At 66.5% G+C, this 89,991-nt stretch carries 99 protein-coding genes and 2 pseudogenes (1 of these 101 cut by a window edge); 71 read left to right on the forward strand and 30 right to left on the reverse strand.

Going from position 1 to position 89,991, the window contains the following annotated elements:
• The 36 genes from rplD to EU513_RS11675 form a co-directional block, all read left to right on the forward strand.
• Positions 1 to 617, forward strand: partial view of a 50S ribosomal protein L4 gene (gene rplD, locus EU513_RS11500; RefSeq protein ID WP_239702902.1) — the 3' portion only. 394 nt of this gene lie to the left of the window's left edge; the window shows 617 of its 1,011 coding nt (coding positions 395–1,011); its start codon lies beyond the left edge, outside the window; it ends in the stop codon at positions 615 to 617.
• Positions 614 to 922 (forward strand): 50S ribosomal protein L23, encoded by a 309-nt coding sequence (gene rplW, locus EU513_RS11505; RefSeq protein WP_129626069.1) that lies wholly within the window; start codon positions 614 to 616, stop codon positions 920 to 922. Before rplD ends, rplW begins: the two co-directional genes overlap by 4 nt.
• A gap of 25 nt (positions 923 to 947) precedes the next feature.
• Positions 948 to 1,784, forward strand: a complete 837-nt coding sequence (rplB, locus tag EU513_RS11510) for a 50S ribosomal protein L2 (RefSeq protein ID WP_129626071.1) — start codon at positions 948 to 950, stop codon at positions 1,782 to 1,784.
• A 3-nt stretch (positions 1,785 to 1,787) separates the two neighbouring features.
• Positions 1,788 to 2,069 carry a 30S ribosomal protein S19 gene (rpsS, locus tag EU513_RS11515; protein ID WP_129626073.1) on the forward strand — a complete coding sequence of 94 codons (282 nt, stop codon included), beginning with the start codon at positions 1,788 to 1,790 and terminating at the stop codon, positions 2,067 to 2,069.
• 62 nt (positions 2,070 to 2,131) lie between these two features.
• Positions 2,132 to 2,500: a 50S ribosomal protein L22 gene (gene rplV, locus EU513_RS11520; RefSeq protein ID WP_129626246.1), complete on the forward strand. Its 369-nt coding sequence runs from the start codon at positions 2,132 to 2,134 to the stop codon at positions 2,498 to 2,500.
• A 3-nt stretch (positions 2,501 to 2,503) separates the two neighbouring features.
• Positions 2,504 to 3,376, forward strand: coding sequence for a 30S ribosomal protein S3 (gene rpsC / locus EU513_RS11525; RefSeq protein WP_129626075.1), 873 nt, complete (start codon positions 2,504 to 2,506; stop codon positions 3,374 to 3,376).
• Positions 3,376 to 3,795, forward strand: coding sequence for a 50S ribosomal protein L16 (gene rplP / locus EU513_RS11530; protein WP_129626077.1), 420 nt, complete (start codon positions 3,376 to 3,378; stop codon positions 3,793 to 3,795). The genes rpsC and rplP overlap by 1 nt, the downstream gene beginning before the upstream one ends.
• On the forward strand, positions 3,795 to 4,055 hold the full coding sequence (gene rpmC, locus EU513_RS11535) for a 50S ribosomal protein L29 (protein ID WP_129626079.1): 261 nt from the start codon (positions 3,795 to 3,797) through the stop codon (positions 4,053 to 4,055). Before rplP ends, rpmC begins: the two co-directional genes overlap by 1 nt.
• Before the next feature lie 2 nt (positions 4,056 to 4,057).
• Complete coding sequence (gene rpsQ / locus EU513_RS11540) at positions 4,058 to 4,363, forward strand: 30S ribosomal protein S17 (RefSeq protein WP_129626081.1); 306 nt, start codon at positions 4,058 to 4,060, stop codon at positions 4,361 to 4,363.
• Positions 4,364 to 4,614: 251 nt separating this feature from the next.
• Entirely contained in the window at positions 4,615 to 4,983 is a 369-nt protein-coding gene (rplN, locus tag EU513_RS11545) for a 50S ribosomal protein L14 (protein ID WP_129626083.1), read from the forward strand.
• Positions 4,984 to 4,986: 3 nt separating this feature from the next.
• The gene (gene rplX / locus EU513_RS11550) at positions 4,987 to 5,328 is read left to right on the forward strand and encodes a 50S ribosomal protein L24 (RefSeq protein WP_211345133.1); all 342 of its coding nucleotides are present in this window, start codon (positions 4,987 to 4,989) and stop codon (positions 5,326 to 5,328) included.
• On the forward strand, positions 5,328 to 5,900 hold the full coding sequence (gene rplE / locus EU513_RS11555) for a 50S ribosomal protein L5 (RefSeq protein WP_129626085.1): 573 nt from the start codon (positions 5,328 to 5,330) through the stop codon (positions 5,898 to 5,900). The genes rplX and rplE overlap by 1 nt, the downstream gene beginning before the upstream one ends.
• A gap of 1 nt (position 5,901) precedes the next feature.
• On the forward strand, positions 5,902 to 6,087 hold the full coding sequence (locus EU513_RS11560; protein WP_115923839.1) for a type Z 30S ribosomal protein S14: 186 nt from the start codon (positions 5,902 to 5,904) through the stop codon (positions 6,085 to 6,087).
• Positions 6,088 to 6,205: 118 nt separating this feature from the next.
• Positions 6,206 to 6,604 (forward strand): 30S ribosomal protein S8, encoded by a 399-nt coding sequence (gene rpsH, locus EU513_RS11565; protein WP_129626087.1) that lies wholly within the window; start codon positions 6,206 to 6,208, stop codon positions 6,602 to 6,604.
• Positions 6,605 to 6,629: 25 nt separating this feature from the next.
• Positions 6,630 to 7,169, forward strand: a complete 540-nt coding sequence (rplF, locus tag EU513_RS11570; protein WP_129626089.1) for a 50S ribosomal protein L6 — start codon at positions 6,630 to 6,632, stop codon at positions 7,167 to 7,169.
• Positions 7,170 to 7,172: 3 nt separating this feature from the next.
• Entirely contained in the window at positions 7,173 to 7,553 is a 381-nt protein-coding gene (gene rplR / locus EU513_RS11575; protein WP_129626090.1) for a 50S ribosomal protein L18, read from the forward strand.
• Between the two features lie 37 nt (positions 7,554 to 7,590).
• Positions 7,591 to 8,289, forward strand: coding sequence for a 30S ribosomal protein S5 (rpsE, locus tag EU513_RS11580; protein WP_129626092.1), 699 nt, complete (start codon positions 7,591 to 7,593; stop codon positions 8,287 to 8,289).
• Positions 8,289 to 8,471: a 50S ribosomal protein L30 gene (gene rpmD, locus EU513_RS11585; RefSeq protein WP_129626094.1), complete on the forward strand. Its 183-nt coding sequence runs from the start codon at positions 8,289 to 8,291 to the stop codon at positions 8,469 to 8,471. Before rpsE ends, rpmD begins: the two co-directional genes overlap by 1 nt.
• Positions 8,471 to 8,935: a 50S ribosomal protein L15 gene (gene rplO, locus EU513_RS11590; protein ID WP_129626096.1), complete on the forward strand. Its 465-nt coding sequence runs from the start codon at positions 8,471 to 8,473 to the stop codon at positions 8,933 to 8,935. Before rpmD ends, rplO begins: the two co-directional genes overlap by 1 nt.
• A gap of 201 nt (positions 8,936 to 9,136) precedes the next feature.
• The gene (secY, locus tag EU513_RS11595) at positions 9,137 to 10,444 is read left to right on the forward strand and encodes a preprotein translocase subunit SecY (RefSeq protein ID WP_129626098.1); all 1,308 of its coding nucleotides are present in this window, start codon (positions 9,137 to 9,139) and stop codon (positions 10,442 to 10,444) included.
• A 107-nt stretch (positions 10,445 to 10,551) separates the two neighbouring features.
• Entirely contained in the window at positions 10,552 to 11,931 is a 1,380-nt protein-coding gene (locus tag EU513_RS11600; protein WP_129626100.1) for an NAD(P)/FAD-dependent oxidoreductase, read from the forward strand.
• Positions 11,932 to 12,060: 129 nt separating this feature from the next.
• The gene (locus EU513_RS11605; RefSeq protein WP_205744761.1) at positions 12,061 to 12,633 is read left to right on the forward strand and encodes an adenylate kinase; all 573 of its coding nucleotides are present in this window, start codon (positions 12,061 to 12,063) and stop codon (positions 12,631 to 12,633) included.
• A 7-nt stretch (positions 12,634 to 12,640) separates the two neighbouring features.
• The gene (gene map, locus EU513_RS11610) at positions 12,641 to 13,507 is read left to right on the forward strand and encodes a type I methionyl aminopeptidase (RefSeq protein WP_129626252.1); all 867 of its coding nucleotides are present in this window, start codon (positions 12,641 to 12,643) and stop codon (positions 13,505 to 13,507) included.
• 273 nt (positions 13,508 to 13,780) lie between these two features.
• On the forward strand, positions 13,781 to 14,188 hold the full coding sequence (locus EU513_RS11615) for a molybdopterin-binding protein (RefSeq protein WP_129626102.1): 408 nt from the start codon (positions 13,781 to 13,783) through the stop codon (positions 14,186 to 14,188).
• A 32-nt stretch (positions 14,189 to 14,220) separates the two neighbouring features.
• Positions 14,221 to 14,949, forward strand: coding sequence for a molybdate ABC transporter substrate-binding protein (modA, locus tag EU513_RS11620; RefSeq protein ID WP_240796035.1), 729 nt, complete (start codon positions 14,221 to 14,223; stop codon positions 14,947 to 14,949).
• A gap of 11 nt (positions 14,950 to 14,960) precedes the next feature.
• Positions 14,961 to 15,755, forward strand: a complete 795-nt coding sequence (locus EU513_RS11625; protein WP_240796036.1) for an ABC transporter permease — start codon at positions 14,961 to 14,963, stop codon at positions 15,753 to 15,755.
• Positions 15,752 to 16,813, forward strand: a complete 1,062-nt coding sequence (locus tag EU513_RS11630) for a sulfate/molybdate ABC transporter ATP-binding protein (RefSeq protein ID WP_129626106.1) — start codon at positions 15,752 to 15,754, stop codon at positions 16,811 to 16,813. Before EU513_RS11625 ends, EU513_RS11630 begins: the two co-directional genes overlap by 4 nt.
• A gap of 21 nt (positions 16,814 to 16,834) precedes the next feature.
• Positions 16,835 to 17,557 carry a hypothetical protein gene (locus tag EU513_RS11635; protein WP_129626108.1) on the forward strand — a complete coding sequence of 241 codons (723 nt, stop codon included), beginning with the start codon at positions 16,835 to 16,837 and terminating at the stop codon, positions 17,555 to 17,557.
• A gap of 148 nt (positions 17,558 to 17,705) precedes the next feature.
• Positions 17,706 to 17,927 (forward strand): translation initiation factor IF-1, encoded by a 222-nt coding sequence (gene infA, locus EU513_RS11640; RefSeq protein WP_006946284.1) that lies wholly within the window; start codon positions 17,706 to 17,708, stop codon positions 17,925 to 17,927.
• A 71-nt stretch (positions 17,928 to 17,998) separates the two neighbouring features.
• On the forward strand, positions 17,999 to 18,112 hold the full coding sequence (rpmJ, locus tag EU513_RS11645; RefSeq protein WP_019286332.1) for a 50S ribosomal protein L36: 114 nt from the start codon (positions 17,999 to 18,001) through the stop codon (positions 18,110 to 18,112).
• Positions 18,113 to 18,343: 231 nt separating this feature from the next.
• A complete protein-coding gene (rpsM, locus tag EU513_RS11650; RefSeq protein WP_129626110.1) occupies positions 18,344 to 18,715 on the forward strand; it encodes a 30S ribosomal protein S13 in 372 nt (123 codons plus the stop codon).
• A 77-nt stretch (positions 18,716 to 18,792) separates the two neighbouring features.
• Positions 18,793 to 19,197 (forward strand): 30S ribosomal protein S11, encoded by a 405-nt coding sequence (gene rpsK / locus EU513_RS11655; protein ID WP_129626112.1) that lies wholly within the window; start codon positions 18,793 to 18,795, stop codon positions 19,195 to 19,197.
• A gap of 29 nt (positions 19,198 to 19,226) precedes the next feature.
• Complete coding sequence (gene rpsD / locus EU513_RS11660; protein WP_129626114.1) at positions 19,227 to 19,835, forward strand: 30S ribosomal protein S4; 609 nt, start codon at positions 19,227 to 19,229, stop codon at positions 19,833 to 19,835.
• A gap of 140 nt (positions 19,836 to 19,975) precedes the next feature.
• Positions 19,976 to 20,995: a DNA-directed RNA polymerase subunit alpha gene (locus EU513_RS11665; RefSeq protein ID WP_129626116.1), complete on the forward strand. Its 1,020-nt coding sequence runs from the start codon at positions 19,976 to 19,978 to the stop codon at positions 20,993 to 20,995.
• A gap of 42 nt (positions 20,996 to 21,037) precedes the next feature.
• A complete protein-coding gene (gene rplQ / locus EU513_RS11670; protein ID WP_129626118.1) occupies positions 21,038 to 21,571 on the forward strand; it encodes a 50S ribosomal protein L17 in 534 nt (177 codons plus the stop codon).
• An 87-nt stretch (positions 21,572 to 21,658) separates the two neighbouring features.
• Positions 21,659 to 23,185, forward strand: coding sequence for a serine/threonine-protein kinase (locus tag EU513_RS11675; protein WP_129626120.1), 1,527 nt, complete (start codon positions 21,659 to 21,661; stop codon positions 23,183 to 23,185).
• Positions 23,186 to 23,350: 165 nt separating this feature from the next.
• Here EU513_RS11675 and EU513_RS11680 read toward each other — a convergent pair whose 3' ends face one another.
• Together EU513_RS11680 and EU513_RS11685 are read right to left on the reverse strand one after the other, a co-directional pair.
• Positions 23,351 to 24,718, reverse strand: coding sequence for a M1 family metallopeptidase (locus tag EU513_RS11680; protein ID WP_168990255.1), 1,368 nt, complete (start codon positions 24,716 to 24,718; stop codon positions 23,351 to 23,353).
• A 245-nt stretch (positions 24,719 to 24,963) separates the two neighbouring features.
• Entirely contained in the window at positions 24,964 to 26,139 is a 1,176-nt protein-coding gene (locus tag EU513_RS11685) for an MFS transporter (protein WP_129626124.1), read from the reverse strand.
• A 238-nt stretch (positions 26,140 to 26,377) separates the two neighbouring features.
• Here EU513_RS11685 and truA point away from each other — a divergent pair, with 238 nt between their 5' ends.
• From truA to rpsI, 3 genes are all read left to right on the forward strand, one after another.
• Positions 26,378 to 27,208, forward strand: a complete 831-nt coding sequence (truA, locus tag EU513_RS11690) for a tRNA pseudouridine(38-40) synthase TruA (RefSeq protein ID WP_129626126.1) — start codon at positions 26,378 to 26,380, stop codon at positions 27,206 to 27,208.
• 250 nt (positions 27,209 to 27,458) lie between these two features.
• Positions 27,459 to 27,908: a 50S ribosomal protein L13 gene (gene rplM / locus EU513_RS11695; protein WP_129626128.1), complete on the forward strand. Its 450-nt coding sequence runs from the start codon at positions 27,459 to 27,461 to the stop codon at positions 27,906 to 27,908.
• Positions 27,909 to 27,941: 33 nt separating this feature from the next.
• Entirely contained in the window at positions 27,942 to 28,448 is a 507-nt protein-coding gene (gene rpsI, locus EU513_RS11700) for a 30S ribosomal protein S9 (RefSeq protein ID WP_129626130.1), read from the forward strand.
• 115 nt (positions 28,449 to 28,563) lie between these two features.
• Here the strand turns inward: rpsI and EU513_RS11705 are convergent, their stop codons facing one another.
• Entirely contained in the window at positions 28,564 to 29,097 is a 534-nt protein-coding gene (locus tag EU513_RS11705) for a helix-turn-helix domain-containing protein (protein WP_129626132.1), read from the reverse strand.
• Between the two features lie 186 nt (positions 29,098 to 29,283).
• Here EU513_RS11705 and glmM point away from each other — a divergent pair, with 186 nt between their 5' ends.
• Entirely contained in the window at positions 29,284 to 30,633 is a 1,350-nt protein-coding gene (glmM, locus tag EU513_RS11710; protein ID WP_129626134.1) for a phosphoglucosamine mutase, read from the forward strand.
• Positions 30,634 to 30,743: 110 nt separating this feature from the next.
• Here the strand turns inward: glmM and EU513_RS11715 are convergent, their stop codons facing one another.
• The 4 genes from EU513_RS11715 to EU513_RS11730 are packed head-to-tail and all read right to left on the reverse strand — an operon-like array spanning position 30,744 to position 34,662.
• Positions 30,744 to 31,586 carry an MOSC domain-containing protein gene (locus EU513_RS11715; protein ID WP_129626136.1) on the reverse strand — a complete coding sequence of 281 codons (843 nt, stop codon included), beginning with the start codon at positions 31,584 to 31,586 and terminating at the stop codon, positions 30,744 to 30,746.
• 3 nt (positions 31,587 to 31,589) lie between these two features.
• Complete coding sequence (locus tag EU513_RS11720; RefSeq protein WP_129626138.1) at positions 31,590 to 32,447, reverse strand: hypothetical protein; 858 nt, start codon at positions 32,445 to 32,447, stop codon at positions 31,590 to 31,592.
• A gap of 36 nt (positions 32,448 to 32,483) precedes the next feature.
• A complete protein-coding gene (locus EU513_RS11725) occupies positions 32,484 to 32,975 on the reverse strand; it encodes a carbonic anhydrase (protein WP_129626140.1) in 492 nt (163 codons plus the stop codon).
• 1 nt (position 32,976) lies between these two features.
• Positions 32,977 to 34,662 carry a fumarate hydratase gene (locus tag EU513_RS11730; RefSeq protein ID WP_129626142.1) on the reverse strand — a complete coding sequence of 562 codons (1,686 nt, stop codon included), beginning with the start codon at positions 34,660 to 34,662 and terminating at the stop codon, positions 32,977 to 32,979.
• A 258-nt stretch (positions 34,663 to 34,920) separates the two neighbouring features.
• Here EU513_RS11730 and EU513_RS11735 point away from each other — a divergent pair, with 258 nt between their 5' ends.
• From EU513_RS11735 to EU513_RS11765, 8 genes are all read left to right on the forward strand, one after another.
• Positions 34,921 to 36,240, forward strand: coding sequence for an extracellular solute-binding protein (locus tag EU513_RS11735; RefSeq protein ID WP_129626144.1), 1,320 nt, complete (start codon positions 34,921 to 34,923; stop codon positions 36,238 to 36,240).
• Positions 36,237 to 37,187 (forward strand): carbohydrate ABC transporter permease, encoded by a 951-nt coding sequence (locus EU513_RS11740; protein ID WP_239702308.1) that lies wholly within the window; start codon positions 36,237 to 36,239, stop codon positions 37,185 to 37,187. The genes EU513_RS11735 and EU513_RS11740 overlap by 4 nt, the downstream gene beginning before the upstream one ends.
• A gap of 3 nt (positions 37,188 to 37,190) precedes the next feature.
• Positions 37,191 to 38,054, forward strand: a complete 864-nt coding sequence (locus tag EU513_RS11745) for a carbohydrate ABC transporter permease (protein WP_129626146.1) — start codon at positions 37,191 to 37,193, stop codon at positions 38,052 to 38,054.
• A 42-nt stretch (positions 38,055 to 38,096) separates the two neighbouring features.
• Positions 38,097 to 39,401: an ABC transporter ATP-binding protein gene (locus EU513_RS11750; protein WP_129626148.1), complete on the forward strand. Its 1,305-nt coding sequence runs from the start codon at positions 38,097 to 38,099 to the stop codon at positions 39,399 to 39,401.
• Positions 39,402 to 39,605: 204 nt separating this feature from the next.
• Entirely contained in the window at positions 39,606 to 40,298 is a 693-nt protein-coding gene (locus tag EU513_RS11755) for an energy-coupling factor ABC transporter permease (protein WP_168990256.1), read from the forward strand.
• Positions 40,295 to 40,654, forward strand: a complete 360-nt coding sequence (locus EU513_RS15930; RefSeq protein ID WP_168990257.1) for a PDGLE domain-containing protein — start codon at positions 40,295 to 40,297, stop codon at positions 40,652 to 40,654. The genes EU513_RS11755 and EU513_RS15930 overlap by 4 nt, the downstream gene beginning before the upstream one ends.
• A gap of 5 nt (positions 40,655 to 40,659) precedes the next feature.
• Positions 40,660 to 41,421 carry a cobalt ECF transporter T component CbiQ gene (gene cbiQ, locus EU513_RS11760; RefSeq protein ID WP_129626150.1) on the forward strand — a complete coding sequence of 254 codons (762 nt, stop codon included), beginning with the start codon at positions 40,660 to 40,662 and terminating at the stop codon, positions 41,419 to 41,421.
• Complete coding sequence (locus EU513_RS11765) at positions 41,418 to 42,173, forward strand: energy-coupling factor ABC transporter ATP-binding protein (RefSeq protein ID WP_129626152.1); 756 nt, start codon at positions 41,418 to 41,420, stop codon at positions 42,171 to 42,173. The genes cbiQ and EU513_RS11765 overlap by 4 nt, the downstream gene beginning before the upstream one ends.
• A 69-nt stretch (positions 42,174 to 42,242) precedes the next feature.
• On the opposite strand, the gene EU513_RS11770 is transcribed toward EU513_RS11765, so the two are convergent.
• Positions 42,243 to 43,166: a carbohydrate kinase gene (locus EU513_RS11770; RefSeq protein ID WP_129626154.1), complete on the reverse strand. Its 924-nt coding sequence runs from the start codon at positions 43,164 to 43,166 to the stop codon at positions 42,243 to 42,245.
• A gap of 14 nt (positions 43,167 to 43,180) precedes the next feature.
• Positions 43,181 to 44,170, reverse strand: a complete 990-nt coding sequence (gene glpX / locus EU513_RS11775) for a class II fructose-bisphosphatase (RefSeq protein WP_129626156.1) — start codon at positions 44,168 to 44,170, stop codon at positions 43,181 to 43,183.
• Positions 44,171 to 44,290: 120 nt separating this feature from the next.
• Between glpX and EU513_RS11780 the strand changes: the two genes are divergently transcribed.
• On the forward strand, positions 44,291 to 44,893 hold the full coding sequence (locus EU513_RS11780) for a DUF4245 domain-containing protein (protein ID WP_168990259.1): 603 nt from the start codon (positions 44,291 to 44,293) through the stop codon (positions 44,891 to 44,893).
• A 62-nt stretch (positions 44,894 to 44,955) separates the two neighbouring features.
• Here EU513_RS11780 and EU513_RS11785 read toward each other — a convergent pair whose 3' ends face one another.
• Positions 44,956 to 45,213: an exodeoxyribonuclease VII small subunit gene (locus EU513_RS11785; RefSeq protein ID WP_129626160.1), complete on the reverse strand. Its 258-nt coding sequence runs from the start codon at positions 45,211 to 45,213 to the stop codon at positions 44,956 to 44,958.
• 10 nt (positions 45,214 to 45,223) lie between these two features.
• Positions 45,224 to 46,462 (reverse strand): exodeoxyribonuclease VII large subunit, encoded by a 1,239-nt coding sequence (gene xseA / locus EU513_RS11790; RefSeq protein ID WP_129626162.1) that lies wholly within the window; start codon positions 46,460 to 46,462, stop codon positions 45,224 to 45,226.
• 252 nt (positions 46,463 to 46,714) lie between these two features.
• Here xseA and EU513_RS11795 point away from each other — a divergent pair, with 252 nt between their 5' ends.
• On the forward strand, positions 46,715 to 47,749 hold the full coding sequence (locus EU513_RS11795; RefSeq protein ID WP_129626164.1) for a 4-hydroxy-3-methylbut-2-enyl diphosphate reductase: 1,035 nt from the start codon (positions 46,715 to 46,717) through the stop codon (positions 47,747 to 47,749).
• 108 nt (positions 47,750 to 47,857) lie between these two features.
• On the opposite strand, the gene EU513_RS11800 is transcribed toward EU513_RS11795, so the two are convergent.
• Positions 47,858 to 49,111, reverse strand: a complete 1,254-nt coding sequence (locus EU513_RS11800) for a threonine/serine exporter ThrE family protein (protein WP_129626166.1) — start codon at positions 49,109 to 49,111, stop codon at positions 47,858 to 47,860.
• Between the two features lie 26 nt (positions 49,112 to 49,137).
• Complete coding sequence (locus EU513_RS11805; RefSeq protein ID WP_129626168.1) at positions 49,138 to 50,343, reverse strand: DNA recombination protein RmuC; 1,206 nt, start codon at positions 50,341 to 50,343, stop codon at positions 49,138 to 49,140.
• 107 nt (positions 50,344 to 50,450) lie between these two features.
• Between EU513_RS11805 and EU513_RS11810 the strand changes: the two genes are divergently transcribed.
• Entirely contained in the window at positions 50,451 to 51,803 is a 1,353-nt protein-coding gene (locus tag EU513_RS11810) for an MFS transporter (protein WP_129626170.1), read from the forward strand.
• A 4-nt stretch (positions 51,804 to 51,807) separates the two neighbouring features.
• On the opposite strand, the gene EU513_RS11815 is transcribed toward EU513_RS11810, so the two are convergent.
• A complete protein-coding gene (locus EU513_RS11815) occupies positions 51,808 to 52,785 on the reverse strand; it encodes a DUF389 domain-containing protein (protein ID WP_129626172.1) in 978 nt (325 codons plus the stop codon).
• Positions 52,786 to 52,815: 30 nt separating this feature from the next.
• Here EU513_RS11815 and ychF point away from each other — a divergent pair, with 30 nt between their 5' ends.
• From ychF to EU513_RS16425, 4 genes and pseudogenes are all read left to right on the forward strand, one after another.
• The gene (gene ychF, locus EU513_RS11820) at positions 52,816 to 53,895 is read left to right on the forward strand and encodes a redox-regulated ATPase YchF (protein ID WP_129626174.1); all 1,080 of its coding nucleotides are present in this window, start codon (positions 52,816 to 52,818) and stop codon (positions 53,893 to 53,895) included.
• Between the two features lie 128 nt (positions 53,896 to 54,023).
• Positions 54,024 to 54,326, forward strand: coding sequence for a HigA family addiction module antitoxin (locus tag EU513_RS11830; RefSeq protein ID WP_129626176.1), 303 nt, complete (start codon positions 54,024 to 54,026; stop codon positions 54,324 to 54,326).
• Positions 54,323 to 55,117: an alpha/beta fold hydrolase gene (locus tag EU513_RS11835; RefSeq protein WP_205744762.1), complete on the forward strand. Its 795-nt coding sequence runs from the start codon at positions 54,323 to 54,325 to the stop codon at positions 55,115 to 55,117. The genes EU513_RS11830 and EU513_RS11835 overlap by 4 nt, the downstream gene beginning before the upstream one ends.
• A 369-nt stretch (positions 55,118 to 55,486) precedes the next feature.
• Positions 55,487 to 55,606 (forward strand): annotated as a pseudogene (locus tag EU513_RS16425) (type II toxin-antitoxin system prevent-host-death family antitoxin); the annotation flags it as partial.
• A 6-nt stretch (positions 55,607 to 55,612) separates the two neighbouring features.
• Here the strand turns inward: EU513_RS16425 and glsA are convergent.
• On the reverse strand, positions 55,613 to 56,587 hold the full coding sequence (gene glsA / locus EU513_RS16430) for a glutaminase A (RefSeq protein WP_129626180.1): 975 nt from the start codon (positions 56,585 to 56,587) through the stop codon (positions 55,613 to 55,615).
• Positions 56,588 to 56,623: 36 nt separating this feature from the next.
• Here glsA and EU513_RS15935 point away from each other — a divergent pair, with 36 nt between their 5' ends.
• The 4 genes from EU513_RS15935 (at position 56,624) to EU513_RS15940 (ending at position 60,263) form a co-directional block, all read left to right on the forward strand.
• The gene (locus EU513_RS15935) at positions 56,624 to 57,340 is read left to right on the forward strand and encodes a flavin reductase (protein ID WP_255407463.1); all 717 of its coding nucleotides are present in this window, start codon (positions 56,624 to 56,626) and stop codon (positions 57,338 to 57,340) included.
• Between the two features lie 105 nt (positions 57,341 to 57,445).
• Positions 57,446 to 58,330: a polyphosphate kinase 2 gene (gene ppk2, locus EU513_RS11855; protein ID WP_239702291.1), complete on the forward strand. Its 885-nt coding sequence runs from the start codon at positions 57,446 to 57,448 to the stop codon at positions 58,328 to 58,330.
• 350 nt (positions 58,331 to 58,680) lie between these two features.
• Complete coding sequence (locus EU513_RS11860; RefSeq protein ID WP_129626186.1) at positions 58,681 to 60,090, forward strand: OFA family MFS transporter; 1,410 nt, start codon at positions 58,681 to 58,683, stop codon at positions 60,088 to 60,090.
• Positions 60,087 to 60,263: a hypothetical protein gene (locus EU513_RS15940; protein WP_168990254.1), complete on the forward strand. Its 177-nt coding sequence runs from the start codon at positions 60,087 to 60,089 to the stop codon at positions 60,261 to 60,263. Before EU513_RS11860 ends, EU513_RS15940 begins: the two co-directional genes overlap by 4 nt.
• A gap of 73 nt (positions 60,264 to 60,336) precedes the next feature.
• Here EU513_RS15940 and EU513_RS16160 read toward each other — a convergent pair.
• Positions 60,337 to 60,990 (reverse strand): annotated as a pseudogene (locus tag EU513_RS16160) (hypothetical protein).
• Positions 60,983 to 61,435 (reverse strand): Fur family transcriptional regulator, encoded by a 453-nt coding sequence (locus tag EU513_RS11870; RefSeq protein WP_129626188.1) that lies wholly within the window; start codon positions 61,433 to 61,435, stop codon positions 60,983 to 60,985. The pseudogene EU513_RS16160 and the gene EU513_RS11870 overlap by 8 nt, the downstream one beginning before the upstream one ends.
• 97 nt (positions 61,436 to 61,532) lie before the next feature.
• Here EU513_RS11870 and EU513_RS11875 point away from each other — a divergent pair, with 97 nt between their 5' ends.
• Positions 61,533 to 61,979 carry an SRPBCC family protein gene (locus tag EU513_RS11875; protein WP_129626190.1) on the forward strand — a complete coding sequence of 149 codons (447 nt, stop codon included), beginning with the start codon at positions 61,533 to 61,535 and terminating at the stop codon, positions 61,977 to 61,979.
• Between the two features lie 3 nt (positions 61,980 to 61,982).
• On the opposite strand, the gene EU513_RS11880 is transcribed toward EU513_RS11875, so the two are convergent.
• The 4 genes from EU513_RS11880 to EU513_RS11895 form a co-directional block, all read right to left on the reverse strand.
• On the reverse strand, positions 61,983 to 62,657 hold the full coding sequence (locus tag EU513_RS11880) for a DsbA family protein (protein WP_168990261.1): 675 nt from the start codon (positions 62,655 to 62,657) through the stop codon (positions 61,983 to 61,985).
• Positions 62,658 to 62,771: 114 nt separating this feature from the next.
• Positions 62,772 to 63,641, reverse strand: a complete 870-nt coding sequence (locus tag EU513_RS11885) for a universal stress protein (protein ID WP_129626194.1) — start codon at positions 63,639 to 63,641, stop codon at positions 62,772 to 62,774.
• A 52-nt stretch (positions 63,642 to 63,693) separates the two neighbouring features.
• Positions 63,694 to 64,767, reverse strand: a complete 1,074-nt coding sequence (locus EU513_RS11890) for an acyl-CoA dehydrogenase family protein (protein ID WP_129626196.1) — start codon at positions 64,765 to 64,767, stop codon at positions 63,694 to 63,696.
• A 6-nt stretch (positions 64,768 to 64,773) separates the two neighbouring features.
• Positions 64,774 to 65,949, reverse strand: a complete 1,176-nt coding sequence (locus EU513_RS11895; protein ID WP_129626198.1) for an acyl-CoA dehydrogenase family protein — start codon at positions 65,947 to 65,949, stop codon at positions 64,774 to 64,776.
• A gap of 137 nt (positions 65,950 to 66,086) precedes the next feature.
• Here EU513_RS11895 and EU513_RS11900 point away from each other — a divergent pair, with 137 nt between their 5' ends.
• Positions 66,087 to 67,769: a formate--tetrahydrofolate ligase gene (locus EU513_RS11900; RefSeq protein ID WP_129626200.1), complete on the forward strand. Its 1,683-nt coding sequence runs from the start codon at positions 66,087 to 66,089 to the stop codon at positions 67,767 to 67,769.
• A 91-nt stretch (positions 67,770 to 67,860) separates the two neighbouring features.
• On the opposite strand, the gene EU513_RS11905 is transcribed toward EU513_RS11900, so the two are convergent.
• The gene (locus tag EU513_RS11905) at positions 67,861 to 68,592 is read right to left on the reverse strand and encodes a VIT family protein (protein ID WP_129626202.1); all 732 of its coding nucleotides are present in this window, start codon (positions 68,590 to 68,592) and stop codon (positions 67,861 to 67,863) included.
• A gap of 150 nt (positions 68,593 to 68,742) precedes the next feature.
• Here EU513_RS11905 and EU513_RS11910 point away from each other — a divergent pair, with 150 nt between their 5' ends.
• The 3 genes from EU513_RS11910 to EU513_RS11920 are packed head-to-tail and all read left to right on the forward strand — an operon-like array spanning position 68,743 to position 71,629.
• Positions 68,743 to 70,218 carry a DHA2 family efflux MFS transporter permease subunit gene (locus EU513_RS11910; protein WP_129626204.1) on the forward strand — a complete coding sequence of 492 codons (1,476 nt, stop codon included), beginning with the start codon at positions 68,743 to 68,745 and terminating at the stop codon, positions 70,216 to 70,218.
• Positions 70,215 to 70,637: an NUDIX domain-containing protein gene (locus EU513_RS11915; protein ID WP_129626206.1), complete on the forward strand. Its 423-nt coding sequence runs from the start codon at positions 70,215 to 70,217 to the stop codon at positions 70,635 to 70,637. The genes EU513_RS11910 and EU513_RS11915 overlap by 4 nt, the downstream gene beginning before the upstream one ends.
• Before the next feature lie 41 nt (positions 70,638 to 70,678).
• Entirely contained in the window at positions 70,679 to 71,629 is a 951-nt protein-coding gene (locus tag EU513_RS11920) for an L-lactate dehydrogenase (protein WP_129626208.1), read from the forward strand.
• A 65-nt stretch (positions 71,630 to 71,694) separates the two neighbouring features.
• Here the strand turns inward: EU513_RS11920 and EU513_RS11925 are convergent, their stop codons facing one another.
• From EU513_RS11925 to EU513_RS11945, 5 genes are all read right to left on the reverse strand, one after another.
• Positions 71,695 to 72,846 (reverse strand): ABC transporter ATP-binding protein, encoded by a 1,152-nt coding sequence (locus tag EU513_RS11925; RefSeq protein ID WP_129626210.1) that lies wholly within the window; start codon positions 72,844 to 72,846, stop codon positions 71,695 to 71,697.
• Complete coding sequence (locus tag EU513_RS11930) at positions 72,843 to 73,883, reverse strand: ABC transporter ATP-binding protein (protein WP_129626212.1); 1,041 nt, start codon at positions 73,881 to 73,883, stop codon at positions 72,843 to 72,845. Before EU513_RS11930 ends, EU513_RS11925 begins: the two co-directional genes overlap by 4 nt.
• A 6-nt stretch (positions 73,884 to 73,889) precedes the next feature.
• The gene (locus EU513_RS11935) at positions 73,890 to 74,855 is read right to left on the reverse strand and encodes an ABC transporter permease (RefSeq protein ID WP_129626214.1); all 966 of its coding nucleotides are present in this window, start codon (positions 74,853 to 74,855) and stop codon (positions 73,890 to 73,892) included.
• Positions 74,856 to 74,861: 6 nt separating this feature from the next.
• On the reverse strand, positions 74,862 to 75,872 hold the full coding sequence (locus tag EU513_RS11940) for an ABC transporter permease (RefSeq protein WP_129626216.1): 1,011 nt from the start codon (positions 75,870 to 75,872) through the stop codon (positions 74,862 to 74,864).
• Positions 75,873 to 76,013: 141 nt separating this feature from the next.
• Positions 76,014 to 77,675, reverse strand: coding sequence for an ABC transporter substrate-binding protein (locus EU513_RS11945; RefSeq protein WP_129626218.1), 1,662 nt, complete (start codon positions 77,673 to 77,675; stop codon positions 76,014 to 76,016).
• Between the two features lie 203 nt (positions 77,676 to 77,878).
• Here EU513_RS11945 and typA point away from each other — a divergent pair, with 203 nt between their 5' ends.
• The 4 genes from typA to EU513_RS11965 all read left to right on the forward strand — a co-directional run bounded on the left by typA (position 77,879) and on the right by EU513_RS11965 (position 85,086).
• Complete coding sequence (gene typA / locus EU513_RS11950) at positions 77,879 to 79,780, forward strand: translational GTPase TypA (protein WP_129626220.1); 1,902 nt, start codon at positions 77,879 to 77,881, stop codon at positions 79,778 to 79,780.
• 28 nt (positions 79,781 to 79,808) lie between these two features.
• On the forward strand, positions 79,809 to 80,321 hold the full coding sequence (locus EU513_RS11955; protein ID WP_240796037.1) for a flavin reductase family protein: 513 nt from the start codon (positions 79,809 to 79,811) through the stop codon (positions 80,319 to 80,321).
• Between the two features lie 78 nt (positions 80,322 to 80,399).
• The gene (locus tag EU513_RS11960; RefSeq protein ID WP_168990262.1) at positions 80,400 to 82,238 is read left to right on the forward strand and encodes a VanW family protein; all 1,839 of its coding nucleotides are present in this window, start codon (positions 80,400 to 80,402) and stop codon (positions 82,236 to 82,238) included.
• Between the two features lie 10 nt (positions 82,239 to 82,248).
• Positions 82,249 to 85,086 carry an FAD-binding and (Fe-S)-binding domain-containing protein gene (locus EU513_RS11965; protein WP_129626226.1) on the forward strand — a complete coding sequence of 946 codons (2,838 nt, stop codon included), beginning with the start codon at positions 82,249 to 82,251 and terminating at the stop codon, positions 85,084 to 85,086.
• A 34-nt stretch (positions 85,087 to 85,120) separates the two neighbouring features.
• Here EU513_RS11965 and EU513_RS11970 read toward each other — a convergent pair whose 3' ends face one another.
• Positions 85,121 to 85,762 (reverse strand): response regulator transcription factor, encoded by a 642-nt coding sequence (locus EU513_RS11970; RefSeq protein ID WP_205744764.1) that lies wholly within the window; start codon positions 85,760 to 85,762, stop codon positions 85,121 to 85,123.
• On the reverse strand, positions 85,759 to 86,976 hold the full coding sequence (locus EU513_RS11975; protein ID WP_129626228.1) for a sensor histidine kinase: 1,218 nt from the start codon (positions 86,974 to 86,976) through the stop codon (positions 85,759 to 85,761). Before EU513_RS11975 ends, EU513_RS11970 begins: the two co-directional genes overlap by 4 nt.
• Positions 86,977 to 87,107: 131 nt before the next feature.
• On the opposite strand from EU513_RS11975, the gene EU513_RS11980 reads away from it, so the two are divergent.
• The 3 genes from EU513_RS11980 (at position 87,108) to EU513_RS11990 (ending at position 89,753) form a co-directional block, all read left to right on the forward strand.
• A complete protein-coding gene (locus EU513_RS11980; RefSeq protein ID WP_129626230.1) occupies positions 87,108 to 88,004 on the forward strand; it encodes an ABC transporter ATP-binding protein in 897 nt (298 codons plus the stop codon).
• Complete coding sequence (locus tag EU513_RS11985; RefSeq protein WP_129626232.1) at positions 88,001 to 88,828, forward strand: ABC transporter permease; 828 nt, start codon at positions 88,001 to 88,003, stop codon at positions 88,826 to 88,828. The genes EU513_RS11980 and EU513_RS11985 overlap by 4 nt, the downstream gene beginning before the upstream one ends.
• A 76-nt stretch (positions 88,829 to 88,904) precedes the next feature.
• On the forward strand, positions 88,905 to 89,753 hold the full coding sequence (locus tag EU513_RS11990) for a siderophore-interacting protein (RefSeq protein WP_129626234.1): 849 nt from the start codon (positions 88,905 to 88,907) through the stop codon (positions 89,751 to 89,753).
• A gap of 15 nt (positions 89,754 to 89,768) precedes the next feature.
• Here EU513_RS11990 and EU513_RS11995 read toward each other — a convergent pair.
• Positions 89,769 to 89,991: HNH endonuclease (locus EU513_RS11995; protein ID WP_129626236.1), on the reverse strand; the 223-nt coding region annotated here is incomplete at its 5' end.

Consider the following 89,991-nt stretch of genomic DNA (forward strand, 5'->3'; position numbering starts at 1 on the left):
TCGTCGAGGGTGACAAGCCGTCGACCAAGTCGGCCGCGAACCTGCTCGGTGGTTTGTCGGACCGCAAGAACCTGCTCGTCGTGCTTGCACGCAACGAGGAGGTCTCGACGCTCTCGGTGCGCAACCTGGCCGACGTCCACGTGCTGTGGGCCGACCAGCTGAACACCTACGACGTCCTGTGCGCCGACGATGTCGTGTTCACCCAGGCCGCTCTGGAGAGCTTCCTGGCCGGGCCGACGCAGGCCGCGAAGCTGGACAAGGGTGCCGCCAAGGCGTCCGCTCCCGCCGCGCTGGTCGACACCGACGCCGCCGACACCGCCGACAACACTGACGAGACCGCCACGACCGAGGCTTCGGCCGAGGCCGGCGGCGAGGTGACCGAGGGTGGCTTCGGCTCCGACTCGGCCGCACCACTGGCCGGTGGCGCATCGCCCGACCCGGTGAAGTTCACCGTCAAGGGCAACAAGGACTCGATGAAGTACCACGTCGCCGGTTCGCGTTGGTATGACGCGACCGCCGCCGAGGTGTGGTTCACGACCGCCGAGGCCGCGGCTGCCGCAGGCTTCGAGCCGGCCGGTGGAGCCAAGGCTCAGCAGGTCAAGGAGGACGACAAGTGAGCACGCAGTTCAACGTCGGCAAGGACCCGCGCGACATCCTCGTCGCGCCGGTGCTGACCGAGAAGTCGTACAGCCTGCTGGACGAGGGTAAGTACACGTTCGTCGTGGACCCCCGCGCCAACAAGACCGAGATCAAGATTGCCGTCGAGCAGATCTTCGACGTCAAGGTCGACTCGGTCCACACGCTGAACCGTAAGGGCAAGACGCGCCGTACCCGTTTCGGGATGGGCAAGCGCAAGGACACCAAGCGCGCGATCGTCTCCCTGAAGGAAGGCTCCATCGACATCTTCGGCTCCGCGAGCTGAACGACGGCGAGGACAAGGACTAACAATGGGTATCCGTAAATACAAGCCGACGACGCCGGGACGGCGTGGTTCGAGCGTGGCCGACTTCGTCGAAGTCACCCGCTCGACCCCCGAGAAGTCCCTGGTGCGTCCGCTGCCGAAGACCGGTGGTCGTAACGCCTCGGGCCGCATCACCACTCGCCACATCGGCGGTGGCCACAAGCGCGCTTACCGGGTGATCGACTTCCGTCGTTCCGACAAGGACGGCGTGCCGGCGAAGGTCGCTCACATCGAGTACGACCCGAACCGCACCGCGCGCATCGCGCTGCTGCACTACGCGGACGGCGAGAAGCGTTACATCATCGCCCCGAACAGGCTCAGCCAGGGCGACACGATCGAGAACGGTGTCGGCGCCGACATCAAACCCGGCAACAACCTGCCGCTGCGCAACATCCCGACCGGTACGGTCGTCCACTGCATCGAGCTTCGGCCCGGTGGCGGTGCGAAGATCGCCCGCTCGGCCGGTTCGCGTGTGCAGCTCGTCGCCAAGGACGGCCCCTACGCCCAGCTGCGTATGCCGTCCGGTGAGATCCGCAACGTCGACGTGCGCTGCCGCGCCACCGTCGGCGAGGTGGGCAACGCCGAGCAGAGCAACATCAACTGGGGTAAGGCCGGCCGTATGCGCTGGAAGGGCAAGCGCCCGACCGTCCGTGGTGTCGCCATGAACCCGGTCGACCACCCGCACGGTGGTGGTGAGGGCAAGACCTCCGGTGGTCGTAACCCTGTGTCGCCGTGGGGACAGAAGGAAGGCCGCACCCGTCGGCCCAACAAGAGCAGCGACAAGATGATCGTCCGTCGCCGTCGTACTGGAAAGAAGCGCTAAGAGATGCCTCGTAGCCTGAAGAAGGGTCCCTTCGTCGACGACCACCTCGCCAAGAAGGTCGAGGTCCAGAACGAAGCCGGCACCAAGAACGTCATCAAGACCTGGTCGCGTCGCTCGATGATCACCCCGGAGATGCTCGGCCACACGCTGGCCGTGCACGACGGCCGCAAGCACGTCCCGGTCTTCGTGACCGAGTCGATGGTCGGCCACAAGCTGGGCGAGTTCGCCCCCACTCGTACCTTCAAGGGTCACGAGAAGGACGACAAGAAGGGCCGCCGCCGCTGACGCGGGGGCGAGACCTGGTGACTACCAGCATGACTGCAACTACCGAAAGCAAAGGACAGGCGATGGAAGCCAAGGCGCAGGCGCGGTTCGTCCGTGTGACGCCGATGAAGGCCCGCCGCGTCGTGGACCTCATCCGGGGCAAGAACGCCCAGGAAGCGATCGCCGTGCTCACCTTCGCGCCGCAGAGCGCGAGCGAGCCGGTGCTGAAGGTGCTCAACAGCGCCATCGCCAACGCACGCGTGCAGGCCGACAAGCACTCTGTTGCGTTCGACGAGCGCACCCTCGTGGTGACCTCGGCGTTCGTGGACGAGGGCCCGACCATGAAGCGGTTCCGCCCCCGTGCCCAGGGCCGCGCGAGCCGCATCAACAAGCGCACGAGCCACATCACCGTGTTCGTCGCACAGCCCGAGAAGAAGGACGGAGGCCGCTGAGACATGGGTCAGAAAATCCACCCGAACGGTTTCCGCCTCGGCATCACGACCGAGCACAACAGCCGTTGGTTCGCTGACAGCACCAAAGAGGGTCAGCGCTACAGCGACTACGTGAAGGAAGACGTCGCGATCCGCAAGCTCATGTCCAAGGGCATGGAACGCGCCGGCATCTCACACGTGGAGATTGAGCGCACCCGCGACCGCGTCCGCGTCGACATCCACACCGCTCGTCCGGGCATCGTCATCGGACGCCGCGGCGCCGAAGCCGACCGCTTGCGCACGTCGCTGGAGAAGCTCACCGGCAAGCAGGTTCAGCTGAACATCCTCGAGGTCAAGAACCCCGAGGCCAACGCTCAGCTGGTCGCCCAGGGTGTCGCCGAGCAGCTCGCTGCTCGTGTGAACTTCCGTCGCGCCACGCGCAAGAGCATCCAGTCCGCTCAGCGGGCCGGCGTCAAGGGCATCAAGGTGATGGTCTCCGGTCGTCTGAACGGCGCCGAGATGAGCCGCACCGAGTTCTACCGCGAGGGCCGTGTTCCGCTGCACACCCTGCGCGCCAACATCGACTACGGCTTCTACGAGGCCCGTACGACGTTCGGCCGCATCGGTGTGAAGGTCTGGATCTACAACGGTGACCTCACCGCCAAGGAACTGGCTCGCGAGCAGGCTGCTGCTCCGTCGCGTCCGCAGCGTCGCCGGGACGACCGTCCGGCACGTGGCGGTGACCGCGGTGGACGTGGTGGCGAGCGCGGAGGCGACCGTGGTCGTCGCGACCAGGCTCCTGCCGAGTCCACCGAGGCTGCGATGGAGGCAACCGCCGAGGCTGCCGCGACCATCGAGACCCCGAGCACGAGTACCCCTGAGGGAGGCGACGCCTGATGTTGATTCCGCGTCGTGTGAAGCACCGTAAGCAGCACCACCCCAAGCGGACCGGTGCAGCCAAGGGCGGCACCACCGTGGCGTTCGGCGACTACGGCATCCAGGCTCTCGAGCCGGCCTACGTCACCAACCGTCAGATCGAGTCCGCTCGTATCGCGATGACCCGCTACATCAAGCGTGGCGGAAAGGTCTGGATCAACATCTACCCGGACCGTCCGCTGACCAAGAAGCCGGCCGAGACCCGCATGGGTTCCGGTAAGGGTTCGCCGGAGTGGTGGGTCGCCAACGTCAAGCCGGGCCGCGTCATGTTCGAGCTGTCCGGTGTGTCCGAAGAAGTTGCTCGCGAGGCCCTGCGCCTGGCGATGCACAAGCTGCCGATGAAGTGCCGCTTCGTCGCACGTGAAGGTGGTGACTTCTGATGGCTCTTGGTTCCAAGGACCTCGCGCCGGCGAAGCTGCGCGAGCTCGGTGACGAGGAACTCGTTTCCCAGCTCAAGGAAGCCAAGCAGGAACTGTTCAACCTGCGTTTCCAGTCGGCCACCGGCCAGCTGGAGAACAACTCGCGACTGCGCGCCGTCCGCAAGGACATCGCGCGGCTGTACACCGAGATGCGCGAGCGCGAGCTCGGCATCGGCCGGGACGCGAAGACCGAGTCCGACTCCGACGAGAAGGTGAGCTGAACATGGCTGAGAAGACGGAGCAGGAAACGGTGACCGACAACCTCGGACACGGTGGAGACCGTAACTACCGCAAGACCCGTCAGGGTTTCGTGGTGAGCGACAAGATGGACAAGACCGTCGTTGTCGAGGTCGAGGACCGCGTCAAGCACGCGCTCTACGGCAAGGTCATGCGCAAGACGCACCGCCTGAAGGCGCACGACGAGGCCAACTCGTGTGGCGTCGGTGACCGCGTCCTGATCATGGAAACTCGTCCGCTGTCGGCGCAGAAGCGCTGGCGTGTGGTCGAGATCCTCGAAAAGGCGAAGTGATCTTCGTCGTCGTGGTGGGTGTTCAGCACCTGGCTGCGACGACGTGATTTGGAGCCGTACGGCGGCAGACCGTAGACTGGACTGTCGCCGTACGGCGCCCAAACCCTCAGCGTTCACGCACATGCTTCCGCTCCGTGGATCCCACGGAGCGTCGACATGAGAGCGCCGAACCTGAGATGTACATGTATCCGTTCCGCAAGGCTCGGACCCGATCGGGTCTCGAGAACCGGTGAGACGACAGGAGAAGAACTGTGATCCAGCAGGAGTCGCGACTGAAGGTCGCCGACAACACCGGTGCCAAGGAAATCCTTTGCATCCGTGTGCTCGGTGGCTCTGGTCGTCGCTACGCCAGCGTCGGTGACACCATCGTGGCGACCGTCAAGGACGCCATCCCGGGTGGCAACGTCAAGAAGGGCGATGTGGTCAAGGCCGTCATCGTCCGCACCCGCAAGGAGCGCCGTCGTCCGGACGGCAGCTACATCCGCTTCGACGAGAACGCCGCGGTGATCCTCAAGAACGACGGTGACCCCCGTGGCACCCGCATCTTCGGCCCGGTGGGCCGCGAGTTGCGCGACAAGAAGTTCATGAAGATCATCTCGCTCGCACCGGAGGTGCTCTGACTCATGGCGAAGATGAAGATCAAGAAGAACGACCTGGTTCAGGTCATCAGCGGGCCCGACAAGGGCAAGCAGGGCAAGGTCATCTCGGTGAACTCCGAGACCGAGCGTGTGGTCGTCGAAGGCGTCAACCGCGTCACCAAGCACCTGCGCGCCGGCCAGCCGGGCCAGGCCAGCGGTGGCATCCAGGTCGTCGAGGCGCCGATCCACGTGTCGAACGTGATGATCGTCGACCCCGAGACCGGCAAGCCGACCCGCATCAAGACCCGTGTCGAGACCGTCGATCGCGACGGTCGCAACAAGACCGTCCGGACCCGCGTGTCCGTTCGCTCGGGTAAGGACCTGTGATGACTGAAACCGCAACCACCACCGAATCGATGCCGCGCCTCAAGCAGCGCTACAACGACGAGATCAAGCAGGCCCTGCAGAGCGAGTTCAACTTCGCGAACGTCATGCAGGTGCCCGGCGTGGTCAAGGTCGTCGTGAACATGGGTGTCGGTGACGCCGCCCGTGACAGCAAGCTGATCGAGGGCGCCATCAGGGACCTGGCCGCCATCACCGGTCAGCAGCCGGCCGTGACCAAGGCCCGCAAGTCGATCGCGCAGTTCAAGCTGCGTGAGGGTATGCCGATCGGTGCGCACACCACGCTGCGCGGCGACCGCATGTGGGAGTTCCTGGACCGCCTGGTCTCGGTTGCTCTCCCGCGTATCCGCGACTTCCGCGGTCTGTCGCCGAAGCAGTTCGACGGCAACGGCAACTACACCTTCGGTCTGAACGAGCAGTCGATGTTCCACGAGATCGACCAGGACAAGATCGACCGCGTGCGTGGCATGGACATCACCGTCGTCACCACTGCTGCCAACGACGACGAGGGTCGCGCGCTGCTGCGTCAGCTCGGCTTCCCTTTCAAGGAGAAGTGACATGGCGAAGAAGGCCCTGATCAACAAGGCGAACGCCAAGCCGAAGTTCGCGGTTCGCGCGTACACGCGCTGCAACCGGTGCGGTCGCCCGCACTCGGTGTACCGCAAGTTCGGCCTGTGCCGTATCTGCCTGCGCGAGATGGCTCACCGCGGCGAACTGCCCGGCGTCACAAAGTCCAGCTGGTGATCCGTCGCTACGGCGACGGAACGACAGCACACTCATTCATCAGTTTCAGATCTACACCGAAGGTCGGCCGCGAACAATCGCGAGCTGAAACCGCGGTGAGGGAGGGCGGGACAGCCCAATGACCATGACAGATCCGATTGCGGACATGCTGACCCGAGTCCGGAACGCCAACTCGGCGCACCACGACTCGACGTCGATGCCGTTTTCGAAGCTCAAGTCTCACATCGCCGAGATCCTCAAGTCCGAGGGATACATTGCGGACTTCCGGGTCGAAGAAGCGACCGTGGGCAAGACCTTGATCATCGACCTCAAGTACGGCCCCAACCGGGAGCGCTCGATCGCCGGTGTCCGCCGCGTGAGCAAGCCCGGTCTGCGCGTGTACGCAAAGTCCACCAACCTGCCGAAGGTTCTCGGTGGACTGGGTGTCGCGATCATTTCGACGTCGTCCGGCCTGTTGACCGACAGGCAGGCCGCTTCCAAGGGTGTAGGCGGGGAAGTCCTCGCTTACGTCTGGTAATCCGGGAACGAAGGAGGAATAAGACATGTCTCGTATTGGACGTCTTCCGGTTCCCGTGCCGAGCGGTGTCGACGTGACCATCGACGGTCAGGACGTCGCGGTGAAGGGCCCCAAGGGCTCGCTCGCGCTGACCGTTCCGTCGCCGATCACCGTCGCCAAGGGCGAGGACGGCACCGTCGAGGTGTCGCGCCCGAACGACGAGCGTGAATCGCGTTCGCGCCACGGACTGACCCGCAGCCTGATCAACAACATGGTTGTCGGCGTCACCGAGGGTTACACCAAGAAGCTCGAGATCCACGGCACCGGTTACCGCGTGACCGCGAAGGGCTCCGACCTGGAGTTTGCTCTGGGCTACAGCCACCCGATCACGGTCAAGGCTCCCGAGGGCATCACGTTCGCCGTCGAGAACCCGACCCGTTTCTCGGTCACTGGCATCGACAAGCAGCTGGTCGGCGAGGTTGCTGCGAACATCCGCAAGCTGCGCAAGCCCGACCCGTACAAGGCCAAGGGCGTGCGCTACGAGGGTGAGCACATCCGCCGCAAGGTCGGAAAGGCCGGTAAGTAAGCCATGGCAAACGCACGTATCGTCAAGCGTTCGAGCAGCAAGGCTGCTGCTCGTAACCGTCGTCACTTCCGTCTGCGCAAGCGCGTCTCGGGTACGACCGCTCGTCCCCGTATGGTCGTGAACCGCAGTTCGCGTCACGTCTTCGTGCAGATCGTCGACGACACCGAGAGCAAGACCCTCGTGTCGGCGTCGACCATGGAGGCCGACCTGCGCTCGTTCGACGGTGACAAGACCGCCAAGGCGAAGAAGGTCGGCGAACTGCTGGCTGCTCGCGCCAAGGACGCCGGTATCGAGGCTGTCGTCTTCGACCGCGGCGGTAACCGGTACGCCGGTCGTGTCGCCGCCATCGCCGACGGCGCCCGCGAGGGTGGTCTGACGCTGTGATGCACATGACCAACACTGCTGAGAAGAGGAACCACTGATGGCTGGACCCCAGCGTCGAGGTGCCGCTGGCTCCGCCCAGGGCGGCCCCGAGAACAGCGACAACAACAACAACGCCAACGACCGCGGCGGCCGTGGTGGCCGTGGTGGACGTGACGGCGGTCGCGACAACCGTCGTGGCAACCAGAACGACGACCGCAACCAGTACCTGGAGCGCGTCGTCGCGATCAACCGCGTGGCCAAGGTCGTGCAGGGTGGTCGCCGGTTCAGCTTCACCGCGCTCGTCGTGGTGGGCGACGGCCAGGGCACCGTGGGTGTCGGCTACGGCAAGGCCAAGGAAGTTCCGGCCGCCATCGCCAAGGCTGTCGAGGAGGCGAAGAAGAACTTCTTCCGCGTCCCGATGATCGGTGGCACTGTGCCGCACCCGGTCCAGGGTGAGGCTGCTGCAGGCGTCGTCCTGCTGCGTCCGGCTGCTCCCGGTACCGGTGTCATCGCCGGTGGTCCGGTGCGCGCCGTCCTGGAGTGCGCCGGTGTTCACGACGTGCTGTCCAAGTCGCTCGGCTCGGACAACGCGATCAACATCGTCGGCGCCACCGTCGCGGCCCTCAAGGGCCTCGAGCGTCCCGAGGCCGTCGCGGCTCGCCGCGGTATGCCGCTGGACCACGTCGCCCCGGTCGCGCTGCAGCGCGCCATGGCCGCTGCTGCTGCGGAGAAGTCCGCTGAGAAGGCAGGTGCGTGATGGCAACGCTGAAGGTGACCCAGATCCGTTCGGATATCGGTAACAAGCCGAAGGCGCGCGAGACCCTGCGGACGTTGGGCCTCAAGCGCATCGGCCACACCGTCGAGCAGGAGGACCGCCCGGAGATCCGTGGCATGGTCCGCGCGGTGCGCCACCTGGTGACCGTTGAGGAGATTGACTGATGGCTGACAACGAGCAGAAGACGCACGCACTGAAGGTGCACCACCTGCGTCCTGCCCCCGGTGCCAAGACCGCCAAGACCCGTGTCGGTCGTGGTGAGGGCTCCAAGGGTAAGACCGCCGGACGCGGTACCAAGGGCACCGGCGCTCGGTACCAGGTGCCGGAGCGTTTCGAGGGTGGCCAGACGCCGCTGCACATGCGTCTGCCGAAGATGCGGGGCTTCAAGAACCCGTTCAAGGTGACCTATCAGGTCGTCAACCTCGACAAGATCTCGGCGCTGTTCCCCGAGGGCGGCACCGTGACGATCGACGATCTCGTGGCCAAGGGCGCGGTCCGCAAGGGCCAGCCGGTCAAGGTGCTCGGCACCGGCGAGATCTCCGTCAAGGTCGACCTGACCGTGACCAAGTTCTCGGCTTCGGCCAAGGACAAGATCGAGGCCGCCGGCGGTTCGATCACCGCAGCGTGATCGGTCGGCAGACCCGATGACTGTCGCCCCAGGCGACGGGCCCGCAACGGCCCGATCGTCCTGGGGCACAGTCGTCTGCGGATATTCGTTACAGGTAGAGTTCCGCTAGTTTTCCCAGGCTGCGCGCACCGGCGCGGCACATTCGACTTCGGCCGGGATCGGCCGGCTGCCGCCGCGGCGGCGCTTGCTCAGGAGGATCCTTTGCTTTCTGCCTTCGGACGGGCGTTCACAACGCCCGACCTGCGCAAGAAGATCCTGTTCACGCTGGCGATCATGGCGTTGTTCCGACTCGGCTCGCACGTGCCGACGCCGGGCATCTCCTACCAGTTGCTGCAGGCCTGTCAGTCCGCGGCGAGCGGTCAGCAGAGCCTGCTGGGCCTGGCCAACCTGTTCAGCGGTGGCGCCCTGTTGCAGTTCTCGGTGTTCGCGCTCGGCATCATGCCGTACATCACCGCGAGCATCATCGTGCAGCTGTTGACGGTGGTCATCCCGCGGTTCGAGGAACTGAAGAAGGAAGGCCAGTCCGGTCAGACCAAGATGACGCAGTACACGCGTTATCTGACCATCGGCCTGGCCCTGCTGCAGTCCTCGACGCTGGTCACCGGCGCGGCGAACGCCCCCTACCGACTCATCGGCGGAACGGCCGACACCTGTTCCACCATCACCACCGACAAGAGCCTGCCGACGCTGATCATCATGGTGCTCGTGCTGACCGCCGGTACCGGTCTGGTCATGTGGCTGGGTGAGCAGGTCACCGAGCGCGGTGTCGGAAACGGTATGTCGCTGCTGATCCTGGTGGCTGTCGCTGCCGCCGTCCCCGGCTCCGTCTGGGCGATCAAGGACCAGGGCTGGGGCAAGTTCATCCTCGTCTGCCTGCTGGGTATGGCGATCACCGTGGCCGTCGTGTTCGTGGAGAACTGTCAGCGCCGTATCCCGGTGCAGTACGCCAAGCGGATGATCGGACGCCGTTCGTACGGTGGCACGTCCACCTACATCCCGCTCAAGGTCAACATGGCCAACGTGATCCCGATCATCTTCGCCAGCTCGTTGCTGTCGTTGCCGGTCATGCTTGCGACCTTCGCCGACCAGACCAAGGGCTGGGGGCTGTGGGTCAACGAACACCTGGCCCGCGGTGACCACTGGTTGTACATGGCGATCTACACGCTGTTGAACATCTTCTTCACGTTCTTCTACGTCTCGATCACCTATCAGCCCGACGACGTCGCCAACAACCTCAAGCAGGGTGGCTCCTTCATCCCGGGCATCCGTGCCGGTTCGGCGACCGCGAAGTACATCGGCTACGTGCTGAACCGCATCACCGCAGTCGGTGCGCTCTACATCGCCGTCCTCGCGCTGATCCCGCTGGTTGCGCTGGCGCTGGTCAACGCCAACCAGAACTTCCCGTTCGGTGGCGCCTCGATCATCATCCTCGTGGGTGTCGGTCTGGAGACGGTCAAGCAGATCGACTCCAAGCTGCAGCAGCATCACTACGAAGGTTTCCTGCGATAGGTCGTCTCGCGCGGGTCGACCGTTGCGGATCGCGACAGCGCGGTGTGGTGCGTAGATCACAGCCCTGGACCGCTGGGTAGCCGATCGGATCCGCCTAGGCTGAGGGCATGGGTGAGCACACTGGTCGTAAGCCGCGCGTCGTCGTCCTCGGTGGTGGGTTCGGAGGTCTGTCGACCGTCCGGGCACTGCGCAAGGTCGATGTCGATGTCATCCTCATCGACCGTCACACGTACAACACTTTTCAGCCGTTGCTGTACCAGGTGGCCACCGCCACCCTGAACCCCGGCGATGTCACGTGGTTCCTGCGTGCGGTGCGCGAGCACAACCCGCGGGTCCGGTTCATCAACGGCGACGTCGAGACGATCGACCACGACGCTCGACAGGTCAAGCTCGAGGGCGGGGAGTCCGTCGACTTCGACCACCTGGTGATCGCCACCGGCGTGACCGCGAACTTCTTCGGCATCCCCGGCGCCGACGAGCACGCACTGCCGCTCTACACCCGCGCGCAGGCGCTCGAGGTGCGTGATCGTCTGTTCACCGGGCTGGAGTACGCCGCCGCGCACCGCAAGGGCGAGGACGTCCGGGTCGTGGTGGTCGGTGGGGGAGCGACCGGTGTGGAGACCGCCGGCGCGTTGGCCGAACTGCGTAACAACGACATGCCGGTGACCTACCCCGAGCTCGATCGCACCCGCACGCACGTGACGCTGATCGAGATGGCGCCGCACCTACTGGCTGCGTTCGGCGAGAAGAGCCGCGACTACGCGCGCCGTTCGCTGGAGAAGCGTGACGTCGACCTGCGCTTCAACACCACCGTGAAGCAGGTGCGCAGCGACGGCGTCGTCGTGAACGACGGCGAGTTCATCCCGGCCGGTGTGGTCATCTGGGCCAGCGGGATCAAGGCGCCGGACGAGGTGGCGAACTGGGGCGTGCCGCAGGGGCGGGGCGGACGCATCGAGGTCGACGACCACCTGCGGGTCAAGGGACTGAAGAACGTGTTCGCGGTCGGAGACATCTCGGTCGAGGACGGCGACCGCGCGTTGCCGCAGCTCGCGCAGCCCGCCCTCCAGGGCGGCGCGTACGTCGCCAAACTGATCCGCAACGAGATGAACGGTGAGCAGACCGCCCCGTTCGAGTACAAGGACAAGGGCATCCTGGCCACCATCGGACGCAGTTCCGCAGTGGCCGAAGCGACGAATCTGCCTCGGATGCAAGGCTTTCCGGCGTGGGTGGTGTGGACCGGAGTGCACGTGTTCACGCTGCTCGGGGTCCGCAACCGCGCTGCCGCGATGGTCAACCTCGGCTCGCGCTACCTGTTCTGGCACCGCAGCCACAATGCGATCGTCGGCGACACCCCGACCGCGCAGACGCTGCGTCCGGAGCAGATGCAGCAGCTCATGGCAGAGCGTGACGCCTCGCCGGTGGCCATCGAGGGCGACGGTACGCCCGCTGCACTGGCCGATCGCGGCGAAACAGGGTCGCACTCCTGAGCTGTGCCGTAATGTCCGCCACCTGACCTGCGAGGCAGCGGGGCCGTGCCGCTCGGTAGGCTGCGCCCAGTGTTTCCATGTGTTTCCCATGGTCGAGGTAACTCGACCCTGAACTCGGAGGTTCGCTAGATGCGACTGATCATCATCGGCCCGCCCGGCGCCGGCAAAGGCACGCAGGCCGAGCGCATCACGCAGCGCCACGAGATCCCGCACATTTCGACCGGTGACATCTTCCGCGCCAACATCAAGAACGAGACCGAACTCGGCAAGCAGGTGAAGTCGATCCTGGACGCCGGTGGTTACGTATCCGACGACCTCACCAACGCCATCGTGGCCGACCGCCTGAAGCAGGATGACGCGCAGAACGGCTTTCTGCTCGACGGTTACCCGCGCACCCCGGCCCAGGTCCAGGCGCTGGACGAGATGCTCGCCGCCGAGGGCAAGAAGATCGACGCCGTCCTCGAACTCGAGGTCGACGACGAGGAACTCATCGCCCGTCTGCTCAAGCGTGCCCAGACCTCCGGCCGCACCGACGACACCGAGGACGTCATCCGCGACCGTCAGGCGATCTACGTCCGGGAGACGCAGCCGCTGACCACGCTCTACCGCGAGCGCGACCTGCTGGTCGCCGTCGACGGCGAGGGCGAGATGGACGAGGTCACCGAGCGCATCGAAGGCGCGTTGGCGAAGGTGGCGCAGTAAGCACGTGATGTTCGGACTCGGCAAGGAGAAACTGCCGGTCAAGACGCCGGAGCAGCTGCGGCTCATGCGCAAGGCCGGCCTCGTGGTGGGGCAGTGCCTGCAGGAGGTGCGGGCCGCGGCGGTCGACGGCATCAGCACCGGCGATCTCGACGCGCTTGCCGAAGCGTTCATCCGTGCGCAGGGTGCGACGCCGTCCTTCCTGGGATACCAGGGCTTCCCGGGTTCGCTGTGCATCTCGGTGAACGAGGAAGTCGTGCACGGCATCCCGGGTGAGCGGCTGTTGAACAACGGCGACCTGGTCTCCATCGATTGCGGCGCGATCGTCGAGGGTTGGCACGGCGACTCGGCGATCTCCTTGATCGTCGGCGGTGACCTGCACGCCCGGCCGCAGGACGTCGCGCTCTCGAAGGCGACGCACGACTCGATGTGGGCGGGCATCGGCGGGTTCCGTTCCGGCCGCGGCATCTACGAACTCGGCGGCGACATCCAGGACTCCATCGAGGCCTCGCAGCAGGCGATGAACGCCGACGGGCTCGAGGTCGCGTTCGAGATCGTCGACGGTTACACCGGCCACGGCATCGGCCGTGAGATGCACATGGAGCCGACGGTCTACAACGAGCGCGTGAAGGCCAAGGGCCCGCAGATCCGCGTCGGCGCGACAGTCGCGATCGAGCCGATGGTGACGCTCGGCACCTACGAGACCCACGAGTTGGGCGACGACTGGACGGTCGTCACCGAGGACGGATCGCGTGCGGCGCACTGGGAGCACACGGTCGCGCTCACCGACGACGGTCTGTGGGTGTTGACTGCTCTGGACGGTGGACGAGCCGAACTGGAAGCGCGCGGCCTGCCCTTCGGCCCGCTCGCCGACTGACCTCGCGCCGGGACCGCTGATCTTCTCGGAAGTCCCTGTGGTCGCCTACCAGCGCATCTCACCGTGGTTTCGGCGCATACGCCCTCCTTCGTCGCGCGTATGGCTCAACCAGCGGGTGGGGTGTACGGCTCAACCAGCGGGGACGGGTGAGCCGGTCTTTCTCGCTGGTTGAGCCGGGCGCCTGAGGGACGAAGGTGCACGCGCCGAAACCGCTGGCACGCTCGAATCGACTCATCCACAGATCTCCGCAAATGAGACCTGTAGCATTCGACAATGCCGCAGATACGGATCAAGGACGCCGCTGCGTTCCTCGGGGTCAGTGATGACACGGTCCGCCGGCTGGTCGACAACGGCAGCCTCCCGGCAACGACGGACGCCAGCAATCGCAAGGTGATCGACGGACGGGTCCTCGCACAGTTCGCCAAGGAGCACCCGTCCGGCGCCATGGCCGACCCGTCGTCCGTCGGACGTTCGGCGCGCAACAGGTTCGTCGGCATCGTGACCGAGGTCGTGATGGACAAGGTGATGGCGCAGGTCGAACTGCAGTGCGGACCCTTCCGCGTCGTGTCGCTCATGTCGAGCGAGGCCGCCCGCGAACTCAGCCTCGAACCCGGTTCGGTCGCGGTCGCCGTCGTCAAGTCGACCAATGTCATCGTCGAGACCGCCGGGGGCATCTCGTGAAAATTTTCTCGGCGGTCGTTGTGTGCGTGGCAGTGGCCGCTGGTACCACCGGCTGCTCCGGCGACGAACCGGACGCGAAGGTCCTGCGGGTCTACGCTGCGGCCTCGCTGAAACAGGCCTTCACCGAGATCGGCGCGACCTTCGAGGAGAAGAACCCCGGCGTGACGGTGGAGTTCAACTTCGCTGGGTCCTCCGACCTCGCCACTCAGTTGAAACAGGGCGCGCCGGCCGACGTCTTCGCATCGGCAGATCCAGCGAACATGAAGAAGGTCGCGGACGACGGACTGCTGGCCGGCGGCTCCACGGTGTTCGCCTCGAACATCCTGCAGATCGCGGTGCCGCCGAAGAACCCGAGGAAGATCAACTCACTCGCCGACCTCACCGGGAGCGGCATCAAGGTCGTGGTCTGCGCGCCGCAGGTGCCGTGTGGTTCAGCGACCCAGAAGGTGCTGCGTGCCGCGAGCCTCACCCTGAAGCCGGTGAGCGAGGAGTCGTCGGTCACCGACGTGCTGAACAAGGTCGTCACCGGCGAGGCGGACGCCGGCCTCGTCTACCACTCCGATGTCAGGGGCGCGGCGGGCAAGGTCGAGGGCATCGACTTCGAGCAGTCGAGGGCGGCGCGCAACAAGTACCCGATCGCCGTCCTCCGCGCGAGCGAGCAGTCCGATCTGGCGAAGGCATTCATCGGTGCGGTTGCCGCGCCGAAGGGGCAGAGTGTCCTGGGGCACGCCGGCTTCCAGCAAGCGTTCCCGGTCGAGTGAGGCGCGAACCCGTGCGCACAACGCGGCGATCGGACTACACCGGCCTGCCGCGGTGGGTCTACGCCCCCGCGGCCCTGGGGGCGGTGTTCGTGCTGCTGCCGCTGGTCGCGATGATTGCGAAGGTCGACTGGGCGCGTTTCCCCGGACTGGTCACCTCGGATGCGTCGCGGGACGCTCTCGCCCTCAGCCTGAGGACCTCGAGCGCCTCCACCGTCCTTTGTCTGATTCTCGGTGTCCCCATGGCAATGGTGTTGGCGCGCAACAGTTTTCCCGGACAACGTGTCGTTCGATCGCTGGTGCTCCTGCCCCTCGTACTGCCGCCGGTGGTCGGCGGTATCGCGCTGCTCTACACGTTCGGGCGACGCGGTCTGCTGGGCAGCACGCTCGACGTCCTGGGCGTACAGATCGCGTTCTCGACGACCGCAGTCGTCCTCGCCCAGACCTTCGTGGCGCTGCCCTTCCTCGTGCTCAGCCTCGAAGGCACGTTGCGCAGCGTCGGTCAGCGTTACGAACAGGTGGCTTCCACACTCGGCGGCACGCCGACCTTCGTGCTCATCCGGGTGACGCTGCCGCTGGTGCTGCCCGGGGTGTTGTCCGCAGCGGTGCTCGCGTTCGCCCGCTCGCTCGGTGAGTTCGGGGCAACCCTGACCTTCGCCGGCAGCCTGCAGGGAGTCACCCGCACCCTGCCATTGGAGATCTACCTGCAACGTGAGTCGGACGCCGACGCCGCGGTCGCGCTCTCCCTCGTCCTGGTCGTGGTCGCGGTGCTCGTCGTCGCACTGGCGCAGGGCAGGCGGGACCGATGACCGGGGCTCTGTCGCTGCGAGCATCCCACGAAACCAGAGGGCTCGACGTCGCGCTCGAGGTGAAGCCGGGGGAGCACGTCGCGATCCTCGGCCCGAACGGCGCCGGCAAGTCGACGGTGCTGTCGCTCATCGCCGGGCTGTTGCGTCCCGACACCGGCCGCGCCGTCCTCGACGATCGCACGCTCTTCGACGAGAGGACCTTCGTGCCGCCGCACGCCCGCGGGGTCACCCTGCTGGCCCAGGATCCGTTGCTGTTCCCGCACCTGTCGGTGCTCGACAACGTCGCCTTCGGCCCACGGGCGTCGGGCGCGACGGCGAAGCAGGCACGCGCCACCGCCGAGACCTTCCTCGACGAGGTCGACGCGTCCGAGTTCGTCGACCGCAGGCCGGCGCAGCTTTCCGGGGGGCAGGCACAACGTGTCGCGATCGCCCGGGCGCTCGCCGCAAGACCGTCATTGCTGCTGCTCGACGAACCGATGGCGGCCCTCGACGTCGCAGCCGCCCCGTTGCTACGTCGCGTTCTCAAGCGGGTGCTCGCCGACAGGTCCGCGCTGATCGTGACCCACGACGTCCTCGACGCCTTGCTGCTGTCCGACCGGCTGATCGTGCTGGACCACGGACGAATCGTCGAGGACGGCCCCACCCAGGACGTCATCGCCCGCCCGCGTACTCCGTTCACCGCTCGTATCGCCGGACTCAACCTGATCAACGGCACCGCAGCGTCCGGAACCCACCTGGTCGATGCGCACGGTGTCGACGTCTCCGGGGCACCGACCGAGCAGCTCGCGACGGGGGAGTCTGCGCTCGCGGTCTTCAGCCCGAACGCCGTCGCCGTGTACGAGACGCCGCCGCACGGCAGTCCGCGCAACACCTTCGAGGTCACCGTCGTCGAGCTCGAACCGCGGGATGCGCAGGTGCGGGTACGCGCGCACGACCGCGCCGGACACACCCTGCTCGCCGACCTGACCGCGTCCTCGGTGGGGGAGTTGGACCTGTACCCCGGCAAGCGCGCCTTCTACTCGGTGAAGGCGACGGCCGTGACGATTTATCCGTCCTGAGTCCGTGGCACACTGACGCCCATGTCAGGGGCGAGACTCACGATCGATTTCGCAGGCGAGATCTTCGAGGTCTCCCCGGAACACACGTTCACCGTCGGGCGCACCGGCGACCTCGAACTGGACGACAACGGGTACCTGCACCGTCATTTCCTGGAGTTCGCGCATCGCGACGGGCTGTGGTGGATGCACAACGTCGGCAGTAGGTTGCCCGCGACCATCACCGGCGGCAGCGGCCTGATGCGCTCGACCGTCGCGCCCGGTGCCGGCGTCCCGATCGTGTTCTCACCCTCGGTGGTCACCTTCTCCGCGGGCGCAACCACCTACGAACTCGAACTCACCACGAACACCGACATCTTCGAGTCCACGCCGCATGTCGTCGATCCCGGCCGCGGCAAGACCACGATCGCGCCGACGACCTTCACCGTCTCGCAGCTGCAGGCGATCGTCGCACTCGCCGAGCCGATGCTGAAGTACAGCGGGTCGGGTGCGTGGCAGATCCCGACCTCCGCCGACGCCGCCAAGCGACTGGGGTGGACGCAGACCAAGTTCAACCGCAAGCTCGACAACGTGTGCGACAAACTCGCGCGCGCCGGCGTCCGCGGTCTGCGCGGATCGGAGAGCGATCTTGCAGTGAACCGTCGGATGGTGCTGGTCGAGTACGCGGTCGCGACTCTGCTGATCACCGCGGACGACCTGCACCTGCTGGCCCTCGGCGAGGACACGCCCGACCGCATCGTCCGCTGAGCCCACCCGAATCCGCTCGATTTGGGCGCAGTGGGCCACCCGGCGTAAGCTGGTGCGTCGGTTCGGTATGTCTTGACAACACCCCGATCCGCAACCACAGGGCCGCCCATCCGGGGCGGAACCGTTGACCAGTGAGTATGTGGAGGATATGGCCAAGAAGGACGGTGTCATCGAGATCGAGGGCACGATCGTCGAAGCTCTCCCGAACGCAATGTTCCGGGTGGAGCTCACGAACGGTCACAAGGTGCTCGCACACATCTCGGGAAAGATGCGTCAGCACTACATCAGGATCCTCCCCGAGGACCGTGTTGTGGTCGAGCTTTCCCCGTATGACCTGACCCGCGGCCGCATCGTCTTCCGCTACCGCTGATCGCAATCGCACACCGCCGAGACCTGTCCAGTGATGGGTGAGTCGCGGCCTGATCCGAAGACAGTAGGCAGATGAAGGTCCAGCCGAGCGTCAAGAAGATCTGCGACAAGTGCAAGGTGATCCGCCGTAACGGCCGGGTCATGGTCATCTGCGAGAACGCTCGCCACAAGCAGCGCCAGGGCTGACCAAACCCGCACGAGTCGTGTCTTCGAGCAAGACGCAGACGAAAAACTGAAGATCGCCCCGTTCACCTGGACGAGGCGAACCATCGCAGCGCCCGACCCCCGTTCCTCAGCTGAGGAACAGGACGTCACCTTCGGCTCGGAGGCCGAAGACCCGCACCACTCGCTCCTGAGTGAACACGGGACCGGCGACTGCACCAGACCTCCGGACGAAAAGCACAGGAGAAAGCCGACATGGCACGACTCATCGGTGTCGACCTGCCGCGCGACAAGCGCGTCGAGGTCGGCCTCACGTACATCTACGGTGTGGGCAAGACCCGCGCCGCCGAGGCGCTCGCCGCCACGGGCGTGAACCCGGACACCCGGGTTCGCGACCTCAGCGAAGAGGAACTCGTCAAGCTTCGCGACAACCTGGAGCAGTACCGCCTCGAAGGCGACCTGCGACGTGAGGTTGCCGCGGACATCCGCCGCAAGGTGGAGATCGGTTCCTACCAGGGCCTGCGCCACCGCCGTGGCCTGCCGGTCCACGGCCAGCGCACGAAGACCAACGCTCGTACTCGCAAGGGTCCGAAGAAGACGGTCGCCGGCAAGAAGAAGGCCAAGTAATCCAGGCCTTCCGGCCAGTCGGGCACGCAATCGCGTGCCAACCCATTCGCTGAAGTCTTACCCGTAGGAGAAAGTTCATGCCTCCCAAGAGCCGTACGGCTGCGGGCGCCAAGAAGGTGCGCCGCAAGGAGAAGAAGAACGTTGCCGCTGGTCACGCATACATCCGCAGCACGTTCAACAACACCATCGTTTCCATCACTGACCCCACCGGTGCAGTGATTTCGTGGGCCTCGGCCGGCCAGGTCGGTTTCAAGGGCTCGCGTAAGTCCACCCCGTACGCCGCCCAGATGGCTGCTGAGGCTGCTGCCCGCCGCGCCATGGATCACGGCATGCGCAAGGTCGACGTCTTCGTGAAGGGCCCGGGTTCGGGCCGCGAGACCGCGATCCGTTCGTTGGCCGCGGCCGGCCTCGAGGTCGGCGCGATTTCCGACGTCACCCCGCAGCCGCACAACGGTGTCCGCCAGCCCAAGCGTCGCAGCTGAGCTGACGAGAACTTCAAGGAGAAAATGACATGGCCCGTTACACCGGTCCCATCACCAAGAAGTCGCGTCGCCTCAAGACCGACCTCGTCGGCGGCGACAAGAACTTCGAGATGCGCCCCTTCCCGCCCGGCCAGCACGGCCGCGGTCGGGTGCAGGAGAAGGAATACCTGACCCAGCTGCAGGAGAAGCAGAAGGCTCGCTTCGCCTACGGCGTCATGGAGAAGCAGTTCGTCCGGTACTACAAGGAAGCGGCTCGCCGCTCCGGCAAGACCGGTGAGAACCTGCTCATCATCCTCGAGTCGCGCCTCGACAACGTGATCTACCGCGCCGGTCTGGCCCGCACCCGTCGTGCGGCCCGCCAGCTGGTCAGCCACGGTCACTTCGAGGTCAACGGCGTGCGCGTCGACGTCCCGAGCTACCGCGTGGAGCAGTACGACATCATCACCGTCCGTGAGAAGTCGCGCGAGAAGTTCCCGCTGCAGCTGGCCCGCGAGACCGTCGGCGACCGTCCGATCCCGGCGTGGATGCACGTCGTCCCGGGCAGCCTGCAGGTGCTGATCCACCAGCTGCCGACCCGCGAGCAGATCGACGTGCCGCTCACCGAGCAGCTCATCGTGGAGCTCTACTCGAAGAACTGATTCGACTTCCCGGGTTCGCTTGTCCTGCAAGCGAACCCGGGAATCGGTCGCTCTTCACGGCACAACCCTGATCCGGGGGACAGAGCCCGATCAGGTTTCGTCAGGCGTCAAATAGCGGTCGCCTGTGGAAAGGAAACAACGTGCTCATCGCACAGCGTCCCGTCCTCTCGGAGGAAGTTGTCTCCGAGAACCGCTCCCGGTTCGTCATCGAGCCGCTCGAGCCGGGCTTCGGTTACACCCTCGGCAACTCCCTTCGTCGCACCCTGCTCTCGAGCATCCCGGGTGCCTCGGTCACCAGCCTGCGCATCGACGGTGTGCAGCACGAGTTCTCCACGATCCCCGGGGTCAAGGAGGATGTCACCGAGATCATCCTGAACATCAAGGGTCTGGTCGTCTCCTCCGAGCACGACGAGCCGGTCGTCATGTACCTGCGCAAGCAGGGCCCGGGCGTCGTCACCGCGGCGGACATCGCGCCGCCGGCCGGTGTCGAGGTGCACAACCCCGACCTGGTGATCGCCACCCTGAACGACAAGGGCAAGATCGAGATGGAGCTGACCGTCGAGCGCGGTCGCGGCTACGTCTCGGCCAACCAGAACAAGTCCGCAGACCAGGAGATCGGTCGCATCCCGGTCGACTCGATCTACTCGCCGGTGCTGGCCGTCACCTACAAGGTGGAAGCCACCCGTGTCGAGCAGCGCACCGACTTCGACAAGCTGATCGTCGATGTCGAGACCAAGAACTCGATGGCTCCCCGCGACGCGATGGCGTCGGCCGGTAAGACGCTGGTCGAGCTGTTCGGTCTGGCTCGCGAGCTCAACGTCGAGGCCGAGGGCATCGACATGGGTCCGTCGGCCACCGACGCCGCGCTGGCCGCCGACATGGCACTGCCGATCGAGGACCTCGACCTCACCGTCCGCTCGTACAACTGTCTCAAGCGCGAGGGCATCCACACCGTGGGTGAGCTCGTGGGACGCAGTGAGGCCGACCTTCTCGACATCCGCAACTTCGGTACGAAGTCGATCGTCGAGGTCAAGGACAAGCTGCACGAGATGGGCCTTCAGCTCAAGGACAGCCCGCCCGGGTTCGACGCGAGCGCGATTGCCGACCGTTACGAGGACGACGCTGACGAGATCAGCTTCGCCGAGGACGAGCAGTACTGAGCCGCAACGCTTTTCGCGTAGCAAAGACCAACAGGAGAAATCATGCCTACCCCTACCAAGGGCCCCCGCATCGGTGGCGGTCCCGCGCACGAGCGGCTCATCCTCGCCAACCTGGCGCAGTCGCTGTTCGAGCACGACCGGATCACCACCACCGAGGCCAAGGCCAAGCGCCTTCGTCCGCTGGCCGAGCGTCTGATCACCTTCGCCAAGCGCGGTGACCTGCACGCCCGTCGTCGCGTGATGACCGTCATTCGTGACAAGGGTGTCGTCCACCGTCTCTTCGTCGAGATCGCGCCGGACATGACCGACCGTCAGGGTGGTTACACCCGCATCACCAAGATCGCCCCGCGCAAGGGCGACAACGCTCCGATGGCCGTGATCGAGCTCGTCCGCGAGCCCGTCAACGCCAAGCCGAAGCGCGCTGTCGTCGCCGAGGCCGAGGCTGCCACCAAGCGTTCCGCCAAGGACGCGGAGGCTGCTGACGAGGCGACCGCTCCCGCGCCCCTGGGCGACACCGAGGACGCTGCGGCCGGCTCCGAGCCGGCCGATGGCGAAAAGGTCCAGCAGGAGGCCTGAGTCCTCACGCACGCGTGACCGGCGTCGTTCCCGAGAGGGAGCGGCGCCGGTTCGCATCTGCCGAATCTGCAACTAGGGTCCTGCGTCATGGGCAGGACGCTCCGGCAGGGGGAGATCTTCGCCGGCTTCCGGGTGCAACGACGTCTGGGCGCCGGTGGCATGGGCGCGGTGTACGCGGTCGATCATCCGCGCCTGCCACGCCAGGTGGCGCTGAAGTTACTGACGGCGGACGCCACCGACCAGGGTGCCGCTGCCCGCTTCGAGCGCGAGGCCGAGACCATCGCGCGGCTGGACCACCCGAACATCGTCGGAGTGCTCGATCGCGGCATCGAGGACGGCCACCCGTGGATCTCCATGCAACTCATCGACGGGGTGGACGCCGACAGCCTGCTGCGCAGCGACGGTCCGCTGCCGCTGGGTCGTGTGGTGCACATCGGGACGCAGATCGCCGAAGCACTGGACGCTGCACACTGCCGCGGTGTGGTGCATCGCGACGTGAAGCCTGCCAACATCATGCTTGCCCGCGCCGAGCACGGGCAGTCCGAACGTGCGCTGATCACCGACTTCGGCATCGCCCGGTTGGAACAGGCAGCGGACGTGGGCGGTGCTTCGCCCGGCGAGGATTCCACCGCGCCGGTCGACATCACCGGCAGCCTGGACGGCGTCCGGGCGACCGCGGCGTACGCGTCCCCGGAACAACTCGCCGGTGATCCGACCGACGGGCGCTCCGACCAGTACTCCCTGGCGTGCACCGTGTTCGCACTGCTGACCGGCCACGGCCCGTACCCCGGCCCGGCGCGGACGGCGATCATGGGTCACCTGAACGCCCCGATACCTTCGGCGGACGTCGAGCGTCCCGACATTCCGAAGGCCGCGGCCGTCGCACTGCAGCGGGCGATGAGCAAACGCGCTGCTGATCGATACGACAACTGTGCGCAGTTGATGCAGCACTTCCGGACGAGCCTGGCGGCCCCTGCCGTGCCTGCTGCGACGAAGCGGAATCGGATGCTCCTGCCGGCCGTCGGTGTTGCTGCGCTCCTCGGGGTCGGCGGAGTCGGACTGTGGCAGGTGCTGGGGGCGGACGCGGACCAGAAACGGATGGTGATCGGCACGACCACCGCCACTCGCACGACCGCTTCGACCAGCACGAAGCCCACCGAGGACGATCTGTGGCGCAAGGGTGCTCCGGTGCTGGCGATGTGGCCGAACCTTTTCCCACAGTCACCGTCGGCCGAGGGCTACCAGAACATGCTGTGTTCGCCGAACGACGAGGATAAGTCGTTCCGTAAGGTGCAGAGCTCGTACCGGTTCATCTGCGCGGTGCGGCAGCAGGGACCGAGCAAGCCGGTGATCGATGTCGATCTGGTGGTCTACAAGCCGGGGGACGGGCAACGCGCACAGGACGCGATGGTCGACGGCGTCCCACCGCTCCCGGTCGTCGCGCACGGCACGAAGCTGCGTACCTACCACCTCAACGATCCGGTGGCGGGCAGCTGGATCCTGGTGCGGTACAACGCTGCTGACAAGAAGGACATCCACATCCAGGTGGGCACGAAGGATGGCTCACTGAGCTACTCCGAGCTGTACGACTGGATCGCAGCCGCCCCGTTCTGAGCGCTTCCCCGTCGAGGTGGCGTGGTCTCGATCGCGGCACTCCGCTAACGCTCCGCACCTACTCGACCACCGTGGATCCGCACCTACTCGACCACCGTGGATCCGCGCCTACTCGACCACCGTGGGTCCGCACCTACTGGACCACCGTGGATCCGCACCCGTCTGTCAGGCGGCCGGCGGCTCTTGTGTCGGCGTCGTCTCGCTCTCCAACCACGTCGTGATCCAGGTCTTCAGATCGACGCCGATCTTGTCACTGAAGTGCTTGATGAGGTCGTCGCGGGTGACGTTGCCGTACTTCTTGACCGACGGCCAGGTCTTCAGCGCCGCCCAGAACTTGTCGCCGTAGGCGGTGGCCATGCGGTCGTACATCACGGCCCCGCACACGTAGACGTTGGAGGCTGCGAAGTCGTCCTTGTCGTACTTGCCGGGAGGGCCGGACTGACGGCGCAGACCGGGTTCCATCGACCGGTAACCACTCATGGTCATCTCGTACGGCGAGAAGCCGGCGTGGTCCTCGTACTTCGCCTGGAGGAAGAGAGCCAGACCCTCGTTCAGCCACACGTCACGCCAGTCGACCGGGGAGATGACGTCACCGACCCACTGGTGTGCGTACTCGTGGGCGAGGGTGGGCAGGAAGTATTCGCGCTGATTCGCGGTGCTGTCGCCCATCGTGTTCATCGTCTGGGTCTCCATCGCCGAATCCGACGGCACCATCAGCGAGCCGCCGGTCGCGAACGGGTAGGGCCCGAGGTACTTCTCCAGCCAGGTCAGGATCTCGGGCGACTTCTTCAGACCGTCGACGACACGCGTTCGGTCGGAGCGATCGGGGCGGTACCAGTAGAACAGCGGCAGATCGCGAGGACCCTTGTCGGTGAGCAGCGCGTACTCACCGAAGGCCACAGTGGTCAGATAGGACGATGCCGGCTGATCGAGGTGGAACCTGCGCACGCTGGTCTCGCCGGTGACCTTCTCCGGGCCGGGGCGACCGTTGAACACGCCCTTCGTGCCCTCGTGAGCAGTGAGTGTCGCGTCGTAGAACGCCTTGTCGGCCGGCTGGTCATTGACCGGGTACCAGGTGAACGCCCCGAACGGCTCCTGCATCGTCCAGGCGGTGCCGTCGGGCGACACGGTGAAGCCGAGCCCTTCGTCCTGGTCGCTGCGTTCGGACGGTGCGGGGACGGGCGCCGGGGTGCCGGAGTAGTCGACCACGAGTTCGTGGCGGCTGCCCTTGTCGAGCGTGCCGGTCGCAATCTTGAGGACGCTGTCGCCGCGGCTCGAGGTGACCGGTTTTCCGTCGAGAGTGGTCGCGTTGACGGTGAGCGGGGAACCGAGGTCGAACTGGACGTCGGTGCGCTGCTCGGTGACCCGGAAGGTGATCTTCGCTTTGCCGGTGAGCGTCTTCGTGCTGGGCTTCCAGTCGAGCGCGAGGTCGTAGTGGAGAGTGTCGAGGTAGGGCTCACCGCGGTGTGGGTAGTAACTGTCCTCGACCGGGTTCGACTGTGCCGCAGACAGATCCGAGGGCTTGTCGGGCACGGGAGGAAGGTTCGGTTCCGACGGCCGATCGCCGGACGTCGATGTGTCCGGGCCGCTCGGTTCGGACGTGCCGCTCGACGTGGGCGCCGGGGTCACCGACGTGTCGATCCCGTTGCACCCGGCAAGGAGCGACCCGGCGAGGGCGAGTGCGAGCAGTCGGGTGGCTCGATGGCTGCGCCGGCGTACGTCCATTGCTTTCCCCCAGGATTCGGAACGGTCCTCAGGGTAGACGCCGCTGCCGACACTCAGGTTCGAAAAGCCTTGGCCAGCGGCAGGATCGCCAGCACGAGCACCATCGGCACCGCGAATCCGAGGCACAGGTTGTCGTTGCCCACGGCCCCGGTCATCACGGCGCCGAGGAGTGCGCCGACGTAGTTGAACTGGTTGAACCGCGCGATGATCGCGTCGACCTCGGCGCGCACCATGGCGGGATCAGGATTGGTCAGTGATTCCCGGGCGATGGACGCCGCGGCGGAGTACGACAGCGGCGCGATGACCGAGATACCGAGACCCATCACCGTGAACCCCAGCATCGCGACCCAGCCCGCCGGTGCGAAGACGACCGTCGTGAGTCCGATCGCGCCGAGCACGGCTGCGGCGCTGACGAGCGGCACGGCGCCGAAACGGTGGGCCAAATGGTCGCCGGCACCGCGTCCGAGCAAGGAGGCGATCAGATAGGGGAGCGTGGCGATCGAGACCATCGCCGCCGACGCGGCGAACTGCTTGTCGAGGTACGTCGGTCCCCAGGCGGTGACGGCGGTGTCGGCCATGTAGAACAGCACCATTGCGGCACCGACCAGCAGGATGCGACGCCACGGTACGGACGTTCTGCTCTCGCCCTTCTTCTCGCCGATCGGGACGATCGGTCCGCCCACCTTCAGGTACGGAGCGAACACCAGCGCCGCAGGGATGACAGCGAGTCCGAGCGCCGCCAGTTCGAACGAAATCGTATGTGTCGCAAGGGCGCCCAATGTTCCGAGGATGCCGCCCAGCGTCCAGGCACCGTGGAAGGTGGGCATGATCGGGCGCGCGTATTCGTGCTCGACGGCGACGCCCTGCATGTTGCTGCCGGCGTCGACGAGCCCGACCGCGAGCCCGTACGCCGCCATCGACAGACCCGCAGTGAGCATGTTCGTACCCAGCGCGAGCAGCGGGAGTGTGAGTGCCATCAGTCCGAAGCCGACCCGCAGCGCGGGCGCGCTGCCGCGGCGGGGAGCGATCCACTCGCCGGCCAGCGAGCCGAGGCCGGATGCGAGGACGAGTCCGAGCAGCAGCACCGACATGTCGCCCGGGCTGAGCTCGAGCTTGTTCTGCATCTGCGGCAACCGGGTGGTGAGCGAGATGAAGACCAGCCCCTGCCCCAGGAACGCCGCCGCCACCGCAGCACGCTGGGAGGCGTGGGAGTGACGGGGGCCGGCCATGGGCGGCATCGTCGCACGCCTGTCTTCACCACGTGCCGGAAAATGAACAATCGTCCAAGATCTCGGCCGCGCCGTTGACCAGCCGGTCGTCCCATGACGGCGCCCGAAGTGTCGAGATCGCCGAGGAACTCTGCGAGCCGGATCGGCATGAGGCTCTCCTGAACCACCATGACGACTTGCAAACATCCCTTTGCGGTTCAGGGCGGCCACCGGCTCCGCGAGTCGTTAGGCTGCCGACGTGCGACTACGGGTGGATTTCGGCTACGACGGCACGGACTTCTCCGGCTGGGCTGCGCAACCCGGACGGCGCACGGTCGAGGACGAACTGGCCAAGGCCTGGGCGACGATCCTGCGCGCCGATGCACCCAAACTCACGGTCGCCGGGCGGACCGACGCAGGCGTGCACGCGCGCGGTTCGGTCTGCCACCTGGACGTCGACGAAGAACTGCTGGCCAAACTGCCCGGGCGCTCGGACCGCGACCCGGTGGACGCCGCGGTCACGCGTCTCAACGGAGTGCTGCCGGACGACGTCGTCGTCCATTCAGTGTCGCTCGCTCGGCCGGGCTTCGACGCTCGCTTCTCCGCCAGCTCGCGTCGCTACCTCTACCGGATCGCCGACGCCGACGCGTTCCGTGACCCGCTGCGCCGGCGCGACACCGTCTGGATCAAGTCGCCCCTCGACCTCGACGCGATGGACGAAGCAGCCGCGAAACTGTTGGGGCTCAACGACTTCGCCGCCTTCTGCAAGAAGCGCGAAGGTGCCACCACCGTCCGGACGCTGCTGCGCCACGACTGGGCGCGCGCTGCTGACGGTGTGCTCGAAGGCACTGTCGTCGCGGACGCCTTCTGCCACTCGATGGTGCGTGCCCTGGTCGGTGCGATCGTCCCGGTCGGGGAGGGGCGGCGCCCTGTCGACTGGCCCGAGCAGGTGCTGACGGCCGCCGTCCGTGATCCCGGTGTGGCGGTGATGCCGGCGCACGGCCTCAGCCTCGAAGAAGTTGCCTATCCGCCGGACGCCGAGCTGGCCGCTCGCGCCCAACAGGCTCGATCGGTGCGCACGCTCGATTGATCAGCCGCGGTTCGAGGTCGCGGGCGATGCCACCGCCGAGTGGACTTTTTGCACAGAAGTTGTGCAATTGATCGCCCGGCAGTGTGCGGACGTCGCTCCAAGCGGTTTGATTTCGTTGCTACGCAAGGGAATCGCCTGATTTGGGTGGACGCTCGTGCGCTCCCTATCATTGAACAGTTGCCTGCGCCCAGTGCGGCAGGCCGATCCGCTCCACCGAGCGGACCACCCGACAGACCAGAAGGAAAGACGAGTGCGTACCTACACGCCCACGACCGTCGCCGCTCAGGCCGACCGCAAGTGGCACGTCATCGACGCCACCGACGTCGTTCTCGGCCGCCTCGCGGCCCAGACCGCGACGCTGCTGCGCGGCAAGCACAAGCCGACCTTTGCTCCGCACATCGACACCGGTGACTTTGTCATCATCATCAACGCCGACAAGGTCGCGTTGACCGGTGCGAAGCTGGAGAAGAAGCGCGCTTACCGTCACTCGGGCTTCCCGGGTGGCCTGAAGTCGGTGTCCTACACCGAGCTCATGGCCAAGGACCCGGCGAAGGCCGTCGAGAAGGCCGTCCGCGGCATGCTGCCCCACACCTCGCTCGGCCGCAACCAGCTGGCCAAGCTGAAGGTCTACACGGGTTCCGAACACCCGCACGCTGCGCAGCAGCCCGTTCCGTTCGAGATCAACCAGGTCGCGCAGTAAGCGCCCCCGGTTACATAGTTTTCAAGGAGAATCGTGGCTGACCAGCAGATCGACAACGAGGCCCTCGAGGCCGACGAGCCCACCCTGAGCTCGTACACCAGCGAGTCCACCGAGGCCCCGACGAGCGAGCCGACCCGCCGCCCGTCCGCTTCGGCACCGGGCGGTGCCACCGGCCGCCGCAAGCAGGCCGTGGCCCGCGTCCGCATCGTCCCGGGAACGGGCGAGTGGAAGATCAACGGCCGCACGCTCGAGGCCTACTTCCCCAACAAGGTGCACCAGCAGATCGTCAACGAGCCGCTGACGCTGCTCGAGCTCGACGGCGCATACGACGTGCTCGTGCGCGTCCACGGCGGTGGCCCCTCCGGCCAGGCCGGCGCCGTCCGCCTGGGTGTCGCCCGTTCGCTGAACGGTGTCGACGAGGAGCTCAACCGTCCGGCCCTGAAGAAGGCAGGCTTCCTGTCCCGTGACGCTCGCGTCCCGGAGCGCAAGAAGGCCGGTCTCAAGAAGGCCCGTAAGGCACCGCAGTACTCCAAGCGTTGATCCGACGCTTTTCCTCGAACGCCCCGTCGCTCAGTGCGACGGGGCGTTCGTCCTTCTGTTCTGTCTTGCCCGAAAAGGCGACCACTCGAAGGCCCGGCCCCGAAGGCCCAACGAGCTACTGCGGCGGGTCGACGGGATACGGCGCGAGAAAGACCGCCACCCGCTTGGCTCCCGGACTACCCGCACCGATGCGTCGGTAGCGCTCGTTGAGCTCGTCCAGCTCGGCCAGATAAGCGACGAACTGCTCCTCGGTCGCCAGGACCGGCACATCGCGCAGGCCGCACGACTCCTGCCAGATCGAAGCCCACGCGTCCTGATCGTCGATCCAGCGGTGCGCCCGCTGGGCGAAATGGTCGACGTAGTCGTGATCGAGCCAGCGCCCGGTGGGGTCGTCCTCCGCGACGTCGTTGAAGGACTCGTCGTCGTCCTCGTCGTCGGCGATCGCCCAGACCCGGGTCTTGGCGTTGCCCAGGCCGGTGTCCTCGACCAGGCCGGCCGCCTCGAGCACGCGCAGGTGGTAGCTGATGACGCCGGTGTTGGTCTCCAGGACGCGGGCCAGCTCGGCTCCGGTGGCGGCACCGTCAATGCGCAGGTGCGCGACGATGCGCGACCGCAACGGGTGGGCGAGGGCCCTGCGTGGCTGTGACATCGCCCTCGATCCTAGGCCGTCGTGCCTGGTCAGCGCGTCGGCCGTGGCCGGATCAGCGGCACCGGACGCCGTCGGGCGTACACTCGTCCGGATGCTCCGCCTCAGGGCTGCGAGCCCAAGGGAGTGTGAGCAAGTCAAACAAGGGGTCCGTCGTGGCTCCGGCATCGATCGAAGCTAGGTGAGTAAGTGACGCGTCTGTTCGGCACCGATGGAGTACGAGGACTGGCCAACGGCCCGGTGATCAACGCCGACAAGGCGCTGCGGCTGTCCGAGGCAGCAGCCAGGGTCTTCGGACGCACGATCACCGGCGGCGGCGAACGCATGACCGCGGTCGTGGGACGCGACCCGCGCGCCTCGGGTGAGTTCCTCTCCGCCGCGGTCATCGCCGGCCTGGCCTCCAGTGGAGTCGACGTGTACGACGTCGGCGTTCTGCCGACGCCCGCCGTCGCGTTCCTCACCGCAGACCTCGGCGCCAACTTCGGCGTCATGCTCTCGGCAAGCCACAACGCGATGCCGGACAACGGCATCAAGTTCTTCGCTCTCGGTGGCCACAAGTTGCCTGATGAGGTCGAGGACCGCATCGAAGAGGCGATGGACGCCACCCCCGACCGTCCGACCGGTGCCGCCGTCGGACGCGTCCGCCCGTTCACCGAAGGTGCTGCGCGCTACACCGATCGGCTGCTCTCGTCGCTGCCGCACTCGCTCGACGGGCTGCATGTCGTCATCGATGCCGCCCACGGTGCGGCCAGCGAGGTCGGCCCGGATGCGTTCCGCCGCGCAGGTGCGAAGGTCACCGTCATCGGCGCCGAGCCCGACGGTCTCAACATCAACGACGGCTACGGCTCCACCCACCTGGACAAGCTCCAGGCGACCGTCGTGAAGGCGGGTGCCGACTTCGGCGTGGCCTTCGACGGCGACGCCGACCGCTGCCTCGCGGTCGACGCGTCCGGCAGCCAGGTCGACGGCGACCAGATCATGGCGATCCTCGCGGTCGGCATGAAGCAGCGCGGTGCGCTCGCGGGTGACACCCTGGTGGCCACCGTGATGAGCAACCTGGGGCTGCACAAGGCGATGGAACAGCATGGCATCACGGTCAAGCAGACCGCGGTCGGTGACCGTTATGTGCTCGAGGAGATGCGTCGCAGTAGCTACAACCTGGGCGGCGAGCAGTCCGGCCACGTCATCCTGACCGATGTCGGCACCACCGGCGACGGGGTGCTCACCGGACTCATGCTGGCGGCGCAGGTCGCATCCTCCGGCCGCACGATGGCCGAACTTGCCACCGTGATGTCCCGCCTGCCGCAGCACATGATCAACGTCAAGGGCGTCGACAAGGCGGCTGTGGGAAGCAATGCCGCTGTGCAGGAAGCGATCTCGCAGGCGAGCGCGGAGCTCGGCGCCGACGGACGCGTGCTCCTGCGTCCCTCGGGTACCGAGCCGGTCGTCCGGGTGATGGCCGAGGCCCCGACCGCTGAGCTTGCCGAGTCGGTGACCGCGCGTCTGGCGCAGGTGGTCCAAGCAGAGCTGGCGCTCTAGAGCCACCACCTGAAAGTCCGCAGTTCTGGCGAGTTGACCTCGAAGAACTGCGGACAGTCGATTTCCTGCGTCCGTAGAACGCGCGGGTGGAGTCGCCGGTTGTGCGACTTTCAGGTGTGGGGGATGACCTCGTCGCCGAGGGAGATCTCGCCTTCGGAGTCGGGGATGAGGGCAACGGCCATCCAGGTCTTGCCGTCCGAACGCCGGTGCTGCGCAAGGGTTCTGATCGGTTCCTTCGCCGTGCGATAGGTCTGTGGATCGATCGTGGTCATCACGCATCGGTCGACCCGTTTCGCGACCCGGAAGTCGACGTCTGCGATACGGACGCCGCTCCAGCCGTCCTCGGCGAACGCCTCGGGCACGCCGTCGATCAGGATGTTCGAGCGGAAGCGGTCGGATCCGATGGTCGCAGCATCCTCGCCGCGTTCCACCGCGTGTTCGGTCACCCAGTCCTGCAATCGAGCGACGGACGCCGTCGACAGCAGGGTGACCGGGTAGCCGTCCTGAAAAGCGGCATGGTCGTCCGGGCGTGAGAACTCCGGGTTCAAGTGTCGTGCAGTCGGATTCGAGCACCACACCAGATGGAATCCCTGGGTGCCGAGGGCGCTGTCGAGCCAGGCGTCCGCCTGCGTACCGGCGGCCCGCGCGGTCATCGGCGGACGGGTGAACATTCGCACCGAACATTCCTCGCCGTCGTGCGGAAGGTCGACGGTGAGCGGCTCGATGCCGGGCGCCGACAGCCTCAGCGCCACCTGGGCGAGCCCGGTCGCAGCATTGTCGGCCACGACGCTGAACAGCGGCGGGAATTCACGGGCGGAGATCAACTCGCCGAAGTCGTTGACGACCATCCACTCGCGGTCGCCGGCCAGTCCGGCACGGGTGACGGACGCCTTCTCGACCGGTCGGATCGCGGTGCTCTTGACGGGGTGGACGGCCAGAGAGACGACCCGCATCGATCAGCTCTTCCGCTTGGTGCCCGGGAGGTAGCCGGTGTCGATGACTGCCTTCACGAACGGCTTCGCCGTGTCCAACAGACCGGCGGCATCGGGTACGTGCGCCCAGAACGAGGCCGCGCTGTGGTCGGTCTCGCGTTCCATCTCGTCGTAGAGCTTCGCGCCGGCGTCGGTCATCGCACCGTCGGCGCCAAGAACTCCCTTGGCGCGCAACGATTCTGCGGCGCCGTCCCAATCGGCGTCCGACCACCCGCGGGTCTTCTGCGAGATCTTGCGCCCGAGGGTGCGTCGGCGCAGGTCGGGGTCGGGGTGCGGGGCCTCATGGAAGACCAACGCCTCAGCGGGGGAGAGACCGGCGAGGACGAGTGCCGCCACGTGACCGTCGCCGCGGTACTCGCGGGCGATCGTGATCGCGTGCCAGAACTGCAGGTGCGGCTCGTCCGGCCACGGCGCGAAGGCCCACGCAGCGGCCAGCGGGCGTCCGGCGTAGGACGCTTCGCCGATCGCTACGCGCAGCGCGCCGACCATCTCGCTGAGTTCGGGAGCCTCGACGCGGTCACCGAGCGCATCGCGCAGAGATGCATCCACCGCACGGGTCCGCGCTGCGTCCACCTCGGACAGGCCGGCGGTCAGCGCCGCGTTCCAACCGTGGTTCACGTATGCCGGATTGAAGTTGTAGAACGTGGCCGCGACGACCGCGGCGGTGCACCGTCCGAGCGGTGCGGCGCGTCCGCCGAAATAGAGGCCGAGCGGGTCGAGTCCGAGCGACTGCTGAGCGGCCTCGTTGTGCGGGTTGAAGTAGGCGAGCACGTGATACGGCTCGAGGGTCTCGTACGCGGCGCGGGCCATCACGGAACTCATGCGCCGACCCTACGCCCCGTGCGGGTTGAGCCGGCTTCAGTCGAGCGGTTTGAGCAGGCCGGTGTCGACGTCGTAGATGAACCCGCCCACCTCGGCGCGCTCGCCGATCAACGGGTGGCTGCGCACCTTCATCAGGTCGGTGCGCAGCGCCTTGCGCTGGTCGTCGACCACATGGAATCGCTGCCAGGTGGAGTCGGTGCCGGTGAGTTCGTTGATCTTGGCGTGCAGTTCGTCCTCGGTCTGCGCCGCCATCGCGCACTTGGTGTGCGGGATGACGACGATCCGGTTGACGTTCAACAGGTGCACCGCGAGCACGAGTGCCTCGAGGGCCGGCTCGTTGACGCGTCCGCCGGGGTTGCGGAAGATCTTCGCGTCACCGGGCTTCAGGCCGAGCATGCCGAGCGGGTCGATTCGTGAATCCATGCAGGTGACAACGGCGACACCGGCCTTCGCTATGCCGTCGAATCCCTTGAGCGAGAACGCATCTGCGAACGTACGGTTCGCTTCGAGCAGGTCGTCGAATGCCATGTCATAGCCCCAATCGTGTGGTGATGGTGAATGCGGTCGGCCTCGCGGTGGAAGCGAAGAAGTCGTTGCCCTTGTCGTCGACCACGATGAACGCGGGGAAGTCCTCGACCTCGATCTTCCAGATCGCCTCCATACCGAGTTCCTCGTACTCGACGACCTCGACGCTCTTGATGCAGTCCTGCGCGAGGCGAGCAGCGGGGCCACCGATCGATCCGAGGTAGAAGCCGCCGTGCGCGTCGCAGGCGTCGGTGACCTTCGTGCTCCTGTTGCCCTTGGCCAGCATCACCATCGATCCACCTGCGGCCTGGAACTGGTCGACATAGGAGTCCATGCGGCCGGCTGTGGTCGGGCCGAAGGAGCCGGACGCGTAGCCCTCGGGGGTCTTGGCCGGTCCCGCGTAGTAGACGGGGTGATCCTTGAGGTACTGCGGCATCTCCTCGCCGGCGTCCAGGCGTTCCTTGATCTTCGCGTGGGCGATGTCGCGGGCGACGACCAGCGGACCCGTGAGCGACAGTCGGGTCTTGACCGGGTGCTTTGACAGCTCGGCCAGGATCTCGGGCATCGGTCGGTTCAAGTCGATCGCGACGACATCGTCAGAGCCCTTGTCCTCGAGTTCCTCGTGCGTGGTCTCGGGCAGGAAGCGCGCGGGGTCGGTTTCGAGCTGTTCGATGAACACTCCCTCCGGCGTGATCTTGCCCAGGCACTGGCGGTCGGCCGAGCACGACACCGCGATCGCGACGGGCAACGAGGCGCCGTGGCGGGGCAGGCGCACCACCCGCACGTCGTGGCAGAAGTACTTCCCGCCGAACTGCGCACCGATACCGAAATTGCGGGTCAGCTCCAGCACGCGCTCCTCGAGCTCGGTGTCGCGGAAGCCGTGCGCGGTCATCGAGCCACTGGTCGGCAGTTCGTCCAGGTACTTCGCGGACGCGTACTTGGCTGTCTTCAAAGCGAATTCGGCACTCGTGCCGCCGATGACGATCGCCAGGTGGTACGGCGGGCACGCGGCCGTACCCAGCGAGCGGAGCTTCTCGTCGAGGAACTTCAGCATCGCGTCAGGGTTCAGGATCGCCTTGGTCTCCTGGTAGAGGAACGACTTGTTCGCCGAGCCTCCGCCCTTGGCCATGAACAGGAACTTGTACGTCGTTTCGTGCCCGGCCTGGGTGTCGGCGTACAACTCGATCTGTGCGGGCAGGTTGGAGCCGGTGTTCTTCTCCTCCCAGGTGGTGATCGGAGCCATCTGTGAGTAGCGCAGGTTGAGCTTGGTGTACGCGTCGTACACACCGCGGCTGAGCGCCGCCTCGTCCGGGGCGTCACCCTCGACGAGAACCTGAGATCCCTTCTTGCCCATGACGATTGCGGTACCGGTGTCCTGGCACATCGGTAGCACGCCGGCGGCAGCGATGTTCGCGTTCTTCAGCAGGTCGAGTGCCACGAACTTGTCGTTGTTGGACGCGTCCGGATCGTCCAGGATCCCCCGCAGCTGGCTCAGGTGCGCCGGGCGCAGGTAGTGCGCGATGTCGTGCATCGCGGTGGACGCAAGCAGTTGCAGAGCCGAAGGATCGACCTCGAGGAAGGTTCGGCCGCCGGGGCCCTCGACGGTGCGGACTGCCTCGTCGGAGAGTTTGCGGTACGTCGTGGTGTCGGGCCCGATGGGCAGCAGGTCCTCGTAGGCGAATTCGGCCATCGCTTGCTCCTTGTCGTCGATGCGGGACCAGCGTATTCCGGTGCCGGGCATGCCCGGCGGCAGGATCGGGCGCGTACGCCTGGAACGACGACGGGGTTCCGGTCGGATAGTCGTCGTGTCCGGATCGAGACAAAACGGGGTACCGGCGATACGGCCCGAATGACCCAACCATCAGTAAGGTCGGTTTGTCGTGACATTTGTCACATGCGAGTGGTAGGACATGCCGATCACTCGAAAGGACACGACAGGAGCGATCACATGACAGGCCGAACGCCACCTCGGCGCAGTGCCGCGTTCATCGCGGCGACTGCCCTCGTGGCCAGCATGGGGCTCGCTGCGTGCGGCAGCGACGACTCCGCCGGGGGCACCCCGACCCTCACCTGGTACATCAACCCCGACGTCGGTAACGCCGACCCGTCGGCCGCGAAGGGTGGTCAGGCCTACCTGGCCAAGCGTTGCGCGGACGGATCCAAGGGCAAGTACAAGATCAAGGTGCAGTTGCTGCCCAACGACGCGAGTGACCAGCGACTGCAGTTGCTGCGCCGTCTCGCCGCAGGCGACAAGACGATGGACATCATGAGCGTCGACCCGGCGTTCGCCACCGAGTTCGCGGCGGCCGACTACTACGCACCCGTGCCCGACAACCTGCAGGCGCAGTTCAAGCAAGACCGGGTCCAGTCGTCCGTCGACGCGTCGATGTACAAGGACAAACTCGTGTCGGTGCCGTTCTGGGCCAACACCCAGCTGCTCTGGTACAAGAAGTCGGTCGCTCAGAAGGCCGGACTCGACCCGCAGAACAAGCCGGTCACCTGGGACCAGCTGATCGAAGCTGCCAAGAAGACCAACACCCAGATCGGCGTCCAGGCCAAGCTCTACGAGGGCTACGCGGTGTGGATCAACGCGCTGATCACCAGTGCCGGCGGCGCGATCGTCGAGAACCCCGGCGAGACCTACGACAACCTCAAGCTCGGCATCGATAGCGCAGCCGGCAAGAAGGCCGCCGACATCATCCGCAAGGTCGCGACGTCCGGCGTGGCCGGTCCGGCGATCGGTTCGTCGACCGAGACCGAGTCGCTCGGTCTGTTCGACGGACGCAACGGTGGGTTCCTGGTCAACTGGCCCTACACCTACGGCGCACTCGCGAACACCGACAAGAAGGACGTCGGTGCCGCGCTCTACCCGCGCGTCTCAGCGGGCGAGGAGTCCAAGCCCCCGTACGGCGGCATCCAGCTCGCCGTCGGCAAGGAATCCAAGCATGCCGACCTGGCCTATCAGGCGATCTCCTGCATCACGAACCAGGAGAACCAGACCATCTACATGACCAAGTCGGGCAACCCCGCCAGCCGCAAGAAGGTGTTCGACGACGCAGGCGTGGAGAAGGCCTTCCCCGGCGGCATCGCGAAGTTGATCCGGGAGAACCTCGACAACGCCGCACCACGTCCGCTCACCCAGTACTGGGGTGACATCTCGTTGGCGCTGCAGCAGCGGTTCAGCCCGCCCGGGGCGCTCACCCCGCAGACCCCGGCGAGCACCCAGAAGTACATCGGCGAGGTCCTCAACGGAAAGGCACTGTTGTGAGTACCGCTACAGAAGCCGCTCCCGACACCCGCAAGCGCAAGGGCGGACTCTCCGACCGCGCGAAGGGTGAGCGGTCGCTCGGATGGAAGCTGGCCGGCCCCGCGTTCATCATCATGCTGCTGGTGACGCTCTACCCGATCGCGTACGCGATCTACCTGTCGCTGTTCAGCTACCGCCTCACCGACCCGAGCGCACGCAAGTTCGTCGGGTTGCAGAACTACATCACCGCTCTGGGTGACGGCCTGTTCTGGGAGGCGTTCATGACGACGTTCTTCATCGTGGTCGTCACGCTGGTGTTCGAGTTGATCCTCGGTTTCGCGATCGCGTTGCTGATGAACAAGGTCGTGCTTCCGCGGCGCACGCTGCGCACGATCGTGCTGATTCCGTACGCGATCATCACCGTTGTCTCCGCGTTCGCGTGGTTGTACGCGGCGCAACCGGACACCGGATTCATCAACCACTGGCTGCACACGCTGAGCTTCGGCGCCTGGGACCTCAACTACGACTGGTTCGGCGGACGCTGGAGCGCGCTGTTCATCATCTGCCTGTCGGAGATCTGGAAGACGACCCCGTTCGTTTCGCTGCTCCTGCTGGCCGGTCTGGCCCAGGTGGACGGCGCGATGGAGGAGGCCGCGAAGGTCGACGGTGCGTCCTGGTGGCAGCGACTGACCAAGGTGATCCTGCCGAACATGAAGGCGGCGATCATGGTCGCCACCCTCTTCCGCACGCTCGACGCGGTGCGTATCTACGACAACCCGGTGGTGATGACCGGTGGTGCGAACAAGACCACGACGCTGTCGATGCTGGTCGGCCGGGAAACGGTCGAACGCGTCGAGATCGGCATGGGCTCCGCGCTCGCCGTGATCCTGTTCATCATCGTGCTCATCATCGCGGGCATCTTCGTCAAGGGCTTCAAGGTCGACCTGGCCGGTGGAGGGAGGAGCTGATCCATGGAAACCAACGTCAGCAACAAGGCAAAGTGGGGAATGTTCGCCTTCTCCATCCCGGTGATGATCTGGACGATCATTCCGATCATCTGGATCTTCGCGACCTCGCTGAAGAAGCCGGGCGACCTCACCAACCCGGACAAGAGCACGTTCGGCAACTTCTGGCCCAAGGAACCCACTTGGGACAACTACAGGCTGATCTTCAGCTCCGACGGTGCTGGTGAGCTCTTCAAGCCGGCCCTGTGGAACTCGATCATCATCTGTCTGCTCGCGACCTTCATCGCGGTGATCCTGGCGACGTTCTGTGCGTACGCCATCGCCCGACTGGACTTCCCGGGCAAGAAGCTGATCCTCACCACGGCGCTCGCGGTGTCGTTCTTCCCGGTCATCGCGATGGTCACCCCGCTGTTCAACCTGTGGCGTCAGATCGGCCTGTTCGACACAATGCCCGGTCTGGTCATCCCGTACCTGGCGTTGACCCTGCCGTTGTCCATCTGGACGCTGTCGGCCTTCTTCCAGCAGATCCCGTGGGAGATGGAGCAGGCGGCGCAGGTCGACGGCGCAACCAGCTGGCAGGCCTTCACCAAGGTCATCGCCCCGTTGGCCGCACCCGGTGTGTTCACGACCGCGATCATCGCGTTCTTCACCGCCTGGAACGACTTCGTGTTCTCAAGCAACCTGACCTCGGAGAACGCGAGGACCGTCCCGGCTGCGCTGGCTTTCTTCACCGGCGCCAGCCAGTTCGAACAGCCGACGGGCGCCATCTGCGCGGCCGCGGTCGTCGTCACCATCCCCGTCGTCATCCTCGTGCTGCTGTTCCAGCGCCGGATCGTCTCGGGTCTCACCTCCGGTGCCGTCAAGGGCTGACCGGGCACATCTCGTACGCCCTGTTTTCGAAAGGCAGATTTCATGTCAAGCATCGAGCTGAAAAACATCGTCAAGAAGTACGGTGACGGCTTCCCGGCAGTGAACGACGTATCGCTGGACATCGCGGACGGCGAGTTCATGATCCTCGTCGGCCCGTCCGGTTGCGGTAAGTCCACGCTGCTGCGGATGGTCGTGGGCCTGGAGGACATCACCTCCGGTGACCTGCTGATCAACGGCAAGCGGGTCAACGACCTCGCGCCGCGTGACCGCAACCTGTCGATGGTGTTCCAGAACTACGCCCTCTACCCGCACCTGACGGTGGGGGAGAACATCGCCTTCCCGCTGCGGCTGGCCAAGGGTCAGCACAGCGAGGAGGAGATCAAGTCCAAGGTGCAGGCCGCCGCCGACATGCTGGAGCTCAACGAGCACCTCGAGCGCAAGCCGGCCAACCTGTCCGGTGGTCAGCGGCAGCGTGTGGCCATGGGTCGCGCGATCGTCCGTGACGCGGACGCGTTCCTGTTCGACGAGCCGCTGTCGAACCTGGACGCCAAGCTGCGCGGTCAGATGCGTACCGAGATCGCGCGCATGCAGCGCCGCCTCGGCATCACCACCATCTACGTCACCCACGACCAGACCGAGGCGATGACCCTCGGCGACCGGGTCGCGGTGCTGAAGAAGGGTGTGCTGCAGCAGTGCGCATCGCCGCGTGAGTTGTACGAACAGCCGATCAACCTGTTCGTCGCCGGTTTCATCGGTTCGCCGCCGATGAACTTCCTGCCCGCGCGGGTCGACGGCGACACCCTGCACCTGCCGTTCGTCGACGTCCGTGTGGACGGCGATCTTGCGGCCAAGGTGAAGGGCAAGGATCTGGTGATCGTCGGTCTGCGTCCCGAGCACATCAAGGACGCCTCGCTGGGCGACAAGATCGACGGTGTCACGTTCACCGCGAACGTCGACCAGACCGAATGGTTGGGCAACGAGCAGTACGCCTACATCCCGTTCGAGGCCGACTCCGCGGTGCGCGACAAGCTCGAGGAACTCGACCGCGACCTCGACGGTGAGGGCATGCGCACCCAGATGATCGTCAACCTCGACTCCCGTTCGCGGGTGCTCGAGGGAGACGACGCCGAGTTGATCTTCGACCCGTCGTTGATGCACGTCTTCGACCCGGAGTCCGGCGACAACCTGACCCGCGACGACGACAAGGCGGCCGAGATCGCTCGCGACTCCGAGCAGCAGCGCAAGGCTGCCCTCGATCGTGCGAAGGCGCGCGAGGCGAAGTCCTCGAACACCCCGGCGCACGCGGGCGACCGTGATCGGGACGGTGGCTCCTCGCGGGCGTCCTGACCGCAGGTACACCAAAGGGCCCGTCCCGGTTCGCCGGGGCGGGCCTTGCCCGGTCCACCTTCTGCCGTTCACCCCAGCTCGGCGAACCTACTGAACGCGCGAACCCACTAGGTGTGTGAGGTGGTTCGCGTTGGACCAGTAGGTTTGCGGGGATTCGGGGGCAACATATGCGACTGGGTCGCATCAAGGAGTAGGGTCCTGCGCATGCACGTACCCGATGGATTCCTCGACGTACCGACGTCGCTCGGCACGGGCGTCATCGCCGCCGGCGGCGTAGCTCTCGCGCTGCGCGGAGCACGCCGCGAACTCAGCGAGGCCGCTGCACCCCTCGCCGGTCTGGTCGCGGTGTTCGTGTTCGCCGCGCAGATGCTGAACTTCCCGGTCGGCGCGGGCACCTCGGGTCACCTGCTCGGCGGCGCGCTCGCCGCGATCCTGGTCGGTCCGTACACGGCAACTCTTGCGCTGACCGTCGTGCTGCTCGTCCAGGCGCTGCTGTTCGCTGACGGCGGCATCACCGCGCTCGGCACGAACGTCGTGCTGATGGGCATTGTCGGTGTCTGGGCCGGCTGGTTGGTCTTCCGTGGACTGCAGGCCGTTCTACCCAAGAAGCGGATGATGGTGCCACCCGCCGCGTTCGTCGCCGCGTTGCTGAGCGTCCCGGCCGCTGCGCTGGCGTTCACCGGCCTGTACGCCATCGGCGGCGAAGCCCCGATCCCGCTCGGCAAGCTCGCGGTCACGATGCTCGGCTGGCACCTGCTGATCGGCCTGGGTGAGGCGCTGATCACGACGCTCGCCGTCTCGTCCGTGCTCGCCGCACGTCCGGACCTGGTGTACGGCGCGCGCCGCTACCGGGCCGACAACGAACTCGTCATCCGCCGCACGGAGGTGGCCGCATGAGCACCGATCTCGACCGGACGGCCGAGCCCCGCAGCGAATCGTCCATGAAGCGGGTCTCCACCCGCACGGTCCTGATCGTCGGGACAATCGTCAGCATCCTTCTCGCGGGCGTCGTGTCCTTCTACGCGTCCGCCAATCCTGACGGTCTGGAGTACGTCGCCGAGTCGCTCGGCTTCGCCGACTCCGCGAAGGACCATCAGACTGCAGACTCACCGCTCGCCGACTACACGGTCAGCGGTGTGGCCGACTCGCGAGTGTCGGGGGGACTCGCGGGTCTGGCCGGTCTGATCGTCGTTGCCGCCATCATGGCCGGTCTCATCTGGCTACTGCGCCGCAGCTCGCGCAAGAACGACTGACCGCTTTGGGTGGTCCGCACGGGCACGCCCTGCACTGGCACGGTCACTCGCCGGTGCACGCGCTCGCACCGCAGGTGAAGCTGGTGGCGCTGGCGCTGTTCGTCGTGTCGGTCGTTGCGACCAGCACGAGCAACTGGTGGGCGTTCGGAGTCCACGCTCTGCTGCTGGGCGGTGCGATCACCGTCGCGCGGGTGCCGGTGACCTCCCTGGTGCGTCGGATGTGGATCGAGGTGCCGTTCGTCGTGTTTGCGGTGCTGATGCCAATCGTGTCCACCGGTCCGCGGACGCAGCTGCTCGGGGTCACCGTGTCCGAACCCGGCCTGCATGCCGGTCTCGCGTTACTGGCCCGAGGGACGCTCGGCGTGCTCGCGTCGCTGTTGTTCGCGGCCACGACCGAGGCGCCGGACGTCGTCCGCGGCCTGGACCGGTTGCGGTTGCCGCAGCAACTGGTGCAGATCCTCGGATTCACCGTGCGCTATCTGGACGTCGTGACCGATCAGTTGCGCCGGATGCGGATGGCACGTGAATCCCGAGGATTCACAGCGACATCGGTGCGTCAGTGGCCGGTGCTTGCGTCCACCGCCGGCGCTTTGTTCATCCGTTCCTACGAGCGCGGCGAACGAGTGCACTTGGCCATGTTGTCGCGTGGGTACGGTGGGCGGATGCCGCGCGCCGAAGCAGAACACGTGAGTGCCCGGGCGTGGATCCTCGGTCTCACTGTCCCGGTTCTTGCGGCGACCGTCGCCATCGTGAGCCACCTGCTGTGAGCACACCTGTTCTCAACGTCGGCGGACTGGCCTTCGCCTATCCGGACGGCCACCAGGCGCTGTTCGGTGTCGATCTGCACGTGCACCGTGGCGAGCGGGTGGCGTTGCTCGGTCCCAACGGTGCCGGCAAGACCACACTTGTGTTGCAGCTCAACGGGATTCTGCGCGCCGGGGCGGGGTCGGTGGCTGTCTCCGGGCTGCCCGTCGACGACAAGAACCTGCTCGAGATCCGGCGCCGCGTGGGCATCGTCTTCCAGGACCCCGACGACCAGTTGTTCATGCCGACGGTGGGGGAGGACGTCGCGTTCGGACCGCGCAACCTGGGGCTGCGCGGAACCGAACTCGAGCAGCGGGTCGAGCACGCTCTGGAACTGGTCGGTATGGCCCAGTTCGCGGGGCGTCCGCCGCATCACCTGTCGTTCGGTCAACGGCGTCGCGTCGCCATCGCGACCGTGCTTGCGATGGAGCCGGAGATCCTGGTCATGGACGAACCGAGTTCGAATCTCGACCCGGCTTCACGCCGCGAGATCGCCGAGATCGTCCGGTCGCTCGATGTGACGATGCTGATGGTCACCCACGACCTGCCGTACGCGGTGCAACTGTGCGAGCGATCGGTGATCCTGTCGGACGGCGTGATCGCCGCCGACGGTCCCACCGTCGACCTGCTGTCGGACGACGATCTGATGAAGCGCCACCGTCTGGAGATGCCCTTCGGGTTCGACGTGCGTGGCCTCAAGCGCGCCACCGACTGAACCCCAACCAAATCGGCGTGAGTTTGTGCCCTTCGCCGGGCAAGGCGAAGGGACAAACTCACGCCGATTTCAGTCGATTGCGAGGTCTGCCCGGGTCGGCGGGTTGGCTCCGGCACGGGACACCGTGATCGATGCCGCCGCGACTGCACGTTGGAGTGCGGGCAGGACGTCGTCCCAGCCGGCTTTCTGGAACCGGGACCGTGCTGCGAGGCTGCCCAGGAAGCCGGCGTCCGACAGGCCGCTCAATAGCCCGGACATGAACGAGTCGCCCGCACCGACCGTGTCGGTCACCGAAACCGACTGGCCGGCAACGGTTTTCACCGCATCGTCGAAGCCGGCGGACGGCAGGCAGGCGACCGCACCGTCGGACCCCCGCGTCACGACGATCAAGGCCGGACCGAGCTGCGCCCACAGGCGCGCGATCTCCTCGACCGGTACCTCGCCGTACAACCAGCGCACATCCTCGTCGCTGGCCTTGACCACGTCGCAGAGCCCGACCAACTGCTCGATGTCGGACCGCGCGTCGCCCGGCTCGCCCATCAGCTGCGGACGGCAGTTCGGGTCGTAGGAAATGGTGCCGTGGGCGCGTTGGGTGAAACACGCCTCGCGGATGGCGGACGCGCCCGGTTGCAGTACGGCCGCGATGGATCCGGTGTGCAGGTGCTCGGCCGCGGGAAGCTCGTACGGCACCTGCCAGTCGATGTCGAACGTGTACGTCGCCGCACCCGTCTCGTCGAGGACGGCCTGCGCGGTGGCCGTACGTTCGGCACCGTCGCTGCCGGCCACCAACTGGACGTCGTCCGCGGCGAGGTGCGCGCGGATCGCGGCGCCGCGGTCGTCGTCCCCGATGAACGTGGCCAGTTGTGCCGGTTGCCCGAGCCGTGCCAGCCCTATGGCGACGTTCAGCGGCGACCCACCGACATGCTCGGCGACCTCACCGTTCACCGGGCGCACGACGTCCACGAGCGCCTCGCCGACCACCAACGTCCGCATGATCAAGATTCGGCTCAGCGGTAGTCGTCGACCTTGGCCGCGATGTGCCGGGCCTCGACCATCCGGATGGTGCCACTGGTGGAGCGCATCACCAGCGACTGCGTGGTGGCGCCGCCACCTTCGTAGTGGACGCCCTTGAGCAGTTCGCCGTCGGTGATGCCGGTGGCGACGAAGAAGCAGTTGTCGCTCTTGACCAGTTCGTTGGTCGACAGCACCGCGTCGATGTCGTGACCGGCATCGATCGCGCGCTGCTTCTCGTCGTCGTCGACGGGCCACAGGCGACCCTGGATGACGCCACCCATGCAGCGCATCGCGCACGCGCTGATGATGCCTTCGGGGGTGCCACCGATACCGAGCAGCAGGTCGATACCGGTGCCCTCGCGGGCGGCCATGATCGAGCCGGCGACGTCGCCGTCGCTGATGTAGCGGATGCGGGCGCCGGCGTCGCGCACCTGGCGACCGAGCTCCTCGTGGCGCGGGCGGTCGAGCATCACGACGGTGACGTCGGAACGGTTCATTCCCTTGGCCTTGGCGACCCGTCGGATGTTCTCGGCGACCGGCAAGCGGATGTCGACGACGTCGGCCGCTTCCGGGCCCGCCGCGAGCTTGTCCATGTAGAAGACCGCGCTGGGGTCGTACATCGAACCGCGCTCGGAGACCGCCATGACCGACACCGCGTTGTTCATGCCCTTCGCGGTGAGGGTGGTGCCGTCGATCGGGTCGACCGCGACATCGACCTCGGGGCCGGTGCCGTCACCGACACGCTCGCCGTTGAACAGCATCGGCGCGTTGTCCTTCTCGCCCTCACCGATCACGACCACGCCGTTCATCGCGACGGTGGAGATCAGTTCGCGCATGGCTGCGACGGCAGCGCCGTCGGCGGTGTTCTTGTCGCCACGGCCCACGAATCGTGCGCCGGCCATTGCGGCGGCCTCGGTGACACGCACCAGTTCGAGCGCGAGGTTGCGGTCGGGTTTGATCGAGATCGACGGCTGTTCGGACATGGGTCTCCTTCGAACGGGCGTGGGGCTTGGGCTGAGCCTATCGGCCATGTGGCGTGCGCCACCGTCCGATCCGGGTAGTCGATGGCGCGGTCACGCCCGCGATGAGGGACGATGGACGGCGTGACCGTCGACGAAACCGCCACGCAGCAGCACCCGCAGGAGCCCGGCACGCAGCAGCCGGCACCGAAGCGACGGGGTATGCGCGGTAACGCAAAGAGCATGATCATCTCGATGCTCGTCGTCGTGCTCGGCGTCATCGGTTGGAACGCGCTGATTCCTCGGGTGAACAAGATCGATCGGGAGGGCGTCGACGTCGCCGCCATCGCGCGCGAGACCAACATCTCGCTGAAGTGGCAGGTGTCCTACCCGCAGCCGGCGCCGAAGGGGTGGATCCCTGCCAACGTCCGGGTCATCCGTTTCCAGAACCAGCCACCGACCTGGCAGGCCGGCTACGACCTGCCCGACAGCAAGTACATCGCCGTCCAGCAGACGGCCGAACCCACCGAGATGTGGGTGAAGCACCAGACCAACTACGCCAAACCGCAAGGCACCGTGCAGGTCGATGGTGCCGAGTGGACCAAGCTGTACCGCTCGAGCAACAAGCAGTCGTCGCTGGTGCGCAAGGATCCGTTGAACGGCCTCTCGACGATCGTGACCGGTCGTGGCGAGTGGTCCGAGCTGCAGAAGTTCGCCTCGCTGCTGAAGCCGGCCAAGACGTCCTGAGGTTCGCCCTCGGCAATCGGTCCTGGTAGCAACCGGTTTCGTTTACCGCGGATGTAGCGAGGTCAGTCGTCAGCGGGTTCGTCGCCGGTGAGCCGCTGCACCCGCTCCTGCGCGTCGTCCAGCCAGGTGTGGCAGTGCTTGGCCAAGGCCTCGCCGCGCTCCCACAGCCGCATCGACTCCTCGAGCGACACCGAGCCGGCCTCCAACGTCGAGACGATGCGGGCCAGCTCGTCCCGCGCCTCTTCGTAACCGAGTTCCTTCACGTCGGCGAACTCGTCGCCGGCGGCGGCTGCTTCGGTCTTCGGTTGCTGCTTGGGCATGCGTGCCAGCCTACGGCGCGGGCTCCGCGACGGGGCGGACGGCGAAGTCGCCGCGCGCCACGGTGACCCGCAGCAGGTCGTCCGCTGAGACGTCCGCGACGTCGGTGATCACGCTGCCGTCGACCTGACGCACGACCGCATACCCGCGCTCAAGGATCTGCTGCGGCGACAGTGCGCGCAGTTGCCCCTGCAGGTGCGTAACGCTGTCGTGCGAGCGTTCGAGCCTGTGCGACAACCGAATTCGTGCGCGTTCCTGCAGTCGGACGATTTCCTCGCGGCGCGTCTGCACCATCGTCTGCGGGTCGGCGAGCACCGGACGGCTGGTCAGCATGTCGATCCGCTGGCGTTCGTGGGAGATGCGCCGGTGCAGGCTGTGTGCACCCGTCTCGCGCAACCGGCGAACACCGGCAAGCTGCTCCTGCAGGTCGGGGACGATGAGCTTTGCCGCGTCGGTCGGGGTGGACGCGCGGACGTCGGCGACGAAGTCGAGCAACGGACTGTCCACGTCGTGCCCGATGGCGCTGACCACGGGGGTGCGCGCCGACGAGATCGCTCGGATCATCGTCTCGTTGGAGAACGGCAGCAGATCCTCGAACGATCCGCCGCCTCGGGCGATCACGATGACATCGATGTCGGGATGCGCGTCGAGCTCGCTCAGCGCGGCGGTGACCTCCTCGACCGTCGACGACCCCTGGACGGCAACCTGCCTGATCTCGAATCTCGTTGCCGGCCAACGGCGCCGAGCGTTCTCGACGACGTCGCGCTCGGCCGCGCTGTTGCGTCCGCAGATGAGTCCGACGGTCTTGGGGGCGAACGGCAGCGGCCGCTTGCGGGACGCATCGAACACCCCTTCGCTGCGCAGCAACTGCTTGAGGCGCTCGACCCGGGCGAGCAGTTCGCCGATGCCCACGGCGCGGATCTGACGCGCGTCCAACTGCAGCGAACCGTTGCGCGACCAGAAGGTCGGCTTGGCATGCATCACCACGCGAGCGCCCGGCTGCACGGACGGTCCCATCGCGTTCAGCGTGTTGACGTGGGTGGTGACCGACATCGACAACTCCGTGTCGGTGTCGCGCAGCGTGAGGAAGACCGTGGGCGCTCCCGGACGGCGGTTGACTTGCACCAGCTGCCCCTCGACCCAGACCGGTGACATCTTGTCGATGTAGTCGCCGATCCTCATGCTCAGCAGGCGCAGCGGCCAGGGCTCGTCGGCCGTGGTGTCGGCGGCCTTCTCGGGCAGGGGAGTCACGCTGCCGAGAATAAGCCGCGTTCGTCTTGCCGACGTGGGCACATGGAAAGGTCCCGCGTATGTCCTCCCCTGAATGACATACGCGGGACCCTTCACCCCCGTGAGCGCGGCACCCCCGTGTCCGCGTCATAACCATCGACGCCGTGACCGCGGTGATCGGTTGCCTGGAGTCGGGAAGATCTCGCGATGTGAGACAGATCGCAGGGTGGCTGCAATTCGGGACGCGGCGCTCGCTCACCTACCATGGCAAGCATGACTTCGACGACCGAGACCGTCCGCGCCGAGAGCACCGACACCAAGCGCGTCCTGCTGGCTGCGCCGCGGGGGTACTGCGCCGGTGTCGACCGCGCGGTCATCACCGTCGAGAAGGCGCTCGACCTGTACGGACCGCCGGTGTACGTCCGCAAGGAGATCGTGCACAACAAGCACGTGGTGACCACGCTGGAGAAGCGTGGGGCGATCTTCGTCGACGAGACCCAGGAAGTACCCGAGGGCGCCACGGTCATCTTCTCCGCCCACGGAGTCGCGCCGGTCGTGCATGACGAGGCCGCTGCGCTGTCGTTGAAGACGATCGACGCCACCTGCCCGCTGGTCACCAAGGTGCACCGCGAGGCCAAGCGGTTCGCGTCCGACGACTTCGACATCCTGCTCATCGGGCACGAGGGCCACGAGGAGGTCGTCGGCACGTCCGGCGAGGCGCCCGAGCACATCACGCTCGTGGAGAGCCCCGACCACGTCGACGAGGTCACCGTGCGCGATCCGGAGAAGGTCGTCTGGCTGTCGCAGACCACGCTGTCGGTCGACGAGACGATGGAGACCGTGCGCCGGTTGCGCGAGAAGTTCCCCAAGCTTCAGGACCCGCCCTCGGACGACATCTGTTACGCCACCCAGAACCGCCAGCTTGCGGTCAAGCAGATGGCGCCGGACACCGATCTGATGATCGTGGTCGGCAGCCGCAACTCCTCCAACTCGGTTCGCCTCGTAGAGGTCGCCCTGGAGCACGGCGCGAGGGCCGGGTACCTGGTCGACTACGCCGACGAGATCGACGAGTCTTGGCTCGACGGTGTCTCGACCGTCGGCGTCACCTCCGGTGCGTCGGTGCCCGAGGTGCTCGTGCGCGACGTGCTGACCTACCTGGCCGAGCGCGGCTACGAGGACGTCAAGCCGATCGTGGCCGCCGAGGAGAGCCTGCTGTTCGCGCTCCCGAACGAACTACGTCGCGACCTCAAGGCCAAGAACGGCGCGGACGCCGACAAGGTGCGCCACGACGCCGGCTCGCTGCACTGAGGCGTCCCGCGCCGGCGCTGACATCGGCGCCAGTCGCGCGGGGGTATCGAGATTTGCTCGCATCCTGACGCGAGCGGATCTCGTCACCGGAGGCATCCGGCCGAAGCTTCAGCCGGCGGCGGCACGCACCCGCCGGGACTGCGCCGCGACGTAGGCCAGGCGCACCCAACGGGCCAGCGTCGTGCCGATCACCAGGCCGAGGGCGACAGCGAGGATCACGCCGGCCGCGAGAGCTGCGGTGGGACCGGACAGCTGCGGTTCCAGCCCGAGTTGAGCGACCGAGACCAGGCCGATCGACCCTGGCACGAGCAGCCAGAAGCTCGGTAGAAAGAGCACCATGCGTGGCAACCCCCGGCGAAGCACTGCGACAGACCACGCAGTGACGCTCGCAACGATCGCGCCCACGAAGGCACCGGTCCAGGCAGTGTTCGTCAGCGCTTGGGTGATCAGCTGAGCGGTCATCGTCGCGGCGAGCACCAGCAGCACCCAGGGCGCGATGATCCGAGGCACGGACTCCTGCAAGCAGATCCCGGCGGTCACCAGCAGCAGTCCGAGAGTCGGGCTCCACCAGCCGAGGTCGTCGGTGCGGGCGTTCTGCAAGGCTCCGGCGTCGACGTCCAACAGTGCGGCGGCGCCGACGATGCCGATGGCGAACATCACCAATTGCGTTGCGCCTGACGTCAATCGGGCTGTTCCACTGACGACCGCACCGTTGACCAGTTCGGAGAGGCCGGTCACGATCGTTGCGCCGGGAAGTAACACCGCCACCGGTGGCAGGAGGGTGCGCAATGGACTTGCCACGTAGCCCTGTCGGTACGCCCAGAACGCAGCGAGCGAAACTCCGAACGCGGCCACGCACGGAAGGAGGGCAGCGGGCAACAACCCGCGTCCGGCGCCGCGCATGAGCATCGCGACGAACGGCGACATGATTGCTCCGAACGCGACCGCTGCCCAGGACGGTTGGAGGATGAGGGCCAGTCCGACGCCGACGCAGAGACCGCCGAGGTACATCCCGCTGACGGGATGTCTGTGCGGCTGGGCGCGAAGACCCCGCAGGCGCAGGAGGGCTTCATCCGGATCCATCGAACCGGCCAGAAGGCCTTGCTGGATCGCAGCGACCGCTGCGGATTGATCCAGACGCAGCGGGCCCTCGACGGACTCGTAGGTCGCGGGCGTGCCGTGGCCGAGCGACAGCGCCACGCCGACCGGCTGCGCGTGCAGTTGGACGCCGGGGTGCCCGAGGCGAGTCGCGATGACCCGGATGTCCCGCTCGACCTCATGCGATCCGGCGCCGCCGGCGATGAGTGCTGCAGACAGGTACACCAGCAGTTGGCGCACCTGGTCGTCACTGGCTCGGTTCACCCGCCGATTATTGCGGAGGCAGGCGACTACGCCGTTTCGCAGGCGTCGTCGGGCCCCGATCGGTCGGGCACGCCGAAGTCCAGCCTCGGCCGCCTGACCTCGTCGTCGAGCGCGTCGATGAGTTCGGCGGCGGTCAGTGGGCGCGGTGCCTGCTCGATCGGCGGCACGTCGGGCACTGGCTCGGAAGCAAGGCCGAGCGACTCCATCCGTCGCGCGGACACCAGCACACGTGCTTCGAGCGTGCCGACCATCGCGTTGTACGCCTCGACCGACCGGCGCAACGAGTCGCCCATGCGATGGGTGTGCCTGCCCAGGGTGCCGAGGCGTTCGTACAGCTCGCGTCCGATCGTGAGCAGTTCTTGGGCATTGGACTCCAGCGCGTCCTGACGCCATACCAGCGCCGTGGTCTGCAGGGCACTCAGCAAGGTGGCGGGGGAGACCAGCAGCACCCGGCGGCCCATCGCCCGATCGATCAGGTCGGGGTCGGTACGGACCGCCGCCGCGAGGATCGCCTCGGACGGCACGAAGCACAGCACCGCCTCGGGCGTCGTCGCGAAGCCGCTCCAGTAGTCCTTGGCCGACAGCGCGTCGACGTGTCCACGAAGGGCCGTGCTGTGGGTGCGCAGCAGACGCTCGCGCTCGGTGTCGTCGACCTCGCCGGACTGCGCCGCGAGGAAGTGCTGGATCGGTGCCTTCGAGTCGACCACGAGCACTTTGCCACCGGGCAGGCGGACGACGGCGTCCGGGCGAATGTCTTTGCCGTGCCTACTGATTGCGCGCACCTGTTCGTCGAAGTCGCAGTGTTTGATCAGGCCGGCATGCTCAAGCACCCGGCGCAGTTGCATCTCACCCCAGGCGCCGGAGGTGTTCGAGGACTTGAGCGCACCGGCGAGCACCGCGGTCTGCTGATGGAGCGCGCCGGTGGTTTCGTTGACCGCGCGCAGTTGTGCACCGAGGGCGCCGTACTGCGACGCGCGGTCGCGTTCGAGCGCCTCCACCTGGCGCTCCACCCGGGCGAGCGTCGAGGAGAGCGGGGCCAGTGCCTGGGCGGTCTGCTGGTCTTCACCCAGCGCTGCTTCGAGGTCGATCACCCTCTCGCGCAGCAGCCCGGCCTCGGTGGTCGCGCCCACCACGCGCGCCTCGTACCGCGTGCGCAACCAGGACCACAGCACCGCTGCGGCCACCGCAACACCGACGACCATGCCGAGGACGAAGAACCCGATCTGACTCATGACTTCAGCCTTGCATCGACCACCGACAAGCACCGTAGGTGGCGAACTGCCGCACGCGAGTCACCGGGGCGATAGATTTCGCACCGCACCCGCACCCAGGAGGACCCATGTCCAGCGCCGTCAGCACTGAGGGCACCAAGAGCGTCGCCGCCGGCGAGCTCACCCGCAGCCAACGGCTCGACCGGTTGCCGTTCAACAAACTGCACGGACGGTTGCTCGGCGGCTCCGGCATCGGCTGGGCCCTCGACGCCATGGACGTCGGACTCATTTCTTTCCTGATGGTCGCCATCAAGCAGGAGTGGGGCCTGTCGACCGCGCAGATCTCCTGGATCGCGTCCGTCGGCTTCATCGGCATGGCCGTGGGCGCGTCGATGGGCGGATACCTCGCCGACCGCATCGGCCGGCGTAACGTCTTCGCGCTCACCTTGATCGTCTACGGCCTGGCGACCGGGTTCTCGGCGTTGTCGACCGGTTTCTGGATGCTCATCGTGTTCCGCTTCGTGATCGGCCTGGGCCTCGGCGCCGAGTTGCCGGTCGCGTCCACGTTGGTCAGCGAGTACGCGCCGGCTCGGATCCGGGGGCGCATGGTCGTGCTGTTGGAAGCCTTCTGGGCGGTCGGCTGGATCCTCGCCGCGCTCATCGGCTACTACGTCGTGCCGCAGGACAACGGCTGGCGCTGGGCGCTCGTGCTCGGTGTCGTCCCGGCGCTGTATGCGATCTACGTCCGCCGGGGACTGCCGGAATCGGTGCGCTTCTTGGAGAAAGTCGGACGGATCGACGAGGCGGAAGCGTCCGTACGGCGGTTCGAGCAGGCGTCCGGGATCGAGCCGGTGCCCTCACCTACGCCCCCGCCCGCTGCGAAGCCGTCCATCAAGGCGTTGTGGGAGAAGCGTTTCGCCGGGCGAACGATCGCGTTGTGGATCACCTGGTTCGGGGTGAACTTCTCCTACTACGGAGCCTTCCTGTGGATTCCGACCTTCCTGGTCGCGCAGGGCTTCCCGATGGCGAAGTCGTTCGAGTTCACGCTGTGGATAACGCTCGCCCAGTTGCCCGGCTACGCGGTTGCGGCGGTGCTGATCGAGAAGATCGGACGCCGGTTCACGCTCGCCACCTTCCTGCTCGGATCCGCCGGCTCGGCGATCGCGTTCGGGCAGTCGAGTTCGGAGTCGGCGATCTTGCTGACCGGCTGCCTACTGTCGTTCTTCAACCTCGGTGCATGGGGCGCGCTGTACGCGGTCACCCCGGAGGTCTACCCGACCACAATGCGCGCCACGGGCAGCGGGAGCGCCACCGCGTTCGGCCGGATCGCGTCCATCATCGGCCCGTTGCTCGTGCCGTGGGTGCACGACGAGTACGGCACCGGCACGACCTTCGTCCTGATCGCGGTGTCGTTCGCCGTCGCCATGCTCGCTGCACTCGGCCTGCCGGAGTGGAAGGGCAAGGAACTACAGAGCGCCTGAGCGGTCAGTGCGTCCGCGTCGCTGCGCGACGAGATCGGACGCGGAACAGCGGCTGGGTGAGTCTGTCCATGCGTTTCCACGCGAAGCGTTGGGCCAGCACGGTCACGGTGCCGGCCAGCAGCATGCCCGCGAGGTTGAGTCCGAGTTGTTGGAGCGACCCGACGATCTCCGAAGGGGCCTCCAGCGCGAGACCGAGAGCCAGGTTTCCCGCGGCCGGCACGGTGGTCACCGAGATGAAGACACCGACCATCGCCTGGCCCTTGTCCGCCGACAGTGCCAGCACCCCGGCGGCTCCGGCGAGCAGCGCCACGACGAACGACCACTCGTCCGGGTGCCAGATGAATGCCGTCTGGGGACGGGGCCTGGTGACCATCTCCCACGTGACCCAGCCGAACAGTGCGATCCACGCGACCACCACCGTCACCGCGATCGCGAAGGTGAAGCTCAGCACCAACAGTTTCAGACCGCGATAGGCCAGCCGTCCCTTGCCGAGCACCAGGCCGGTGCAGATCGCGGCGACGGTCCCGAACTCGGGTCCGACCACCATCGCGCCGATCACGAGGATCGAGGAGTCGGTCAGCACCGCGATCGCGGCGAGCATCACCGCGATGACCAGGAACAGGTGGAAGGTGATGGTCGGTCGGACGGCGCTCGCGGCCTGGCTCTTGACGACGTCCCAGATCACGGCGTCGTCGGGATCACCTGCGGCCGCCTCCTCCACCTCGTGGGCACGCCGGAACGGTGTTGCGGTCAGCGGGACGATGGCGATCCCGCCGGTTTCGTCCAGTCCCAGGTCGGACAGGTCTTCCAGGATGCTGCTCGCGACCTCGCGGGCAACGTCGGCCTGGATGAGATCGCCCGGCGGTTCGATGCTCGCCCCGGGGATGCGGATGACATTGGTCACCGTCGCCTTGTCGGACAGCAACGACAGCACCGGATCGACCAGATCGGGCGGCACGGTGAGACGCAGGTGGACGAGCATGCGCCAAAGGGTAGTTAGACTCTTGTCCCCGTGGCCCTCACCATCGGAATCGTCGGACTGCCCAACGTCGGCAAGTCCACCATGTTCAACGCTCTGACCAAGAACAATGTGCTCGCCGCGAACTACCCGTTCGCGACCATCGAGCCCAATGTCGGCGTCGTCCCGTTGCCCGACCCGCGCCTGAAGGTGCTCGCCGGAATCTTCGGTTCCGCGCAGATCCTTCCCGCGACGGTCTCGTTCGTCGACATCGCCGGCATCGTTAAGGGCGCGTCGGTCGGTGAGGGGCTGGGCAACAAGTTCCTGGCCAACATTCGCGAGGCCGACGCCATCTGTCAGGTGGTGCGCGCCTTCGTCGACGACGATGTCCACCACGTCGACGGCAGGGTCGAACCATCGTCCGACCTGGAGACGATCAACACCGAGCTCATCCTGGCCGACCTGCAGACCTTGGAGAAGGCCGTGCCGCGTCTGGAGAAGGAGGTCAAGGGCAAGAAGACCGACAAGGCCGTCCTGGACGCCGCCGTCGCCGCCCAGAAGATCCTGGAGACCGGTGACCCGCTTTCCAAGCACCCGGGCGAGATCGACCTCGAAGCCGTCCGCGAACTCGGTCTGCTGACCACCAAGCCGTTCATCTACGTCTTCAACGTGGACGAGGACCAGCTCACCGACGAGGACTTCCAGGCGAAGATGCAGGAACTCGTCGCTCCCGCCGACGCGATCTTCCTGAACGCCAAGCTGGAGTCCGAGGTCGCCGAACTGGACGACGCCGAAGCGCGTGAGTTGCTGGAATCAGTCGGCATCGAGGAACCGGGTCTGGATCAGTTGGCGCACAAGGGTTTCAACACTCTCGGCCTACAGACCTATCTGACGGCAGGTCCGAAGGAGACCCGCGCCTGGACCATCCGCAAGGGCTGGACCGCGCCGCAGGCCGCCGGTGTCATTCACACCGACTTCCAGAAGGGCTTCATCAAGGCCGAGGTCATCTCCTTCGACGACCTCGTCGAGACCGGCTCCGTCGCCGAGGCCCGCGCGAAGGGCAAGGCCCGCATGGAGGGCAAGGACTACGTCATGCAGGACGGCGACGTGGTGGAGTTCCGGTTCAACGTCTAAGGTTTTCGTCATATTGCCCTTCGCCCCAGTCATCGTCGATGGCTGGGGCGGAGTCGCTCAAGGGGTTAACGACCAATGGCGGGTTTGCTTCGTGTGGACCGACGCTGGACCGGAGGAGGTGCAGATCATTGACTACCACTGAGGAGATTGAGCCGATCCACCCCGGGGAGGTCCTCCTGGAGGACTTCACTGAGGTATTCGGGATCACCCAGAACAAACTCGCCGTGTCAATCGGCGTCCCGCCTCGGCGAATCAATGAGATCGTGCACGGGAAGCGAGGGATCACGGCCGACGCGGCGCTGCGGATGGCAAAGTTCTTCGGCACATCGGCGGAGTTCTGGATTAACCTACAGAGCTACTACGAGCTCGACCGTGCCGAGGACGCAGCGGGTGAGCAGATCGCGGCGATCGCGCCGCTGCAGGTCTCGTGACCAGCTGCGTCGTGCAGCACCCCGGAGGCGTCTGCATCGCGGTCACCGACCTCGGCGGCGACGGCCCTGTCGTCGTGCTGCTGCACGGGCTTGCCGGGAGCTCGCAGGAGTTGCTGCGCACGGCGCGAGCGTTGCAGGACCATCGGGTCCTGCTCGTGGACCAGCGAGGGCACGGTGCGAGCACGCGGCTTCCAGATGATCTATCCCGCGACGCCTTCGTCGGCGACGTCGTGGCGGTGATCGAGGAGCTCGCCCCAGGGAGCCGAGCGACGCTCGTCGGGCAGTCGATGGGAGCCCACACTGCTTTTCTCGCAGCAGCAGTGCGCCCAGACCTGGTCGAGCAGCTCGTGATGCTCGAAGGCCATGTGTTGGGGAGTGACGATCCGCGCGAGGCTGCTGGTCTCGGCGCGTACTTCGCGTCCTGGCCGGTTCCGTTCCGGGACGAAGCCGCTGCCCGCGAGTTCCTCGGTGATGACGCGATCGTTGATGCCTGGGTAGCGGATCTCCAGTCGACGGATGATGGGCTCGTCCCGCGTTTCGACGCCGCGGTCATGCAACGCACGATCGAGGCTGTGCATGAACCGCGCTGGGACGAGTGGGAAGCTCTGCAGGTTCCGACGCTCGCGATTTTCGCCAAGCACGGGATGTTCAGCGATGCCGACAAGGACGAGCTGATCCGGCGCAGGCCCGAGACGGTCAGAGTCGATCTCTGCGGCGGCAGCCATGATGCGCACCTCGACGCCTTCGACGAGTGGATCGACGTGCTTCGCCGCTGGTTATCCCGCGATTAGGCCAGGGACTCGCGGACCAGTGTCCGCTGAGGTTGTTAGCTACGGCGACGTGGTGGAGTTCCGCTTCAATGTCTGAAGTTGCTCGTCTTCGCGCGTGACGCTTTCCGATCGGGATCACCGGTGTGGAGGGACATGTGGCCCGCAAAGCCCGAGGTTAACGAACGGCACTTCTTCCAGCTCGTCAATTGGACGTGCTGGGGGATGCTCGCGTTCTCTGCGTAGGCCTTGGCGCACGCCTTGGCAAGCATTGAGAGCGATGGTGGCCTCAAAGGTCGCCCTGCGCCTGCATGACTTACTGGTCCCTTGCTGGGAGGGTCGACGCACCCCCGAGGTAGGTACGTACCTACAGGAGGCTCGGCTATGACGACGATGAGCGCACGCGAGTTCAATCGCGACGTCAGTGTTGCCAAGCGGGATGCTGCGCGGGGTCCGGTGGTGATCACGGATCGCGGCGAGCCGGCGTTCGTCCTGCTCTCGATCCAGGAGTACCGCCGGCTACTTCTTCTTCGACAGCCGGTGCCAGAGCGTGTCCTGACGGTGCGGGTCGTCCAGCAGGTGCAGGTCGAGTTCGTCGCTGAGGCGCTTGAAGGCCGCACGGCCGCGGACGCTGGTGCCGTGGGCGTCCAGCCGCGGTGAATAGGTGGCCAGACCGGCGCGGCCGGGGAGGGCACCGACGATCGAACCGGCGACACCGCTCTTGGCAGGAATGCCGATCTCGGACATCCAGTCGCCGGCCGAGTCGTACATGCCGCAGGTCATCATCACGCTCATCGCCTGACGGGCGACGTGGACGGGCACGATCTGTTCCTCGGTGCCGGGCCGGTAACCGCCGTTGGCCAGGGTCGCCGCCATCGTCGCAAGATCGCGAACGGTCACCAGGATCGAGCACTGGCGGGTGTAACCGGTCACCACTTCGAACGGGTCGTCCGGCAGCACGTCCTCGGCACGCAGCATGTGAGCGATCGCGAGGTTCCGATTCGCCTGTGCGAGTTCGTCTTTCGCGGCGTCTTCGTCGACCGCGAGTTTGCGTCCGGCCATCGCGGACAGCCGCTCCACGATGCGGTCGACCCGTTCTTCCGGCTTCGCCTTGGCTCCTGCGACGAGGCCGTGGATGGTCAGTGCGCCGGCGTTGATCATCGGATTGCGCGGACGCTTGCTCTCGGGTTCAACCGAGACGACGTTGTACGCCTCGCCGGACGGTTCGACGTCAACAGCACGCAGCACTTCGCCGATTCCGTTCTGCTCCAACGCAATTGCGTAGACGAAAGCCTTCGACACCGACTGGATGGTGAACTCGTGCTCGTCATCTCCTGCCGAGTGGATCTCGCCGTCCGTGGTGCACAGTGCCGCGCCGAAGAGTCCGGGGTCGGCCTCGGCGAGCGCCGCCGGTACCTGCTCGACCTCGCCGCCGGCTTCGTCCCGCAGTTCGTCCAGCGTGCGTGCGAGGTACTCGTCGAAGTTCTCAGCCATCGTTCGAGCCTACGGTCGGAGACAGCCGATCAGGACATCGAGTGTGGCGGGTGTTCAGCCACCCGCAGTGGTTCGGTCAAGCCCTCGTACGCGCGCAGATCGACGGACGGGTGGTCGGCATGCTCGCCAACTCATTGCCGTCGGTCTCTCGACCCGCTGTTGGTCTCGCTCGCGTTCTCCCGGACCTCGACGACATGGCCGGTCCTGCGAGAGGCGAAGCGCTGGGGCATCAGCGTGCTGGGTGATCGGCACGCCGATCTGGTCTCACTTCTGTCGCGTCCGACGGCGTCGCGCTTCGAGGGCATCGAGTTCGCGACCTGCGCCGACGGGGCCGCGGTCCTTCCGCAGGCGCTCGCATCATTCACCGTCGACCGCCACGCGCAGATCGACGCGGGCGACCACGTCCTCATCATGCTGCACGTGCTGCAACTGCACCGCGGCCCGCAGCAGGCCGCCACGCGTCTTTACCTGGCCGACGCAGACACGCCGGACATCCGTCTCGGCAAAGTGCACGGCACGCTCATGGTCGACGTAGTGGCGACCAACGCGAAGCTGCAACGTCGCGCCTTGCGCATCGTGACCGAGACGACCGGCACCGACGACGCCACCGCTGCTGCGGCGCTCGCATCCTGTGACGGCAACGCGAAGTCGGCCATCACCTCCGTACTGCTGTACATCCCGGCCGAGGAGGCAGTGCGTCGGCTCGCTGCGGTGGACGGACATCTCGCGCGTGTCCTGAGCGGCGGCGAATAGCCGCTCACACGGGAATTGCGCTGCGCCGGAATCGGTTTCAGGTATTCGTCCGTAACAGGCGCCGAAAGGTCGCCGGGGTGATGGAATGGACGCATGGTGCAGCACATGAACCTTCGTGAGTACATCGACAAGCTGAAGATCGAGGGCTACTCGGTCGCCGGCGCGAGCGAGGAAGACCCGGTGCTGATCGCACCCGACGGCAAGGCTGTCGAGACCTGGCGCCAGGGCTACCCGTACGAAGAGCTTCTCGACCGGGACGTGTACGAGGAGGAGAAGTACAAGCTGCAGGTCGAACTGCTGAAGTTCCAGTACTGGACGCAGGACGTCGGCGCCAAGCACGTCATCGTCTTCGAAGGCCGCGACGCCGCCGGCAAGGGCGGCACGATCAAGCGCTTCGTCGAGCACCTCAACCCGCGTGCCGCCCGTGTGGTCGCGCTCAACAAGCCGTCCAACACCGAACAGGGCCAGTGGTACTTCCAGCGCTACGTCAACCACCTGCCGACCGCCGGTGAGATCGTGATGTTCGACCGCAGTTGGTACAACCGCGCGGGTGTCGAGCGCGTCATGGGCTTCTGCACCGACGAGGAGTACGACGTCTTCATGCGCCAGGCGCCCCGCTTCGAGCGGATGCTCGTCGAGAGCGGCACGACCGTCACCAAGTTGTGGTTCTCGGTGACCCAGGACGAGCAGCGCACCCGCTTCGCGCTGCGCCAGATCGACCCGGTGCGTCAGTGGAAGCTGTCGCCGATGGACCTGGAGAGCCTCGACCGGTGGGAGGCCTACACGAAGGCCAAGGAAGCCAACTTCGAGCTCACCGACAAGCGGTACGCGCCCTGGATCGTGGTGAAGAGCAACGACAAGAAGCGGGCTCGCATCAACGCGATGCGCGCCTTCCTGCACCAGTTCGACTACGAGGACAAGGACGAGTCCGTCGTCTTCGCCCCCGACCCGAAGATCGTGACTCGCGCGAAGCACACCGTCGGCGACTGATCGGCGGTCCCCGCCCCCCGCGTTTCAGGTCACAGTTTCGTCGAGCCTGCGGCGGCCGGTCCGGCGCGGTCCAGAGTTCGGCGGGCACGCTCGGGAAACCCACGACCGGCCGCGTCCAACCTCAACTACGTCAAGGACGGCACGATCGCCAATCAGGCGATCGTCAAAGTGGGCTCCGACGGCAAGATTGCCCTTTTTCACCGCAGCGTCGGCCCATGTGCTCGTCTATCTCACCGGGTCCGGCCCTTTCGTCGTGCGTTCCGGTCCGGTCGGCGAGAAGCACGGTGTGGCAGTGCGCCGCTCGCTATCAAGGCGTGGTGTGATGCATGGCACAAACGAAAGGAGGGACGATGGCGTTCCTGGACAAACCGAGCTCGGTCGCACCACCGGGCTACAGCCGCTGGCTCATTCCGCCGGCGGCGCTCGCGGTACACATGTCGATCGGGCAGGTGTACGCGTTCTCCGTCTTCAAGGCCTCATTGGTGGCCCGCTTCGACTCCTCACAGACCGCGGTCGCGTGGGTCTTCTCGATCGCGATCGTCTGCCTGGGTCTGTCCGCGGCGATCGGCGGAAGCTGGGTCGAGCGCAACGGTCCGCGACGGGCGATGCTGGTCTCCGCCGTCTTCTGGTTCACCGGCTTCCTGGTGGGCTCGCTCGGCATCGCCACCGGTCAGCTCTGGCTGCTCTACCTCGGGTACGGCATTCTCGGCGGCATCGGTCTGGGCATCGGCTACATCTCACCGGTCTCGACGCTGATCAAGTGGTTCCCCGACCGCCCGGGCCTCGCGACCGGAATGGCGATCATGGGATTCGGCGGTGGCGCCCTCGTCGCCGCGCCGCTGTCGAACTCGCTGATGCAGCGCTTCGACGGTGACTTCGACCCCACCGCGAAGGGTTCGGTCGCCTCGACGCACGCGTTGACGATGACCTTCCTGACGCTCGGCGTCATCTACCTGATCTTCATGATGATCGGTGTCGCACTGATCAGATTGCCGCAGGGATACGGCGGACACGACGACACCGTCGCCCACCATCCCGGACGAAACGGCGCACTGGTGCGGGCGAACGAGGCGATCAAGACCCGCCAGTTCTGGCTGTTGTGGATCGTGTTGTTCTGCAACGTGACTGCCGGTATCGGCATCCTCGAGCAGGCCGCCCCCATGATCCAGGACTTCTTCCGCAGCGGCGGCAGCTCGGCGATCACCGCAGCCGTCGCGGCCGGGTTCGTCGGCATGCTCAGCCTGGCCAACATGGGCGGACGCTTCGTCTGGTCGGCACTGTCGGACTACATCGGACGCAAGCCGATCTACATGTTGTACCTGGGTGTCGGAGCGGTCATGTACCTGCTGCTCGCCTCGACCGGACACAAGGCGACGTGGATGTTCGTCGTCTTCGCGCTGGTGATCATCTCCTTCTACGGCGCCGGCTTCGCGACCGTCCCCGCCTATCTGAAGGACCTCTTCGGCACGCTGGAAGTGGGCGCGATCCATGGCCGGTTGCTGACCGCGTGGTCGGCGGCGGGTGTCGCCGGACCGCTGATCATCAACGGCTTCCTGGATGCCGCCGGTAAGCCAGGATCGCTCACGGCGGCCGATTACCGTCCGGCGATGTTCACGATGGTCGGTGTGCTGGCGGTCGGCTTCGTCGCGAACCTGCTGATCACCGTCGTGAACGAGAAGCACTTCGACCAGCTCGCCGAGCCGGAGAAGAAGTACCGCTCGCGCGATGCAGCCGCAGCGACCACGGGAGGATTCGAATGAGCAACAACGAGATTCGGGAAGAACCCCGGGACGAGGTCCGGCACGAGCAGGTGCCGGGTCAGCACGCGAGCACCAGTCCGCTGATGGTCGCCCTCGCGTGGGCGCTCGTCGCGATGCCGCTGCTCTACGGGCTGTGGCAGGCCGTCATCAAGGCGTCCAAGCTGTTCGCCTGAACGAACGCGAATCGGCCGGCCGGGAGTCATCCCGGCCGGCCGATTCATTGGTGAATCAGGCTGATTCGATCAATCAGCGGTGCAGGTCGAAGCGGTCCAGCTCCATGACCTTGACCCAAGCGTCGACGAAGTCGCGGGTGAACTTCTCCTGCGCGTCGTCCGAGGCGTACACCTCGGCGACGGCGCGCAGCTCGGAGTTCGCACCGAAGACCAGGTCGGCGCGGCTACCGGTGAAGGTGGCACCGGACGTGGCGTTCTTGCCGTTTTAGAGGTCGCCCTCGCCGCGCTCCCAGGAGGTCTCCAGGTCCAGCAGCGTGACCAGGAAGTCGTTGGTCAGCGCACCCTCGCGGTCGGTGAGCACGCCCACCTTGGAGCCGGCGGTGGCGGCGTGCCAGGCCATGCGGATCATGAACGGGGCGTAGGTGCCGAAGTCGGCCGGCCACCAGTCCTTGGAGTCGGTCATCACGTGTGCGATGTCCTTCTTCACCTCGGCCAGGTCGAGGGCCTCGAACGCCTTGACGTAGTCGAACTCCTCGCCGAGCGGGTTACGGGCCGGGGAGTTCTTGGCGAGGATCTTGATGTTCAGGCGGTTCGGCCACCACCGCTTGTTGTGGTCGGGGTCCGCTGCCGCGCTGTGGATCACCGGGCAGCGGGCCTCCTTGGCCTCGCCCTGGTCGTTGGTCTCCTCGATCGTCGTGGTCTCGATCGGGTCGGACACATCAGTCATTTGTGATTCCTGACTTCGTCAGGGTTGAACCGGCGGTCGTGCAAGCGGGGCACATGCCCCAGTAGATGACCTCGGCCTCGTCGATGACGAAACCGTGGTCGTCGTTCGCCGTCAGGCAGGGTGCGTGGCCGACCGAACAGTCGACGTCGGCGATCACCCCGCAGGATCGGCAGACCAGGTGGTGATGGTTGTCGCCGCGTCGCCACTCGTACCGGGCGGGGGAGCCGGCGGGTTCGATCTTGCGCAACAAGCCGGACGCCGTCAGCGCCGACAGGCAGTCGTACACGGCCTGGTGCGAGACGGCCGGCAACTGTGCGCGTACAGCCCGCAGGATCTCACTCGCGTCCGCGTGTTGGTTGGCGCGGACAGCGTCGAGCACGGCGACGCGAGGGCGAGTCACGCGCAGGCCGGCCTCACGCAGGCTGCGGTCGAGCTCCTCGGTCATCACCCCTCCTGTCTATCCCGTTTTCTTGAACGATTCAAAACAAGCAGGTGAACGGTCTCCCATTGTGGACGCCGCCACACTGTGCTGCAGTGGGCGCATGGACAGCAGCCAGGAACGGGTCGTCTCGGCCACCCGCGTCATCGACGCACCCGCGCACGTCATCTTCGAACTCATCGCCGATCCTGCCCGGCAGCCGGAGTGGGACGGAAACGACAACCTCTCGAAAGCCGCTGCAGGACAACGGGTTCACCAGGTCGGTGATGTTTTCCGGATGACCACGACGAAGGGCAAGGAACGCGACAACCACGTCGTCGAGTTCGAGGAGGGTCGGTTGATCGCCTGGAAGCCCTCCGGTGTGGGCGAGCCGCAGGCGGGCCATCTGTGGCGCTGGGAACTCGAACCGATCGACACCGGCTCGACCCGGGTGACGCACACCTACGACTGGACCGGCCTCACCGACGAACAGCGCTTCGAACGGGCGCGCTGGACGACGTCCGAACGGTTGCTGGGTTCGATCGACCGACTGGCAGCTGCGGTCGAATAGACCTCAGCCGCAACAGCTTCCGCCGCAGCAGCCGCCGCCTTCGGGGGCGTCCTCGAGGGCAAGCGTGAGCGCCTTGGCGAAGGTGTCGACCGGCTGTGCACCGCTGACGCCGAAGCGTCCGTCGACGACGAAGAACGGTACGCCGTTGATCCCGATGCCCTTGGCCTGATCGGTGTCCGAGCGCATCGCGGTGTCGTACTGCTCGGAGCCGAGAGCCTCACCGATCTCGTCCGCGGACAGCCCGTGCTCGGTGCCGATGCGGGTCAGCACGTCCTTGTCGGCGATGTCCTCGCCGTGCTCGAAGTGCGCAGCGAAGAGCGCGCGATTGACCTCGGTCGCAACGCCGCGCAACTGAGCCAGGTGCACCAGGTGGTGTGCCAGCCGGCTGTTCGCGACCTTGAGGTTGGCGTAATCGAACTGCAGACCGTCGGCAGCGGCGACGCCGGCGACCTGCTCGGTCATCGCCTCGATCTGGTCGCGGGGCATGCCCTTGGATTCGGTCAGGTAGTCGATCTCCGAACCCTCGAAGTGCTCGGGAAGGTTCGGGTCGAGCTGGTAGCTGTGCCAGATGACCCGGACGTCGTCGCGGCCCTCGAAATCGGCCAGCGCCTGGTGGAAACGTTCGGTGCCGATGAAGCACCACGGGCAGGCGAGATCGGACCAGATGTCGACGTTCATGCCCCTATCAAAGCCGGGGACCGCCTCCGCATTCCCGCCGGGGCCCGCGAGTGTCATGAGGGATGAGGCAGACACGCCTCATCCCTCATGACACTCGAACCGGACTCGTTGTGGTCAGCGGACGATCGCCACCGGGCACTTGGCGGAGTGCAGGACACCGTGGCTCACCGAGCCCAGCATCATGCCGCGGAACCCGCCGCGACCGCGCGTGCCGATGGCGAGCATCGAGGCGCCGACGCGGTCGGCCTCGGCGGCGAGAGCGGACGCCGGATCGCCCTCGATCACCTCGGCGGTGATGGAGAGGTCGGGGTGATCCGTGCGGAGCCGATCAGCAGTGCCGCGCAACTCGGCCTCGACCGCTTGGTGGATGCCTTCACCGGCGGTCATCAGCACCGCGCCGTCGACGTACGAGGCGGCTGCGATGGTCGCGGCAGGCTGCGACCACACGGCCACCAGGTGCAGCGGCGCACCGCGTTCTGCGGCCACCTCGCAGGCCATCGCGAGGGCCCGCTGGGACGGCTTGGAGTCGTCCACCCCGACCACGATCGGGTGTTGCGGACCGACGGACGGTGCATCCGCGCGGACCACCACGACCGGGCACTTCGCATGTGCCGCAACGGCATACGAGACCGAACCGAGCAGAGCCGACAGCACCGGACCACGTCCGCGACTGCCGAGCACGATCACGCGCGCACCCTCAGCCGCCTCGACGAGGATCTCGGCCGGGTTGCCCAGCGAGTGGTGCGGTTCGACGTCGGACGCACCCAGCGCGGACGCCTTCTCCGCACCGATCTTCGCCATCTCGACGGCGCCGTCCTCGATGACCTGGCGGTCGATCATCACCCCTGCGCCGGCGTCCGCGAACGTGGGCATTGCGGTGGCGGACACGACGCGCAGCTTGTCGCCGCTGCGTCGTGCCTCACTGGCCGCCCATTCGAGAGCGCGTTCGCAGTCCGGGGTGTCGTTGTAGCCGACGACGATCATGGCTGAACCTCCCACTCGTTCCTACTATCCAGTGTAGTGAACGGAGTCGGGCTCAAGCCAGGACGTCGACCATCTCGTGTTCGCGCACTCCGGCGATCAGGCGGGCCAGGTGGTACCGGCTGTCGCCGAAGGTGTGCTCGATCTGCGTCAGTCGCGTGGTGTGGTGGCCGACCGAGTATTCCGCGGTCATGCCGATGCCACCGTGCAACTGGATCGCTTCCTGTCCCACGTGGCGACCGGTGCGCCCGGTAATCAGCTTCAGCCGCGACGCGGTCGCGCTGTCACCCGGGTGGTCGGTTATTGCCATCGACGCGAAATTGACTGTGCTGCGGGCCAGTTCGACGCTGACGTACATGTCGGCAGCGCGCTGGGTCAGCGTCTGGAAAGCCGCCAGCGGCACGCCGAACTGCTTGCGCGTCTTGAGGTACTCCACGGTCGAGCGCAGCGCCGCACCCATGGCGCCGAGCGCTTCACCGCCGAGCGCGATGATGCCGACATTGAGGCCTTCGGCGAGCAGGTCGAGGTCGCCGAGGCGGATCGCCTCGGCGCTTTCGAACGAAACGCTCGCGCCGGACGCCTTCGGTTCCCTGACCAGGAAGACGCAGGTGCAGCCCTCATCCGGGCACTGCGCCGTGGTGACGACGGCGTCGGCCTCGGTCAGGTCGTTGTTGCCGAGCTTGTGACCGGTGATCGTCCATCCGTCGTCGGACTTGGTCGCGGTCGCCTCCGGGTGTTCGGGGTCCCAGGCGCGGCCGGGCTCGGCCAGTGCCGTGAGCACGACCGAACTGCCGTCGACGATCGACTCGAGCAGGTCGTCGCCGCCCTCGCCACGGGCGATCATCACGGCAGCCGCCATGGCGTCGGCGTAGGGGAGTTCGAGGCGGGCAGCGCCCAGTTCGGCCGCGGCGATGGAGACCTCGACCGGGCTCGCGCCCATGCCGCCGGCGTCCTCGGAGATGGGCAGACCCAGCAAGCCCATCTCGGCGATGGCCGTCCAGGCGTCCCGGTCGAGCGGCCGCGGACCGACCGGTACATCACCGGAAGTTTCCTGCGGCACAAGGCGATTCGCCATCTCGCGCACCGCGCTCTGCAGGGCCTTCTGTTCGTCGTCGTAGGTGAAGTCCATGGTTGTTCAGCCCTTCAGTCCGAGGATGCCGCCGGAGATGACGCTGCGCTGCACCTCGTTGGATCCGCCGTAGATGGAAGCCTTGCGGAAGTTGAGATACATGGGCGTGGAGCGCGCTGCCCACTCCTCGATGTCGTCGGTCGGCGTCCAGTGCAGCGACGCCGGTCCGGCGATGTCGGTGATGAGTTCGAGGACCTCCTGCTGCAACTCGCTGCCGCGCAACTTCAGGATCGAGGACACCGGGTCCGGCTTGCCCTCCTTGCTGTTGCCCGCGACGCGCATGACGGTGACCTCGAGGGCCATCACCTCGGCCTCGAGCTCGGCGATCCGGGCCGCGAGCAGCGGGTCGTCCAGCATGGTGCCGGTCGCCGTCTTCGTCTGTGCCGCATAGGCTTTCGCGTCGGCGAGGTTGCGCTTGATCGAGCCCACGGGAGCGACACCGACACGCTCGTTGCCGAGCAGGAACTTCGCGTAGTCCCACCCCTTGTTCTCCTCGCCGACGAGCTGGTCAGCCGGCACGCGGACGTTCTCGAAGAACACCTCGTTGACCTCGTGGCCGCCGTCGATCAACTTGATGGGACGCAGGGTCACGCCGGGGGAGTTCATCTCGATGAGCAACATCGAGATGCCCATCTGCTTCTTCGGCGCGTTCGGGTCGGTGCGCACCAGGCAGAAGATCCAGTCGGCGAACTGCCCGAGCGTCGTCCAGGTCTTCTGACCGTTGACGATGTATTCGTCGCCCTCGCGGACGGCGGTGGTGCGCAACGAGGCCAGGTCGGAGCCGGCGTCCGGCTCGGAGAAGCCCTGGCACCACCAGATGTCGAGGTTCGCGGTAGGCGGCAGGAAGCGCTCCTTCTGCTCCTGCGAGCCGAAGGAGGCGATGACCGGGCCGATCATGTTGGCGTTGAACGCCAGCGGCGGCGGGACGTTGGCCGCCTGCATCTCGGTGCGCCAGATGTGCCGCTGCAGTTCGGTCCAGTCCTTGCCACCGAACTCGGTCGGCCAGTGCGGGACGGCCAAGCCGTGCTCGTTGAGCAACCGCTGGGCGCGACGCATGACGTCGGGGTCGACCTCGCCGTCCTTGGACAGGCCGGAGCGAAGCTCCTCGGGAACGGTCTCGGTGAAGAACCGGCGCATTTCCTGCTGGAAAGCCCGGTCCTCGTCGGTCAACTGGCGTTGCATCGTTCAGCCTCGATCCATCGGACGGCAGTGGTTGTTCCCACGGTAGACGTTCGATCCCGGCTTGGTAAGCGTTTGCTTAGTCGAGTTCGGTCCGGCATCCGCTGTGCCGCCGGAGCGGGTGCGGCAGAGTGTGATCCATGACGCAACCCAGTGATGTGGAGATTGCCGCCACCACCCCCATGCGGCCCATCGAAGACGTCGCCGAACGAGCCGGCATCCCGGCTCGGGCCTTGTACAAGTACGGCGATCACAAAGCCAAGGTCGACGTGCGACACGTCGCCGCTTCGGAGCGCAGGCCCGGTTCGAAGCTGGTGCTGGTGACCGCGACCAGTCCGACCCCGGCGGGTGAGGGCAAGACGACGACCAGCGTCGGTCTCACCGACGCGCTCAACCAACTGGGCGAGAACGCGATCGTCTGCCTGCGCGAGCGCTCGCTCGGTCCGGTGTTCGGGATGAAGGGCGGCGCGGCCGGCGGTGGTTACGCGCAGCTGAACCCGATGGCCGACATCAACCTGCACTTCACCGGCGACTTCGCCGCGATCGCAGCGGCCCACAACCTCTTGGCTGCAATGCTCGACAACCACCTGCACCACGGCAACGAGCTCGGCATCGACCAGCGGCGCATTCTGCTCAAGCGGGTGCTCGATGTGAACGATCGGGCGCTGCGCGACATCGTCATCGGACTCGGCGGCGTCATCAACGGCATCCCGCGCGAGTCGGGGTTCGACATCGTCGTGGCCTCCGAAATCATGGCGATCTTCTGTCTGGCCACTTCCCTGGAGGACCTGCGCGAACGGATCGGACGCATCGTCGTGGCCCGCACGCGTGACAACAAGCCGGTGACCGCGGCCGACCTGAAGGCCGACGGCGCGATGACAGCCCTGCTCAAGGACGCGTTGTCGCCCAACCTCGTCCAGACCCTCGAGGGCAACCCGGCGTTCGTGCACGGCGGTCCCTTCGCGAACATCGCGCATGGTTGCAACTCGGTCATGGCGACGAATGCCGGTCTCGCACACGCAGACTGGGTCGTGACTGAAGCAGGCTTCGGTGCCGACCTCGGCGCGGAGAAGTTCGTCGACCTCAAGTGCCGCATGACCGGGCTGCGTCCGGACGTCGTCGTGATCGTTGCGACGATCCGTTCGATGAAGTACCACGGCGGCGTTGCCACGGCCGATCTGACGACCGAGAACCTGCAGGCGTTGGACGACGGTCTGCTGAACCTCTACCGCCACTTGGAGAACATCCAGAACGTCTTCGGTCTGCCGGTCGTCGTGGGCATCAACCGTTTCCCCTCCGACACCGACGCCGAGATCGACCTGCTGCGCAAGCGCATGGCCGACCGCGGGGTGTCGGTGCAACTCGCGACCCACTTCGCCGACGGTGGCGAAGGTGCACTCGACCTGGCGCGCGCCGTCCGACTCGCCGTGGCCGAGAGCCCGTCACCCGACCTGCAGTTCACCTACGGCGACGAGGTCTCCTTGGAGGAGAAGCTGCACGCCGTTGCGACGCGCGTGTACCGCGCGGGTTCGGTCGACATCCCGGCCGCGGTCCGCAGGCAGATCGCCGCACTCGAGGCGGAGGGGTACGGCGACCTGCCGGTCTGCGTCGCCAAGACCCAGATGTCCTTCTCGACCGATCCGGCATTGCGCGGAGCGCCCACTGGACACACCCTCGAGGTGCGGGAGGTCCGTCTCGCCGCCGGCGCAGGCTTCGTCGTCTTCGTCTGCGGCACCATCATGACGATGCCAGGATTGCCGAAAACTCCTGGCGCAGAACGTATCTCGGTCGATGCGGAGGGTCAGGTCACCGGTCTGTTCTGAGACTCGCCGAGTGGCCGGGCTGTGAACCGGTGGCCGGGACATAACCCGGCCACCCGACCGTAGCCCGGCCACTCGGCGAGTCAGACGTGAGTCAGACTCCGGTGCCGACCAGGCTGCCGATGCCGAAGGTCACGGCCATCGCGAGCGATCCGCCGAGGACGTTGCGAAGGACGGCGGCGCGCACGTTCGCCTCGCTGAGACGGGCGCTGACGGCGCCGGTGATCATCAAACCGATGGCGACCGCGAGGAAGGTCACCGGCACGTTGATGCTGCTCGGCAGCAGGATGACCAGCACCGGCAGCAGCGCCCCGAGAGTGAACGCGCCCATCGAGGCCCAGGCGGCGTGCCAAGGGTTGGTGTATTCGTCGGGATCGATCCCGAGTTCGACCTCGGCGTGCGCGGCGAGCGCGTCGTTGGCGGTGAGCTTCACCGCGACCTGTTCCGCGAGCTCGCGATCCAGACCCTTGCTCTGGTAGATCTGCGTAAGCTCCTCGAGTTCCTCCTCGGGCATCTCCTCCAGCTCGCGAATCTCTTTGGCGATCAACGCTTTCTCGCCGTCGCGCTGAGTGCTGACCGAGACGTACTCGCCGGCCGCCATGGAGAGTGCTCCCGCGACCAGTCCGGCGCTGCCCGCGACCAACAAGGACTGACGGTCGTTGGTCGCACCGGCGACACCGATGACCAGCCCCGCAACGCTGATGATGCCGTCGTTGGCACCCAGCACTGCGGCGCGCAACCAGTTGAGCCGGCTGGCCGTGCTCTCGGTGTGCGGTTCGTCGGGGTGCGGGACGACGGCGTCCGCCTTCGTGGCGTCGGTGCTCATGCCGTTCCTCCCTCGCGTCGTCTGTCTGTGCACGCAAGTGTGCACGCAACTGTGCACGGAGCGCTCCATCCAACTGTGCTCGGGCGAAGCGGCGGTGTCCACGAAGGGAAGGCTCATCTGACCAGCCGGCAGCAGGCCTATCGTTGCCGCATGGCAACCGATGATCTGAAGGATTCCTGGCGCGCACTGTTCGCGCTGTTGTTCGGGTTCTTCATGATCCTGGTCGACTCCACGATCGTCTCGGTCGCGACGCCGGCGCTGATCGAGGGACTGGGCGCCGACATCACCGGGGTGGTGTGGGTGACCAGCGCCTACCTGCTCGCGTACGCGACGCCGCTGCTGATCACCGGACGCCTCGGCGACCGCTTCGGTCCCAAGCGGGTGTACCTCGTCGGGCTCACCGTGTTCACGCTTGCGTCCTTGTGGTGCGGCCTGACGTCGTCCATCGGCGGGCTCATCACCGCGCGCGTCGTGCAGGGCGTCGGCGCAGCCCTGTTGTCGCCGCAGACGATGACGATCATCACCCGTATCTTCCCGGCCGAACGGCGTGGCGCCGCGATGGGTGCGTGGGGCGCGACCGCGGGAGTCGCGACGCTCGTGGGTCCCATCCTCGGCGGCGTGCTGATCGACGAGCTCAGCTGGGAATGGATCTTCATCATCAATGTGCCGATCGGGGTGCTCGCGTTCGTGCTGGCCTGGCGACTGGTGCCCGACCTGTCGGTGCAGTCGCATCGCTTCGACCTGCTCGGTGTGGGGCTGTCGGCGGTCGGGATGTTCCTGGTGGTGTTCGGTATTCAGGAGGGACAGCGTTATGACTGGGGCACCATCACGGGGTTCATCTCGGTGCCACTGCTGATCATCGGGGGACTGCTCGTCCTGGCCGCCTTCGTGTACTGGCAGCGGGTGAACCGATCCGAGCCGTTGGTGCCGCTGGTCCTGTTCAGCAACCGCAACTACTCTCTTGCCAACGTGGCGATCGCGACCGTCGGACTGGCGATCACCGCGATGGCGTTCCCGATCATGCTCTGGGCGCAGGTGGTGCGCGGCTGGACGCCGACCCAGGCGGCGCTGCTGCTCGCACCGATGGCCCTGCTCACCGCCGCGCTCGCACCCTTCGTCGGACGCCTGGTCGACCGGATGCATCCGCGGATCCTCGCCGGGTTCGGGCTCTCCTGCTTCGTGGTGGCGCTGGTGTGGCTCGGGTACCTGCTCGACCGAGACACGCCGTTGTGGCTCGTGCTGATGCCGATCCTGCTGCTGGGCGTCGCCAACGGCTTCATGTGGTCACCGCTGTCGGTGACCGCAACGCGCACCCTGCCGCCGCAGCGAGCCGGCGCCGGTTCGGGTGTCTACAACACCACCCGCCAGGTCGGCGCGGTGCTCGGCAGTGCCGCGATCGCCTCGTTGATGGAGGCTCGACTGGCCGACCGGCTCGGCGCGGGGGTGGGGTTGACCTCACCGGAACCCGGCGCCGCCGGAGGATCGATCGGTCACATTCCGCACGTCGCCCACGAGTTCTCCCGCGCGATGGGTGAATCGCTGTACCTGCCGGCGGCCGTCGTCCTCATCGGCGTCGTCGCCGTGTTGTTCTTCACTGATCCGCACGGTGTGAAGGCGGACGCGTGAACCGGCACGTCGTCGGGGCTGCGATCGTCGACGATCTGGCTGCACCGACGCTTCTGCTCGCGGCCCGCAGGTCAGCCCCCGCAGCCCTTGCCGGCGGCTGGGAGTTCCCCGGCGGCAAGGTCGACGAGAGTGAGAGCCACGAGATGGCGATGCACCGAGAACTGTTGGAGGAGTTGGGAGTTCACGTCCATCTCGGCGACGAGGTGCCCGGTCCGCAGGACGGCGGTTGGCCGCTCGGCGAGAACTATCTGATGTTCGTCTTCTTGGCTGTCATCACCTCGGGCGTACCCGCGCCGCTGGAGGATCACGACGAGTTGCGCTGGCTGCCGCTCGATGATCTGTTCGACGTGGGCTGGTTGCGCGACGATCTGCCGATCGTTCACCTGCTGCATTCGCGTTGGTCACGGGTGGGCTCGTAGGCTCGGCCCCGTCAGCGCATCCGTCGGCAGGGGAGAGCCCGATGAAGTACGTCGAGAACAAGGTCGTCCTGATCGGTGCCGGCGCGGTCGGCATCGCCTACGCGTACGCGCTGGTCAACCAGGGCATCGCCGACGAACTGGTGCTGCTCGACACCGACGAGAACCGCACCCGTGGCGAGGTCACCGACCTCAACCACTGCGAGGCGTGGGCGCCGAGTCCGATCACCGTCACCCACGGCGGCTACGAGGAGTGCAGGGACGCCGCCATCGTCGTGCTGTGTGCCGGTGCTGCTCAGAAGGCCGGCCAGACCCGGCTCGACATGGTGGGCACCAACGTCCGCATCACCCAGGACATCGTCAGCGAGGTCATGGCGTCCGGGTTCGACGGCATCTTCCTGGTGGCTACGAACCCGGTCGACATCCTCACCTACGCCACCTGGCGGCACAGCGGTCTGCCGTCGGCACAGGTGCTCGGATCGGGCACCAGCCTCGACACGGCGCGACTGCGGTACAACCTGGCGCAGTACTTCGAGGTGGCCACCACCAACGTCCACGCGATGATCATCGGCGAACACGGCGACTCCGAGCTGCCGGTGTGGAGCGCCGCGTCGATCGCGGGCCGCTCCCTCGCCAAGCGCATCGCGGCGAACCCGCAGATCGAGGCCGACATCGAGGACATCTATGTGCGGACGCGGGACGCCGCCTACGACATCATCGCCGCCAAGGGATCCACCAGTTATGGCATCGGCATGGCGCTGGCCCGCATCACCCGGGCGATCCTGTCGAACCAGAAGGTGACGCTGCCGGTGTCCGCGCTGCTCGAAGGGCAGTACGGCCAGGAGGGCATCTACATCGGGGTGCCGGCCAGCATCGGCCGCCGCGGGGTGCGCGAGGTGGTCGAACTCGACCTGGACGACCAGGAGACGCAGCGCTTCACCGCCAGCGCAGACACGCTACGGGCGGTCATGCGCGAGTTCTGGCCCGAGGCCTGAACCGAAAACGCGTGAGACGTGGTCGCTTTGCACCAGGACGACCACGTCGCACGCGTCTTTCCGGCCTACAGCTTCTCGGGCTCGAACATCGACCCGGCCTCGTCGGAGGAGTCACCGGTCTGGTCGGTGGCGACCGCCTTGACCTCGTGCGGCTGCAACTCCCCGGACGCGATCTGCTCGGCGTAATGGCAGGCGACCCGGTGTCCCTGGGTCACGCCGTCGATCTGCACGATGCGCAGTTCGGGACGGTCCGTGTCGCACTTAGTCTCCTGCTTCCACGGGCATCGGGTGTGGAAACGGCAACCGCTCGGCGGGTTGGCCGGGCTCGGAAGGTCGCCGACCAGGATGATCCGTTCCCGACTGTCCTCGACGACCGGGTCGGGTACCGGGACTGCTGACAACAGCGCGCGCGTGTACGGGTGCAGCGGGTGCGCGTACAGGCCGTCGGCGTCCGATTCCTCGACCAGTGAGCCGAGGTACATCACGCCGATGCGGTCACTGATATGGCGCACCACCGCAAGGTCGTGCGCGACCACCAGATAGGTGAGTCCGAACTCTTCCTGAAGGTCTTCCAACAAGTTGATGACCTGGGCTTGCACCGACACATCGAGCGCGGAGACGGGCTCATCGGCGACGATCAGCTTCGGGTCCACCGACAGTGCCCGGGCGATACCGATGCGCTGACGCTGCCCGCCGGAGAACTCGTGCGGGTACTTCTTCAGAGCAGCGGGAGGCAGACCCACGGCCGACAGCAGTTCGCGCAGCCGCTTGTTGGCGGCCGCCTTGTCCTTCGCGAGTCCGTGGGCGTTCATGCCCTCGAGCAGCAGCGCCTCGACGGTCTGGCGGGGGTCAAGGGAGGACAGCGGGTCCTGGAAGACCATCTGCATGTCTTTGCGCTTGCGGCGCAATTCCTCACCCTGAAGCGAGGCGACGTCGACGCCGTCGAAGATCACCGTGCCCTCGGTCAGGTCTTCCAGGCGTAGCAACGCACGTCCGAATGTCGACTTGCCGCAACCGGATTCGCCGACCAGACCGTACGTCTCGCCGCGCTTGATCTGCAGGTCGACGCCGTCGACCGCGTACACATAGCCGACCGTCTTGTCGAAGATCACTCCCCGCTTGATCGGGAAGTGCACCTTCAGGCCCGTGACGTCGACCAGGACGTCGTCGCCGTCGGAGCGGTTCGTGCGGTCCTGTTCGGTGGTGGCGGTGCTCATCGGCGGTCCTTCCCTTCGATCGGGTTGAAGCAGCGCAGGAACCGGTCTGCGTCGAAACCGGGTTCGATCTGCTCCAACTCGGGGGTCTGCTCGGTGCACCGACCGATCGGCTGCGAACACCGCGGCGCGAACGCGCAGGCCGACGTCCAGGGCAGGTTGTCGGCAACCGAACCGGGCACCGGGTTGAGACGGCCGCGGGGCGCGTCCAACCGGGGGATCGACTGCAGCAGACCGTAGGTGTACGGGTGACGCGGCTGGGCGAACAGGTCGTGGCGCGCAGCACGTTCGACGATGCGTCCGCCGTACAGCACGTTGACCTCCTCGCACAGTCCGGCAACGACGCCCAGGTCGTGGGTGATCATCACCAGAGCGGTTCCCGAGTCACGGACGAGTTCGCCGAGCAGGGTGAGGATCTGTGCCTGAATGGTGACGTCAAGGGCGGTGGTCGGCTCGTCGGCGATCAGCAGGCGAGGCTTGCAGGCGAGCGCCATTGCGATCAACGCGCGTTGACGCATGCCGCCGGACAGTTGGTGCGGGTACTCCTTCAACCGCCGATTCGGGTCGGGAATGCCGACCTTGTCGAGAAGCTCCTTCGCCTCCGGCATCGCCTGTTTGCGGGAGAGGCCGCGGTGTCGCTCGATGACCTCGGTGACCTGAATGCCCAGGGGTACAACGGGATTGAGCGAGGACAGTGGGTCCTGGAAGATCATCGCGACGTCGCGTCCGCGGCGTTCACGCATCTGGTTGTCCGACAGGGACAGCAGGTCGGTGCCCTCGAACTCGACGGTGCCGGAGACCTTGTTGCCGCGCTTGGGAAGCAGGCCCATGATCGCCATCGACGTGACCGACTTGCCGCAGCCCGACTCACCGACGAGACCGACGGTCTGGCCGGGGCGGACGTCGAAGGACACTCCGTCGACGGCACGGAAGGGCTTCTTGCCCTTCGTGCCGAAGTCGACGGTCAGATCGCGCACGCGCAGCAGCGCCTCGGACGAGGCAGGCCGGCGCCGCGGGGTTGTTTCAGTGGTTGTCGTCACCGTGGGTCACCTCCGGGACTTCGGGTCGAGGGCTTCGCGCAGGGACTCACCCATGAGCGTGAAGCCGAGTGCGGCGGCGATGATGCACAGCGCCGGGTAGACCGCCATGTGCGGGAAGGCGTCGACGAGGTCCTGCGCCTTGCCGAGCATCTGGCCCCACTCGGGCGAGGTGTCGTCGGGGTTGCCGGCGCCGAGGAACGACAGCGCGGCCGCGTCGATGATCGAGGTGGCGAACACCATCGTGGCCTGCACCAGCACCGGCGACAACGAGTTGGGCAGCATGTGCCTGAACACGATCGCCGACGGTTTCACACCGAGCGCACGCGCGGCGAGCACGTGATCGCTGGAGCGCTGCGCCATCATCGAACCGCGCAGCAACCGGGCGAAGGTCGGTGTCATCGCGACGCCGATCGCCACGATCACCGTGGTCTGCGAGGCGCGGCCGAACATCGCCGCGATCGAGAAGGCCAGCAGCAGTGACGGCAGCGACAGCATGATGTCGACGATGCGCATCACCAGCGAGTCGACCCAGCCACCGAGGGCGCCGGCGAGGGTGCCGAGGATCAGCCCGCCGACGAAGGCGAAACCGGTCGCGCTGAACGCGATGATCAGCGTGTTGCGCGAGCCGTAGATAAGTCGGCTCAGCAGGTCGCGGCCGCTGGTGTCGCCACCGAGCGGGTAGCCGTCCTGGGCGTCCGGCACCTGGTGGTTGGCCGAAACCTGGTCGATGAGGTCGCGCGCCGTCGGGTCGTGCGGCGCGAGCAGCGGCGCGAAGATCGCCATCAGGAAGATCAGTGCCACGATCACCGCACCGATGATGAACATCGGGTTGCGGCGCAGCCGCTCCCAGGCGCTGGCGATGAGGCTGACGCCCTCGCCGTCCTTGATGCCACCGGCGTCGACGTCGGAACGCGCGGTAGACTCGGCGAGCTCGTCGATGCGCGCCTTCTTGGAGTTTGCGTTGAGAACCATCGTCGATCACCGGATCCTGACGCGCGGGTCGATGTACGCGTACGCGATGTCGACCAGCAGATTGATGAGCACGTAGGTCAGTGCGGCCATGATGATCAGCACCTGCACCACCGAGTAGTCGCGGGTCTCGAAGCCGACCTTCATCGCATCGCCCAGCCCAGGGATCGAGAACACCGTCTCGGTCAGCACCGCACCGGTGAGCAGACCACCGACCTGCAGACCGATGGTGGTGACCACCGGGAGCATCGCGTTGCGCAGCACGTGGCGGGTGCGGATGGTGGCCGGCTTCAGACCCTTGGCCTCCGCGGTGCGGATGAAGTCCTCGTCCAGCACGTCGAGCACCGACGCACGGGTGATGCGGAAGATCACCGCGAACGGGATGGTGGCCAGGGCGATCGCCGGCAGGATCAGGTGTTTCGCGGCGTCCCATGCGGCGTCGTACTCGCGGGTGATGAGTCCGTCGAAGATGAAGAACCCGGTGACGCGGGTGGCGTCGAGCTCGGGACTCTGGCGACCGGCGACCGGCAGCAGGTGCCAGTCGACCGCGAAGAACTGCTTGAGGATCACCGCGAGGAAGAACACCGGCACGGCGACGCCGACCAGCGAGACCAGAATGCCCAGCCCGTCGAAGATGCCGCCGCGCCGCTTCGCCGCGAGGTAGCCGAGGGGGATCGCGGTGATGAGTGCCAGCACGATCGCGAAACCGGTGAGTTCGATCGTGGCGGGGAGGCGGTCGAGGAACACCTTCATGGCGTCGGTGCCGGCCGCGACCTGCGAGCTCACACCGAAGTCGCCGCGCAGGGCGTTGGTGAGGAACTTCCAGTACTGCACCGGCAGCGGCTGGTCGAGACCGAGGGTCTTGCGCAATTGAGCGGCGCGTTCGGGGGTGGCGCGCTCACCGAGCATGGCGGACACCGTGCCGCCGGGGAGCATGCGCAACCACACGAAGATCAACAGAGACAGCGCGAACAACACGCCGATCATCTGGATCACCCGGCGGGCGATGTAACGCAGCAACGCGGGCTCCTTCCGTGGGGGTGGGGTACGTGGTCGGCCGGCTCACGGGGCGAGGGTGCCGGCAGACGAACCGGCGGCCGTGCCCGGTAACACTAGGACACGGCCGCCGGCTACGGCTGAACCTTGCTTACTTCTTGGGGCTTACTTCTTGACCGCGGTGGAGAAGTCCTCCGAGGTCAGCGGGCTGGCCACGATGCCGCTGATGTTCTTGCCGAACACGATCGCCGGCGGCGAGTTCGAGATCGGCAGACCGGGCAGGTAGTCCTTCATCAGCTTCTCGCTCAGCTTCTTGTACGCAACCGTGCGCTGTCCGGCGTCGACGATGCTGTCGGCGTCGGTGATCTCCTTCTGCAGCTGCGCGCCCCACGGGTAGGAGGTGACGCCCATCTGCTTGCCGATGAAGAAGTTGGCCAGGAAGTTGTCCGGGGTGTTGTAGTCACCGGTCCAACCGATGAAGAACGCCGGCGACGCACCGTTGGAGGTGCCGTCGGTGTAACCACCGGCCCACGGCTTGGTGACCGTGTTGACCTTCACGCCGACCTTCTCCCAGTCGGCCTTGACGGCCTGGAAGATCTTCTGCGGGTCGGGCATGTAGGGGCGGGTGACCTCGGACGGGTACCAGAGGTCGATCGACAGGTTCGACTGTCCCGCCTCCTTGAGCAGGCTCTTCGCCTTCTCCGGGTCGTACTTGTACTGCTGCACCGCGTCGCTGTAGCCGTCGACGGTCTTCGGGTACCACTGGGTCGCCACCGTCGCGCCCTCGGGCAGCTGGGTCTTGACCAGCTGGTCACGGTTGATCGCGTAGTACAGCGCCTGGCGGACCTTGAGGTCCTTCAGTGCGGGGTTCTTCGTCGGATTGAGGCCCAGGTAGAGGATGTTGAAGGCCGGACGAACCATGAGGTTCATGCCCGCGCTCTTCAGCGAGGCCCAGTCGACGGGGTTCGGCAGGTCGTAGCCGTCGACGTCACCGGCCAGCAGCGCCTGCTTGCGCGAGGTGCCGTCGGGGATGATCTTGAAGACCAGCTTGGCGACCTTGGCCTTCTCGCCGTAGTAGGAGTCGTTGCGCACCAGGGTGACCGTCTTGTTCTGCACGTCGTACGACTGGAACTTGAACGGGCCCGTGCCGGTCGGATACTTGGCGGCGTACTCCGACTGGGTGATGCCGTCGCCCTGCGCCTTGACGTCGTTGGCCTTGTACTTCTCCAGCGCCGTCGGCGACTGCATCGACCAGGCCGGCAGGCCCAGCAGCGCCGGGAACTTCGAGGTCGGACGCAGCAGCTTCAGCTCGACGCTGTCCTCGCCCTTGGCGGTGCAGCCCTGGTAGAGGTCGGTCTTCGACTTGTTGAAGCCGCCCATGTTGTCGTTCCAGTACGACGCGGCGGTCTGGCCGGCCTCGTTCTGCTTGTCCATCCGCTCGAAGTTCTTGCACACGGCGTCAGCGTTGAACGGGGTGCCGTCGGAGAACTTCACGCCGGTGCGCAGCTTGAACGTCCAGGTCTTGCCGTCGGAGCTGGGGTTCCAGCTGGTGGCCAGGCCCGGCGTGAGGTCGGCGGTGCCCGGCTTGAAGTCGACCAGGCCCTCGAACATCTGCCGAGCCGGTCGGAACGACTCGCCGTCGGTGGCGTAGAAGGGGTCGAAGGTCTTGGGCGCACCCGCGGCGGCGAAGGTCATCGTGGCGTTCGACTGGCCGCCGCTCTCGGACCCCTTTCCACCCTCTTCGCGCTTGGACTCGGCACAGCCGCTTAGCACCAGCGCGGCTGCGCTGACAACGGCGAGCGCGGAGGCCTTCCTGGAGGTCTGCATCTTTTCTCCTCATCGTGTGGGCGGGCAGCATGGACCCTGCCCCGTACGGATGTGGCGACCCTAGACCGCATGTGAGGACATACACACGGGCATCGCCCAGGCTGTTACCGATCTGAGTCCTGGTGTCCGGTCAGGCCGTGCGCGGTCGGGGACCGATGGTCTGTGGTCGGAAGCAGTGTGCCCGGGATGAGAGAATCGCGGTCATGCCCTTGAAGACCCGCGACGACGTTCGAAACGTCGCCATCGTTGCTCACGTCGACCACGGCAAGACCACTCTTGTCGACAAGATGCTCTGGCAGACGGGTGCGTTCTCCGAACGCCAAACCGTCGAGACGACCGGTGAGCGGGTGATGGACTCCGGTGACCTCGAGCGCGAGAAGGGCATCACGATCCTCGCCAAGAACACCGCGATCAGCTACGACGGCCCCGCCGCCGACGGCCAGAAGATCACCATCAACATCATCGACACCCCCGGCCACGCCGACTTCGGCGGAGAGGTCGAGCGCGGCCTGTCGATGGTCGACGGCGTCGTGCTGCTCGTCGACGCGTCCGAGGGCCCGTTGCCGCAGACCCGCTTCGTGCTGCGCAAGGCCCTCGCCGCGCATATGCCGGTGATCCTGTGCATCAACAAGGTCGATCGCCCCGACTCGCGCATCGAGGAGGTCGAGGAAGAGGCCTACGAACTGTTCATGGACCTGCTCGACGACGCGCAGGGCAACATGGACCAGCTCGACTTCCCGGTCGTGTACGCATCCGCCAAGAACGGTGTCGCCTCGACGGTTCGTCCGGCGAACGGCGAACTGCCCGAAGGCGATTCGATGGAGCCGCTGTTCAAGACCATCCTGGAGACGATCCCGGCACCGTCGTACGACGACGACGCTCCGCTGCAGGCACACGTCACCAACCTCGACTCCAGCAACTTCCTCGGACGCCTGGCGCTGCTGCGTATCCACAACGGTGAGATGCACAAGGGCCAGCAGGTCACCTGGTGCCGTCATGACGGCACCCAGCAGAAGGTGAAGATCACCGAACTGTTGATGACCCAGGGCCTGGAGCGTCAGCCCGCCGACAGCGCCGGTCCGGGTGACATCATCGCCGTCGCCGGTATCCCCGAGATCACCATCGGTGAGACGCTCGCCGACCCGGAGAATCCGATCCCGTTGCCGCTCATCACGGTCGACGAGCCGGCGATCTCGATGACGATCGGCACCAACACCTCGCCGCTGGCCGGCAAGGTGCGTGGTGCGAAGGTCACCGCCCGCCTGGTCAAGGACCGCCTCGACCGCGAACTCATCGGCAACGTGTCGCTGCGCATCCTGCCGACCGAGCGTCCGGATGCCTGGGAGGTGCAGGGCCGTGGTGAGTTGGCGCTCGCGATCCTGGTCGAGCAGATGCGGCGTGAGGGCTATGAACTGACCGTCGGCAAGCCGCAGGTGGTCACCAAGGAGATCGACGGCAAGACGCACGAGCCGGTCGAGGCCCTGACCATCGACACGCCGGAGGAGTACCTCGGCGCGATCACGCAGATCCTCGCGGCGCGCAAGGGTCGCATGGAGCAGATGACCAACCACGGCACCGGCTGGATCCGGATGGAGTTCAAGGTGCCCTCGCGCGGCCTCATCGGCTTCCGCACGGAGTTCCTCACCGAGACCCGCGGCACCGGCATCGCGCACCACGTCTTCGACGGCTACGAGCCGTGGTACGGCCAGATCGTCACCCGCATGTCGGGTTCGATGGTCGCCGACCGTACCGGCCCGGTCACCGCGTACGCGATGGTCAACCTGCAGGAGCGCGGCGTGCTGTTCGTCGAGCCCGGCACCGAGGTGTACGAGGGCATGATCGTCGGCGAGAACTCCCGCGCCGACGACATGGACATCAACATCACCAAGGAGAAGAAGCTCACCAACGTGCGTGCCTCCTCGGCGGACAACTTCGAGAAGGTCATCCCGCCGCGCAAGCTGTCGCTGGAGCAGAGCCTGGAGTTCTGCCGCGAGGACGAGTGCGTGGAGGTCACGCCCGAGAGCGTCCGTATCCGCAAGGTGATTCTCGACGCCGGTGAGCGCAACCGCGCTGCATCGAAGGCGCGTAACGCCGAGAAGTCCTGAGCCGCAACGTAATTGGATGGTGACCCCGATGAACCAGAGTATTGACGGCCTACCGGTGGATGTCGACCCCGACGCCTACCGGCAGGCGATCGGACGTCTGGTCACCGGGGTCACCGTCGTCACCACTGTGGCCGACGGGCACGACCACGCGATGACGGCGAATGCCGTCACGTCGGTGTCGCTCGATCCGGTGCGGTTGCTGATCTGCGTGGAGCGGGAGGCTCGTTTCCACGACGCCGTGATGTCCGCGGGTGTCTGGAGCGTCAACATCCTGGACGCTTCGCAGCGCGCCGCCGCGGCGTGGCTCTCGACGCGGGGGCGCCCCCTGCACAGTCAGCTCGATCGGGTGCCGCATCACCGTGACGAGACGGGTGTCGCGTTGCTCGACGGCGCGCTGGCAACGATCGTGTGTCGAACCGGTGACACGCTGGTGTCCGGCGACCACACGATCGTGGTCGGCGACGTACTGTCGTTGCACATCGCCGACCAGCCGGGGGAGGCGCTGGTCTATTTCAGGGGCCGCTTCGGCAGCCACAAGTAGATCGCGCCTGCGCGGTGTGGCCCGGCGACAAGCGGGGGTCGGCACGGATCAAGGCATGGACAGATGGGTAAGAAAGCAGTGAGTGATAAGCCTTCGCGTCGGGGCCGCTGGATCGCCGCGATCGCCGGTGGCACGGCGGTCGTCCTGGGTCTGGGTTACGTCGGCACTGCTGCCGCCGTCACCGACAAGATCCCCGACGGCACCACGATTGCAGGCGTCGACGTGGGCGGCATGACGAAGGCGAAGGCCGAGGACGCCGTCTCGACCCGAACGCGTTCGACGATGAATCGTCCGATCACCGTGAGCGCCGAAGGCAAGAAGTTCACTCTGGACGCCGCCCGTTCCGGTCTCTGGCTCGATCCGGGCCGGGCGGCCGACGGACTCACCGGGTTCTCGCTGAATCCGTCCGTGGTGGGCAAGCACCTGTTCGGTGCGCGCGAGAACCGTCCCTTGACGGCGAAGGCAGACACTCAGAAGTTGGCTGCTGCGATCACCGCGGCCGCCGGCACCTTCAAGGGGTCCGCCGTCAACGGGTCGGTGAAGTTCAACAACGGCAAGGTCGACGTCGTCCGTTCCAAGGACGGCACCGGCATCCACGCCGACGCCGTCGCCCAGCAGATCGCGAAGGGTTGGCCGGCCAAGACCGAGTACACCGCCACCATCGGCCACGTCGAGCCGCCGCTGACCAATGCCGAAATCGACGCCTTCGTGAAAGACTTCGCCGGCCCGGCGATGAGCGGGCCGGTCACCATCAAGGTCGGCGCCAAGACCTCCAAGGTCACGCCCGTCGCGCTCAGCGCCGTGCTCAGCGCCAAGGTCCAGGACGGCACGTTGAAGCCGGTGATCGACGAGGCCAAGCTGCGCGAAGTGCTCGACACCCTGTCCGGTGAACTCACCACACCTGCGCAGAACGCGCACTACGGTCCGGGTGGCAGCATCGTGGAGGCCAAGAACGGCTCCGAGGTGGACCCTGCAGGCGCCGGCCCGCTGCTGATCAAGGCGCTGACCGACCCGACCCGCACCCTCACGTTGAAGTCCAAGCCGGTCAAGGCGGCGATGGTGGCCGCCGACCTGAAGAACCTCGGCACCGAGAAGATCTCCGAGTTCGTGTCGCGCTACCCCGGCGGTGCCCAGAACGAATCCCGCACCAAGAACATCCAGGTCGCGCTGGCCAAGATCAACGGCATGGTCATCGCACCCGGTGAGCAGTTCAGTCTTCTGCAGTCACTGACTCCGATCACCAAGGCGAACGGCTACGTCGAGGCCGGGGTGCTCGTCGACGGCATCCACGAGAAGGGCACCGGCGGTGGCATCTCGCAGGTCTCGACGACGATGTACAACGCCGCATTCTTCGCCGGAGTCCGTCTGGACGAGCACACACCACACGCCTATTGGATCCCGCGGTACCCGATGGGACGCGAGTCCACGCTCTGGGTGCCCACGATCGACCTGCGGTGGACGAACGACACCGGCCGCCCGATCCGCATCGAGGCCGGCACGCAGAACAGCGCCGCGGTGATCAGGTTGTACGGCACAAAGACCTTCAACGTCTCGACGAACACCGGACCCCAGTTCGCATTCACCGAGCCCAAGACGCGCTACATCACCAAGAAGGGGTGCGAGGTGCAGGCGCCGGCTCAGGGCTTCAAGGTCACCGTCACCCGTGTCGTCACCGACCTCTCGGGCAAGGTGGTCAAGAACGAGGCGAACACCACGAAGTACATCCCGTCCGACAAGGTCGTCTGCGGCCCTGACCCGAACGCCCCGTCGACCTCGACGGCGCCACGGGCGTCGGCCACCGGCGCGGCTGCGTCGAGTCCACCGACCACACCGGCCACCACACCGGTGTCTGCCTCGGCGTCTGCCTCTGTGTCTCCCTCCTCGACCGCACCGGCGGCGACGTCGACCAAGAAGTAGATTCTGGGGCGTGAGCACCACCCCTTCGATCGCTGCCGACGCCCTGCGCCGGGCCGGAGTCCGTGATGTCCTGGCCGACGGCACGAATCGCGCCGCGTACTCGACCGACGCCTCGCTGTACCGCTTGCTGCCGACGGCGGTCGTGCGTCCGCACGATCGGGACGAGGTGCTTGCGACCTTGTCAGTCTGTCGTGAGCTCGGGCTCCCGGTCGTGGCACGGGGAGCGGGCACGTCCTGTGCCGGCAACGCGATCAGCAGCGGGGTCGTGCTTGATTTCTCGCGGCATATGAACACGTTGCTGTCCCTGGACGCGGAGGCAGGTATTGCCGTCGTCCAGCCGGGCATCGTCCATGCAGCCCTGCAACGACAGGCGCTCGCTGCCGGGTGGCGGTACGGTCCTGATCCCTCGTCGCACACCCGCTGCACGATCGGCGGCATGATCGGCAACAACGCGTGCGGATCGAGGGCATTGGGCTACGGCAAGACCTCGAACAACCTGCTCGCGCTCGAGTCGGCGCTCGCCGACGGCACCGTGCTGCGAACGTCCGTGGGTGCTCCTCGCAGCGATGTGTCGGCGTCCGCGCCGGTGCTCGGCGAACTGGACGCGCTGGTCGGCTCCTCGCTGGCGCTGATCCGACAGGAGTTCGGCCGATTCGGACGTCAGGTGTCCGGCTACGCGATGCAGGAACTGTTGCCGGAGAACGGTTTCGACGTCACACGGTTTCTTTCCGGGTCGGAGGCGACGCTGGCCGTCGCGACCGAGGCAACCGTCCGACTGGTGAAGGAACCCGGAAGGCGCGTGTTGATCGTGCTCGGCTACGCCGACATCTACGACGCCGGCGATGCCGCGGCCGGGCTGTTGCCGTTCGCGCCGATCGCCGTCGAGGGGATGGACCGCAGGATCGTCGATGTTCTCGCCGCCCGACGCGGACCGGCCGCGGTACCGCCGCTGCCGCGCGGAGACGGCTGGCTGTTCGTCGAGTTGGCCGGTGAGGACGACGGGGAACTGCAGCGTCAGGCCGAACTCGTTGTGGCACAAGGGTCCTGCCTCGATTCGATGATCGTCACTGATCCCGTCGTTTCTGCCTCGCTCTGGCGGGTGCGTGAGGACGGCGCCGGACTGTCCGGACGCTCACCGCGGGATCTGCCGGCCCATGCCGGCTGGGAGGATGCAGCCGTTCCGCCGGCGGAACTCGGTCCGTACCTGCGCGAGTTCGACGACCTGCTGGTCGAGCACGATCTTTCCGGGCTTCCGTACGGTCACTTCGGTGACGGGTGCCTGCACATTCGGATCGACTTCCCGTTGGCCGCGCCGGGAGGGACGTCCCGGTTCGGTGACTTCCTGGACGCGTCGGCCGAGCTCGTCGCGAAGTACGGCGGTTCGCTGTCCGGGGAGCACGGGGACGGCCGTGCACGCAGCGGACTACTGCCGCACATGTACTCACCGCAGGCCATCGAACTGTTCGCTCGGGTCAAGCAGATCTTCGACCCCGACGGTCTGCTCAACCCCGGAGTGCTCGTCGACCCGGATGCTCCGACCGCACACCTGCGCATCCCTGCGGCGAGGAAGCCCGCGGTGCCGCTCGCGCTGCGCTACCCGCATGACGGCGGCGACTTCGCGCAAGCGGTCCACCGCTGTACCGGCGTCGGTAAGTGCCGCGCCGACAACAGCGGCACGCACGGAGTCATGTGCCCCTCCTACCTCGCCACCGGCGAGGAGAAGGACTCCACGCGAGGCCGCGCCCGTGTCCTGCAGGAGATGCTCAACGGAGAACTCGTCAGCGGCTGGGACGCGCCCGAGGTGCACGACGCTCTCGACTTGTGCCTGTCGTGCAAGGGCTGCCTGTCCGACTGCCCGACCGGCATCGACATGGCCTCCTACAAGTCCGAGGTGCTGCACCAGACGTACAAGGGCAAGCGACGTCCGGCGTCGCACTACTCATTGGGCCGTCTGCCGCAGTGGGTTCGCCTGAGCCGCAAGACTTCTCGTCTTGCTTCGACGCTGAGTGGCGTGGGTGACAGGTTCGCGTTCGCCAAGAAGCTGGCCGGCGTCGACCCCCGTCGCTCCATCCCGCGATTGGCACCGCGCACCTTCCGTGCCTGGTGTCGCGACAACGGTGTGCCGCTGTTCGATGCGGCGAACGTCGAACCCGGCCAGGTCGTTCTTCTGGTCGATACCTTCACCGACTACTTCGCGCCCGACACCGGAGCGGCTGCGGTCCGGGTTCTGCGTGCCGCTGGTGCGCAACCGGTCATCATGGAGCGGGACGGATGCTGTGGGCTGACACTGATCAGCACCGGCCAGCTGGATGAGGCGAAGGAGACCCTCGGCAGTTCCATTGATGAGCTGGATCTCGCTGCAGCACAAGGGCTTTCGATCGTGGGTCTCGAGCCGTCATGCACGGCGGTGTACCGGAGCGATGCCCACGAACTCATCGGCGGCGAGGCGTCCGACCGGGTGGCGGGCGCGGTTCTCACGTTGGCGGAGTTCCTGTCGTCGTTGCCCGACTGGCGTGCACCGGACCTGTCCGGTCGCGCGATCATCGCCCAGCCGCACTGCCACCATCACGCGGTCATGACCTGGTCACCCGATGCGCAGTTGCTCAAGGCTGCCGGAGCCGACGTCCGGCGACTGTCGGGTTGCTGCGGTCTTGCCGGCAATTTCGGTGTGGAGCAAGGGCATTACGAGGTATCGGTCAAGATCGCGGAGCAACAGCTGCTCCCTGCGCTCGAAGCTTCACCTGACGCCGTCCTGCTCGCTGACGGTTTCTCCTGCCGGACCCAGGCCGATGACCTCGCCGATCGCAAGGGTCTTCACCTGGCACAGATCCTCGACCAAGCGCTCTGAGGGCCGGGCACCTCGGCGATCGAGCAGCAGCGGGTCAGCGGCTCGCTTCGTGCACCATGATCGCCGCCTGGACGCGGTTGCCGGCGTCGAGTTTGGCCAGGATGCGCGAGACGTGGGCCTTCACGGTGGGGACGCTCATGTAGAGATCGGCCGCGATGTCGGCATTGGACAACCCGCGGCTGATCAGGACCGCAACTTCGTGCTCGCGATCGGTGAGTCGCTCCAGGCGGGCGGCGTTCGCGGGGTTGTCGGGCGTGGATGCAGTGACCCGGTCGACCAGTTGCCGGGTGACGCTGGGGGAGAGCACCGGCTCGCCCTCGCAGACCGCCTTGACCGCGCCGACGAGACGCTCGGGTCGCGAGTCCTTCAGCAGGAAGCCGCCGGCACCGGCGCGCAATGCCTGCACCACGAGGTCGTCGGCGTCGAACGTGGTCAGGACGATGACGTGTGGCGCGTCGTCCGCCGCACGCAGCGTCGCGGTGGCTTTGATGCCGTCCATCACCGGCATCCGGATGTCCATGAGTACGACGTCCGGCTTACAGTCGCGGGCGATATCGAGCCCGGCAGCACCGTCGCTCGCCTCACCCACCACCTCGATGTCGGGCGCGCCGCCGAGGATCATCCGCAGCCCGGCGCGCACCAGAGCGTCGTCGTCGACCAGCAGTACCCGGATCACACGCCGACCTTCTCACTGTCGCGCAGCATGGGCAGCACCGCCTTCACGACGAACCGCTCCGATCGGTCGATGCCGTAGTGCAGCGAGCCGCCCGCAAGTTCCACCCTCTCGGTGAGTCCCAACAGACCCAGTCCTGATTCCGGCAGACCGGTCTCCTGTCGGGTGACGGGGTTGCTCGTGCGGATGCGTAGGCTTACCTCGTCGCGATCGATGTCGATCGTGATCGGGACCCCACGCGCGTGCTTGCGTCGGTTGGTCAACACCTCCTGCACGACCCGGAAACCACTGCGAGACAACGATTCCGGGATGTCGTCAAGGTCCCCATGGATGACGAGATCAATCGGTCCGTCGTCGGTCGGGGTGTCCTGCACGAGAGCCTGGACGGCGGACAGATTGGGCTGTGGCGGTTCGATGCCCACGTTCTCGGCGTCGCGCAGGACGCCCAACACCTCGCGCAGCTCGGTCAGCGCAATCTGCGAGTTGTCGCGGATGATCTCTGCGGCCTCGCGCACCTGCTGTTCGGACAATCCGGTGCGATAGGCGAGCGCGCCGGAATGCATGGCCACCAGCGAGATCCGGTGAGCCAGGACGTCGTGCATCTCGCGGGCGATGCGGCTGCGTTCACCTAGTCGGGCTTGCTGGACGCGTGATTTCTCCTGTTCGCCCGCGGCCTGGACTTGGCGACGTAGGTTGGCGACCAACTCCCGGCGGGCGCCGATCGCGACGCCGACAGCCACACAGAAGGCCGTGCTCAGGAGCGACATGATGACGGAACTCATGATGTCGGCGGTGGAGCGCTGCGGCATGGGGTGCAGCAGTTCGTAGACGACCTGGCCGCCCAGCCACCCGATGGATGCGACCACGATCTCCGCCCACCGGCGGCGGGTGCTCAACGAGATGAAGGCGATCGCCGCAGGAGGCACCGCTGCGACCGCCACCGACGACAGCACGATCGTCGAGGCACAGATCGCGATCGGCCGGCGACGCCGGAAGAACAGCAGGCCCAGGGAGGCGAGGCCAGCCCCGATCTCGACGATCCACCAGCGCGACTCGGCTTCGTAGCCGGGGTAGTTGCTGGTGGCGAGCACCAGCACGAGCACGACGCTCAGGATCGTCGCCGAGCCGAAGCGCCATGCCTCGCCCCAGGCGTGCCTCAAGCGTCCCGACGAATGCGCCGGTGCCTGCGGTGCGGAGGGACGAAGAGCTGCGGTCATCGCTCCAGCGTAGGCAGTGGCGGGGCAGGCCAATATCCGTCCCTGGTCGCAGCCGACCCCCTACGAAAGTCGCACCAGGTGCATCCCCGAGGCCGATGCGCCGGCGTCCTCGGACGCGAAGGATGGTCACCATGATCGAAGTCAACGGATTGACCAGAACCTACGGAGCGCATCGCGCCGTGGACGACGTGACCTTCCGGGCCGAGCCCGGCCGGGTCACCGGCTTCCTCGGTCCGAACGGTGCCGGCAAGTCCACCTGCATGCGGATGATGGTCGGGCTGACACCACCCACCGCCGGTACTGCGACCATTCTCGAGCGGCAGTACACCGCGCTGCCGAACCCGGGCCGCCACGTGGGGGTGTTGCTCGATGCGTCGGCCCAGCACCCGGGGCGCACCGGACGTGAGGTACTTACTCTCGGCGCTCGCACGATGGGTCTGCCGAAGGGGCGGGTCGACGAACTGCTCGAAGTCGTGGGCCTCACCCCCGTCGAGGCGAAGCGTCAGGTGCGCAACTACTCGCTCGGCATGCGCCAGCGGCTGGGGATCGCCCATGCGCTGCTCGGTGACCCCAAGGTACTGATCCTGGACGAGCCGGCCAACGGACTCGACCCGGCGGGCATTCGCTGGATGCGCAGTCTGCTGCGTGGCTTCGCGGACGAGGGCGGCACCGTGCTGCTGTCCTCACACCTGTTGCACGAGATCGAGGTGATCGCGGACGACCTCGTGGTCATCGGCCGCGGTCGCATCGTGGCACAGGGGGCCAAGCAGGAACTGCTCGCTACAGCAGGCACTTCGGTCACCAGCACCGACAACCAGCGCCTGGGTGAAGCTCTTGCCGGACAAGGCGTTTCGGTGACCGCTGTGGGGCAGAAGCTGCGCGTCGACGCGGAACCGATCGTTGTGGGCAAGGTTGCGCTGCAGCACCAGATCGTCCTGACCGAACTCACCAGTGCCGGCGCCGCCGGGCTCGAGGACATGTTCCTCCAACTCACCGCGGGCGACGCCCGAGAAGGGGTCGCAGCATGAGCAACGCCACCACCGACCAGCACCTCGACAAGGCACTGTCGGGTGTCCGGCTGCCGTCTCGACTCGATCCGGGCGAGGTATCCCGAGTGCCGTTCATGCGCCTGGTCTCCGTCGAACTGCGCAAGCTCATCGACACCCGCAGCGGGCGCTGGCTGCTCATCGGCATCGCGTTGGTGACGGCCGTCGTTGTCGCGATCCTCGCGTTCACCGGTAAGGCGGACACGAACAAGGACTTCGGCAACTTCCTCGGTGCGACGATCATTCCGCAGAGCTTCCTCCTGCCGATCCTCGGCATCATGGCCGTCACCACCGAATGGTCGCAGCGCACCGGGCTGGTGACTTTCACCCTCGAACCCAAGCGGGCACGGGTCGCCGTCTCGAAGCTGCTGGCAGTCCTCATCGCCGGCTTCGCCATCGTCGCACTCGGTGCGCTCATGGCTGCAGGCTTCACGCTGCTCACCGACATGGTGCGAGGCTCCGACCCGTCGTGGTCGGTCTCGTGGCAGGTGGTCGTCGGCATCCTGGTCGCGCAGTTGATCAATGTCGGTATGGGTTTCGCGTTCGGTGCGCTCATCCAGAACACCCCCGGCGCGATCGTCACCTACCTGTTCCTGCCGATCGTCTGGTCGATGGTCGCCTCCGTCTCCTGGATGCGCACGGTCGGTGAGTGGGCCGACACCGGCCAGACTCTGCAGCCGCTGTTCGATGCGCAGATGCAAGGTGACGACTGGGCCAAGCTCGCCGTCTCCGTGCTCATCTGGCTGGTACTGCCGCTGACCCTCGGCATCTGGCGGATGGTGCGAAGCGAGGTCAAGAGTTCCTGAGCTCGCGAGTGCCGCGGGTCCTGTCGCTCTTCGGGGGGAGCGACAGGACCCGTTCGCATGAAGTTAGGCTTACCTTATGTCTGATCGTCCGCGCCGCGTCCCGAAGTCCGTCACCGTCGTCCGCACCGAGCAAGTGGCACCGCAACTCGTCCGGGTGGTCGTTACCGGGGACGATCTGGCGCAGATCGGGGAACTGGAGTTCACCGACCACTACGTGAAGTTGCTCTTCCCGCCGGCGGGCGCAGACTACGCGTGGCCGTTCGATCCCGAACTCATTCGCGAGGAACGTCCGCGCGAGCAGTGGCCGGTGACCCGCACCTACACGATCCGCTGGTTCGACCCGAGCACCCGTCATCTGGCGCTCGACTTCGTCGTTCACGGGGACGCCGGCATCGCCGGGCCGTGGGCCGCGCGCGTGCAGCCGGGGGAGAACATCGGGTTCATGGGTCCCGGTGGAGCCTGGGCGCCCAGCCCGGACGCCGACGTCCACCTGTTGATCGGTGACGAGTCAGCGCAGCCGGCCATCGCCGCCGCCATCGAACGACTTCCCGCCGGAGCTTCGGCGAAGGTCTTCGTCGAGGTTCGCGACGTCGATTCGCACATCCCGATGCCGGCCGGGGAGGGTGTCGAGATCACCTGGGTGTACCGGGAGGAGGAGCGTCTCGGCCACGGGCACAGTCTCGCTGCTGCGGTGCGGCGTGCCGAATGGCCGGACGGTGAGGTGCACGCGTTCGTCCATGGAAACGCCGACATGATCAAGGACCTGCGCAAGTACCTGTTCATCGAACGGGGCCTGCCGCGTGACCAGGTTTCGATCTCCGGTTACTGGCGTACCGGGCAGGACGAGAACGCCTGGCAGGCGGGCAAGCGTGAATTCGTCGAGCAACTCGAGGCCGAGGAGTCCGCGCTCGAAGAGGCACACTGACACGACGTCGGTCCGTCAGAGGCCTTCGGTGTCCCGGTAGGTCTGTAGGAGTCCGGGTTCGGTGGTGTAGGTGCGGCCGGTGGGTGTGGTCCAGGTGCACACGCCGGCGGTGTTCATGACCACCTGCCAGCCGCTTTGTTTCATTTTGTGGTGGTGTCGGCACAGGCATTGCAGGTTGTTGTCGGTGGTGGGTCCGCCGCGTTGGTAGGCGGTGACGTGGTCGGTGTCGGTGAACACC

It is taken from the genome of Yimella sp. RIT 621 (assembly GCF_004146205.1).
Lineage (GTDB): Bacteria > Actinomycetota > Actinomycetes > Actinomycetales > Dermatophilaceae > Yimella > Yimella lutea.

What these genes read in the sequence shown, in the direction of transcription:
- rplB (WP_129626071.1), top strand. Translation starts at nt 948, where the DNA reads ATGGGTATCCGTAAATACAAGCCGACGACGCCGGGACGGCGTGGTTCG.
- rpsS (WP_129626073.1), top strand. Translation starts at nt 1,788, where the DNA reads ATGCCTCGTAGCCTGAAGAAGGGTCCCTTCGTCGACGACCACCTCGCC.
- rplV (WP_129626246.1), top strand. Translation starts at nt 2,132, where the DNA reads ATGGAAGCCAAGGCGCAGGCGCGGTTCGTCCGTGTGACGCCGATGAAG.
- rpsC (WP_129626075.1), top strand. Translation starts at nt 2,504, where the DNA reads ATGGGTCAGAAAATCCACCCGAACGGTTTCCGCCTCGGCATCACGACC.
- rplP (WP_129626077.1), top strand. Translation starts at nt 3,376, where the DNA reads ATGTTGATTCCGCGTCGTGTGAAGCACCGTAAGCAGCACCACCCCAAG.
- rpmC (WP_129626079.1), top strand. Translation starts at nt 3,795, where the DNA reads ATGGCTCTTGGTTCCAAGGACCTCGCGCCGGCGAAGCTGCGCGAGCTC.
- rpsQ (WP_129626081.1), top strand. Translation starts at nt 4,058, where the DNA reads ATGGCTGAGAAGACGGAGCAGGAAACGGTGACCGACAACCTCGGACAC.
- rplX (WP_211345133.1), top strand. Translation starts at nt 4,987, where the DNA reads ATGGCGAAGATGAAGATCAAGAAGAACGACCTGGTTCAGGTCATCAGC.
- rplE (WP_129626085.1), top strand. Translation starts at nt 5,328, where the DNA reads ATGACTGAAACCGCAACCACCACCGAATCGATGCCGCGCCTCAAGCAG.
- EU513_RS11560 (WP_115923839.1), top strand. Translation starts at nt 5,902, where the DNA reads ATGGCGAAGAAGGCCCTGATCAACAAGGCGAACGCCAAGCCGAAGTTC.
- rpsH (WP_129626087.1), top strand. Translation starts at nt 6,206, where the DNA reads ATGACCATGACAGATCCGATTGCGGACATGCTGACCCGAGTCCGGAAC.
- rplF (WP_129626089.1), top strand. Translation starts at nt 6,630, where the DNA reads ATGTCTCGTATTGGACGTCTTCCGGTTCCCGTGCCGAGCGGTGTCGAC.
- rplR (WP_129626090.1), top strand. Translation starts at nt 7,173, where the DNA reads ATGGCAAACGCACGTATCGTCAAGCGTTCGAGCAGCAAGGCTGCTGCT.
- rpsE (WP_129626092.1), top strand. Translation starts at nt 7,591, where the DNA reads ATGGCTGGACCCCAGCGTCGAGGTGCCGCTGGCTCCGCCCAGGGCGGC.
- rpmD (WP_129626094.1), top strand. Translation starts at nt 8,289, where the DNA reads ATGGCAACGCTGAAGGTGACCCAGATCCGTTCGGATATCGGTAACAAG.
- rplO (WP_129626096.1), top strand. Translation starts at nt 8,471, where the DNA reads ATGGCTGACAACGAGCAGAAGACGCACGCACTGAAGGTGCACCACCTG.
- EU513_RS11600 (WP_129626100.1), top strand. Translation starts at nt 10,552, where the DNA reads ATGGGTGAGCACACTGGTCGTAAGCCGCGCGTCGTCGTCCTCGGTGGT.
- EU513_RS11605 (WP_205744761.1), top strand. Translation starts at nt 12,061, where the DNA reads ATGCGACTGATCATCATCGGCCCGCCCGGCGCCGGCAAAGGCACGCAG.
- map (WP_129626252.1), top strand. Translation starts at nt 12,641, where the DNA reads ATGTTCGGACTCGGCAAGGAGAAACTGCCGGTCAAGACGCCGGAGCAG.
- EU513_RS11615 (WP_129626102.1), top strand. Translation starts at nt 13,781, where the DNA reads ATGCCGCAGATACGGATCAAGGACGCCGCTGCGTTCCTCGGGGTCAGT.
- EU513_RS11630 (WP_129626106.1), top strand. Translation starts at nt 15,752, where the DNA reads ATGACCGGGGCTCTGTCGCTGCGAGCATCCCACGAAACCAGAGGGCTC.
- EU513_RS11635 (WP_129626108.1), top strand. Translation starts at nt 16,835, where the DNA reads ATGTCAGGGGCGAGACTCACGATCGATTTCGCAGGCGAGATCTTCGAG.
- infA (WP_006946284.1), top strand. Translation starts at nt 17,706, where the DNA reads ATGGCCAAGAAGGACGGTGTCATCGAGATCGAGGGCACGATCGTCGAA.
- rpmJ (WP_019286332.1), top strand. Translation starts at nt 17,999, where the DNA reads ATGAAGGTCCAGCCGAGCGTCAAGAAGATCTGCGACAAGTGCAAGGTG.
- rpsM (WP_129626110.1), top strand. Translation starts at nt 18,344, where the DNA reads ATGGCACGACTCATCGGTGTCGACCTGCCGCGCGACAAGCGCGTCGAG.
- rpsK (WP_129626112.1), top strand. Translation starts at nt 18,793, where the DNA reads ATGCCTCCCAAGAGCCGTACGGCTGCGGGCGCCAAGAAGGTGCGCCGC.
- rpsD (WP_129626114.1), top strand. Translation starts at nt 19,227, where the DNA reads ATGGCCCGTTACACCGGTCCCATCACCAAGAAGTCGCGTCGCCTCAAG.
- rplQ (WP_129626118.1), top strand. Translation starts at nt 21,038, where the DNA reads ATGCCTACCCCTACCAAGGGCCCCCGCATCGGTGGCGGTCCCGCGCAC.
- EU513_RS11675 (WP_129626120.1), top strand. Translation starts at nt 21,659, where the DNA reads ATGGGCAGGACGCTCCGGCAGGGGGAGATCTTCGCCGGCTTCCGGGTG.
- EU513_RS11685 (WP_129626124.1), bottom strand. Translation starts at nt 26,139, where the DNA reads ATGGCCGGCCCCCGTCACTCCCACGCCTCCCAGCGTGCTGCGGTGGCG.
- EU513_RS11705 (WP_129626132.1), bottom strand. Translation starts at nt 29,097, where the DNA reads ATGTCACAGCCACGCAGGGCCCTCGCCCACCCGTTGCGGTCGCGCATC.
- EU513_RS11715 (WP_129626136.1), bottom strand. Translation starts at nt 31,586, where the DNA reads ATGCGGGTCGTCTCTCTGGCCGTCCACCCCGTCAAGAGCACCGCGATC.
- EU513_RS11720 (WP_129626138.1), bottom strand. Translation starts at nt 32,447, where the DNA reads ATGAGTTCCGTGATGGCCCGCGCCGCGTACGAGACCCTCGAGCCGTAT.
- EU513_RS11725 (WP_129626140.1), bottom strand. Translation starts at nt 32,975, where the DNA reads ATGGCATTCGACGACCTGCTCGAAGCGAACCGTACGTTCGCAGATGCG.
- EU513_RS11730 (WP_129626142.1), bottom strand. Translation starts at nt 34,662, where the DNA reads ATGGCCGAATTCGCCTACGAGGACCTGCTGCCCATCGGGCCCGACACC.
- EU513_RS11735 (WP_129626144.1), top strand. Translation starts at nt 34,921, where the DNA reads ATGACAGGCCGAACGCCACCTCGGCGCAGTGCCGCGTTCATCGCGGCG.
- EU513_RS11745 (WP_129626146.1), top strand. Translation starts at nt 37,191, where the DNA reads ATGGAAACCAACGTCAGCAACAAGGCAAAGTGGGGAATGTTCGCCTTC.
- EU513_RS11750 (WP_129626148.1), top strand. Translation starts at nt 38,097, where the DNA reads ATGTCAAGCATCGAGCTGAAAAACATCGTCAAGAAGTACGGTGACGGC.
- EU513_RS11755 (WP_168990256.1), top strand. Translation starts at nt 39,606, where the DNA reads ATGCACGTACCCGATGGATTCCTCGACGTACCGACGTCGCTCGGCACG.
- EU513_RS15930 (WP_168990257.1), top strand. Translation starts at nt 40,295, where the DNA reads ATGAGCACCGATCTCGACCGGACGGCCGAGCCCCGCAGCGAATCGTCC.
- EU513_RS11770 (WP_129626154.1), bottom strand. Translation starts at nt 43,166, where the DNA reads ATGCGGACGTTGGTGGTCGGCGAGGCGCTCGTGGACGTCGTGCGCCCG.
- glpX (WP_129626156.1), bottom strand. Translation starts at nt 44,170, where the DNA reads ATGTCCGAACAGCCGTCGATCTCGATCAAACCCGACCGCAACCTCGCG.
- EU513_RS11785 (WP_129626160.1), bottom strand. Translation starts at nt 45,213, where the DNA reads ATGCCCAAGCAGCAACCGAAGACCGAAGCAGCCGCCGCCGGCGACGAG.
- EU513_RS11795 (WP_129626164.1), top strand. Translation starts at nt 46,715, where the DNA reads ATGACTTCGACGACCGAGACCGTCCGCGCCGAGAGCACCGACACCAAG.
- EU513_RS11805 (WP_129626168.1), bottom strand. Translation starts at nt 50,343, where the DNA reads ATGAGTCAGATCGGGTTCTTCGTCCTCGGCATGGTCGTCGGTGTTGCG.
- EU513_RS11810 (WP_129626170.1), top strand. Translation starts at nt 50,451, where the DNA reads ATGTCCAGCGCCGTCAGCACTGAGGGCACCAAGAGCGTCGCCGCCGGC.
- EU513_RS11815 (WP_129626172.1), bottom strand. Translation starts at nt 52,785, where the DNA reads ATGCTCGTCCACCTGCGTCTCACCGTGCCGCCCGATCTGGTCGATCCG.
- glsA (WP_129626180.1), bottom strand. Translation starts at nt 56,587, where the DNA reads ATGGCTGAGAACTTCGACGAGTACCTCGCACGCACGCTGGACGAACTG.
- ppk2 (WP_239702291.1), top strand. Translation starts at nt 57,446, where the DNA reads ATGAACCTTCGTGAGTACATCGACAAGCTGAAGATCGAGGGCTACTCG.
- EU513_RS11860 (WP_129626186.1), top strand. Translation starts at nt 58,681, where the DNA reads ATGGCGTTCCTGGACAAACCGAGCTCGGTCGCACCACCGGGCTACAGC.
- EU513_RS15940 (WP_168990254.1), top strand. Translation starts at nt 60,087, where the DNA reads ATGAGCAACAACGAGATTCGGGAAGAACCCCGGGACGAGGTCCGGCAC.
- EU513_RS11870 (WP_129626188.1), bottom strand. Translation starts at nt 61,435, where the DNA reads ATGACCGAGGAGCTCGACCGCAGCCTGCGTGAGGCCGGCCTGCGCGTG.
- EU513_RS11875 (WP_129626190.1), top strand. Translation starts at nt 61,533, where the DNA reads ATGGACAGCAGCCAGGAACGGGTCGTCTCGGCCACCCGCGTCATCGAC.
- EU513_RS11880 (WP_168990261.1), bottom strand. Translation starts at nt 62,657, where the DNA reads ATGAACGTCGACATCTGGTCCGATCTCGCCTGCCCGTGGTGCTTCATC.
- EU513_RS11885 (WP_129626194.1), bottom strand. Translation starts at nt 63,641, where the DNA reads ATGATCGTCGTCGGCTACAACGACACCCCGGACTGCGAACGCGCTCTC.
- EU513_RS11890 (WP_129626196.1), bottom strand. Translation starts at nt 64,767, where the DNA reads ATGGACTTCACCTACGACGACGAACAGAAGGCCCTGCAGAGCGCGGTG.
- EU513_RS11895 (WP_129626198.1), bottom strand. Translation starts at nt 65,949, where the DNA reads ATGCAACGCCAGTTGACCGACGAGGACCGGGCTTTCCAGCAGGAAATG.
- EU513_RS11900 (WP_129626200.1), top strand. Translation starts at nt 66,087, where the DNA reads ATGACGCAACCCAGTGATGTGGAGATTGCCGCCACCACCCCCATGCGG.
- EU513_RS11905 (WP_129626202.1), bottom strand. Translation starts at nt 68,592, where the DNA reads ATGAGCACCGACGCCACGAAGGCGGACGCCGTCGTCCCGCACCCCGAC.
- EU513_RS11910 (WP_129626204.1), top strand. Translation starts at nt 68,743, where the DNA reads ATGGCAACCGATGATCTGAAGGATTCCTGGCGCGCACTGTTCGCGCTG.
- EU513_RS11920 (WP_129626208.1), top strand. Translation starts at nt 70,679, where the DNA reads ATGAAGTACGTCGAGAACAAGGTCGTCCTGATCGGTGCCGGCGCGGTC.
- EU513_RS11925 (WP_129626210.1), bottom strand. Translation starts at nt 72,846, where the DNA reads ATGAGCACCGCCACCACCGAACAGGACCGCACGAACCGCTCCGACGGC.
- EU513_RS11935 (WP_129626214.1), bottom strand. Translation starts at nt 74,855, where the DNA reads ATGGTTCTCAACGCAAACTCCAAGAAGGCGCGCATCGACGAGCTCGCC.
- EU513_RS11945 (WP_129626218.1), bottom strand. Translation starts at nt 77,675, where the DNA reads ATGCAGACCTCCAGGAAGGCCTCCGCGCTCGCCGTTGTCAGCGCAGCC.
- typA (WP_129626220.1), top strand. Translation starts at nt 77,879, where the DNA reads ATGCCCTTGAAGACCCGCGACGACGTTCGAAACGTCGCCATCGTTGCT.
- EU513_RS11955 (WP_240796037.1), top strand. Translation starts at nt 79,809, where the DNA reads ATGAACCAGAGTATTGACGGCCTACCGGTGGATGTCGACCCCGACGCC.
- EU513_RS11975 (WP_129626228.1), bottom strand. Translation starts at nt 86,976, where the DNA reads ATGACCGCAGCTCTTCGTCCCTCCGCACCGCAGGCACCGGCGCATTCG.
- EU513_RS11980 (WP_129626230.1), top strand. Translation starts at nt 87,108, where the DNA reads ATGATCGAAGTCAACGGATTGACCAGAACCTACGGAGCGCATCGCGCC.
- EU513_RS11985 (WP_129626232.1), top strand. Translation starts at nt 88,001, where the DNA reads ATGAGCAACGCCACCACCGACCAGCACCTCGACAAGGCACTGTCGGGT.
- EU513_RS11990 (WP_129626234.1), top strand. Translation starts at nt 88,905, where the DNA reads ATGTCTGATCGTCCGCGCCGCGTCCCGAAGTCCGTCACCGTCGTCCGC.